The sequence below is a fragment of the Pseudomonas cremoricolorata DSM 17059 = NBRC 16634 genome (assembly GCF_000425745.1).
Taxonomy (GTDB): domain Bacteria; phylum Pseudomonadota; class Gammaproteobacteria; order Pseudomonadales; family Pseudomonadaceae; genus Aquipseudomonas; species Aquipseudomonas cremoricolorata.
In genome coordinates, this window is the sequence record NZ_KE384442.1 from 117914 (window position 1) to 233256 (window position 115343).

General features: G+C 64.7%; 101 protein-coding genes, 1 tRNA gene and 1 pseudogene (2 of these 103 running past the window's edge). 49 read left to right on the top strand and 54 right to left on the bottom strand.

Annotation, left to right across the window (positions count from 1 at the left end):
- The 5 genes from groL to H618_RS0119425 form a co-directional block, all read left to right on the top strand.
- A protein-coding gene (groL, locus tag H618_RS0119405; RefSeq protein WP_028696643.1) for a chaperonin GroEL crosses the window boundary here: on the top strand, window positions 1–146 show its 3' portion. It extends 1495 nt beyond the left edge of the window; only the last 146 of its 1641 coding nucleotides appear in the window; its start codon lies beyond the left edge, outside the window; it ends in the stop codon at window positions 144–146.
- Window positions 147–316: 170 nt separating this feature from the next.
- Window positions 317–1000 (top strand): two-component system response regulator ColR, encoded by a 684-nt coding sequence (colR, locus tag H618_RS0119410; protein WP_028696644.1) that lies wholly within the window; start codon window positions 317–319, stop codon window positions 998–1000.
- Window positions 990–2333 carry a sensor histidine kinase gene (locus H618_RS21955; protein ID WP_050577360.1) on the top strand — a complete coding sequence of 448 codons (1344 nt, stop codon included), beginning with the start codon at window positions 990–992 and terminating at the stop codon, window positions 2331–2333. Before colR ends, H618_RS21955 begins: the two co-directional genes overlap by 11 nt.
- A 398-nt stretch (window positions 2334–2731) precedes the next feature.
- The gene (locus tag H618_RS0119420) at window positions 2732–3430 is read left to right on the top strand and encodes a lipopolysaccharide kinase InaA family protein (RefSeq protein ID WP_028696645.1); all 699 of its coding nucleotides are present in this window, start codon (window positions 2732–2734) and stop codon (window positions 3428–3430) included.
- Window positions 3430–3660 (top strand): hypothetical protein, encoded by a 231-nt coding sequence (locus tag H618_RS0119425; protein WP_028696646.1) that lies wholly within the window; start codon window positions 3430–3432, stop codon window positions 3658–3660. The genes H618_RS0119420 and H618_RS0119425 overlap by 1 nt, the downstream gene beginning before the upstream one ends.
- A 73-nt stretch (window positions 3661–3733) precedes the next feature.
- On the opposite strand, the gene H618_RS0119430 is transcribed toward H618_RS0119425, so the two are convergent.
- Genes H618_RS0119430 through H618_RS0119440 form a run of 3 tightly spaced genes read right to left on the bottom strand, consistent with a single transcriptional unit; the run spans window position 3734 to window position 6066 of the window.
- Entirely contained in the window at window positions 3734–4090 is a 357-nt protein-coding gene (locus H618_RS0119430; protein WP_028696647.1) for a hypothetical protein, read from the bottom strand.
- Window positions 4091–4095: 5 nt separating this feature from the next.
- Window positions 4096–4524 (bottom strand): DNA polymerase III subunit chi, encoded by a 429-nt coding sequence (locus H618_RS0119435; protein WP_028696648.1) that lies wholly within the window; start codon window positions 4522–4524, stop codon window positions 4096–4098.
- 48 nt (window positions 4525–4572) lie between these two features.
- Complete coding sequence (locus H618_RS0119440; RefSeq protein ID WP_028696649.1) at window positions 4573–6066, bottom strand: leucyl aminopeptidase; 1494 nt, start codon at window positions 6064–6066, stop codon at window positions 4573–4575.
- 274 nt (window positions 6067–6340) lie between these two features.
- On the opposite strand from H618_RS0119440, the gene lptF reads away from it, so the two are divergent.
- Window positions 6341–7456: an LPS export ABC transporter permease LptF gene (gene lptF / locus H618_RS0119445; protein ID WP_028696650.1), complete on the top strand. Its 1116-nt coding sequence runs from the start codon at window positions 6341–6343 to the stop codon at window positions 7454–7456.
- Entirely contained in the window at window positions 7449–8510 is a 1062-nt protein-coding gene (gene lptG, locus H618_RS0119450; protein ID WP_028696651.1) for an LPS export ABC transporter permease LptG, read from the top strand. The genes lptF and lptG overlap by 8 nt, the downstream gene beginning before the upstream one ends.
- Before the next feature lie 39 nt (window positions 8511–8549).
- On the opposite strand, the gene H618_RS0119455 is transcribed toward lptG, so the two are convergent.
- From H618_RS0119455 to gap, 13 genes are all read right to left on the bottom strand, one after another.
- Entirely contained in the window at window positions 8550–9038 is a 489-nt protein-coding gene (locus H618_RS0119455; RefSeq protein ID WP_028696652.1) for an RDD family protein, read from the bottom strand.
- An 85-nt stretch (window positions 9039–9123) separates the two neighbouring features.
- The gene (locus tag H618_RS0119460) at window positions 9124–9336 is read right to left on the bottom strand and encodes a cold-shock protein (protein WP_028696653.1); all 213 of its coding nucleotides are present in this window, start codon (window positions 9334–9336) and stop codon (window positions 9124–9126) included.
- Window positions 9337–9681: 345 nt separating this feature from the next.
- Window positions 9682–10803 (bottom strand): glycine cleavage system aminomethyltransferase GcvT, encoded by a 1122-nt coding sequence (gcvT, locus tag H618_RS0119465; protein ID WP_028696654.1) that lies wholly within the window; start codon window positions 10801–10803, stop codon window positions 9682–9684.
- A gap of 101 nt (window positions 10804–10904) precedes the next feature.
- Window positions 10905–13760 carry an aminomethyl-transferring glycine dehydrogenase gene (gene gcvP, locus H618_RS0119470; protein WP_028696655.1) on the bottom strand — a complete coding sequence of 952 codons (2856 nt, stop codon included), beginning with the start codon at window positions 13758–13760 and terminating at the stop codon, window positions 10905–10907.
- 10 nt (window positions 13761–13770) lie between these two features.
- Complete coding sequence (gene gcvH / locus H618_RS0119475; RefSeq protein WP_028696656.1) at window positions 13771–14148, bottom strand: glycine cleavage system protein GcvH; 378 nt, start codon at window positions 14146–14148, stop codon at window positions 13771–13773.
- A gap of 296 nt (window positions 14149–14444) precedes the next feature.
- Entirely contained in the window at window positions 14445–15953 is a 1509-nt protein-coding gene (locus H618_RS0119480) for a sigma-54-dependent transcriptional regulator (RefSeq protein ID WP_028696657.1), read from the bottom strand.
- Window positions 15954–16021: 68 nt separating this feature from the next.
- A complete protein-coding gene (locus H618_RS0119485; RefSeq protein ID WP_028696658.1) occupies window positions 16022–16384 on the bottom strand; it encodes a DUF5064 family protein in 363 nt (120 codons plus the stop codon).
- A 54-nt stretch (window positions 16385–16438) separates the two neighbouring features.
- Window positions 16439–16864, bottom strand: coding sequence for a YbaN family protein (locus H618_RS0119490; protein WP_028696659.1), 426 nt, complete (start codon window positions 16862–16864; stop codon window positions 16439–16441).
- 51 nt (window positions 16865–16915) lie between these two features.
- Window positions 16916–17524: a biliverdin-producing heme oxygenase gene (locus tag H618_RS0119495; protein ID WP_028696660.1), complete on the bottom strand. Its 609-nt coding sequence runs from the start codon at window positions 17522–17524 to the stop codon at window positions 16916–16918.
- 124 nt (window positions 17525–17648) lie between these two features.
- The gene (locus H618_RS0119500) at window positions 17649–20243 is read right to left on the bottom strand and encodes a TonB-dependent receptor (RefSeq protein ID WP_028696661.1); all 2595 of its coding nucleotides are present in this window, start codon (window positions 20241–20243) and stop codon (window positions 17649–17651) included.
- 192 nt (window positions 20244–20435) lie between these two features.
- Window positions 20436–21389, bottom strand: a complete 954-nt coding sequence (locus H618_RS0119505) for a FecR family protein (RefSeq protein ID WP_028696662.1) — start codon at window positions 21387–21389, stop codon at window positions 20436–20438.
- Between the two features lie 81 nt (window positions 21390–21470).
- Window positions 21471–21980 carry an RNA polymerase sigma factor gene (locus H618_RS0119510; protein ID WP_028696663.1) on the bottom strand — a complete coding sequence of 170 codons (510 nt, stop codon included), beginning with the start codon at window positions 21978–21980 and terminating at the stop codon, window positions 21471–21473.
- A gap of 133 nt (window positions 21981–22113) precedes the next feature.
- Window positions 22114–23115 (bottom strand): type I glyceraldehyde-3-phosphate dehydrogenase, encoded by a 1002-nt coding sequence (gap, locus tag H618_RS0119515; RefSeq protein WP_028696664.1) that lies wholly within the window; start codon window positions 23113–23115, stop codon window positions 22114–22116.
- 264 nt (window positions 23116–23379) lie between these two features.
- Between gap and edd the strand changes: the two genes are divergently transcribed.
- The 10 genes from edd (at window position 23380) to H618_RS0119565 (ending at window position 35089) form a co-directional block, all read left to right on the top strand.
- The gene (gene edd, locus H618_RS0119520; protein WP_028696665.1) at window positions 23380–25206 is read left to right on the top strand and encodes a phosphogluconate dehydratase; all 1827 of its coding nucleotides are present in this window, start codon (window positions 23380–23382) and stop codon (window positions 25204–25206) included.
- Entirely contained in the window at window positions 25203–26162 is a 960-nt protein-coding gene (locus H618_RS0119525) for a glucokinase (RefSeq protein WP_028696666.1), read from the top strand. The genes edd and H618_RS0119525 overlap by 4 nt, the downstream gene beginning before the upstream one ends.
- 80 nt (window positions 26163–26242) lie before the next feature.
- Window positions 26243–26941, top strand: coding sequence for a response regulator (locus H618_RS0119530; RefSeq protein ID WP_425414209.1), 699 nt, complete (start codon window positions 26243–26245; stop codon window positions 26939–26941).
- Window positions 26922–28376 carry an ATP-binding protein gene (locus tag H618_RS0119535; RefSeq protein WP_028696668.1) on the top strand — a complete coding sequence of 485 codons (1455 nt, stop codon included), beginning with the start codon at window positions 26922–26924 and terminating at the stop codon, window positions 28374–28376. The genes H618_RS0119530 and H618_RS0119535 overlap by 20 nt, the downstream gene beginning before the upstream one ends.
- 131 nt (window positions 28377–28507) lie before the next feature.
- A complete protein-coding gene (locus H618_RS0119540; protein WP_028696669.1) occupies window positions 28508–29770 on the top strand; it encodes an ABC transporter substrate-binding protein in 1263 nt (420 codons plus the stop codon).
- Between the two features lie 67 nt (window positions 29771–29837).
- On the top strand, window positions 29838–30746 hold the full coding sequence (locus tag H618_RS0119545) for a carbohydrate ABC transporter permease (protein ID WP_028696670.1): 909 nt from the start codon (window positions 29838–29840) through the stop codon (window positions 30744–30746).
- Window positions 30739–31581, top strand: coding sequence for a carbohydrate ABC transporter permease (locus H618_RS0119550; protein ID WP_028696671.1), 843 nt, complete (start codon window positions 30739–30741; stop codon window positions 31579–31581). The genes H618_RS0119545 and H618_RS0119550 overlap by 8 nt, the downstream gene beginning before the upstream one ends.
- Window positions 31582–31584: 3 nt before the next feature.
- On the top strand, window positions 31585–32718 hold the full coding sequence (locus tag H618_RS0119555) for an ABC transporter ATP-binding protein (protein ID WP_028696672.1): 1134 nt from the start codon (window positions 31585–31587) through the stop codon (window positions 32716–32718).
- 51 nt (window positions 32719–32769) lie between these two features.
- Complete coding sequence (locus H618_RS0119560; RefSeq protein ID WP_028696673.1) at window positions 32770–34113, top strand: carbohydrate porin; 1344 nt, start codon at window positions 32770–32772, stop codon at window positions 34111–34113.
- Between the two features lie 121 nt (window positions 34114–34234).
- Entirely contained in the window at window positions 34235–35089 is an 855-nt protein-coding gene (locus tag H618_RS0119565; protein WP_028696674.1) for an aldose epimerase family protein, read from the top strand.
- Here the strand turns inward: H618_RS0119565 and hexR are convergent.
- Complete coding sequence (gene hexR, locus H618_RS0119570) at window positions 35082–35954, bottom strand: DNA-binding transcriptional regulator HexR (protein ID WP_028696675.1); 873 nt, start codon at window positions 35952–35954, stop codon at window positions 35082–35084. The two genes, H618_RS0119565 and hexR, sit on opposite strands and share 8 nt — an antisense overlap.
- A 200-nt stretch (window positions 35955–36154) precedes the next feature.
- Between hexR and zwf the strand changes: the two genes are divergently transcribed.
- From zwf to H618_RS0119585, 3 genes are read left to right on the top strand one after another with little or no spacing between them, the layout of a single operon-like run.
- Complete coding sequence (gene zwf, locus H618_RS0119575) at window positions 36155–37624, top strand: glucose-6-phosphate dehydrogenase (protein ID WP_028696676.1); 1470 nt, start codon at window positions 36155–36157, stop codon at window positions 37622–37624.
- The gene (pgl, locus tag H618_RS0119580) at window positions 37611–38324 is read left to right on the top strand and encodes a 6-phosphogluconolactonase (protein WP_028696677.1); all 714 of its coding nucleotides are present in this window, start codon (window positions 37611–37613) and stop codon (window positions 38322–38324) included. The genes zwf and pgl overlap by 14 nt, the downstream gene beginning before the upstream one ends.
- A gap of 17 nt (window positions 38325–38341) precedes the next feature.
- Entirely contained in the window at window positions 38342–39025 is a 684-nt protein-coding gene (locus H618_RS0119585; protein WP_028696678.1) for a bifunctional 4-hydroxy-2-oxoglutarate aldolase/2-dehydro-3-deoxy-phosphogluconate aldolase, read from the top strand.
- Window positions 39026–39158: 133 nt separating this feature from the next.
- Here the strand turns inward: H618_RS0119585 and H618_RS0119590 are convergent, their stop codons facing one another.
- The 7 genes from H618_RS0119590 to H618_RS21960 all read right to left on the bottom strand — a co-directional run bounded on the left by H618_RS0119590 (window position 39159) and on the right by H618_RS21960 (window position 48763).
- On the bottom strand, window positions 39159–40307 hold the full coding sequence (locus H618_RS0119590) for a hypothetical protein (RefSeq protein WP_425414206.1): 1149 nt from the start codon (window positions 40305–40307) through the stop codon (window positions 39159–39161).
- A gap of 9 nt (window positions 40308–40316) precedes the next feature.
- Entirely contained in the window at window positions 40317–41213 is an 897-nt protein-coding gene (locus H618_RS0119595) for a nitrilase family protein (RefSeq protein WP_028696680.1), read from the bottom strand.
- A 149-nt stretch (window positions 41214–41362) separates the two neighbouring features.
- Window positions 41363–43297, bottom strand: a complete 1935-nt coding sequence (locus H618_RS0119600; protein ID WP_028696681.1) for a flavin monoamine oxidase family protein — start codon at window positions 43295–43297, stop codon at window positions 41363–41365.
- Window positions 43298–43552: 255 nt separating this feature from the next.
- Window positions 43553–45226, bottom strand: a complete 1674-nt coding sequence (leuA, locus tag H618_RS0119605) for a 2-isopropylmalate synthase (RefSeq protein WP_028696682.1) — start codon at window positions 45224–45226, stop codon at window positions 43553–43555.
- A gap of 376 nt (window positions 45227–45602) precedes the next feature.
- Window positions 45603–46430: a M23 family metallopeptidase gene (locus H618_RS0119610; RefSeq protein WP_028696683.1), complete on the bottom strand. Its 828-nt coding sequence runs from the start codon at window positions 46428–46430 to the stop codon at window positions 45603–45605.
- 3 nt (window positions 46431–46433) lie between these two features.
- Window positions 46434–47813, bottom strand: coding sequence for an exodeoxyribonuclease VII large subunit (gene xseA / locus H618_RS0119615; RefSeq protein ID WP_033727812.1), 1380 nt, complete (start codon window positions 47811–47813; stop codon window positions 46434–46436).
- Between the two features lie 8 nt (window positions 47814–47821).
- Window positions 47822–48763, bottom strand: coding sequence for a LysR family transcriptional regulator (locus H618_RS21960; protein ID WP_081673824.1), 942 nt, complete (start codon window positions 48761–48763; stop codon window positions 47822–47824).
- A gap of 97 nt (window positions 48764–48860) precedes the next feature.
- On the opposite strand from H618_RS21960, the gene H618_RS0119625 reads away from it, so the two are divergent.
- The 5 genes from H618_RS0119625 to H618_RS0119645 all read left to right on the top strand — a co-directional run bounded on the left by H618_RS0119625 (window position 48861) and on the right by H618_RS0119645 (window position 54055).
- A complete protein-coding gene (locus tag H618_RS0119625) occupies window positions 48861–49616 on the top strand; it encodes a sulfite exporter TauE/SafE family protein (RefSeq protein WP_028696685.1) in 756 nt (251 codons plus the stop codon).
- 48 nt (window positions 49617–49664) lie between these two features.
- Window positions 49665–50216 carry a hypothetical protein gene (locus tag H618_RS0119630; protein WP_028696686.1) on the top strand — a complete coding sequence of 184 codons (552 nt, stop codon included), beginning with the start codon at window positions 49665–49667 and terminating at the stop codon, window positions 50214–50216.
- Window positions 50217–50339: 123 nt separating this feature from the next.
- Entirely contained in the window at window positions 50340–51809 is a 1470-nt protein-coding gene (gene guaB, locus H618_RS0119635; RefSeq protein WP_028696687.1) for an IMP dehydrogenase, read from the top strand.
- A 146-nt stretch (window positions 51810–51955) separates the two neighbouring features.
- Window positions 51956–53533, top strand: coding sequence for a glutamine-hydrolyzing GMP synthase (gene guaA, locus H618_RS0119640; RefSeq protein WP_028696688.1), 1578 nt, complete (start codon window positions 51956–51958; stop codon window positions 53531–53533).
- 93 nt (window positions 53534–53626) lie between these two features.
- Window positions 53627–54055 carry a hypothetical protein gene (locus H618_RS0119645; RefSeq protein ID WP_154660692.1) on the top strand — a complete coding sequence of 143 codons (429 nt, stop codon included), beginning with the start codon at window positions 53627–53629 and terminating at the stop codon, window positions 54053–54055.
- Window positions 54056–54129: 74 nt separating this feature from the next.
- Here the strand turns inward: H618_RS0119645 and H618_RS0119650 are convergent, their stop codons facing one another.
- The gene (locus H618_RS0119650) at window positions 54130–54663 is read right to left on the bottom strand and encodes a TetR/AcrR family transcriptional regulator (RefSeq protein WP_028696690.1); all 534 of its coding nucleotides are present in this window, start codon (window positions 54661–54663) and stop codon (window positions 54130–54132) included.
- Between the two features lie 140 nt (window positions 54664–54803).
- On the opposite strand from H618_RS0119650, the gene H618_RS0119655 reads away from it, so the two are divergent.
- From H618_RS0119655 to H618_RS21970, 6 genes and pseudogenes are all read left to right on the top strand, one after another.
- Window positions 54804–56270 (top strand): MFS transporter, encoded by a 1467-nt coding sequence (locus tag H618_RS0119655; protein WP_081673833.1) that lies wholly within the window; start codon window positions 54804–54806, stop codon window positions 56268–56270.
- Window positions 56271–56486: 216 nt separating this feature from the next.
- Window positions 56487–57575, top strand: a pseudogene (gene ptaA, locus H618_RS21965) (pyoverdine biosynthesis transaminase PtaA).
- Between the two features lie 226 nt (window positions 57576–57801).
- Window positions 57802–58236, top strand: a complete 435-nt coding sequence (locus tag H618_RS0119665; protein WP_028696692.1) for a hypothetical protein — start codon at window positions 57802–57804, stop codon at window positions 58234–58236.
- Between the two features lie 37 nt (window positions 58237–58273).
- Window positions 58274–58921 (top strand): hypothetical protein, encoded by a 648-nt coding sequence (locus H618_RS0119670; protein ID WP_028696693.1) that lies wholly within the window; start codon window positions 58274–58276, stop codon window positions 58919–58921.
- Window positions 58899–59573 (top strand): hypothetical protein, encoded by a 675-nt coding sequence (locus tag H618_RS0119675; protein ID WP_154660693.1) that lies wholly within the window; start codon window positions 58899–58901, stop codon window positions 59571–59573. The genes H618_RS0119670 and H618_RS0119675 overlap by 23 nt, the downstream gene beginning before the upstream one ends.
- 242 nt (window positions 59574–59815) lie before the next feature.
- Window positions 59816–60316, top strand: coding sequence for a YkgB family protein (locus H618_RS21970; RefSeq protein WP_050577361.1), 501 nt, complete (start codon window positions 59816–59818; stop codon window positions 60314–60316).
- A gap of 46 nt (window positions 60317–60362) precedes the next feature.
- Here H618_RS21970 and H618_RS0119685 read toward each other — a convergent pair whose 3' ends face one another.
- From H618_RS0119685 to H618_RS0119720, 8 genes are all read right to left on the bottom strand, one after another.
- Window positions 60363–62867, bottom strand: a complete 2505-nt coding sequence (locus tag H618_RS0119685) for a TonB-dependent siderophore receptor (RefSeq protein ID WP_050577362.1) — start codon at window positions 62865–62867, stop codon at window positions 60363–60365.
- Window positions 62868–62956: 89 nt separating this feature from the next.
- Complete coding sequence (locus H618_RS0119690) at window positions 62957–63928, bottom strand: FecR family protein (protein WP_245586797.1); 972 nt, start codon at window positions 63926–63928, stop codon at window positions 62957–62959.
- Between the two features lie 47 nt (window positions 63929–63975).
- On the bottom strand, window positions 63976–64494 hold the full coding sequence (locus tag H618_RS0119695) for a sigma-70 family RNA polymerase sigma factor (RefSeq protein WP_028696697.1): 519 nt from the start codon (window positions 64492–64494) through the stop codon (window positions 63976–63978).
- 117 nt (window positions 64495–64611) lie between these two features.
- Window positions 64612–66090, bottom strand: a complete 1479-nt coding sequence (locus tag H618_RS0119700; protein WP_050577363.1) for a 4-hydroxyphenylacetate 3-hydroxylase family protein — start codon at window positions 66088–66090, stop codon at window positions 64612–64614.
- A complete protein-coding gene (locus tag H618_RS21975) occupies window positions 66087–67337 on the bottom strand; it encodes an acyl-CoA dehydrogenase family protein (protein WP_050577364.1) in 1251 nt (416 codons plus the stop codon). The genes H618_RS0119700 and H618_RS21975 overlap by 4 nt, the downstream gene beginning before the upstream one ends.
- 26 nt (window positions 67338–67363) lie before the next feature.
- Window positions 67364–68761 (bottom strand): tryptophanase, encoded by a 1398-nt coding sequence (locus H618_RS0119710; protein WP_028696699.1) that lies wholly within the window; start codon window positions 68759–68761, stop codon window positions 67364–67366.
- A gap of 48 nt (window positions 68762–68809) precedes the next feature.
- Window positions 68810–69499, bottom strand: coding sequence for a DUF6875 domain-containing protein (locus H618_RS0119715; RefSeq protein ID WP_050577365.1), 690 nt, complete (start codon window positions 69497–69499; stop codon window positions 68810–68812).
- A gap of 42 nt (window positions 69500–69541) precedes the next feature.
- The gene (locus H618_RS0119720; RefSeq protein ID WP_028696701.1) at window positions 69542–71065 is read right to left on the bottom strand and encodes an MFS transporter; all 1524 of its coding nucleotides are present in this window, start codon (window positions 71063–71065) and stop codon (window positions 69542–69544) included.
- Between the two features lie 99 nt (window positions 71066–71164).
- Here H618_RS0119720 and H618_RS0119725 point away from each other — a divergent pair, with 99 nt between their 5' ends.
- On the top strand, window positions 71165–72073 hold the full coding sequence (locus H618_RS0119725) for a LysR family transcriptional regulator (protein ID WP_028696702.1): 909 nt from the start codon (window positions 71165–71167) through the stop codon (window positions 72071–72073).
- 53 nt (window positions 72074–72126) lie between these two features.
- Here the strand turns inward: H618_RS0119725 and H618_RS0119730 are convergent, their stop codons facing one another.
- A complete protein-coding gene (locus H618_RS0119730) occupies window positions 72127–74313 on the bottom strand; it encodes a TonB-dependent siderophore receptor (RefSeq protein ID WP_028696703.1) in 2187 nt (728 codons plus the stop codon).
- A 315-nt stretch (window positions 74314–74628) separates the two neighbouring features.
- Between H618_RS0119730 and H618_RS0119735 the strand changes: the two genes are divergently transcribed.
- The 4 genes from H618_RS0119735 to H618_RS0119750 all read left to right on the top strand — a co-directional run bounded on the left by H618_RS0119735 (window position 74629) and on the right by H618_RS0119750 (window position 79407).
- Window positions 74629–76350: a type I secretion system permease/ATPase gene (locus tag H618_RS0119735; protein ID WP_028696704.1), complete on the top strand. Its 1722-nt coding sequence runs from the start codon at window positions 74629–74631 to the stop codon at window positions 76348–76350.
- A gap of 7 nt (window positions 76351–76357) precedes the next feature.
- Window positions 76358–77692: an HlyD family type I secretion periplasmic adaptor subunit gene (locus H618_RS0119740; RefSeq protein WP_028696705.1), complete on the top strand. Its 1335-nt coding sequence runs from the start codon at window positions 76358–76360 to the stop codon at window positions 77690–77692.
- 32 nt (window positions 77693–77724) lie between these two features.
- Window positions 77725–79017: a TolC family outer membrane protein gene (locus H618_RS0119745; protein WP_425414210.1), complete on the top strand. Its 1293-nt coding sequence runs from the start codon at window positions 77725–77727 to the stop codon at window positions 79015–79017.
- 156 nt (window positions 79018–79173) lie between these two features.
- Complete coding sequence (locus tag H618_RS0119750) at window positions 79174–79407, top strand: hypothetical protein (RefSeq protein WP_028696707.1); 234 nt, start codon at window positions 79174–79176, stop codon at window positions 79405–79407.
- On the opposite strand, the gene H618_RS0119755 is transcribed toward H618_RS0119750, so the two are convergent.
- From H618_RS0119755 to bglX, 6 genes are all read right to left on the bottom strand, one after another.
- Entirely contained in the window at window positions 79408–80013 is a 606-nt protein-coding gene (locus tag H618_RS0119755) for a flavin reductase family protein (protein ID WP_028696708.1), read from the bottom strand. It lies immediately after the preceding gene.
- Between the two features lie 73 nt (window positions 80014–80086).
- A complete protein-coding gene (locus H618_RS0119760; RefSeq protein WP_028696709.1) occupies window positions 80087–81235 on the bottom strand; it encodes a Fic family protein in 1149 nt (382 codons plus the stop codon).
- 158 nt (window positions 81236–81393) lie between these two features.
- A complete protein-coding gene (locus H618_RS0119765; protein WP_028696710.1) occupies window positions 81394–82725 on the bottom strand; it encodes an MFS transporter in 1332 nt (443 codons plus the stop codon).
- A gap of 305 nt (window positions 82726–83030) precedes the next feature.
- On the bottom strand, window positions 83031–84365 hold the full coding sequence (locus H618_RS0119770; protein WP_028696711.1) for a sigma-54-dependent transcriptional regulator: 1335 nt from the start codon (window positions 84363–84365) through the stop codon (window positions 83031–83033).
- Window positions 84359–86116 carry a sensor histidine kinase gene (locus H618_RS0119775; protein ID WP_028696712.1) on the bottom strand — a complete coding sequence of 586 codons (1758 nt, stop codon included), beginning with the start codon at window positions 86114–86116 and terminating at the stop codon, window positions 84359–84361. The genes H618_RS0119770 and H618_RS0119775 overlap by 7 nt, the downstream gene beginning before the upstream one ends.
- A 93-nt stretch (window positions 86117–86209) precedes the next feature.
- Window positions 86210–88498, bottom strand: coding sequence for a beta-glucosidase BglX (gene bglX, locus H618_RS0119780; protein WP_033727813.1), 2289 nt, complete (start codon window positions 88496–88498; stop codon window positions 86210–86212).
- A gap of 384 nt (window positions 88499–88882) precedes the next feature.
- On the opposite strand from bglX, the gene H618_RS0119785 reads away from it, so the two are divergent.
- Window positions 88883–90103: a class I SAM-dependent methyltransferase gene (locus H618_RS0119785; protein WP_425414207.1), complete on the top strand. Its 1221-nt coding sequence runs from the start codon at window positions 88883–88885 to the stop codon at window positions 90101–90103.
- A 5-nt stretch (window positions 90104–90108) separates the two neighbouring features.
- On the opposite strand, the gene H618_RS0119790 is transcribed toward H618_RS0119785, so the two are convergent.
- Entirely contained in the window at window positions 90109–91116 is a 1008-nt protein-coding gene (locus H618_RS0119790; RefSeq protein WP_028696715.1) for a DUF4917 family protein, read from the bottom strand.
- Window positions 91117–91290: 174 nt separating this feature from the next.
- Between H618_RS0119790 and H618_RS0119795 the strand changes: the two genes are divergently transcribed.
- Window positions 91291–91773, top strand: coding sequence for a hypothetical protein (locus tag H618_RS0119795; RefSeq protein WP_028696716.1), 483 nt, complete (start codon window positions 91291–91293; stop codon window positions 91771–91773).
- Here the strand turns inward: H618_RS0119795 and H618_RS0119800 are convergent.
- Together H618_RS0119800 and H618_RS0119805 are read right to left on the bottom strand one after the other, a co-directional pair.
- Window positions 91757–93472: a SulP family inorganic anion transporter gene (locus tag H618_RS0119800; protein WP_028696717.1), complete on the bottom strand. Its 1716-nt coding sequence runs from the start codon at window positions 93470–93472 to the stop codon at window positions 91757–91759. The two genes, H618_RS0119795 and H618_RS0119800, sit on opposite strands and share 17 nt — an antisense overlap.
- Before the next feature lie 102 nt (window positions 93473–93574).
- Complete coding sequence (locus tag H618_RS0119805) at window positions 93575–94579, bottom strand: GntR family transcriptional regulator (RefSeq protein WP_028696718.1); 1005 nt, start codon at window positions 94577–94579, stop codon at window positions 93575–93577.
- Window positions 94580–94880: 301 nt separating this feature from the next.
- On the opposite strand from H618_RS0119805, the gene H618_RS0119810 reads away from it, so the two are divergent.
- From H618_RS0119810 to H618_RS0119845, 8 genes are read left to right on the top strand one after another with little or no spacing between them, the layout of a single operon-like run.
- The gene (locus tag H618_RS0119810; protein WP_028696719.1) at window positions 94881–96230 is read left to right on the top strand and encodes an amidase; all 1350 of its coding nucleotides are present in this window, start codon (window positions 94881–94883) and stop codon (window positions 96228–96230) included.
- 29 nt (window positions 96231–96259) lie between these two features.
- Window positions 96260–97141 (top strand): polysaccharide deacetylase family protein, encoded by an 882-nt coding sequence (locus H618_RS0119815; protein ID WP_028696720.1) that lies wholly within the window; start codon window positions 96260–96262, stop codon window positions 97139–97141.
- A 51-nt stretch (window positions 97142–97192) separates the two neighbouring features.
- Window positions 97193–98548: an MFS transporter gene (locus H618_RS0119820; protein WP_028696721.1), complete on the top strand. Its 1356-nt coding sequence runs from the start codon at window positions 97193–97195 to the stop codon at window positions 98546–98548.
- A gap of 32 nt (window positions 98549–98580) precedes the next feature.
- Window positions 98581–99342, top strand: a complete 762-nt coding sequence (locus H618_RS0119825) for an SDR family NAD(P)-dependent oxidoreductase (protein WP_028696722.1) — start codon at window positions 98581–98583, stop codon at window positions 99340–99342.
- 43 nt (window positions 99343–99385) lie between these two features.
- Window positions 99386–100135, top strand: a complete 750-nt coding sequence (locus tag H618_RS0119830; protein WP_028696723.1) for an SDR family NAD(P)-dependent oxidoreductase — start codon at window positions 99386–99388, stop codon at window positions 100133–100135.
- 8 nt (window positions 100136–100143) lie between these two features.
- A complete protein-coding gene (locus H618_RS0119835; protein WP_028696724.1) occupies window positions 100144–100443 on the top strand; it encodes a hypothetical protein in 300 nt (99 codons plus the stop codon).
- Window positions 100440–101429 (top strand): CobW family GTP-binding protein, encoded by a 990-nt coding sequence (locus tag H618_RS0119840; RefSeq protein WP_028696725.1) that lies wholly within the window; start codon window positions 100440–100442, stop codon window positions 101427–101429. The genes H618_RS0119835 and H618_RS0119840 overlap by 4 nt, the downstream gene beginning before the upstream one ends.
- Entirely contained in the window at window positions 101426–102610 is a 1185-nt protein-coding gene (locus H618_RS0119845) for an ABC transporter substrate-binding protein (RefSeq protein ID WP_028696726.1), read from the top strand. Before H618_RS0119840 ends, H618_RS0119845 begins: the two co-directional genes overlap by 4 nt.
- A 55-nt stretch (window positions 102611–102665) precedes the next feature.
- Here the strand turns inward: H618_RS0119845 and H618_RS0119850 are convergent.
- From H618_RS0119850 to H618_RS22140, 6 genes are all read right to left on the bottom strand, one after another.
- Window positions 102666–102739, bottom strand: a tRNA-Gly gene (locus tag H618_RS0119850).
- Between the two features lie 114 nt (window positions 102740–102853).
- Window positions 102854–103738 (bottom strand): alpha/beta fold hydrolase, encoded by an 885-nt coding sequence (locus H618_RS0119855; protein WP_028696727.1) that lies wholly within the window; start codon window positions 103736–103738, stop codon window positions 102854–102856.
- Between the two features lie 94 nt (window positions 103739–103832).
- Entirely contained in the window at window positions 103833–104525 is a 693-nt protein-coding gene (locus H618_RS0119860; protein ID WP_028696728.1) for a pseudouridine synthase, read from the bottom strand.
- Window positions 104526–104563: 38 nt separating this feature from the next.
- Complete coding sequence (locus H618_RS0119865) at window positions 104564–104782, bottom strand: cysteine-rich CWC family protein (protein WP_028696729.1); 219 nt, start codon at window positions 104780–104782, stop codon at window positions 104564–104566.
- Window positions 104775–106265, bottom strand: coding sequence for a sensor domain-containing diguanylate cyclase (locus tag H618_RS0119870; RefSeq protein WP_028696730.1), 1491 nt, complete (start codon window positions 106263–106265; stop codon window positions 104775–104777). Before H618_RS0119870 ends, H618_RS0119865 begins: the two co-directional genes overlap by 8 nt.
- A 142-nt stretch (window positions 106266–106407) precedes the next feature.
- Window positions 106408–107382 carry a tetratricopeptide repeat protein gene (locus H618_RS22140; RefSeq protein WP_154660694.1) on the bottom strand — a complete coding sequence of 325 codons (975 nt, stop codon included), beginning with the start codon at window positions 107380–107382 and terminating at the stop codon, window positions 106408–106410.
- Between the two features lie 323 nt (window positions 107383–107705).
- On the opposite strand from H618_RS22140, the gene H618_RS21985 reads away from it, so the two are divergent.
- Window positions 107706–108122, top strand: a complete 417-nt coding sequence (locus tag H618_RS21985; RefSeq protein ID WP_081673826.1) for a hypothetical protein — start codon at window positions 107706–107708, stop codon at window positions 108120–108122.
- On the opposite strand, the gene H618_RS0119885 is transcribed toward H618_RS21985, so the two are convergent.
- Window positions 108119–109228: an enoyl-CoA hydratase/isomerase family protein gene (locus H618_RS0119885; RefSeq protein ID WP_028696731.1), complete on the bottom strand. Its 1110-nt coding sequence runs from the start codon at window positions 109226–109228 to the stop codon at window positions 108119–108121. The genes H618_RS21985 and H618_RS0119885 overlap by 4 nt on opposite strands.
- Before the next feature lie 127 nt (window positions 109229–109355).
- Between H618_RS0119885 and ung the strand changes: the two genes are divergently transcribed.
- Window positions 109356–110048: a uracil-DNA glycosylase gene (ung, locus tag H618_RS0119890; protein ID WP_028696732.1), complete on the top strand. Its 693-nt coding sequence runs from the start codon at window positions 109356–109358 to the stop codon at window positions 110046–110048.
- A gap of 18 nt (window positions 110049–110066) precedes the next feature.
- On the opposite strand, the gene H618_RS0119895 is transcribed toward ung, so the two are convergent.
- The 4 genes from H618_RS0119895 to H618_RS0119910 all read right to left on the bottom strand — a co-directional run bounded on the left by H618_RS0119895 (window position 110067) and on the right by H618_RS0119910 (window position 114141).
- Entirely contained in the window at window positions 110067–111098 is a 1032-nt protein-coding gene (locus H618_RS0119895; protein ID WP_028696733.1) for an AbrB family transcriptional regulator, read from the bottom strand.
- Window positions 111091–112605 carry a tripartite tricarboxylate transporter permease gene (locus H618_RS0119900; RefSeq protein ID WP_028696734.1) on the bottom strand — a complete coding sequence of 505 codons (1515 nt, stop codon included), beginning with the start codon at window positions 112603–112605 and terminating at the stop codon, window positions 111091–111093. Before H618_RS0119900 ends, H618_RS0119895 begins: the two co-directional genes overlap by 8 nt.
- A 3-nt stretch (window positions 112606–112608) precedes the next feature.
- Window positions 112609–113067: a tripartite tricarboxylate transporter TctB family protein gene (locus tag H618_RS0119905; protein WP_028696735.1), complete on the bottom strand. Its 459-nt coding sequence runs from the start codon at window positions 113065–113067 to the stop codon at window positions 112609–112611.
- 81 nt (window positions 113068–113148) lie between these two features.
- Window positions 113149–114141: a Bug family tripartite tricarboxylate transporter substrate binding protein gene (locus tag H618_RS0119910; RefSeq protein WP_028696736.1), complete on the bottom strand. Its 993-nt coding sequence runs from the start codon at window positions 114139–114141 to the stop codon at window positions 113149–113151.
- Between the two features lie 540 nt (window positions 114142–114681).
- Here H618_RS0119910 and H618_RS0119915 point away from each other — a divergent pair.
- Window positions 114682–115343, top strand: the 5' portion of a protein-coding gene (locus tag H618_RS0119915) for a response regulator (RefSeq protein WP_028696737.1). The gene runs 13 nt beyond the window's last position; only the first 662 of its 675 coding nucleotides appear in the window; it begins with the start codon at window positions 114682–114684; its stop codon lies beyond the right edge, outside the window.

The following is a 115343-nucleotide window of genomic DNA, read 5'->3' on the forward strand; positions in this document are numbered from 1 at the left end:
TCACTCGCTCGGCGCTGCAAGCCGCGGCTTCCATCGGTGGTCTGATGATCACCACCGAAGCCATGGTCGCTGACCTGCCGGAAGAAAAACCAGCTGGCGGCATGCCAGACATGGGCGGCATGGGTGGCATGGGCGGCATGATGTAAGCCAGCCTCACCCCGCAGCACCTGAAAAAGCCCCGCCCCGTGCGGGGCTTTTTCGTGTCCGGGCCGCGATGCCAGCGTACCCGCCCGCCGTTAACTGTCGTGCAATACTGGCGTCATCATGGCCGATGGCCTTAAGCTGCGCACGCCCAAGCACCGCACAGGAGACCTCGATGCGCATTCTTTTGGTGGAAGACAACCGCGACATCCTCGCCAACCTGGCCGATTATCTGGGCATGAAAGGCTATACCGTCGATTGCGCGCAGGATGGCCTGTCGGGCCTGCACCTTGCCGCGACCGAACACTACGACCTGATCGTGCTCGACATCATGCTGCCCGGCATCGATGGCTATACGCTGTGCAAGCGCCTGCGTGAAGACGCGCGCCGCGACACACCGGTGATCATGCTCACCGCGCGCGATCAGCTGGACGACCGCCTGCAAGGGTTCCGCTCGGGCGCTGACGACTACCTGCTCAAGCCCTTCGCCCTGTCGGAGCTGGCCGCACGCATCGAGGCCGTTCTGCGTCGTGCCCAGGGTGGCGGACGCCGCGCGCTGCAGGTGGCCGACCTGAGCTACGACCTCGACACCCTCGAAGTCAGTCGCCAGGGGCGGGCGCTGAAGCTCAACCCGGTGGGCCTCAAGCTGCTCGCCGTGCTGATGCAAAAAAGCCCGCACGTGTTGCGCCGCGAAGTGCTGGAAGAGGCGCTGTGGGGCGACGACTGCCCCGACAGCGACAGCCTGCGCAGCCATGTTCACCAGTTGCGTCAGGTGATCGACAAGCCGTTCGACAAACCGCTGCTGCATACCGTCCATGGCGTCGGCTATCGCCTCGCCGAGGGCCGTGATGGAGTTTAAGCAAAGCCTTGCCCAGCGCATCATCATCGCCTTTGCCTTGATGAGCGCGTTGGTCGCAGGCGCCTTCGCCTTCGGCATCGTGGCCACCGTGCATCTGGTCGAGGAGCGCTTGATCTCTTCCGTGCTGGGCGGTGATCTGCAACGCCTGCTGCGCATGGACAGCGTCAGTGACTGGAGCCACCGACCGCGCCCCGACCAGCTGTTCTATTTCAGCGATGGTCGTGACGACTTCGAGCTGCCCAAAGACCTGCATCACCTCGAACCCGGTTTTCACGAGGTCTTCCGCGACCAACTGTCGTACCACGCCATGGTCGAGGTGGTAGACGGTCGTCACTATGTGTTGCTGCAGGACCAGAGCGATTTCGAAGAGCGCGAGCGCGTGCTGTTCTTCGTGGTGATGGTCGGATTCGTGCTCAGCCTGGCGCTGGCGGTGGTGCTTGGATGGCTGTTGGCGCGGCGCGTGATGGCACCGGTGATTCGTCTGGCCAGGCAGGTCAGGCACCGCGATCAGTTGCTCGGCCTGGCGCCACCGCTGGCGCCGGACTACGCCGCCGATGAAGTGGGGCAGTTGGCCGTGGCCTTCGACGACACCCTGGGTCGTCTGCGTGATGCCTTGAACCGCGAGCGGTTGTTCACCAGCGATGTCAGCCATGAATTGCGCACGCCGCTGATGGTGCTGGCCACTTCGTGCGAGCTGCTGATGGTCAATCCCAACCTCGACAGCCGCTCGCGCAGCCAGGTCGAGCGGATCGCCCGCGCCACCGAAGAGATGCGCGAGCTGGTCAAGACCTTCCTCATGCTCGCCCGCGCCCAGCATGATGAGGGCGCCATTGCCTCCAAAGCGACCCTGCGCGAGGTGGCCGACGACCTGATCGGGGTGTGGCGCGACACCATCGAGCAGAAAGGCCTGACCCTGTACTACGACGGCCGGGTCAGTGCCGGTGCACAGCAGTACAACGCTACCTTCCTGCAGTCGGTGATGGGCAACCTGCTGCGCAACGCGGCGCACTACACCGACTCGGGCTATATCCGTCTGAGTCTGGAAGCCGATGGCTTCAGCGTCGAAGACAGTGGCGTGGGGATTCCCGAAGAGCAGCGTGAAGCGATGTTCAAGCCCTTCGTGCGCGGGGACGAGCGTCGCGGTGAGGGCCTGGGCCTGGGCTTGTCGCTGGTGCAACGGATCTGCGACGACCAAGGCTGGAGGGTCAAGCTGAGCGCAACGTCGCCACACGGTTGCCGCTTCCAGGTCGACCTGACGGCCAAGGGCACCGCGCCGCAGCTCGCTGCACCGAGCGACAGCGCAGCGGCGCCCAACGAACAACCTCAGGTCTGAAATCCCACATCGTCTGCGCAAAATCAGCGATGTGGGTACGGCCTTTGCACTGGGTTCTCGCCTGCTGCGAACGGCGCGCACCGCATGTGCCGTCGATGCAGGCCGGTCGCTTCACCCGAGTAGCCATTCGATGCTGGAACTAGCCGGGTAGATCCGCTGGCTAGACGCAACGGCGCCCAGTTTCACGCATTGCTAGCGTCGACGTCCTCGTCGTCGATCGCGTTAAAGGTCTGAGTTGCTGACCTGTGCAGGTGAACGAATGGTGACGGTTTCATGTTACCGGCGACCCCATCCGGGAACATTTTGTTGCATCAGGCTTCAGAGTCCTGCGACGCACGGCATTGCTGGCGTTTCATGCCATGTGGCGATTTCAAGCATCACGCAAGAGGTAACAATCCATGGCAACCGCCCAAGAGCAGACTGCGCAGTTCGACTTCTACTGGCAGCAGCAAGGGGAGTGGGTCGAGGCCCCCAATCAACGGCGCGGTGGCGAGAGCGGCGTGCAACGGCTGGACGATGGCCACGGCCATCTGCTTTACGCCAAACGTCAGGTAGGCCACATCTACCGAAGTTTCCTGCACCCGTTCGGTCGGCCAACGGTGCTGCGCGAGCTGGATGCCCTGCACAGCTTCGAACAGCTCGGGGTACGGGTACCGCGTATCGTCTTCGCCGGCGCCGAGCGCGATGCCGAGCACCAGTGGCGGGCCTTGCTGGTCAGCGAAGCGCTGGAGGGCTTCGTCGACCTGGAAACCTGGTACACCGAAGGCGCGTTGCAGCGCTACCCCGAAGCGGTGCACCAACTGATGCTCAAGGACCTGGCCGAGAACCTGGCGCGTATGCACCTGGGGCACTGGCAGCACGGTTGCCTGTACGGCAAACATGTATTTGTCAAAGTCAGCGGGCATGATGACGCCGCTCGTGTAGAGGTAGCCCTGCTGGACCTGGAAAAGTGCCGTCGGCGGATTCGTTGCCAACGGGCGGCGTACAACGACTTGCGTCAATTGCGCCGCCATTCGTCAATCAACCAGGCGCATTTCCAGACATTGCTCTACTTTTACCAAACAGCGTTTGGCAGCGCAGTCAAAGGGTTAGGGTAATGAAACTAGAAATAGCACGAGCTTTGTTCTTCATCGCGGCGCTTGCAGTCACCACCGCTGCGGCGGCCGCCTGGGAACAACCACGCATGGTCGTGTTCAGCAAGGCCGATCTGGCGGGGCAATGCGCCCTGCCGCGTGCCAAGGCAGAAACCCAGGCGCAGGCCAAGCCCGACCACGACCTGCTGCTGTTCCTCTTCGGCATGCGTCAGGGGCTGCGGCCATTCGGTTGAATGGCCACACGCGGGGTCTGTAGCAGAGGGGCTGAAAGCTGGTTCCGGCGCACCGCTATGGTGAGCGAAGGGCTCAGTCCTGGCTGTTGAGCAGGCGCTCCATACGCGCCGCCAGGCGTCGTTTGACTTCGGTTTCGATGTGCGGGGTGAAGTCGTTGATCACGTCCTGCATGATCGACTGCGCCGCTGCGCGCAGTTCGCTGTCCAGGTGCAGCAGGGTGTCCTGACGACGCGCCTGGGCATCGTCCGGCCGGGCGGCGGCGGTGTCTGCGGCGTCGTCGACGCGCTCACCCAGCGTCGGTACGGCATGCTCGACGGTTTCGGTGAGCAGCGGCGGCTGCAGGTCGGAATCGCCGAGCAGCTCGCGAATCGACTCGAGATCGTCCAGCAGGTGGTTCGAGTGGTTCAGGGTGTTGTGTGGCTTGTCCATGGTCGTCAAAGTCGCTGTAAGCGGTGATCGTGTAGAGCATAGCCCCGTTCCCGATAGAAACGGAACCGCTCGCGTGCGGCCTGGCGGATATCAGGCGCTTCCACCACGATCTCGGCCACCCGCGCGAACTGCCCGACGAAACCGGGCACCTCGCCACCGAGATTGATCAACAAATCCCCATGTTCGCCGGCCTCGCCACCCAGGCCCAGCACCACCCGGCCTGCGCCAGGTTGCTCGTCCTGGTCGTGGGGCACGAACGCCTCGCCTTTGAAGCGCCAGAGCAGCGAATCCAGTTCATCGCGCTGGGCGTCATCCTGGCAGTGCAGGTAGACCCCGTGACCCAGCCGCCAGGCCTTCTCACACAGTTTGCAGGCAAACTCCAGGCGTGCGGCCAGGGAGTCGCTGGGCAGGATGTAGAAGTCGACTTGGCTCATCAACGATCAACCGGCCGCTGACGCGCGATCGTCACCGCCCCTCGGCGCTCAGGCATCGACACGGTCGAGCAGGTATTGGGTCAGCAGCGGTACTGGGCGTCCGGTGGCGCCTTTTTCCTTGCCACCACTGATCCAGGCGGTGCCGGCGATGTCCATGTGCGCCCAGCTGTACTGGCGGGCGAAGCGCGACAGGAAGCAGCCTGCGGTGATGCTGCCGGCCTTTGGCCCACCGATGTTGGCGATGTCGGCGAAGGGGCTGTCGAGCTGCTCCTGATACTCTTCGAACAGCGGCAGTTGCCAGGCGCGGTCGTCTGCGCGCTTGCCGGCATCGAGCAACTGCTCGACCAGTTCGTCGTTGTTGCCCATCAGCCCGGTGGTATGGCTGCCCAGTGCGACGATGCAGGCGCCGGTCAGGGTGGCGATGTCGATCACCGCGCGGGGTTTGAAGCGCTCGGCGTAGGTGAGGGTATCGCACAGCACCAGACGGCCTTCGGCGTCGGTGTTGAGGATTTCCACGGTCTGCCCGCTCATGGTGGTGACGATATCGCCAGGACGGGTCGCGCCGCCGCTCGGCATGTTCTCGGCGCAGGCCAGCAGGCACACCAGGTTGATCGGCAGATCCAGCGCCAACACCGCGTGCAAGGTGCCGAACACGCTGGCAGCGCCGCACATGTCGTACTTCATCTCATCCATGCCGGCCCCTGGCTTGAGGCTGATGCCGCCAGTGTCGAAAGTGATGCCCTTGCCGACCAGCACGTAAGGCTGCTCGCTCTTCTTCGCGCCCTGGTAGTTGAGCACGATCAGGCGCGGCGGCTGGTCGCTGCCCTGGCCGACGGCGTAGAAGGCGCCCATGCCGAGGTCTTTGATCTTTTTCTCGTCGAGCACTTCGACCTTGAGGTTCTTGTGCGACTTGCCCATGTCCTTGGCCTGCTCGGCGAGGAAGCTTGGATGGCAGAGGTTAGGCGGCAGGTTGCCCAGGTCGCGGGTCAGGGCCATGCCGGCGCTGATCGCGCTGGCGTGCTTCACGCCGCGCTCGACCTCGGCCTGGGCCGCCTTGCTGGTGAGCAGGGTGACTTTCTTCAAGGCGCGTGGGTCGGCCTTCTGGCTCTTGAAGCGATCGAACACGTAGGCGCCGCCGAGCAGGGTTTCGGCCAGCAGGCGGTACTTGCCGTAGTGGCCGTCACGGCCTTGCACGGCCACTTCGTCCAGCGCCAGCAGGGCATCGCTGCCGCCAAGGGTTTTCAGCACGGCGGCCACGCTGTTGATGACCTTGCGCCAGGTACGGTCGTTGAGCGCCTCGCCGTTGCCGCTGCCGACCAGCAGGATGCGCTCGGCCTTGAGCCCCGGCAGGCTGTGCAGCAGCAGGGTCTGGCCCGGCTTGCCGCCGAGGTCGCCGCGCTTGAGCACGGCGCTGATCGCGCCACCGCTGGCAAGATCGATGGCCTGGGCCGTATCGCCGAGCACGCGACCTTCGCCCACGGCGAGCACCAGCGTTGCGGTTTTCACGGATGCAGCGTTGAGGCTCTTTACAACCAGTTCCATAGTTCGCTCCCCAGTAGATCGTGCAATCGGCGCGGTGCCGTGCAAGCCTGGCCGCCAGTGTGCGGTCCAGTGGAAAAGCTGCCAGTTTGAGCCTCTGGCATCCATGCTGACAACCCCGACCTGCGCTGCTGCGCGAGGCCAAGTGACAGGCGCGGCCAATCACAGGATAATGCGCCCACTTTACAGTCGGCTGGCTCAGGCGAACCGGCTATGATCCTGATTGTCCGATTTCCTTGTCTGGCACTTCGCCCCTGACAACCCAGGAGTTTCTGGTTTGATCGTCTTCCGTTATCTGTCTCGCGAGGTCCTGGTGACCTTGAGCGCCGTCAGCGCCGTGCTGCTGGTGATCATCATGAGTGGGCGCTTCATCAAGTACCTGGCCCAGGCGGCCCAGGGCGTACTCGATCCCGGCGTGCTGTTCATGATCATGGGCTTTCGTCTGCCCGGGTTCCTCCAACTGATCCTGCCGCTGGGCCTGTTCCTCGGCATTCTGCTGGCCTATGGCCGGTTGTACCTGGAAAGTGAAATGACCGTGCTGGCCGCCACCGGCATGAGCCAGCAGCGTCTGCTGGCCATGACCATGGCCCCGGCCGGTCTGGTCGCGCTGCTGGTGGCCTGGCTGAGCCTGAGCCTGGCGCCCCAGGGCGTTTCCCAGGTGCAGCAGATCATCAACCAGCAGGACGCCCTGACCGAGTTCGACACCCTGGTTCCGGGCCGTTTCCAGACCCTGCGCGATGGCACCCGGGTGACCTACACCGAGCAGCTGTCCGATGACCGGGTCAAGCTCGACGGTGTGTTCATCTCGGAAAAGCGCTTCAACCAGGACAAGAGCAAGGATCGTCCGCCGACCGTGCTGGTCGCCGAGCGTGGCCACCAGGAAGTGCAGGCCGACGGCAACCGCTACCTGGTGCTGGAAAACGGCTACCGCTACGACGGCAACCCAGGCGAAGCCGGCTACCGCGCGATCAAGTACGACACCTACGGGGTGTTGCTGCCCAAGCCTGAGGTCAATGAAGAGGTGACCGAGCGCGAGGCCATTCCGACCCTGCAACTGTTCGGCGAGGACGGCCTGCGCGAGCGTGCCGAATTGCAGTGGCGTCTGTCGCTGCCGATTCTGGTGTTCATCGTGACTCTGATGGCCGTACCGCTGGCCCGGGTCAACCCGCGTCAGGGGCGCTTCCTCAAGCTGCTGCCGGCGATTCTTCTGTACATGGCCTACCTGACGATGCTGATTTCCGTACGCGGCGCCCTGGAGAAAGGCAAATTGCCGATCGCCCTGGGCATGTGGTGGGTGCACGGCCTGTTCCTGCTCATCGGCCTGGCGCTGATGTACTGGGAGCCACTGCGCCTCAAACGTGCTGCCCGTCGTGCGGAGGTGGCCCGTGGTTAAACTCGATCGCTACATCGGCCAGAGCGTGCTGCTGGCGATTCTTGCGGTACTGGGCATCATCCTCGGCCTGGCCTCGCTGTTCGCCTTCATCGATGAAATGGGCGATCTGAGCAACACCTACACCCTGGGCGATGCCTTGATGTACGTGCTGCTGACCGCGCCTAGACGTGTCTACGACATGCTGCCCATGGCTGCGCTCATTGGCTGCCTGATCGGCCTTGGCAGCCTGGCCAGCAGCAGCGAGCTGACCATCATGCGCGCTGCCGGGGTGTCCATCGGGCGCATCGTCTGGGCGGTCATGAAACCTATGCTGGTGCTGATGCTGGCCGGCGTGCTGATCGGCGAGTACGTCGCCCCGGCAACCGAGAACAAGGCCCAGGCCGACCGCTCGCTGGCTCAGGGTGGCGGCGAGGCGCTGAGTTCCAAGCGCGGCATGTGGCACCGTCAGGGCGAAGAGTACGTGCACATCAACTCGGTACAGCCCAATGGCCTGCTGCTGGGTGTGACGCGTTATCGCTTCAACGACAAGCGCGAGATCATCACCTCAAGCTTCGCCCGACGCGCGACCTACAACGACGATCACTGGATGCTCAATGATGTCAGCACCACTTTCTTCCGTGGCGACCACACCGAAGTGGTGAAGGCCCCTGAAGAACGCTGGGATGTCTCGGTGTCGCCGGAGCTGCTCAACACCGTGGTGCTGGCGCCTGAGTCGCTGTCGATCACAGGCCTGTGGGACTACATCCACTACTTGGCCGACCAGGGCCTGAACAACGCCCGTTACTGGCTGGCGTTCTGGACCAAGGTGCTGCAACCGGCGGTGACCGCTGCGCTGGTGCTGATGGCCATTTCGTTCATCTTCGGCCCGCTGCGTTCGGTGACCCTGGGTCAGCGGGTCTTCACCGGGGTGCTGGTGGGCTTCGTGTTCCGCATTGCCGGTGAGCTGCTGGGGCCCTCCAGCCAGGTCTTTGGCTTCCCGCCGTTGCTCGCCGTGGCGCTACCGGCGCTGGTGTGTGCCGCGGCCGGTCTGTGGTTGTTGCGCAGGGCAGGTTGATGAGCGGCGGGCAGTGCCCAGCGGTACTGCGCGCCACGTTCAACGCTTGAGCTTGGGCACCCTGACCAACTGCGTGTCGGAATACAGGTCGTGCCAGGTGCGCTGGCGTTTGTCGAACAGCGCCCAGAAAAAGCCCAGCCCCAGGCACAGCCATGACGCAATCGACACCACGAAACGCAGCAGTGCCTGCCACAGGCTGATGGCACTGCCATCGGCGTTCTGTACCCGCACCCCCCACACCTGCATGCCCAGCGTCTGCCCGCCATGGGTCCAGAACTTGGCGAAGAAGCCGAACAGCGCGAACAACAGAATCGTCGATAGCAGCGGATCACCGTCCAGCGCGCCGGCATCGGTCAGGGCGCGCATGCGGGTCTCACCGATGATCGCCAGCTGGATCATCTTGTACACGCCGGCGGTGACGATCAGCAGCGCGGTGCACAACAGGAAGTCGTAGAACATGGCGGCCAGTCGGCGGGAAAAGCCGACCGCGGGGAAATCACCCTGGGGGTGCAGTAGAGGCTGGGGCATGCTGGCGACTCCGAGAAACGAAGCCGGTATTCTACGGACAAAAAAAAGCCCCTGCACTTGGCAGGGGCTTTTTATCAGGAGCCGATTACTCGGAGACCTGGACTTTGTCAGCCTGCAGGCCTTTCTGACCTTGCACGGCTTCGAAGGAGACTTTCTGACCTTCTTTCAGGCTCTTGAAGCCGTTGCCTTCGATTGCACGGAAGTGAACGAAGAGGTCGGCACCGCTTTCCGGGGTGATGAAGCCGTAGCCTTTTTCGTCATTGAACCACTTGACGGTACCATTCTGACGCTCTGCCATTGTCTTACTTCCTATGAATCTGAGTTTGGAATAACAGTAGTTTTTACACGATTGAGTGAGTGAAAAACTTACTGGCTGGTTGCAGGAAGTCTGGCATCGAGCGGGTGGTAGCAAAAGGTAGCTACTGGCCCAGGTCACGTTCCACTAAGCGACCCATGCAAACACAGTGAAACGACTCTACGCCAACTCTCGGCGAGAAAACAAGCCCTCACCAACCCCACTATCAGGCGCTTTGCAGAAAAGCGACATAAGTGTCGCAAACGGCGCAGTGCTTGGTCTGGCGCCGTGTTCGGATACCTGCTGCGCTGTTCGAAAGCGAACGGCGCAGCAAGTTGATGGGGTGTTTCAGTTGCGCTGATAACGCGGTGCAACGAAAGGCATTTTACTGACCCGAACCGGAATCGATTTACCCCGTACCAGGGCGAACAGTTCCGTACCCAGTGCAGTGTGTTCGTTATCGATATAGGCCATGGCCATGGGCGCTTCCAGCGACGGGCCAAAACCACCACTGGTAACCTGACCAACTGTCTGACCAGTGGCATCGACCACCTCGGCGCCTTCACGTACTGGCGAACGCGCTTGTACCAGCAGGCCGACCCGCTTGCGCGCCACGCCATCGCGCTGCTGCGCGAACAGCACCTCGGCACCGGGGAAGCCACCCGCGCGGGCGCCATCACTGCGGCGGGCCTTCGATATGGCCCACGACAGGCTGGCCTGCACGGGCGTGGTGGCGCTGTCCATGTCGTGCCCGTACAGGCACAGGCCAGCTTCCAGGCGCAGCGAGTCACGGGCGCCGAGGCCGATGGGCTGTACCTCGGGCTGGCTCAGCAGGTGCCGTGCCAGCGCCTCGGCCGCCGGTGCCGGCACCGAGATTTCAAAACCGTCTTCGCCGGTGTAGCCCGAGCGGCTGAAGATGCAGTGGGCATCGAGCAGCGCCACTGGGCGCACCTGCATGAAGGTCATCTGCGCCACTTCCGGGGCCAGCCGGGCCAGCGCCTCGACAGCGGCAGGGCCCTGCAGGGCCAGCAGCGCGCGCTCTTCGAACAGCGGCAACACTTCACAGTGCGCCTGCAACTGCTCGCGCAGGTAGTCGAGGTCCTGCTGCTTGCAGGCGGCGTTGACCACCAGCAGCAGCTCGTCTTCGGCCAGGCGGGCCACCATCAGGTCATCGAGGATGCCGCCGCGCTCGTTGGTGAACAGCGCATAGCGCTGCAAGCCCTGTGGCAAGTCGATGATATCCACCGGTACCAGGCGCTCCAGCGCCTGCGCCGCCTGCGCGCCGCGCAAGAGAATCTGGCCCATGTGCGAGACGTCGAACAAGCCGGCCTGGGCGCGGGTGTGCAGGTGCTCCTTGAGCACGCCAAGGGGGTATTGCACCGGCATGTCGTATCCGGCGAAAGGGACCATGCGTGCGCCCAGTTCAAGGTGCAAGGCATGCAGCGGTGTGTAGCGCAGTGAATCGGACATCGGAGGTTCCTCGAATCTGGGGAAGGTCGGCCAGCAGCAGGCCGACGACCAGGCCAGGGCTGCCACGGGTGTTGCCGTGGCCAGTCCTGGCGGGCGGGCGATCAGCTCTCTTGGTACAGCTCGATCGGCGGGCAGGCGCAGACCAGGTTGCGGTCGCCATACACGTTGTCGACCCGACCCACCGGCGGCCAGTACTTGCCCTCGACCAGGCTGGGCAGCGGATACACCGCCTGTTCCCGACCATAGCCATGGGGCCACTCGCCGACCAGTTCGGCGGCGGTGTGCGGGGCGTTCTTCAGCGGGTTGTCGTCCTTGTCCAGACGGCCATCTTCGACTGCGCGGATTTCTTCGCGGATCTGGATCATGGCGTCGCAGAAGCGATCGAGCTCCTGTTTCGATTCACTTTCGGTGGGTTCGATCATCAGCGTACCGGCGACCGGGAACGACATGGTCGGGGCATGGAAGCCGAAGTCGATCAGGCGCTTGGCCACGTCATCGACGCTGATGCCGCTGCTGTCTTTGAGCGGGCGCAGATCGAGGATGCATTCGTGGGCCACCAGGCCGTTGCTGCCGGTGTAAAGCACCGGGTAGTGCTGCTCGAGGCGACGGGCAATGTAGTTGGCATTGAGAATGGCCATCTGCGAGGCGCGCTTGAGGCCCGCGCCGCCCATCATGCGAATGTACATCCAGGTGATCGGCAGGATGCTGGCGCTGCCGAAGGGCGCCGCGCACACCGCACCCTCGGTGTGTTCGAGGCTGGCATGGCCTGGCAGGAACGGCGCCAGATGCGCCTTGACGCCAATCGGGCCAACACCGGGGCCGCCGCCGCCATGGGGAATGCAGAAGGTCTTGTGCAGGTTCAGGTGCGACACGTCACCGCCGAACTTGCCCGGTGCGCACAGGCCGACCATGGCATTCATGTTGGCGCCATCGATGTACACCTGGCCGCCGTGGTCATGGATGATCGCGCAGATCTCGCCAATGGCTTCTTCGAACACGCCATGGGTCGACGGGTAGGTGATCATCAGCGCCGCCAGTTGCTCGCGGTGTTGCTGGGCCTTGGCGCGCAGGTCGTCGATGTCGACGTTGCCGCGGGCATCGCAGGCGGTCACCACCACGCGCATGCCGGCCATGTTCGCCGTGGCCGGATTGGTGCCATGGGCCGAGGCCGGAATCAGGCAGATGTTGCGGTGGCTGTCGCCGCGGCTGCGGTGGTAGGCGCGGATCGCCAGCAGGCCGGCGTATTCGCCCTGGGAGCCGGCGTTGGGCTGCAGCGATACGGCGTCGTAGCCGGTGGCAGCGCAGAGCATGGCCTCCAGTTCGCGAGTCAGTTGCAGATAGCCCTGGCTCTGCTCGGTCGGTGCGAACGGGTGCAGGTTGCCGAATTCGGCCCAGGTGACCGGAATCATCTCGCTGGCGGCGTTGAGTTTCATGGTGCACGAACCCAGCGGGATCATGCTGCGGTCCAGGGCCAGGTCCTTGTCGGCCAGCCGGCGCAGGTAGCGCATCAGCTCGGTCTCGCTGTGATAACGCTGGAACACTGAATGTTGCAGGAAGGCCGACTGACGCCGCAGTGCGGCCGGCAGGCGCGACCCGGCGCTGGCCGCTAGCGCGCTGAAATCGGGCGCCGCACGTTCGCCTGCGAACAGCGCCAGCAGCGCCTCGACATCGGCCTGGGAGGTGGTTTCGTCCAGCGATACACCCAACTGCTGGGCATCGATCTGGCGCAGGTTGATGCGCTGTTCACAAGCGCGCTGGTGCAGCGCCGCGGTGTCGGCACCGGTGTGCAGCGTCAGAGTGTCGAAGGCGCTGTCACCGACCAGGGTCAAGCCCAGCTGGGTAAGGCCCTCGGCGAGAATGGCGGTCAGGCCATGAATGCGTTCGGCGATGCGCGTCAGCCCGGCCGGGCCGTGATAAACGGCGTACATGCTGGCGATGTTGGCCAGCAGCACCTGTGCGGTGCAGATGTTCGAGGTGGCTTTCTCGCGGCGGATGTGTTGCTCGCGGGTTTGCATCGCCAGGCGCAGCGCGGTGTTGCCGAAACGGTCGATGGAAACCCCGACCAGCCGCCCCGGCATGTCGCGCTTGAAGCCATCGCGGGTGGCGAAGTAGGCGGCGTGCGGGCCGCCGAAGCCAAGCGGCACGCCGAAGCGCTGGGCGGTGCCGATGGCGACGTCGGCGTCGAACTCACCCGGTGGGGTGAGCAGCGTCAGGGCCAGCAGGTCGGCGGCGACCGCCACCAGCGCGTTGCCCTCGTGCAGGCGCTGCACCAGCTCGCGGTAGTCGAACACCTCGCCATGGCTTGCAGGGTATTGCAGCAAGGCACCGAAGAAGCCCGAGACATCACCCAACTCGGCTTCATCGCCCACCACTACCTCGATGCCCAGCGGCTCGGCACGGGTGCGCAGCACGTCCAGCGTCTGTGGGTGACAATGCACGGAGGCAAAGAAGCGCTGGCTCGCCTTGTTCTTCGACAGGCGCTTGCAGAAGGTCATCGCCTCTGCCGCCGCAGTGGCTTCGTCGAGCAGGGAGGCGTTGCTGATCGGCAGGCCTGTGAGGTCACTGATCAGGGTCTGGAAGTTCAGCAGCGCTTCCAGGCGACCCTGGGAGATTTCCGGCTGATAGGGCGTGTAGGCGGTGTACCAGGCCGGGTTCTCCAGCAGGTTGCGCAGAATCGGTGCGGGGGTATGGCAGTTGTAGTAGCCCTGGCCGATATAGCTCTTGTACAGCTGGTTGTTGCCCGCGATGGCCTTGAGTGCGGCGAGAGCGTCGGCTTCGCTCTGTGCATCGGCGTTGCCGAGCACGCTGGTGCCCTTGATGCTGGCCGGGATCACGGCGTCGCTCATGGCCTCGAGGGAGTCGAAGCCCAGGCTGTCGAGCATGGCCTGCTCGTCGGCGGCATTCGGGCCGATGTGGCGGGCGATGAATTCGTTGGCGGTGCTGAGGTTGAGGGTCATCACGAGGGTCTCAGGCAGTGGCGGCAAGCAGGCGGGCGTAGGCGTCTTCGTCGAGCAGGGCGGCGAGGGCGGCGGGGTCGCTGGGGCGGAAACGGAAGAACCAGCCCTGGCCCAGCGGTTGCTCGTTGACCAGCTCTGGCTGGTCGGCCAGTTGTTGGTTGACTTCCAGCACTTCACCGGTCAATGGCATGTACACGCCGCTGGCGGCCTTCACCGATTCGACCGTGGCCGCCTCGTCGCCTCGATCGTAGTGCTGCAATTCCGGCAACTGCACGTACACCACATCACCCAGCGCTTGCTGGGCGTAGGCGGTGATGCCTACCGTGACGCTTCCGTCGGCCTCGGCGCGCAGCCATTCGTGATCTTCGGTAAAACGCAACTCGCTCATGAAAAGTCCTCGGAATGCAGGAGGTCAGGCGCAGTGTAGTCCCACGCTCTGGAAACTCTTGTCTAGCAAGAACACGGCCAGACGTGGCCAACACCCGTGGTTAGAGGGCTTCATGGGAGTACGTCGAATCCCTGCACTACGTTATCCGTATCGATTTCGATACAGCCAGCCTCGCCTGCGAAGGTTTATACAATCAAAAGGTTATCGGGTAAGGGTCGGGCACGACTGTATCGATATGAATACGATGTATTGAATTTCGTACGGTGCGCTCACGATTCCTACATCGAGCGGTCGGGTTATTTATCCCGGCCGATGCCGTACTTGCGCAGGCGTTGCGCGATGGCGCTGTGCGAGGTTTGCAGGCGCACGGCCAGCTGGCGGGTGGAGGGGTAGCTGGCGTACAGACGCTGCAGCAGGTCGCGTTCGAAGTCGGCGACCGCTCGCTCCAGGCTTGCCACCGCGCCCGGCTGCCCGCTGGCGACCGAAGTGCCGGCAATGTCCAGGTCGCCGATGTCGATCAGTTGCCGCTCACAGATCGCTGCCGCACGAAAGATCACGTTCTGCAACTGGCGTACGTTGCCCGGCCACGGGTTGCCGAGCAGCGCGGCGTGGGTGGCGGTGCTCAGGCGACACGCTGGGCGCTGAATCTGCGTGCAGGCTTGCTCCATGAACACCTGGGCCAGCATGACAATGTCCTGTCCGCGGTCACGCAGTGGCGGGACTTGCAGGTTGAGTACGTTGAGGCGGTAGAACAGGTCTTCACGGAAGCTGCCCTCGGCGACCATCCGTTCAAGGTCGCGGTGGGTTGCGCTGATGATGCGCACATCGACCTTGACCTCGCGGTCGCCGCCGACTCGGCGAAAACTGCCGTCGCTGAGAAAGCGCAGCAGCTTGGCCTGCAAGTACGGCGACATTTCGCCGATCTCGTCGAGGAACACCGTGCCCTTGTTGGCCAGCTCCATCAGCCCCGGCTTGCCGCCGCGCTGGGCGCCGGTGAAGGCACCGGGGGCGTAGCCGAACAGTTCGCTTTCGGCCAGGCTCTCGGGCAGCGCCGCGCAGTTGAGCGCCAAAAACGGCGCCGACTGACGGCTGCTCAGGGCATGGCAGGCGCGTGCCACCAGTTCCTTGCCGGTACCGGTCTCACCGTGCACCAGCAGCGGCGCATCCAGTGCGGCGACCCGCAATGCCCGTGCCTTCAAGGTGCGAATCGCCGGCGATTCCCCGAGCAGCGTATCCAGCCCGTCGGCGGCATCATGGCGCAGCGCCGACAGACGCTGACCCATGCGCGTGGGCGAGTACAGCGTCAGCAGGGCGCCGGCATTGGTGATGGGCGTGGCATCCAGCAGCAGGCTCTGCCCATTGAGCTGCATCTCGCGCATGGGCAGGTGGAAATTGTTGTCCAGCAGCACTTGCAACAGGCCCGGGTCGTTGAACAGCTCGCTGACCGAGCGGCCTGCCGATTCTCGCCCGCACAACGCAATCAGCGCCGGGTTGGCCAGCAGTACCTTGCCCGCGCTGTCCACCGCCAGCACCGGATCGCTCATCGCCGCCAGCAGCGCATCGAGCTGCAGGTGGCGGCGCTGTCCGGGAAGAATGTCGACCACCTCGACCGACTGCACGCCGTGAACATCCAGCAGCGCATCGTGCAGCTCTTCGAGCACCGCGGGGCTCAGGGTCGGAGCATCGATGTAGACGTTCGGCGGCACCATCTCCACCGCATCGAGGTTGAGATGGCGTGCGCCGAGCAGGGCCAGCACTTCCTGAGTGATGCCGACGCGGTCGATGAAGCTGACGTGAATACGCATGGGGTGCCGAAGTCAGGGCCGGGAAAGGCGCCCAGTATGCCTCGCCTGGTGCAGCAACCCCAGCGCTGTCAGGTCAGGTGTTCGGGTTTCATCGGGTCGCCGGACTTGACGTGCAGTTGGGCGCGGATGTCTTCGAACATCAGGTCGTAGAATTTGTGTGAAGAGGCCAGGCTGGTGGCCGACTTGGGCAGGCCGTGACGTTCGGCCAGGCGGGTGACGTGGCGGGCGAAGTCGAAGGCCTGGTCCTTGGCCAGGAAGAAACTGTCGTCCACTGGCTGGTTCTCGATGGTGCCGTGCAGGCGGAAGGTCATGCCCAGGCCTTCCTTGGGGTCCTGGAATACCTCGTAATCGATGCACAGGTCGTAACTGTGGTCGTCCTTGTTCAGCGCGTGGCGTTCGATGTGCAGGTGGCCGGGGTTGAACAGGGTCATGGCGTGCGTCTCCGTCAAGGGTGAAGGTGGGGTCTGGCTCACGCCCACCGCCTTCTACGGTAGACGATGCTGCGCCGACTGGGGCTGATCCACGACAGGGAGCCGCTCGGGGCGCGACCAGATCCACAGATTGCCCAAGGTCATGCCAGCGATGGCGAGAAACACCGGCCAGTGGTGTTCGAGCACGATCAGCATGAGCGCGGCGCAGAACAGCATGCTCAGCGTGGCGCTGACCTTGGCCCGGCGCTGGATGATCTTGCCATTGCGCCAGTTGTGCAGAATCGGACCGAACAGGCGGTGGTTTTCCAGCCAGGCGCTTAGCCGCGGCGAGCTGCGGGTGGCGGCCCAGGCCGCAAGGAGGATGAACTCGGTGGTGGGCAGACCCGGAATGACGATGGCGATCAAGCCGATGCCCAGGCTGACGTAAGCCAGGATCGCGTACAGCAGGCGGGACAGTCGGGAGCGGGCAAGTTGGGTCATGGTCTCACTGCAGGGTCATCCGGCCATGTTGGCATGGCCGGAACGGGTGTTTCAGGCTGATGCGCGATCGTTCGCATAGGCCTGTTCGAGCAGGTGCGTGAAGCGTTCGAACGCAGCCACCGCCGCGCGTTCGGCAGCAGCGTCGTCCTGCGGCGAAAGCTGCAGGGCATCGAGTGCCCGCGTGAACTGCTTCCAACCCTCGGCACGGCCCCCGGCCGGCTCGCCGAGATGACGCGCGCCGAAGCTGTCCGACAGGCCAAGCGCGGCAGCCCGCTTGATCAGAAAGGCAGCGCCCAGTTTGGAGCCTTCCGAAACGAAGATCCAGCCCAGCGCTTCACCCAGGCCTGTCGCCTGCAAGGCGCCCGGCACAGGCTGGGGCAGCGGCATGCCGAGGTCGGCGAGGTCGAGGCGCGCCTGTTCGGCGCGGCAGCGCTGGGGCAGGTCGGGGACGATGGCCAGCAGCCGCGGGTCGCTGTACAGCGGCTGCAGCTCGGCCTGGAACAGGTACTGGGCGACGACGAAGTGGGCGAAGCTTTCTCGGCTGTCGAACGGGGCATGGGATTTGACCAGGGCGTCCAGTGCGCTGTGCGGCGCATGGGTGGCCTGGTTCAGGCGTTGCGAGCGCAGGCTGGCGCGCTCGGCGGTGGGGGCAGTGGTCATGGTCTGTCCTTGTTCATTCAGAGGTCGATTCGGGGCGCTCTATAGAAGACGAAGAAGCCCGGGCATCAGCGTAAAAAAAGCGCCGGGCGCACCTGTGCAGGCGAGCCCGGCGCGGCGGTCGAGGTCAGATATCCCACACCAGGTTGATGGCGAAGTTGCGACCCGGCAGGGTCAGGCGGTCGAGGTTGGCGGGCTGGGTCACCCCGGCCTCGCCCAGGCCGTCGTAGGCGCGCACCGAGTCCCATTGCCAGTACTTCTTGTCGGTCAGGTTGTACAGGCCGGCATTGACGGTCAGGTCATCGGTGAGCTTGTAGAAGCCAGTAAGGTCGAGCACGCCGTAACCGGGTGTGCGGAAGCGGCTGCTGGTGCCGTCGGGGGCAAAGAAGTTGGTGTCGTCGACCCGGTCCTTGCGCTTGACCAGGGTCAAGCTGAGCAGGCCACCGTACTGCGGCTGCTCATAGCCCAGGCCCCATACCGTGGTCAGCGGGTTGATCGAGTTCAGCGGCTGGCCGGTATCGTCGTTGCGTCCGTGCAGGTAGGCCAGCGAGCCTTGTGCATACAGGCCATCGGTTGCGCCGAAGTGGCCGAGATCGATACGGCCCTTGACCTCGCTGCCCTTGATTGTGGCGCGGCGAATGTTGTTGGCCTGGTAGGTGTCGCCCAGCGACGCCGACTGCACGGCGTCTTCGTTGATGAAGTCGCGATACGTGTTGTAGAACACCGCCACGTCGAACTGGCCGGCATCGAAATTGCCGCGCAGGCCCACTTCGAAGCTCTTGCTCTTTTCCGGTTCGAGGTCTGGGTTGCCTTCGACGCGGTAGCCTTCGAGCGGATTATCGAAGCGGCCGTACATCGACTTTGCGGTCGGTGTGCGGAAGCCTTCGGCGTACTGGCCGTAGCCGGTGTAGTGCTCATCGAAGGCGTAGGTGACGCCGAGCTTGGGTGAAACCCGGTGCCAGCGTTTCTCCGAGGCGTCGATGCTGCTCGGCGGGGCGCCGGCGCTGCCTTGCAGGCCACGCAGGAACTCGTCGGTGATGCGCGGCTTCATGTGCGTGTAGTCGTAGCGGGCGCCGGGCAGGAAGGTCCAGTCGTTCCAGCGGATCTCGTCCTGCACGAATAGGCTGTAGGTATTGACGGTGGGGTCGGGGAAATCGCTGACCAGCGCCTGGCCGTCGGTGGGGCGGTCGAAGCCGATGCTCGGGCAGCCGGCGCCGACGGCCAGGCAGGTGCCGGTGCCGCTGCGCGAACCGGTGACCTTCTCGTGCTTGAGGGTGGTGCCGTAGGTCAGCACGTGTTCGGTGTCGGCCAGGCTGAAGGCCTTGTCGAGCTGGGCGTCGAACACGAAGTGGCGGTTCTTGTAGGTGGTGTCGCGGGTGCGCAGCACGGTGCGGCTGAACGGGAAGTAGATTTCCTCGGTGCTCTGGTCGGTCTTGGCGATCTGGTAGTTCAGGCTCCATTTCAGATGGTCGGCCAGGGTGGTGTCCAGGCGCACGTCGTGATCGATGCCGAAGCGCTCGCGGGTGACCGTGTCGTTGGCCAGACGGCTGCGGTACATGCCAAAACCCGCACCGTTGTTGAACGGGCCGCCGACCGCGCTGAGCACGTTCTGGTCGCGGTCATTCTTGAAGCGTTCGTAGGTCAGGCCGAGGCGGGCATCGTCGGCGTAGTCCCAGCCGAGCTTGGCCAGCACGTTGGTGCTGCGCGTGTCTTCGGGGTTGGCTTCGGTGCGCGCCAGGCCGTCGCCGCTGTGCGTGCCGTACGAGGCCTGCTCGTGGCCATTGCGCTGGCTGAGGTGCAGCAGGCCGTCGAACCGGCCTTGGCGGCCAGCCACGGTGGCGGAGGTCAGCCAGCTCTCGTCGGCCGAGCTGTAGCCGGTTTTCAGGCGTGCGCCGACTTCCTTGCCGGGCTTGATGATGTCTTGTGGGTCGAGGGTGAAGTAGCTCACCGCGCCGCCGATGGCATTGCTGCCGTACAGCACCGAGGCCGGGCCGCGGAGGATTTCCACGCGCTTGATGATTTCCGGGTCGACGTAATTGCGCTGGGTCTGGGCGTAGGGGCCGAAGAAGAAGCTGTCGGGGATCGCCACGCCATCGATCTGGGTCAGCACCCGTTCGCCGTCGATGCCGCGGATGTTGTAGCCGTTCAGGCCGCTGCGCTGACCGATGCCGCTGACCGACACCCCCGGTTCATAACGCACCAGGTCGGCGATGCTGTTGACGTTGTCGCGGTCGAGCTGCTCGCGGGTCTGCACGCTGACCGTGCTCGGCACCTGGCTCACATCCTGCGCGCTGCGGGTGGCACTGACAGTCAGTTGCTGCAGGGCGATGCTGTTGTTGCGCGCCGCCGTTTGCCGTTCGATCACCACGTTGCCGCTGCCGATGGTGCGGTAGCTGAGCCCGGTGCCGTGCAGGAGGCGGGTGAGGGCGGCCTCAGGTTTCAGCGAGCCGCGCACCCCTGCCGAGGCAACGCCCTGGGCCAGTTCGGCCGAGAAGCCCACCTGCCAGCCGGTGACCTGGCTGAACGCGTTGAGCGCCGAAACCAGCGGTTGTTGCTCGATGGCGAAGCGGTAGTCACCCATTCGCGGGCTGCTGGCCTGCGCAGGCTCGGCTGCCAGCGTCGGCAGGCTGCAGGTGCCGCCGGCGAGCATCGCCAGGGTCAGCAGAGACAACCGGCCAACCTGGCCGGGCAAGGAAGAAGGGCGTTTGAAACCTGTGGACATCGAAGGCGCTCCCTGTCGCGCGAACGTTATGGGGGCTGATTCTGGTTGAGGAAGAACAAGAATCAGTCGCATTGGCTATAACGAGACGAGGCAGGGTGGGGGAAGACGTAAAAATAGTCGTAAGGGCAGGTTTCAGGCCGTGACGCGGGGGCTGAATCTACACGTCGAGGCGGCTGTTCTGGCGCGTTCGGCTCAGTTCAGAATCACCAGCGATGGATATTCGTGCAGCTGCGCGGAGCTGATCTGCGCCAGTGCGCGCAGGGTTTGCAGGGGTTGGTCGAGGCGGTAGTTGCCGGTCACGGTGAGGCTGTCGAGCGCTGCATTGCGGTTGATGATCAGGCCTGGGTAATAGCGCCTGACCTCGGCCAGCACCTGGCTCAGCGGGCAGTTTTCGAACACCAGGCGACCGTCGACCCAGGCCAGTTCCCTGCGCATGTCCGCGCGTTGGCGCTGGCCAAGGCCGTTGGGGCCGATGCTGATGCTGTCACCGGCGCTCAGGCGGATGCGGTCGCTGGCGGCCTGGACATCGACATCACCGCGTTGCACACGGACCTGGGCCTGGCCATCGAGGTAGCGCACGGCGAAGTCGGTGTCGTGTGCCTGCGCGCGCAGCGGCCCGGCCTGCACCTCCAGTGCTGGCTCGGAGCCCTTGGCGACCTGAAAGTACGCCTCGCCCTGTAGCAGGCGGGCGATGCGTCGCCCGTCGCGCATGTCGTTGGCCAGTGCGCTGTCGGTGTTGAGCAGAACATTGGCGCGCTCGTCCAGGTGCAGGCGCTGACGTTCGCCGACCTGGGTCAGATGGTCGGCTTGCAGGCGCATGGGCAAATTGCCCACGGTGAACACGCCCACCAGCAGCAGCGCGGCGGTGGCCAGCGGTTTCCAGTGACGACGCAGGCGTGCGCTGAAACCCTTGCGCTGGCGTTGCTGCAACTGCCCGGCCACCTGGCGCAACGGCGCACCGTTCCACAGCGCTTCGGCTTGCAGGTACGCCGCGGCGTTTTCCTCGGCCTCACCCAGCCATGCGGCGAAGGCGCGCTCGTCGTCTTCACTGGCGCATTGCAGGCGCACCAGCCAGTCCAGCGCCTGTTCGCGGGCGCGGGTATGTGCCTGGTTGGCAGGGGAGTCGGCAGCGGGGTGGTCGGTCACGGAACATCCTGGCGCAGAAGGGATCGGGCGATGATCAAGGCTGGCCGAGCCTGTGGCAAGGTGTTGCATCGATGCAGTGTTTCATTGCAGACGGTCGGCCACGCCCAGGCAGATCGCCATGATTAGCTTCAGCTCTTTCTGCACGGTGCTGGCCGAGACGCCCAACTGCTCGGCGATTTCCAGATAGCTGGCGCCATGCACCCGACTGAGAATGAATATGCGCTGCTGACGCTGGCTGAGTTGCCCGAGGCTGACGCTCAGGTGCCTGAGCAATTGCTCGGCATGGGCGGCGTCCTCGCTGCTGCTGGCCGGGGCGGCGACGCTGTGCAGCACTTGTTCGGGCACGTCCTCGAAGGTGCGCTCGCGCACGCGGCGGGCGCGCAGGTGGTCGAGCGCCAGGTTGCGCGCGGTCTGGAACACGAAAGGTTCCAGGTGCGCCACCGGTCGCTCGCTCAGCGCGCGGGTGACCCGCAGGTAGGTTTCCTGCAGCAGGTCTTCGGCGGTGCTGGGGTTGCCGACCATGCGCTGCAAGGTGCGCAGCAGCACCACGCGCTGGCTGACGAAGAGGGCGTTGAACCGGGACTGACTCACAGGGAAACCTGAGCGAAGGAAAGTTATTGATAATGCGTATCATCTTCCTCTTTGGTCAAGCCGGCAAATGTCAGCGATTGCAAAGCCGTGCCAGCCCCCGGGGCCGCCAGGCAGCCCCGTGCGTGCGCAACAGTCACTGCGCCTTGAACAGCGCTCGGCAGGTGTCGAGCATGCGGTTGGAGAAGCCCCATTCGTTGTCGTACCAGGCCAGCACCTTGAGCATGCGCCCGTTGCTGCGGGTGTGATTGGCATCGAAAATCGACGACAGCGGGTTGTGGTTGAAGTCGCACGACACCAGCGGCAGTGCGTTGTAACCGAGTACCGGCGAATGCCGCGCCGCTTCCTCGAACAGCTGGTTGACCGTTTCGCGGCTGGCTTCGCGTTGCAGGTTGACCGTCAGGTCGACCAGCGAAACGTTGATCACCGGCACCCGCACCGCCATGCCGGTCAGCTTGCCGGCCAGCTCCGGCAGCACCAGGCCCACGGCTTCGGCCGCGCCGGTCTTGCTCGGGATCATCGACTGGGTGGCCGAACGCGCTCGGTAAGGGTCGCTGTGGTACATGTCGCTGAGCACCTGGTCGTTGGTGTAGGCGTGGATGGTGGTCATCAGGCCCTGTTCGATGCCGAATTCTCGTTGCAGCACCTGGGCGACCGGGGCCAGGCAGTTGGTGGTGCAGGAGGCGTTGGAAATCACCTGGTGCGAGGCGCGCAACTGGTCGTGGTTGACGCCGTACACCACCGTGGCGTCGGCGCCCTTGGCCGGCGCCGAGATGATCACCTTGCCGGCGCCGGCGCTCAGGTGCGCGGCGGCCTTGGCGCGGTCGGTGAACAGCCCGGTGCATTCGAACACCACATCCACCGCATTGGCCTTCCACGGCAGCTCGGCCGGGTTGCGGATGGCGCTGACGGCGATGCGGTCGCCATTGACGATCAGGCTTTCGTGGTCGGTCTCGATCTGCGCATCGAAGGTGCCATGCACGCTGTCGTACTTGAGCAGGTGCGCGTTCATGGCGCTGTCGCCCAGGTCGTTGATGGCGACCACCTGCAGGTCGTGGCGATAGTCCTGGGTGTACAGGGCACGAAGCACGTTGCGTCCGATGCGGCCGAATCCATTGATGGCGATGCGAATGGTCATGGCGATACCTCTGGCAGTCTGGAGAAGCCTGTGGCACAAAGAGCCGCTTCACTGAAACGGTTTTGTTGTTGGAATTACAAGATTATTCGCTAACAGATAGAAAACAACCCTTTTTGGTGGCAATATTTTGTTTAAACATACAACGAGCGCTCCGGGTACCCTTTCCCGCTGTGATGGTAGGCTCTTGCTGAGCCTAGGTCGCCGCGCGAACCAGGGCGAACTGCCCGCCGAGAGCGCCCTTACCGCAAGCCTGGAGTCCAGTACATGCACCCGCGCATCCTTGAGGTTACTCAGCGGCTGATCGAACGCAGCCGCGCCACCCGTGAACGCTACCTGCAGCTGATTCACGGCGCGGCCAGTGCCGGGCCCATGCGCGCCAGCCTGCAGTGCGCCAACTTCGCCCATGGCGTGGCCGGTTGCGGCGCCGACGACAAACAGACCCTGCGCCTGATGAACGCCGCCAACGTCGCCATCGTCTCGGCCTACAACGACATGCTCTCGGCGCATCAGCCCTACCAGCACTTCCCTGAACAGATCAAACAGGCCCTGCGTGACATTGGTTCGGTCGGCCAGTTCGCCGGTGGCGTGCCGGCCATGTGCGACGGTGTCACCCAGGGCGAGCCGGGCATGGAACTGGCCATCGCCAGCCGCGAAGTGATTGCCATGTCCACCGCCATCGCCCTGTCGCACAACATGTTCGATGCCGCGCTGATGCTCGGCATCTGCGACAAGATCGTTCCCGGGCTGATGATGGGCGCGCTGCGTTTCGGCCATCTGCCGACCGTGTTCGTGCCCGGTGGGCCGATGGTTTCGGGCATTTCCAACAAGGAAAAGGCCGACGTTCGCCAGCGCTATGCCGAAGGCAAGGCCAGCCGCGAAGAGCTGCTCGAATCGGAAATGAAGTCGTACCACGGCCCCGGCACCTGCACCTTCTACGGCACCGCCAACACCAACCAGCTGGTGATGGAAGTGATGGGCCTGCACTTGCCTGGCGCCTCGTTCGTCAACCCGTATACGCCGCTGCGCGATGCGCTGACCGCCGAAGCCGCCCGCCAGGTAACCCGCATGACCAAAGCCAGCGGCCAGTTCATGCCGATAGGCGAAATCGTCGACGAGAAGTCGCTGGTCAACTCCATCGTCGCCTTGCACGCCACCGGCGGTTCGACCAACCACACCCTGCACATGCCGGCCATCGCCCAGGCCGCCGGTATCCAGCTGACCTGGCAGGACATGGCCGATCTCTCCGAGGTGGTGCCGACGCTGTCGCACGTCTACCCCAACGGCAAAGCCGACATCAACCACTTCCAGGCCAGCGGCGGCATGGCCTTCCTGATTCGCGAACTGCTCGATGCAGGCCTGTTGCACGAAGACGTCAACACCGTCGCCGGGCCGGGCCTGCGCCGCTACACCCAGGAGCCGTTCCTCGAAGACGGCCAACTGGTGTGGCGCGAAGGCCCGGCGCAGAGCCTGGATGAGTCGATCCTGCGCCCGGTGGCGCGGCCGTTCTCGCCCGAGGGTGGGCTGCGGGTGATGAACGGCAACCTGGGTCGTGGCGTGATGAAAGTCTCGGCCGTGGCCCGCGAGCATCAGGTGGTCGAAGCCCCGGCACGCATCTTCCACGATCAACAATCGCTGGCCGATGCCTTCAAGGCTGGCGAGCTGGAGCGTGATTTCGTCGCCGTGGTGCGTTTCCAGGGGCCGCGCTGCAACGGCATGCCTGAGCTGCACAAGCTGACCCCCTTCCTCGGCGTATTGCAGGACCGCGGCTTCAAGGTGGCGCTGGTGACCGACGGGCGCATGTCCGGTGCCTCGGGCAAGATTCCCGCAGCCATTCACGTGTGCCCCGAGGCATATGATGGCGGCCCGCTGGCACGGCTGCGCGATGGTGATATGGTGCGCGTCGACGGCGTCGAAGGCACGCTGCAGGTGCTGATCTCGGCCGAGGAACTGGCCAGCCGCGACCTGCCCCCCGCACCCCAGGGCAACGACCTGGGCTGCGGACGCGAGCTGTTCGGCTTCATGCGCGTCGCCTTCAGCTCGGCCGAGCAGGGCGCCAGCGCCTTTACTGCGGATTTGGAGAAGCTTGGATGAAGGACTTGCTGGTCGGCGACATCGGTGGCACCAACGCACGCTTCGCCCTGTGGCGAGACAACCAGCTGCACGCCGTGGAGGTGTTCGCCACCGCCGACTACAGCGGCCCGGAACAGGCCATCGAGCATTATCTGGCCGACCAGGGCGTGGCCCTGGGCGAAGTGAGTGCGGCCTGCCTGGCCGTGGCCGGGCCGGTGGATGGCGACGAGTTCCAGTTCACCAACAATCAATGGCACCTCAGCCAACGCGCGTTCTGCAAGCATTTGCAGATCGACCGGCTGCTGCTGGTCAACGATTTCACCGCCATGGCTTTGGGCATGACGCGGCTCAAGGCCGACGAATACATCGAGGTCTGCGCGGGTGACGCCGACGCCGCCCGGCCGGCGCTGGTCATCGGCCCTGGCACCGGGCTGGGCGTGGGCTGCCTGCTGCGCCAGGGCGAGCGGCGCTGGCTGGCGCTGCCGGGGGAGGGCGGTCATGTCGACCTGCCGGTGGGCAATGCCCGCGAGGCAGCGATTCACCAGCAAATGCATGGGCAGATCGGCCATGTCAGTGCCGAAACCGTGCTCAGTGGTGGCGGCCTGCTGCGGCTGTACCAGGCCATGTGCGCGCTGGACGGCGACGTGCCACGGCACAAGACCCCAGCGCAGATCACCGATGCGGCACTGGCCGGTGAGCCGCGCGCTGCCGCAGTGATCGAGCAATTCTGTCGTTTTCTCGGGCGGGTGGCCGGCAACAACGTGCTCACCCTCGGCGCGCGCGGTGGTGTGTATATCGCCGGCGGCGTGATTCCGCGCTTCGCCGAGCTGTTCCTGCGCAGCGGCTTTCGCACCAGCTTCACCGACAAAGGCTGCATGAGCGACTACTTCGCTGGCATCCCGGTGTGGCTGGTGACTGCCGAGTTGTCGGGTCTGCTGGGCGCCGGTGTGGCGCTGGAGCAGGCGCTGCACGACTGAGCCATGGCCCAGCCGCCGCAGAGCGGCGGGCCAGCACACTTAAGGACCCCATCTTGAGCACTGTCAGCAAGTCGATCCTGATGGTCGATGACGACCACGATATCTGTGAGCTGCTGCAAACCTACCTCAGCCGCGCCGGTTTTCAGGTGCGTGCCGAGCGTGATGGCCGCAGCTTTCGCCAGGCCCTCGAAGCGCAGCCCTACGACCTGGCGATCCTCGATGTGATGCTGCCCGACGAAGATGGCTTCAGCCTGTGCCGCTGGGTGCGCCAGCACCCGCAGCATGCGCGCATGCCGATCATCATGCTCACCGCCAGCTCCGACGAAACCGATCGGGTGATCGGCCTTGAGCTTGGCGCCGACGACTACATGGGCAAGCCCTTCGGCCCGCGCGAACTGCTGGCACGGATCAAAGCCCTGCTGCGCCGCACCGAGTTCGCCCAGGCGCAGCCGGGCAACGCGGTGCTCGGCTTCGATGACTGGCGCCTCGATACCACCAGCCACCGGCTGTACCACCGTGATGGGGAAGAAGTGATTCTGACCGGCGCCGATTTCGCCTTGCTCAAGCTGTTCCTCGATCATCCGCAGCAGATTCTCGACCGCGACACCATCGGCAACGCCACCCGAGGTCGCGAGCCGATGCCGCTGGACCGCATCGTCGACATGGCGGTCAGCCGCCTGCGTCAACGCCTGCGCGACACGGAAAAACCCCCGCGACTGATCCGCACCGTGCGTGGCAGCGGCTACCTGCTGGCGACCCATGTCCGCCCGGTCGGCTGAGCCGCGCTGGCGCCTGCTGCCGCGCTCGTTGCTGGGACGCATGCTGCTGCTGACCCTGCTGGTGGTGCTGCTGGCCCAGGGGCTCTCTAGCCTGATCTGGGTGGCGCAACTGCGCGCCAGCCAGATCCAGGGCTTGCAGGCCAGTGCCGGCAGCCTGGCCCATTCGATGAGCGCCAGCGTCAGTTACTTCCGCTCGCTGCCGGTGGCGTATCGGCCGATGGTGCTCGATCAACTGCGCAGCATGGGCGGCACGCGCTTTTTCGTTTCGCTCAACGACAAGCCCCTGGACATGCCCAGCCTGCCGCTGACCGCGCGCAAAAAGGCGGTGATCGAGGTGTTCGACGAGGTGCTGCACGAGCGCCTGGGCAAGCAGATGGACATCAGCGTGGCCTTCGTCAGCCCGCAGGAGCTGCGCCTGTTCAACAGCGGCCTGAAGCTCGATGAACTGCCGCGCTCGTGGGCGCATTATTCGCTGACCCTGGAGCCGCTCAATCCACCGGTGCTGGTGACGCAGATCCGCCTGGGTGAACACGAATGGCTGTACATCGCCTCGCTGATGCCCGAGCCCTACACCAGCCTTGAAGCCGAGCGCCTGCCGCGCCAGCAGATCGGCTTCATTGCGCTGACCACCGCCTTGCTGTTGCTGTTCATCGGCCTGCTGGTGCATTGGCAGACCCGCCCGCTCAAGCGCCTGGCGCATGCTGCGCGTGATCTGTCGCTGGGCGCCGATGTGGCGCCGCTGGCAGCCGGCGGCGGCAGTGAAGTGGTTGAAGTCAGCCGTGCCTTCAACAGCATGCGCGAGCGCATCAGCCGCTACCTGACCGAGCGCAGCCAGCTGTTCAGCGCCATTTCCCACGACCTGCGCACGCCCATCACCCGCCTGCGGCTGCGCGTCGAGCTGCTCGAAGACGAACAGGCGCAGCGTACCTTCAACCGCGACCTCGACGAGCTGGAACTGCTGGTCAAAGGCGCCCTGCAATGCGTCAAGGACACCGACATCCACGAGAACATCGAGCCGATCGACCTCAATCAGGTGCTGGAAATGCTCGCCGAACCTTACCTGCGCGATGGCCGCATCACCCTCGAAGGGCGTGCCATTGCGCCCTACCTGGGCAAGTCGCTGGCGCTGCGCCGCTGCATCGGCAACCTCATCGACAACGCGATCAAATACGGCGAGCGTGCGCACCTGCGCATCCTCGACAGCGCCAGCGGTTTCGTCCTGCAGGTCGACGACCAGGGCCCTGGCGTACCGCAGCAGCAGCTCGAGCACGTCTTCGAGCCGCACTTTCGCCTGGCCGGGCAACAGCAGGGCTACGGCCTGGGCCTGGGCATCGCGCGCAACATCGCCCACAGCCACGGCGGCGAAGTCAGCCTGCTCAACCTGCGCCAGGGCGGCTTGCGGGTCACCCTGAGCCTGCCGCGTGGACAGCCCTGAGGGCCAATGTCACCAGTTGGTGACAATCGCGCATCGCTTCGTTACCTGCCGCCCTCGGTCGCCTGTTTAGACTCCGATCCACGCGCAAGCACATGACTTGCCTTGCATAACAACAAAAAAGGTTGACCCGCATGAATGCCATCACTCGCCTGGCTACTGCTGTTTCCCTCGCCTGCGCTCTGCCCCTGAGCGCCGTGGCTGCCGACAACGGCACCGTCGAAGTCCTGCACTGGTGGACCTCGGGCGGTGAAGCGGCGGCCGTACAAACCCTCAAGCAACAAATCGAAAAAGACGGTTTCACCTGGAAGGACAACGCCGTCGCCGGTGGCGGTGGTGCTGCGGCCATGACCGTGCTGAAAAGCCGCGCCGTGGCTGGCAACCCGCCTGCCGCCGCGCAGATCAAAGGCCCGGACATCCAGGAGTGGGGCGCCCTTGGCCTGCTCACCGAGCTGGACGAAGTGGCCAGCGCCAACCACTGGGATCAACTCCTGCCGGCCAAGCTCACGCCGATCTGGAAATACGACGGTCACTACGTCGCCGTGCCGGTGAACATCCATCGGGTCAACTGGCTGTGGATCAACCCGCAGGTGTTCGAGAAGGCCGGGGCCAAGGTGCCGGAAACCCTCGACGAGCTGTTCGCCGCCGCCGACAAGCTCAAGGCTGCCGGCTTCCAGCCACTGGCCCACGGTGGCCAGCCCTGGCAGGACAGCACCGTGTTCGAAAGCCTGGTGCTGAGCGTGCTCGGCCCGCAGGGCTATCACAAGGCCTTCGTGGAACTAGACGAGCAGACCCTTACCGGCGCCAAGATGATCGAGACCTTCCAGGCCTTGCAGCGTCTGGCCGGCTACATGGATCCGAACCGCGCCGGGCGTGACTGGAACATCGCCGCTGCCGAGGTCATCACCGGCAAGGCCGGCATGCAGATCATGGGCGACTGGGCCAAGAGCGAATGGACCGCCGCGCACAAGGTCGCTGGCAGCGACTACCAGTGCGTGCCATTCCCCGGCACCCAGGGTAGCTTCACCTACAACATCGACTCGCTGGCGATGTTCAAGCTGAGCAACGCCAACGACATCAAGGCGCAGAACGACCTGGCCAAGGTGGCGCTGGAAAAACCCTTCCAGACCGCCTTCAACCAGAACAAAGGCTCGCTGCCGGTGCGCCAGGACATGGACATGAGCCAGTTCGACGCCTGCACCCAGCGCTCGGCCAAGGACTTTGCCGAGGCCAGCAAGGGCGACGGCCTGCAGCCGAGCATGGCGCACAACATGGCCTCGTCGCTGGCGGTGCAGGGCGCCATCTTCGATGTGGTCAGCAATTTCCTCAACGACCCCAAGGCCGACCCCGCCAAGGCGGCCAAACAGCTGAGCGCGGCGATCAAGGCCTCACGCTGACGGCTACTGGCCGGGCCTCGCGCCCGGCCTGCCTCTCCCTTTCCAATCATTTCCTGGGGATCACTCCATGAATACTGCGACCGCGCGCCTGCGGGCCTCGCCCCTGGACGCCTTGCAGCGCTGGCTGCCCAAGCTGGTGCTGGCGCCAAGCATGCTCATCGTGCTGGTGGGTTTCTACGGCTACATCGGCTGGACCCTGGTGCTGTCCTTCACCCAGTCGACGTTCATGCCCAACTACCGCTGGGCCGGGCTTACCCAGTACCTGAAGTTGCTCGACAACGACCGCTGGTGGGTGGCGAGCAAGAACCTGGCGGTGTTCGGTGGCCTGTTCATCGGCATCAGCCTGGTGCTCGGCGTGCTGCTGGCGGTGCTGCTCGACCAGCGCATTCGCCGCGAAGGCTTCATTCGCACCATCTACCTGTACCCGATGGCGCTGTCGATGATCGTCACCGGCACCGCCTGGAAATGGCTGCTCAACCCGGGCCTGGGCCTGGACAAACTGCTGCGCGACTGGGGCTGGGAAGGTTTTCGCTTCGACTGGCTGGTCGACCCGGAGCGGGTCGTCTACTGCTTGGTGATCGCCGCCGTGTGGCAGGCCTCGGGCTTCGTCATGGCGTTGTTCCTGGCCGGCCTGCGTGGGGTCGACCCGTCGATCATCCGCGCCGCCCAGGTCGACGGCGCCAGCCTGCCGCGCATCTACCTGCGCATCGTCCTGCCGAGCCTGCGCCCGGTGTTCTTCAGCGCGGTGATGATCCTCGCCCACATCGCCATCAAGAGCTTCGACCTGGTAGCGGCGATGACCGCAGGCGGGCCGGGCTATGCCTCTGACCTGCCGGCGATGTTCATGTACAGCTTCACCTTCAGCCGTGGACAGATGGGCATGGGTTCGGCCAGCGCCATTCTCATGCTCGGGGCGATTCTGGCGATCCTCGTGCCGTACCTGTATTCCGAACTGAGGAACAAGCGCCATGAATAGCCATCGTCTGCGTTGGTTTTCCCCAAGCCGCCTGGCCATCCACGGCACCTTGCTGGTGGCCTGTGCGGTGTACCTGATTCCCCTGCTGGTGATGCTGCTGACCAGCTTCAAATCGCCGGACGACATCCGCACCGGCAACCTGTTGAGCTGGCCCGAGGTGGTGACCGGCATCGGCTGGTTCAAGGCTTGGGACAGTGTCGGCGGCTACTTCTGGAACTCGGTGAAGATCACCGTGCCGGCGGTCCTGGCCTCGACGCTGATCGGTGCGCTGAACGGCTACGTGCTGTCGATGTGGCGCTTCCGTGGCTCGCAGCTGTTCTTCGGCCTGCTGCTGTTCGGCTGCTTCCTGCCGTTCCAGACCGTGCTGCTGCCGGCCTCGTTCACCCTCGGCAAGCTGGGCCTGGCCAGCACTACCACGGGGCTGGTGCTGGTGCACATCGTCTACGGCTTGGCTTTCACCACGCTGTTCTTCCGCAATTACTACTGCAGCGTGCCGCAGGCCCTGGTGCAGGCGGCGCGGCTCGATGGCGCCGGGTTCTTCACGATCTTCGGACGCATCCTGCTGCCGATGTCGTTGCCGATCATCATGGTCTGCCTGATCTGGCAGTTCACCCAGATCTGGAACGACTTTCTCTTCGGCGTGGTGTTCGCCAGCGGCGACGCCCAGCCGATCACGGTGGCGCTGAACAACCTGGTCAACACCAGCACCGGGGTCAAGGAATACAACGTCGACATGGCGGCGGCGATGATCGCGGGGCTTCCGACCCTGCTGGTCTACGTCGTGGCCGGCAAATATTTCCTGCGCGGCCTCACCGCCGGCGCAGTCAAGGGGTGACACATGGCACGTCTGGAACTTCGCAACGTCAACAAACGCTACGGCAGCGGCCTGCCGGACACCCTCAAGTCGATCGACCTGGCCATCGATTCAGGCGAGTTCCTGATTCTGGTCGGGCCGTCGGGTTGCGGTAAGTCGACTCTGATGAACTGCATCGCCGGCCTGGAAGAAATCAGCGGCGGCGAGATTCTGGTCGACGGCGTCGACATCAGCGGCATGAGCCCCAAGGACCGTGACATCGCCATGGTGTTTCAGTCCTACGCGCTGTATCCGACCATGAGCGTGCGCGACAACATTGCCTTCGGCCTGAAGATTCGCAAGCTGCCGCAGGCGGCCATCGACGAAGAGGTGGCGCGGGTCGCCCGGCTGCTGCAGATCGAGCACTTGCTCGGGCGCAAGCCAGCGCAGCTTTCCGGCGGGCAGCAGCAGCGCGTGGCGATGGGCCGCGCCCTGGCCCGTCGGCCGCGTATCTACCTGTTCGACGAACCGCTGTCGAACCTCGACGCCAAGTTGCGGGTAGAGATGCGCACCGAAATCAAGCTCATGCACCAGCGCCTGAAAACCACCACGGTCTACGTCACCCACGACCAGATCGAGGCCATGACCCTGGGCGACAAGGTTGCGGTGATGAAGGACGGTATCGTCCAGCAGTTCGGCACCCCGCAGCAGATCTACAACGACCCGGCCAACCAGTTCGTCGCCAGCTTCATCGGTTCGCCGCCGATGAACTTCATTCCCGCGCAACTGGTGCGTCAGGAAGGGCAAACGATGGCCCTGCTCGACAGCGGTCAGGAACGTTGTGCATTGCCCGTGACGGCGGGTGAGGAATGGCTCGGGCGCGAAGTGATTCTCGGCATCCGCCCGGAACAGATCATCCAGGGCTCGGCCCAGGGCAATGGCCTGCCGGCGATCACCGCACAGGTGGAAGTCACCGAGCCCACCGGGCCTGACCTGCTGGTGTTCGTCACCCTCAACGGCACCAAGGTCTGCTGCCGTCTGGCGCCGGATGTGCGCTGCCAGATCGGCGACAGCCTGCGCCTGCAACTGGACCCGGCGCGGGTCCTGCTATTCGACGCAGGCACTGGCGAGCGGCTCGATCGCGCCGCCGTCGCCCCCCAGCACGAGCACGTCGCGTGATTGCCCGCGGCGCCAATCGTCTGAATAACAACAACAGAAGGACGCAATGCAATGGATCATCGCAAGCACATCACCACCTTCGGCTCGCTGGCCGTCCTGGCGCTGCTCGGCAACGGCGCGGCGCAGGCTGCCGACGCCTTTGCCAGCGACTCGAAATGGATGACCGGGGACTGGGGCGGCACGCGTACCGCGCTGCTCGACCAAGGCTATGACTTCACCCTCGACTACGTCGGCGAGGTCGCCAGCAACCTGCGCGGCGGCTACAACCACGACCGTACCGCGCGCTACAGCGACCAGTTCGCCCTCGGCGCGCACCTCGACCTGGAGAAAATATTCGGCTGGCACGACGCCGAGTTCAAGCTGGCGATCACCGAGCGCAGTGGCCGCAACCTGTCCAACGACCGCATCAGCGATCCGCGTGCCGGGCAGTTCAGCTCGGTGCAGGAAGTCTGGGGGCGCGGGCAGACCTGGCGGCTGACCCAGCTGTGGCTCAAGCAGACCTACTTCGATGGCGCGCTGGATGTGAAATTCGGCCAGTACGGCCCGGGCGAGGAGTTCAACAGCTTCCCCTGTGACTTCCAGAACCTGGCCTTCTGCGGTTCGCAGGTGGGTAACTGGGTCGGCGGCATCTGGTACAACTGGCCGGTCAGCCAGTGGGCGCTGCGGGTCAAGTACAACCTCACGCCAGAGCTGTTCGTGCAGGTCGGCGCGTTCGAGCAGAACCCCTCGAACCTCGAGACCGGCAATGGCTTCAAGCTCAGCGGCAGCGGCACCAAGGGCGCGATCGTGCCGGTCGAGGCGGTGTGGTCACCGAAGGTCAACGGCCTGCCCGGCGAATACCGCCTGGGTTACTACTACAGCACGGCCAAGGCCGAGGACGTCTACGAAGATGTCAATGGCAACCCCCAGGGCGTGACCGGCAGCGGCTTCCGTTCACATTCGAGCAAGCACGGCTGGTGGGTGGTGGCGCGTCAGCAAGTCACCGCGCACGGCGGCGATGCCAGCCGCGGGCTGAACCTGTTCGCCAACTTCACCGTGCACGACAAGGCCACCAACGTGGTCGACAACTACCAGCAGGTGGGGATGGTCTACAAAGGCGCCTTCGACGCCCGGCCCAAGGATGACATCGGCTTCGGCGTGGCGCGCATCCACGTCAACGACGACGTACGCAAGCGCGCGGCCCAGCTCAATGCCCAGCGCGGAATTGATGATTACGACAATCCAGCGTTCCTGCCACTGCAACGCACCGAGTACAACGCCGAGCTCTACTACGGCTTCCACGTCACCAACTGGCTGACCGTGCGGCCGAACCTGCAGTACATCAAGAGCCCGGGCGCGGTGGATGAAGTGGACAACGCATTGGTCGCCGGGGTGAAGATTCAGTCGTCATTCTGAGGGCGCTTGTTGTAAATTTACGCACTTCTTGCAGCCGCACTGCGGTTGATCGTGACGGAGCGCCGTCTGCCACGGCGCTCCGTCACCTGAGCGACCCAACGACAACAAGAGCTTCAGGCCCATGCCCGACCATCCGCTTCACTGCCTGTTCAGCCCCGAGCGGGCCAGGCCGACCTTCGACTGGCAGCGTCATCAGCAACGCGACGTGCTGGTCATCGAGCATCCCGTGTGCCAGGCGGTGTTCGCCCGCCAGGGTGCGCAACTGCTGCATTTCCAGCCCACCGGCGAGCGTCCGTGGCTGTGGTGCGCCGAGCAGTGGCCGCATGTCGGGGCCATTCGCGGCGGCGTGCCGGTGTGCTGGCCGTGGTATGGCCGGCATCCCAGCGAAGACCTGTGGCCGACCCACGGCTGGGCGCGTCTGCTCGACTGGCAACTGATCGACAGTGCTGAGGATGCCCAGGGCGTGACCTTGCACTGGCGCCTGCAACTGTGCGACTGGCAGGTCGATTTGCACGCGCGGCTGACCAGCACCCTGGAACTGACCCTCACCACCGAGCACCAGGACAGCGAAACCTGTCAGCTGAGCCATGCGCTGCTGGCTTACTGGCGTATTGGTCACGTGGCAAAGACAGCGCTGTCTGGGCTGGAAAACGTCGAAGGCTATGACCAGATGAATCGCGTTCCTTGCCGTCAGACCAACCCGTTCAACATCGCCGATGGTTGCCAACGGGTGTATCCCGGCAGCGCCGCCGTGCAGGTGCAGGACGCTGCCTGGCAGCGGGCGCTGTGCATCGATACCAGCGACAGCGACGACACTGTGGTCTGGCATCCGGGCAGTCGGCCATTGGTGGGGGTGACGGGGCGTGAGGCGCGCGGTTTCGTCTGTGTCGAAGCCGCCAGCGGCTGCAACGCGGCGCTGAGCCTGGCGCCGGGTGAGCAGGCGCAACTGCGCCTGCAGGCACATCGGCTCAGTTGAGCAGATCGTCTTCGATGGGGTAGCGGCTGGCGTTGAGGCTTTCCTTGATCTTGCGCAGGTGCGGCTGGAAGTCGACGCCGCGGCGCAGGGTCATGCCGGTGGCCAGCACATCGAGCACGGTGAGCTGAATGATCCGCGAGGTCATCGGCATGTAGATGTCGGTGTCTTCGGGCAGCGGGATGTGCAGGCTCAGGCTGCACGCCTCGGCCAGCGGCGAGCCGGCGGCGGTCAGGCCCAGCACCGAAGCACCGTTGGCCCGCGCCAGGCGCGCCACTTCGACCAGCTCGCGCGTGCGTCCGGTGTAGGAAATGATCACGAACAGGTCACCGGTGTGCGCCACCGACGCCAGCATGCGCTGCATCAGCACATCGGCGTGGGCCGAGACCGCCAGGTTGAAGCGGAAGAACTTGTGCTGCGCATCCAGCGCCACCGGCGCTGAGGCGCCGAGGCCGAAGAAGTGGATCTGCCGGGCCTGGATCATCATGTCGACGGCGCGGCTGATCTGTTGTGGGTCGATCTGCTGGCAGGCGCTGTCCAGCGAGGCGATGGCACTGCCGAAGATCTTCTGTGTGTAGGCCGCCGGATCGTCGTCGGCTTCCACCGCACGGCTGACGTAGGCAGCGCCACTGGCCAGGCTCTGCGCCAGTTGCAGTTTCAGTTCCGGATAGCCACTGACGCCGAACGAGCGGCAGAAGCGGTTGACCGTCGGCTCGCTGACCTTGGCCGCCTGGGCCAGTGCGGCGATGCTGAAGCGGGTGGCCTGTTGCGGGTTGAGCAGGATCACCTCGGCGACCTTGCGTTCGGCTTTGTTCAGTTCGTCGAGGCGGCCTTGGATTTGTTCCAGGAGGTTTCGCGCGCGGTCCATGGGGTGTCCTTGGGTCGATAAGACAGCCGGCTGTCTGGGCAGCAGGCTTTTTGCAATGGTGTCTATCCTACTGTCGCGCTGTGGGACGCACCACATATCCGTGGGAATACCGATCAATGTTGTTAGATTTACTACATTGATCCTTGAAAATCAGTTTTGAACGCGGTATTTCTAGCCTAACTCGATAAAAGAACCACATTATGCCTGCCATCTCTGTTGAACCCTGCACCCTCGCGGTGTTCGGTGCCCTGGGCGACCTGGCCTTGCGCAAGCTGTTCCCGGCGCTGTATCAGCTCGAACGTGCCGAGTTGCTGCATGCCGACACGCGCCTGCTGGCCCTGGCCCGGGAAGCCGGCAGCGCCGAGCAGCACCTGCGCACCATCGAAGCGCAACTGCGTCGCTACGTGCCCGCGGACGACATCGACGCGGCCGCCTTGAGCCGCTTTGTGCAGCGCCTGAGCTACCAGCATCTGGATTTCCTCGAGCCCGAGGGCTATGAGGCCCTGGCGGCCCAAGTGAACGGCGAGCATCCGCTGATCGCCTATTTCGCCACCGCTGCGGCGGTGTACGGCGCCATCTGCGAAAACCTCGACAAGGCCGGCCTTGCCTCGCGCACCCGGGTGGTGCTGGAAAAACCCATCGGCCATGATCTTGAGTCGTCGCGGCGGGTCAACGATGCCGTGGCGCGCTTCTTCCCGGAAAGCCAGGTGTATCGCATCGACCACTACCTGGGTAAGGAAACCGTCCAGAACCTCATCGCCCTGCGCTTTGCCAACAGCCTGTTCGAAACCCAGTGGAACCAGAACTCGATTTCCCATGTGGAAATCACCGTGGCCGAGAAGGTCGGTATCGAGGGGCGCTGGGGCTATTTCGACAAGGCCGGGCAACTGCGCGACATGATCCAGAACCACCTGTTGCAGTTGCTCTGCCTGATCGCCATGGACCCGCCCAGCGACCTCTCGGCCGACAGCATCCGCGACGAGAAGGTGAAAGTGCTCAAGGCCCTGGCGCCGATCACCGGTGAGGGGCTTGCCAGTCGCGTGGTGCGCGGGCAGTACATTGCCGGTTACAGCGATGGCAAGCCGGTGCCGGGGTACCTGGAAGAAGACAACTCCAACGCCCACAGCGACACCGAAACCTTCGTCGCCCTGCGCGCCGACATCCGCAACTGGCGTTGGTCGGGCGTGCCGTTCTACCTGCGTACCGGCAAGCGCATGCCGCAGAAGCTGTCGCAGATCGTCATTCACTTCAAGGAAACCCCCCACTACATCTTCGCCCCCGAACAGCGCCTGGAAATCGGCAACAAGCTGATCATCCGCCTGCAACCGGACGAAGGCATTTCCCTGCGTGTGATGACCAAGGAGCAGGGCCTGGACAAGGGCATGCAACTGCGCAGTGGCCCACTGCAACTGAATTTTTCCGATACCTGGCGCACTTCGCGGATTCCCGATGCCTATGAACGCCTGCTGCTCGAGGTGATGCGTGGCAATCAGAACCTGTTCGTGCGCAAGGACGAGATCGAGCACGCCTGGTCGTGGTGCGACCAGTTGATCGCTGGCTGGACGCGCAGCGGCGACGCCCCCAAACCCTACGCCGCAGGCTCCTGGGGGCCGATGAGCTCGATTGCACTGATCACCCGAGATGGGAGGGCGTGGTATGGCGATATCTGATTTGCAACTACCCAGCTGCGTGAAGACGCATCAACTGCCAGACGCCACCGCGTTCGCCGAACGCCTGGCGGGTGATGTCGCGCAGCACCTGCGTGCGGCCATCGCCAGCAAGGGCCAGGCCTGCCTGGTGGTATCCGGCGGGCGCAGCCCGGTGCCGTTCCTCGAACGTCTGGCGCGTGAGTCGCTGGACTGGTCGAAGGTCACCGTGAGCCTTGCCGATGAGCGCTGGGTGCCGGTCGAGCACGCCGACAGCAACGCCGGACTGCTGGCCCGCCACCTGCTGCAAGGCCCGGCCGCCGCAGCGCGTTTCATCGGCCTGTATCAGGTCGCGCCCGACCTTGAGCGCGCCGCAGAACTGGCCGACGCGGCGCTGGCCGAGTTGCCGCCGATCGATGTGCTGGTGCTGGGCATGGGCGACGACGGCCATACCGCCTCGCTGTTCCCCGCCAGCCCCAACCTGGCCGAGGGCCTGGCCAAAGGCGGCCAGCGTCGCTGCCTGCCGATGCTGGCACCGGTGGTGCCGCACCAGCGCCTGAGCCTGACCCGTTCACTGCTGGCCAGCGCGGCGTTCACCGCGTTGGCCATCCAGGGCACCGGCAAGCTGGCCGCCCTGCGCGCGGCACTGGCCGCAAGCGACGATCAGGCCCTGCCGATTCGCGCCTTTCTTCACGACCCCCTGGACATCTACTGGTGCCCATGAGCCAAGGATCATCCGCTATGACCACCCTCGAACGCCCGCAGCCGCTGCTGAGCATGGCCGAGAAAACCGCCACGATCGACGCGATCTGCGCCCGGGCGCGGATCCTGCCGGTGATCACCATCGCCCGCGAGCAAGACATCCTGCCGCTGGCCGACGCTCTGGCAGCCGGGGGCATTCGTACCCTGGAAGTGACGCTGCGGTCCGAGCATGGGCTCAAGGCCATTGAAGTACTGCGCGCCGAGCGCCCCGAGCTGTGCGTAGGCGCAGGCACAGTGCTCGATCGGCGCATGTTCGCTGCGGTCGAGGCAGCCGGCGCGCAGTTCGTCGTCACCCCAGGCATCACCCAGGAGCTGCTCGACGCCGGCGTGCACAGCGAGATCCCGCTGCTGCCGGGCATCAGTACCCCGTCCGAGATCATGAGCGGCTACGCCCTGGGCTACCGCCGCTTCAAACTCTTCCCGGCCGAGATCAGCGGCGGCGTGGCGGCGATCAAAGCCTTCGCCGGCCCCTTCGGCGACATTCGTTTCTGCCCCACCGGCGGCGTCAACTCCGCCAACGCCCGCAATTACATGGCGCTGCCCAACGTGATGTGCGTCGGCGGCACCTGGATGCTCGACAGCAGCTGGATCAAGAACGGCGACTGGGCACGCATCGAAGCGAGCAGTGCCGAGGCGATGGCGTTGTTGGAAAACAACAGCTAGAGCAGCTGCAAGTTATGAGCGGCAAGCTGCAAGTCAGACGCGAGCTCTAGCTTGAAGCTTGTCGCTTGATGGGGCATGCGGCGTTTTTGTGAGTGGCCGGCGGGGCTTCACTGCGCGCCGGCCGAGCACCGGCTCAAGGTCCGGGGAACGCCCAGGCCAGCAACGGCACTACGATCACGGTGGTCACGGCCATCGACAGTACATTGCCGATATAGCCATGCATGTAAGTCGGTAGGCGCTGACTGATCGCCACGGCCAATGGCGGAGCGAACAGCGCGCCCAGCGCTGCGCTGGCCCCCACCACCTGCCAATGCCCGCCAATCGTCAGCACCGCGGCCGGCACCACCGAGACGATAGGAATATAGGTGGGGTACCAGCCGCGCGTCTTCCACTGAGCGCGCCAGAGCATCACGCCGAGCAGCGAGGCCAGTGCTTGACCGGCAATGATCTGCACGAGCAATTGCGATCCGTAGGCCGGCGCAGCGGGGGTCAGCCACCACGCCAGCAGCGCACCGGTCAGCAAGCCAAGACTGGCGAGTTCGTTGCCGAAGAACGGCGCTTCGCTGAAGTCAGCCAGTACCCGGCGCAGGGTCCAGACGAAGCCGTAGTCGGCTTGCCGCGTCGGGGCGGTGGCCGGCGTGGGGCGGATACCCCCCTCGACCAGCGCCGGGCAGCGCTTGCACAGGATGAACGCCAATACGCTGGCCAGCGCCATGCCCAGCACATTGCCGATGACCACGGGCAATTGCAGTGGATAACAGAGGAAATTCACCAGCAGCAGGCTTGCCGGGGTCACCAGCAACGCGCCGAGCAGCGCGCCATTGAGCGCAACCCGCCAGCCGCCGCCGAACATCAGCACCATCGCAGCCGGCAGCGACACGAAGGCGACGAAGGTCGGTTGCCAGACACCGCTGCTCAAGGTCCAGCCCCATAACAGGTGGCTGAGCAGCAGGCCGAGCAAGGAACTGATGAACACCCAGGGCCACAAGCCCGTGCCGTAGCTGATCGCAAAGCCTTGCCAGCGGTAGCCTCGGTAATTCGCCCAGTGCCCCAGGCAAGCGCCTAGCAGCAGCCCCAGCGCGGGCAGCTCGTGTTTGTAGAATGCCACCTCGCTGATGTCGCCAAGTATCCAGCGCAGGCGGCTCACCGGTTGATCCAAGGTGCTTGCCAGGGTGAGGTAATCCGGCCAGTTGCCCATCACCAGAACGACCAACAGCACAAGCGCCAACGCGCCGAACAGCGCCATGCTCGAGAACATGGCTGAAGAGTGCGGACGGTTCATGCAGCCTCCTCAGCGCGGCAGCGGCGCGTGCAAGCGATAGCCGAGTGCGGCGTCGTACAGATCGGTACGGCGATCGCGCTGCAGATCGTTGAGGTTGTTCCATATCGGTGCGCTGCGCGCCGCCGTGAGATCGACATCGGCGTAGACGATGCATTCCTCTTCAGCGCCGGCGACCTCACTGATCGGCCAGCCGTTGGTCCCGGCGATCAGCGAGCAGCCGAGGAAGCGCCCGTCGCGCTCGCTGCCGATGCGGTTGGCGGCAGCGATGTAGAGGTTGTTGACATGGGCGGCGGTCATGGTCAGGTAAGAGGCCATGCAGCGGCCGGCCGCGTCGAACAGCGGCGGCGGCGTCCATACCCAGTTGTTCAGGGTCAGAATGATATCGGCGCCCTGGGCGGCCATCAGACGCGGCGCTTCCGGGAACCAGATATCCCAGCAGATCAGCAGCCCGATGCGGCCGATGGGCGTTTCGAACACTGGGAAACCCAGATCGCCCGGCGTGAACCAGAGCTTTTCCTGATTCCACAGGTGCGCCTTGCGGTAGTGGCCGAGCATGCCCTCGGGGCCGAAAAGTACGGCGCTGTCGTACAGCTTCAGCCCATCGCGCTCGGCGAAGCCTGCCGCCAGGTAGATCCCATGCTCGCGCGCAAGCTCCGCCCAGGCCCGCACACTGCGGCCCTCGCTCAACGTCTCGGCGTGCTCATACGCCTCGGCGCGGCTGTGAAAGGTGTAGCCGGTGTTGCTCAGTTCCGGCAGCACGATGAGGTTGGCACCCGTGCTGATCGCTTGCCTGGCGAGCGCCAGGCTGCATTGAAGATTATCGCCGCAATGCTCGACCCCCACTTGCGGATCGAACTGGATGACGGCGATTCGGACAGGGCTGATCGACTTGCAATGACTAGTCATTCCGGCTTCCTTTTTTCGGGTTGTTATGGAAGGCGGTCAGTACAACGGGGATGCCCAGAGGCTGATAGTCGGGAGATTCCGAGCGGTTTGCAGGAATGGGCGTACAGGTTTGCGGGAGGTGGCCTACGAGGCGCACCTCCGTCCAAACATCAACGAACCTGATAGTGCGGGTAGTGGTCTAGCGAGAAGTCGCCGTTGAAGGTTGCCTGAGTGTGGTGACAAAGATTGATCACCACATCGATGGCGGTCCGTAGGCAGGGTTCGGTCCAGCCGGCATCGACGGAGAAGGACTCTCCCGCCAGATACAGTCCTGAACTGCCGCTAAAGTCTCGGTTGTACTTCATCAGGGAAACGGCATCGTAGTAAGTCCCTGCGCGATACAACTTGGCGCAGCCTAGCGAATTGGCGTCCGTGAGCCATCGCTGTACGCGGACATTGCCAGTGTCGACATAAGGTGAAATGGGTTCTGCAATGTTGGTACAGCGCAGCAGGATGCGATCAAGTTCACCCAAGCACTTTTCCACCAACTTGCCATCCTCGAAGCTGGCCAGTTTGCTGGCATCGTCTTCCCAGGTGTAGCTGAGCAGAATGCAGTCTTGCGCGTAACTGTCGTTGTAGCGGTAAGCGTAAACATCGTGGACGAAGCTGTCGGTCACCAAGATCTGCGGGATCTGTAGGTGTCGGTCGAGAAATGTTTTATCCAAGGCTGCGTAAACTTTGCAACTGGTCTCCCAGTGCGAATGTTTCCAAGCGTCGATAATCGAGTCAGGTAGCAGCGCCTTGCTGAATCCATGCAGACGAATATTGGTTTCGATGATCCAGGATGGCACCGTGAGGATCACGCTGTCGAACGTTTCGCTCGACGCCTGCACCTTGTCAGCATCGCTATGTTGCCAGCGATAACTGACACGAATGCGTCCATCCGATTGCTTGTCCAGAGCGAAAACCGAAGTGTCGGTCAACAGTCCATCCTCGCTCGTTACCAAGTGTTCATAAAGCGAAGTTTGAGCGTCGGCGATTGGCATGAGCAGCTGACACTCGTCCATTGCGACCAACCCTACATAGCTCGGTGGCTGGAACTTCAGACCTTTGCTGTCCGGGAGACTATCGACATGAAGATAAGGGGACGGCAGAGGCTGACCTTGATCATCCACCCTGCCATGTACCAGTTGTAGATGGCTGCTGAAACCAAAGATCGCGGTCCGCAGAGGGTAAAGGCAGCACACGTCATAAAACGCTCCCCAACTGCCATCACCGATACCAATGGAGTAGAAAATCGCGGACTCTTCCGAGTTCATTCCCAGGCCGCCGAAATCACCTGGCTGCTCAGGCCTCAGCTTGTCCAATTCTGGAAGCGTCACCAAGTCGCGGAATGACAGTGTGTGGTAGCGCTCGACGATGGCAGACCAAAGTGCTGTCCAGCCTGCCGTTCCATACTCGGTCGCAACCTTGTTCGCGAAGCGCTTGGCGAAACGCAGCCATTTATCTTGCACACGCTGCAGTTTCGTATTGGGAGGGGGAGTGTCGCCGCTTGGGTTACGCCAAATCAGAAGCTCTGGATCGCTCCCATCATCCAACTGTCCCTCGCGCAGATAGATGCCCGTAGCATTGACCCATGGAGTACCGGGATTGGGAAAGTCCGAAATACGCAATTCGAACAATTGCGCGTAGTAGGCCATCAGCGAGCGGCCTGCCAGAGGCGGCTCGCCTGTCCTGTTGAACAGCGGCATGCGCATCGCGCCTAGCTCGAAGGGAGTGCTTGCTTTTCCCGTTGCAGAGTGCGCACTGGAGACGCTCATATGGCGCCCGCCCATACGTCGAGACTGCTCGATCAACGTGATTTGGGTGTAGCCGCAGCGCAGCAATTCGCGGGCTGCGGTCAGTCCCGTGATTCCGGCTCCCACGATGGCGATACGATGTTGTGTACGGTTAGCCCGCGCCACTCCGCCAGGCTGCTCGATCAGACGGCGGTAGTCGAAGCAAAGGTCCGGTGGATTGGGGAAACGTGCAGCCCAAGGAAGGCGTGATGACGCTGGCGCTCCCGTAATTTCGGCAGGATGGTTATGAGTTGATCCGATGGTCATGGTCAAAATTTCCGGGTGAATGGAAACCTGAGCATGTAGATTGGCTCGGCGTGTCGGGTGGGATTCGACTACCACCAGCGGCAAGATCGTCTTGGACTTGGTAGAGCTTGATGGCGAGCTGACCAGGTCTTGCGTTACCCCCCCTAAGCTAGTCATGCAGTGCGAGTGTGCCACTGGCATTGGTGTAAAAGCGCCACGCATAAAAAAACCCGCATCACCGGATGCGGGTTTTTCAGTTACCGAGTAGCGTAGCGATCAGGCCGCCTTGGCTTTCTGCTGGCTCAGCGAGCGGTTCAGTGCGCTGAACAGGGCCTTGAAGCTGGCGGTGGTGATGTTTTCGTCGATGCCGACGCCGTGCACCGGGCGATCACCTGCCACGCGCAGCTCGATGTAGGCCGCTGCTTTGGCGTTGGTGCCGGCGCCGATGGCGTGTTCGTTGTAGTCCATGATCTCGACGGCAACCGGAAGGCCGGCGACCAGGGCTTCCAGGGCGCCGTTGCCCTTGCCGCGCCAGTGCAGGGTGGTTTCGCCTTCGCCGGCGACTTCCACTTCCACGGCGCTGTGGCCGTTTTCTTCCTGCAGGCGATGGCTGACCAGTGCGTACGGGCTGTTGGCTTGCAGGTATTCCTTGTGCAACAGGCTGTAGATTTGTTGCGCGGTCATCTCCAGGCCCAGGCGGTCGGTTTCACCCTGCACGACCTGGCTGAATTCGATCTGCATGCGCCGCGGCAGGCTGATGCCGTATTCCTGTTCGAGCAGGTAGGTGATGCCACCTTTGCCCGACTGGCTGTTGACGCGAATCACCGCCTCGTAGCTGCGGCCAATGTCGGCAGGATCGATCGGCAGGTATGGCACTTCCCACAGTTCGCTGTCCTGCTGCTTGCTCAGGCCCTTGCGAATAGCGTCCTGGTGCGAGCCGGAGAACGCGGTGTGCACCAGATCGCCTACGTACGGATGACGTGGGTGCACCGGCAACTGGTTGCATTCCTCGACTACCTTGCGCACGCCGTCGATGTCGGAGAAGTCCAACTGCGGGTCGATGCCCTGGGTGTAGAGGTTGAGCGCCAGGGTCACCAGGTCGACGTTACCGGTGCGCTCGCCATTACCGAACAGGCAGCCTTCGGCGCGGTCGGCGCCGGCCATCAGGCCCAGTTCGGTGGCGGCAATGCCGGTGCCGCGGTCGTTGTGGGTGTGCAGGCTGATGATCACGCTGTCGCGGCGATTGATGTTGCGGCAGAACCACTCGATCTGGTCGGCATAGACGTTCGGCGTGGCCACTTCAACGGTCGCTGGCAGGTTGAGGATGATCTTGTGTTCTGGGGTGGGGTTCCACACCTCGATCACCGCGTCGCAGACTTCCTTGGCGAACTCCAGCTCGGTGGCGCTGAATGTCTCGGGCGAGTACTGGAAGGTCCACTGGGTTTCCGGCTGCTGCGCGGCGTACTTGACGAACAGCTTGGCGGCGTCGACGGCGATCTTCTTCACGCCGTCCTTGTCGGTGTTGAAGACGATGCGGCGGAACGCCGGGCAGGTGGCGTTGTACAGGTGGACGATGGCTTTCTTCGCCCCGCGCAACGATTCGAAGGTGCGCGCGATGAGGTCTTCACGGCCTTGGGTGAGCACCTGAATGGTAGTGTCGTCCGGGATGTGGCCGTCTTCGATCAGGCTGCGTACGAAGTCGAAGTCGGTCTGCGATGCCGCCGGGAACGAGGCTTCGATTTCCTTCACGCCCACTTGCACCAGCGTCTTCCAGAAGCGCAGCTTCTTCTCGGCATCCATCGGCTCGATCAGCGACTGGTTGCCATCACGCAGGTCGGAACTGCACCAGATCGGCGCGGCGGTGATGGTCTTGGAAGGCCAGGTGCGGTCGGGCAAATCGATGGTGGGGAAGGCGCGGTACTTCTTCGACGGGTCTTTGAGCATGGTCATTGGAGCAATCCTTTAATGTGCGGCCTGATCGGGCCTGCCGGGCAGAAACGAGGTAAGCGGGCGGGGCGACGCGATTTACCTGGATAGTCGTGCGCTGACCAGGCAAAGGCTGCGGTGCTGACGAAGCAGAAGGTGGGTGTGGGCGGTATTCATGGCGTCAACCGTAACCAGCGCTGCGGGGGTTGGCAAGCATTGCGGAAAAATTGAGAGGAATGCTTAAAAAGTTTCTTTACACGCTTTCGGCTGGCGCGAAATTCCCGATATTTCATATTTTCTTGCTGGATAATTTTCACAAGCGCAAGGCGCCGCCTGTAGGAGCGGCTCCAGCCGCGAAGGCCCGCAAAGCGGGCCCTTTACCGTCTGAGGCCCTGAACGCTCAAGGCTGAAACGCCCCAATGAAGATCGCCGGATCGACCCGCGCATCGTTCAGGCTGACGTTCCAGTGCATGTGCGGGCCTGTCGCCCGCCCAGTGGAGCCCACACGACCGACGACCTCACCGCGGCGCAGCGTCTGGCCGTTTTGCACATCGATCTTCGACATGTGGCAGAACATGCTGATGAAGCCCTGGCCGTGATCGACGAACACCGTGCGGCCATTGAAGAAGTAGTCGCCGATCAGAATCACCTTGCCGTTGGCCGGGGTCTTGATCGGTGTTCCGGCCGGCACGGCGAAGTCCAGGCCAGCGTGGGGGTTGCGCTCTTCACCGTTGAAGAAGCGGCGCACGCCGAACTTGCTCGACAGCGGGCCGTTGACCGGTTTGTCGAGAATCAGGTTGCTCGGCAGGGTCGGGCTGAAACTGCGGTAGGCCTTGATCTGCTCGGCCAGTTCGCGGTCGATGCGCTTGAGGTCGGCCGGGTTCGGATTGACCTGACGCTGGTTCTTCAGTGTGATGCGCTGTTCGGGGTACTTCTTGCTGCCCACGTTGAAAGGCAACTGGCGCGTGCCTTGGGTGAGGGTCGCGGTGCCCGGTTTCTGCGTCAGCGGAATGCCGACGATGGCCAGCCAGTTGTCCTGTTCCTTGACCACCAGCACCGGTTTGCCGTCGAAGCGGGCGCTGGGGGCGTTGGCGCCAGGGCCGAGGTCGACCACCGCCACGCCGCCGGGCACGGGCTTGTTCAGCGCGCGGGTGATGTAGCTGGCCTGGGCCAGCGGCGCCAGCAGGATCAGGCAAAGGGCGAACAGCGGGGCGAGCGAGCGGGGCATGTGTCAATCCAGTAGAGAAAGGGTGACCGGGGTCTGGAAGTTGTCTTCGACGCGCACTTTCAGCTCGCCTTCGCCAAGGCGCGCGGTCAGCGCCTGGCCGTTGCGGGTCTGCGCGGCGCTGCGCACGGCGTGGCCGTGTTCATCGAGCAGAATGCTGTAGCCGCGGGCCAGGGTGGCCAGCGGGCTGACCACCTGCAAGGTCTGCAACTGCGCCTGGAAGCGCTGGCGGCGGTCCTTGAGCAGCTCGCGCATGGCCCGTGGCAGGCGTTCTGCCAGCGTGTCGAGGCGCTGGCTGAGCAGCGTCAGCGCGCGCCCCGGATGCTGCGCCGCCAGGCGCATGTCCAGGCGGCTCAGGCGCTCATGGCGGCGCTGCAGGTCTTGGGCGAAGGCGCGGCGCAGGCGCATGTCGAGGTCATCGAGACGTTGCGCCTGCTGGCGCAGGCGCTCGCCCGGGTGGCGCAGGCGGCGGGTCAGGCCCTCGACGCGCAGGTGCTCGTGGGCCAGGCGGTTGCGCATGCGCAGCACCAGGCGCCGTTGCAAGGTTTCCAGGCGCTGGCGCAAGCCGCTGCTGTCGGGCGCCAGCAGCTCGGCGGCGGCTGAAGGGGTAGGGGCGCGCACGTCGGCGACGAAGTCGCTGATCGACACGTCGGTTTCATGGCCTACCGCGCTGACGATGGGCGTGACGCAGGCGGCCACGGCGCGCGCCACGGCCTCTTCGTTGAAGCACCAGAGGTCTTCCAGCGAGCCGCCACCGCGGGCCAGGATCAGCGCATCGAAACCCTGGCGGTCGGCCAGTTGCAGGGCGCGAACGATCTGCGCCACCGCTTCGCGGCCCTGCACCGCGGTGGGGATCAGGTTCAGCTCGACCTGCGGCGCGCGCCGGCCGAACACGCTGATGATGTCGCGAATCACCGCGCCGGTCGGCGAGCTGATGATGCCGATGCGTTGCGGATGGGCGGGCAACGGACGTTTGCGCTCGGTGCTGAACAGGCCTTCGGCGCTGAGCTTTTCCTTCAGCGCCTCGAAGGCCAGGCGCAGCGCGCCGTCACCGGCCGGCTCCAGGGCGTCGACGATCAGTTGATAGTCGCCACGCCCCTCGAACAGCGACACCCGACCGCGCACCCGCACCGCCAGTCCGTCGCGCAGGGCCTGGCGCACGCGCGCGGCGTTCTGCCGGAACAGCGCGCAGCGAATCTGCGCGCCGCTGTCCTTGAGGGTGAAATACAGGTGGCCGGAAGCCGGGCGGGCGAGGTTGGACAGCTCGCCTTCCACCCAGACACTACGGAACACATCTTCCAGCAGCACCCGGGCGCGGCCGTTGAGCTGGCTGACGGTGAGGACTTCGCGGTCCAGACCGAGGCGGTCGAAGGGGTCTTTGATCATGGGCGGCATCATGGCAGCTGCGTGCCGTGGCCTTCAAGCGGCTCAGGGCAATCATCGCTCGTGCTGAAGGCCTTCCCGGCCAGCGCCTGCAGCAATTGCTGCAGCATCGGTTCGGGCTGCCGGCGACAGGCCAGCGCTACCGTGCTGTGGCAGGGCTCACGCAGCGCTACAAAGCGCACCGAGGGCGCTGCGATGTCGGCCATGCACGCCGGCAGCAGGGCCACACCGAAGCCGGCCTGGATCAGTTGCAGTTGGGTGGTCTTGCGCGACACCACCTGCGCCGCCTGGGGGAAGAACCCGGCCTCCATGCACAGTCCGGCTGCCAGGTAGCTGAGGCCACCGCGTTGGCGGTGGGGAATGGAGACGAAACGCTCGTCGCGCAGATCCTCGAGGCTGACCGCGCCTGCCATGGCCAGTGGATGACTGTCCGCCACGGCGAGCAGCAGGGGTTCGCTGAACAACGGCAGCAGTTGCACGTCCTGATGCTGACGCAATACCGGCAAGCGCAGCAGGCCGAGATCCAGCCGCCCCTCGGCAATATCGCCCAGTTGTGCTTCGGAGGACTGCTGGGCGATGTCCAGGCTGATGCCTGGGTTGTCGCGCACGTAGCGGCCAAGCCGCTGCAGCAACGCCCCGGTCAGCGGTACGGTGCTGGAGTGGCTGATGCGCAGGCTGCCACGCAAGCCCTGGCCGACCTGCTGCGCGAGTTGCTCGGCCTTGTGCAGGTCGGCCAGCAACGGCCGAGCGCGCTCGAGAAAGGCGAGGCCGGCGGGCGTCAGCCGAGGCTGGCGCGCCGTGCGCTCGAACAGTGCCGTACCCAAGTGCTGCTCGAGGTCGCGAATCTGCCGGCTCAGCGCGGATTGCGCGATATACAACCGCTCGGCCGCAGCGGTGAATCCACCGCAATCGGCGATCTCGACGAAATAGCGCAGTTGGCGAATGGATGTCATGTCATGCCGTATCCAGATGGGTGCCTGATGAATTGCATATTAGTCGGCATGGCTCCGCACTGGCTACGCTACAGCCGTCCCCTGCGGAGCCTTTTGCATGATCGCTTTATCCACGTTCTCTCTGCTCGACTGGCTGCCCATTGCGCTCGCCGTCGGCGCTGCCTATATCGTCTTCGGCATTGCAGGCTTCGGTACCGCGCTGGTGGCCGGGCCGGTGCTGATTCATTTCATGCCGCTGTCGCGGGTCATTCCGTTGCTGGTATTGCTGGATTTCGTCGCCGCGCTGGGCAACCTGCTGCCCTCGCGGCGTGATGTGGTGCGCGCCGAGCTGCTGCGCCTGCTGCCGTTCATGGCGTTGGGCTGCACGCTGGGGGTGGTGTTTCTGCTGCAACTGAAATCCGAGCTATTGCTGTTGCTGATGGGCGTGTTCGTCACCGCCTACGGCATTTACGGGCTGGCGGTGAAAGCCCGGCCGACCCGCTTGTCAGGACTGTGGGCAGCGCCCATGGGCACGGTCGGTGGACTGTTCGGGGCGATGTTCGGCAGCGGCGGCTTCCTGTATGCGATGTACTTGAGCGCGCGCCTGGAGGTGAAAGAGCAGGTGCGCGCGACGCAGAGCGCGTTGATCAGTTGCAGCACCGTGGTGCGCCTGGCGCTGTTCGTGCTGGCCGGGGTGTACGCTGACCTCAGCCTGCTTCTGCTCGCCGCGTGCCTGCTGCCGGTAATGTTCGCAGGTCTCTGGCTGGGTCGTCGGCTGACCCGACGTTTGTCCCGTGAGGCCTTCGTGCGCGTGGTCACCTGGCTGGTGCTGTGCAGCGGCGTGGCGCTGATCGTGCGCTACCTGAGCGCCTGAGCAGGCTGTAGACTTGCCGCCTCACCGCAGTCCGCAGGCCCGTCGCACATGAATCACCAGCGCATTCTCGTCCCCCGTCAATCCACCGTGCTTGCCCATGAAGCGCGATCGCGGGCCATCATCCGCTGGCTGGTGCGCGAAAAGGTCATCGACGAAACCCTGAGCACCTGTGGCAGCACCGGCAACCGCATGGGCCATGCCCTGGCGCCCGGCGCGCGAAAAATTGCCCTGCGCCCCGAGCGCCTGCCGTTCGAGCGACAGGCCAACGGCCTGGAAGTGGTGCTCAATCGCTGCATCTATACGCCCACCGAGGGCTTTCTCGAAGAAGCCGGTTGCCCGGAGTGCCGGCGTGAAGTGGGCGAGCCGCTGTTCGACAGCCTGGAAGAGTGGATGCCAGGGCTGACCGACAACTTCATGTGCCCACTGTGCGGGCATGAAGACGACATCAACGGCTTTCTGTTCCTGCAACCCTGCGCGTTCTCCAACTTGGGCTTCATCTTCAACAACTGGGGCGAGGCCGGTTTCACCCCGGCGTTCCTCGAGCAGTTCGCCGACTGGCTGGACCAGCCGCTGGCAGTGGTGCAGGTGACCCGCGACTGAAGCTGCGTGCGTGCTGCTGGCGGGGGTTGCCGCTGGTAACACGTCGTGCAAATTGCGTTGAGCCGCGGGGGGTGCATGAGTATAATGGCGCGCTTCCATTTTTCCCGCCCGGGAGCCCCCGCGATGCTGCGTATCAGCCAAGAAGCCCTGACGTTCGACGATATCCTCCTTGTACCCGGTTATTCCGAGGTGCTGCCCAATGAGGTCAGTCTCAAGACCCGTTTGACTCGTGGCATCGAGCTGAACATCCCTCTGGTTTCCGCCGCCATGGACACCGTCACCGAAGCCCGCCTGGCCATCGCCATGGCGCAGGAAGGTGGCATCGGTATCGTCCACAAGAACATGACCATCGAGCAGCAGGCCAGCGAGGTCCGCAAGGTCAAGAAGTTCGAGGCTGGCGTGGTCAAGGACCCAATCACCATCGAAGCCGACGCCACCGTACGTGACCTGTTCGAACTGACCCGGATGAACAACATCTCCGGCGTTCCAGTACTCGAGAACGGTGACCTGGTCGGCATCGTCACCTCCCGTGACGTGCGTTTCGAAACCCGTCTGGAAGCCCGCGTACGCGACGTGATGACGCCTAAAGAGCGTCTGGTCACCGTGCGTGAAGGCGCCGACAAGAACGAAGTCCGCGAGTTGCTGCACAAGCACCGCCTGGAAAAAGTCCTGATCGTCGACGACGCCTTCAGCCTCAAGGGCATGATGACCGTCAAGGACATCGAGAAAGCCAAGGCCTACCCCCTGGCGAGCAAGGACGACCAAGGTCGCCTGCGCGTCGGTGCTGCGGTCGGCACCGGCAAGGACACCGGTGAGCGCGTCGCCGCGCTGGTTGCCGCCGGCGTTGACGTCGTCGTGGTCGACACTGCCCACGGCCACTCCAAGGGCGTGATCGAGCGCGTGCGCTGGGTCAAGGAAACCTACCCGCAGGTGCAGGTGATCGGCGGCAACATCGCCACCGGCGCTGCAGCCAAGGCCCTGGCTGAAGCCGGCGCCGACGCCGTCAAGGTCGGCATCGGCCCAGGCTCGATCTGCACCACCCGTATCGTCGCAGGCGTCGGCGTGCCGCAGATCAGCGCCATCGCCAATGTCGCCGCAGCCCTCGAAGGCACTGGCGTGCCGCTGATCGCCGACGGCGGCATCCGCTTCTCCGGTGACCTGTCCAAGGCCATCGTCGCGGGCGCCTCGTGCGTGATGATGGGTTCGATGTTCGCCGGCACCGAAGAAGCGCCGGGTGAAGTCGAGCTGTTCCAGGGCCGCTCGTACAAGGCATACCGCGGCATGGGCTCGCTGGGCGCCATGGCCCAGGCTCAAGGCTCGTCCGACCGTTACTTCCAGGATTCCTCGGCCGGCGCCGAGAAGCTGGTTCCCGAAGGCATCGAAGGCCGCGTTCCTTACAAAGGCGCACTGGCCGCGATCATTCACCAGCTGATGGGCGGCCTGCGGTCTTCCATGGGCTACACCGGCAGCGCCACCATCGAGCAGATGCGTACCGTGCCGGAGTTCGTGCGCATCACCGGTGCCGGCATGGCCGAGTCCCACGTGCATGACGTGCAGATCACCAAGGAAGCCCCGAACTACCGCGTCGGTTGAGGGCTTTGAGCGGCAAGTTGCGAGCGCCAGGCGGAATGCTGGGCTCTGCGCAACTTGCCGCTTTCAGCTTCACACCTGTCGCTCGCGTCCCCCGATCAACTTGCAGCTTGCAGCTTCAAGCTAGCAGCTGAATCAGAGATTCCCCGATGGCCCTCGATATCCACGCCCACCGTATCCTGATCCTCGACTTCGGTTCCCAGTACACCCAACTGATCGCCCGCCGCGTGCGCGAGATCGGCGTGTACTGCGAGCTGCACCCGTTCGACATGGACGACGAGGCGATCCGCGCCTTCAACCCACGCGGCATCATCCTCGCCGGCGGCCCTGAGTCGGTGCACGAAGCCAACAGCCCACGCGCACCGCAGGCGGTGTTCGACCTCGACGTACCGCTGCTGGGCATTTGCTACGGCATGCAGACCATGGCCGAACAGATGGGCGGCAAGGTCGCCGGTTCCGAACTGCGCGAATTCGGCTACGCCCGGGTCGACGTGGTTGGCAAGAGCCGCCTGCTCGATGGCATCGAAGACCACATCGACGCCGACGGCGTGCTGGGCCTGGACGTGTGGATGAGCCACGGCGACAAGGTCACGCAGATGCCAGCCGGCTTCAACGTCCTGGCCAGCACCCCGAGCTGCCCGATCGCCGGCATGTTCGACGACGCCCGCGGCTACTATGGCGTGCAGTTCCACCCGGAAGTGACCCACACCAAGCAGGGCGGTCGCATCCTCTCGCGCTTCATCCAGGACATCTGCGGCTGCGAAGCGCTGTGGACGCCATCCAACATCGTCGAAGACGCCATCGCTCAGGTGCGTGAGCAGGTCGGTTCGGCCAACGTTCTTCTCGGGCTGTCGGGCGGTGTCGATTCTTCGGTTGTCGCCGCGCTGCTGCACCGCGCCATCGGCGACCAGCTGACCTGCGTGTTCGTCGACAACGGCCTGCTGCGCCTGCACGAGGGCGACCAGGTGATGGCCATGTTCAAAGAGAACATGGGCGTCAAGGTCATCCGCGCCGACGCCGAAGCGCAGTTCCTCGACAACCTGGCCGGCGAAGCCGACCCGGAGAAGAAGCGCAAGATCATCGGTCGCACCTTCATCGACATCTTCGATGCAGAAGCCAGCAAGCTGGACAACATCCAGTTCCTCGCCCAGGGCACCATCTACCCCGACGTGATCGAGTCGGCCGGCGCCAAGAGCGGCAAGGCCCACGTGATCAAATCGCACCACAACGTCGGCGGCCTGCCGGAAGAGATGAACCTCAAGCTGGTCGAGCCGCTGCGCGAGCTGTTCAAGGACGAAGTGCGCAAGATCGGCCTGGAACTGGGCCTGCCCTACGACATGGTCTACCGCCACCCATTCCCCGGCCCGGGCCTGGGCGTGCGTATCCTCGGTGAAGTGAAGAAGGAGTACGCCGACATCCTGCGCCGCGCCGACCACATCTTCATCGAAGAACTGCGCAAAGCCGACTGGTACCACAAGACCAGCCAGGCCTTCGTGGTGTTCCAGCCGGTGAAATCGGTCGGCGTCGTCGGCGACGGCCGCCGCTACGCCTGGGTCGTCGCCCTGCGCGCCGTGGAAACCATCGACTTCATGACCGCCCGCTGGGCCCACCTGCCGTACGAACTGCTGGAAACCGTCAGCGGCCGCATCATCAACGAGATCGAAGGCATCTCGCGCGTGACCTACGACGTCTCGAGCAAGCCGCCGGCGACGATTGAGTGGGAATGATCCCGCGTCCGGCACAGCCCGGTACGATCTAGCAAAAAATGCCCTGAAGCCCGCGTAATTGCGGGCTTTTGGCTTTCTGGAGGTTGGTGAACATTGCAGAATTCCAAAGTAATCAAATGGATGTTTTGGCCGCTGCTGGTCATCTGCCTCGTACAGACGCTATGGATCTTTTTGTCGTGGTCGTGGCGACCTGATCCAAACATGGTCCTTTCGGCGACGCCGGTAGGTGAGGGTGGGGCCATCTATGAGGTGCTGTACGACTCGGGCGGGGCGACGGGCGCTTACGTGTATCGCTACTTCGTCATGGAGCGACAGCCGAGTGAAGAGGCGTTGTTCGAGAAAACCAGGAAGGCCAAACCGTTTCTGGTGACGAAGATGCCTGGGGCGGTACGTGAGGTCGTTGGCACGTCGGTTAAACTGCGCACGCGTGACACCATCTATGACTTCCACAATGTGGCCAGTTTCAAAGTCGGTGAGCAACTGACCATCGTGACGTTCGATCTGGATGCGACAGGTCCGTAGTTCGCTGATTTAAGGTACTTCGCAGGTCGATCACGGTAGAGGCGACGCCCCTGTGGGGGGCCGCCGACGTCGATCTACACCAACCGCCCCAACACCGCCTCCACATCATCGAGAAACCCCGTCCAGTCGCCATCCTCGTCGATGCCGTTGATGCGCAGCAAAAACAGCCCTTCGACGGCGAGGAACGCCACTCGGGCGGCGCTTGCGTGCGGTGAGTCGCCGGCCAGGCGTTGGAAGATGCCGCGGTACCAGTCGCGGGTCTCGCGCAGATGCTCGGGGTTCTCCAGGTAGCTGACCATCAACCCTGCAGTCTTGGCATCCATGGCCTGCTGTGAGGTACGGGTGGCGGCGATGTAGCTGCGAATGAAGGCCACTGGGTCGTCCGTGGCGGCATCGTCGAGCATCGCGTCGAAGCGGCGGGTCCAGCGTTCGATCAGGCTGCGCAGCAGCTCGTCGCGGCTGGGGAAGGTGTATTGCACGCCGCCCTTGGAGATGCCAGCGGCCTTTGCCAGGGCGCCGATGGTCAGCGCGGCGCCGCCTTGTTCGCGCACCAGTGCTTCGGCCACATCCAGCAGCCCGTCGCGGGTGATGGTTGGTTTTCTGCCCACTGTCTTTCTCACTTGACCTGCGTTGCTGAGCGTCATTACGATACGACCGTATTTATATTCCCGTTGCCGCTCGAATCTTAGGTGAGATCGTGTCCCCACGCCAACCCGACCCCAAGCGCTGGCTGATCCTGCTGGCCGTCATGCTGGCGTTCCTGCCGGTGGTGCTCGACATGACCATCCTGCATGTCGCCATTCCTACCTTGACCCAGGCGTTGGCCGCGTCCAACAGCCAAGTGCTGTGGATCATCGACATCTATCCGCTGCTGATGGCCGGTCTGCTGGTGCCTATGGGCACCTTGGCCGACCGCATCGGCAACCGGCGCATTCTGCTGATCGGTCTGGTGATCTTCGGTCTGGCCTCGGCCCTGGCTGCGTTCGCGACCTCCGCGCAGATGCTGATCGGCGCGCGCGTGCTGCTGGCACTGGGCGGCTCGATGATCATGCCGTGCGTGCTGGGGCTGATCCGCCGCACCTTCGAAGACAGCAAGGAGCGGGGCCTGGCGCTGGGCCTGTGGGGCACGGTAGGGGCGGCCGGTGCGGCGATCGGGCCGTTGGCCGGGGGTGCGTTGCTGGAGCATTTCTGGTGGGGCTCGGTGTTTCTGATCAATGTGCCGGTGATGCTGGTGGTGGTCCCGGCCTGCTGGCTGCTGTTACCGCGTCAGGAGCAGACCACGCCCGGGCACTGGGCGATCGGCCAGGCGCTGTTGCTGGTCGCCGGCATGATCGCGGTGGTGTATGCGATCAAGGCGGGGTTCGCCGGCAAGCAACCGCTGCTGGTGGCCTTGCTGACCTTGGCCTTGGGTGTGGCCATGCTGGCGCTGTTCGTCCGCAAGCAGTTGCGTTCAGCGGTACCGATGCTGGATTTGTCATTGTTCGCCCATCCAGCCATCGTCGCCGGCATCATCATGGCCGTGGTCGCCAGTGGCGCACTGGCCGGGGTCGAGCTGACCTTGGCGCAGGAGCTGCAGTACGTGTTGGATAGAACCCCGCTGCAGGCCGGTGTGTTCATGATTCCGATCATGGTGGCGGCGGCAGTGGGCGGCCCGATCGCCGGTTGGCTTTCCGCACGTTACGGGCTGCGCCTGGTGGCCAGCGCGTCGTTGCTCACGGCGGCGCTCTCGCTGGGCTGGCTTGGCGTGGAAGACTTCGATGCGCCCGGCATCTTGGTGCCGGTGCTGCTGGCGCTGCTGGGGCTGTCGTTGAGCATTGGCCTCACGGCCTCTTCGATCGCCATCATGGGCGCGGTGGAGGCCAGCAAGGGCGGTGCTGCCGGTTCGCTGGAGGCGACCGGGTACGAACTGGGCACTGGCCTTGGGATCACGTTTTTCGGGGTGTTCATGTCGGTCATCTATGGACGCCACCTCACCCCGGTCGACGGGCTGTCCAGCGAACTGGCAGACCAGGCCAGCGTGTCGATGGGTGATACCTACCTGGTGGCGCAGCAGCTTGCCGGCGAGCAGGCTGCGGCGCTGATCACTGCCGGCAAGGCGGCGTTTTCCACCACCCATACCGTGCTGCTGCTGACCACAGCCGGTTTGATGGCGGGCCTGGCGGTTCTGGTGTTTTTCCTGCTGGCTGGGGCGCGCAAGGAGGCGGGTACGCACTAGTACCTTTCTCGCTGTTGGGTGGGCGCCATGCAATTGTGGTTTGAGCATTGGTCAATGACTGTGAGAGCAGCGTGTAGTCATGGGTGCGCTGTGAAGATTGAACGATTCAGCCCGGACAACGCTCTCCGCGCCTGACCAGGGGTGGCTCTGTGCCACCCTAAACGCCTGCGTCAGGGATGCGTCCTCCAGTGAACCTACTTCAGGAGACGCAGAATCATGGAAGGTCTATCTCGTCGTCGTCTTGTCGGCCTGAGCGCGGCGCTGCCGCTGCTCGGCCAAGTGAGCTGGGCGGCGCCGGCAGCCGCTGCTGCGGCCCCAGGCCCAGCGCCGGTGCGCTTGAATTACAACGAAAGCCCGTTCGGCCCCAGCGCTGCGGCGTAGGCGGCCATGCATCAGGGTGTGGCCGGGTGCGGGCGCTATCCCTACCCATTGCAGTACCAATTGATCGAGGTGTTCGCGCGCCAGCAGGGGGTGGACGAGGATCAGGTGCAGGTGTTCTGCGGCTCCAAACTGGCGTTGCAGAATGCCGTGCATGCCTTCACCGGGCCGCGCAGCCTGGTGGTGCCCGAGCCGTCCTATGAAACCCCGGCGCAGACCGCCGAGGCGCGCGGTGCGAAGGTGCACAGCGTGCCGCTGAATGCGCAGCAGGCGCACGATGTCGAGGCCATGCTGGCTGTCGACCCCAAGCCTGGGCTGATCTACCTGTGCAACCCTAACAACCCCACCGGTAGCGTGACCCCCGCGGCCGACATCGAGCGCCTGCTGCGCAAGGCGCCGGCCGACAGCGTGGTGGTGGTCGATGAGGCGTACATCCATTTCAGCGATGTGCCCAGTTGCATTCCCCTGGTGAAAACCCACGCCAATCTGTTGGTGCTGCGCACCTTCTCGAAGCTGTACGGCATGGCCGGCGCCCGGGTCGGTCTGGCCGTCGGCCAGCCGCCCTTGCTGGAAGCGCTGGAGAAGTTCGATGGCTACAACGTGGCGGCTGAGCCGAGTTTGCGTGGCGCGCTGGCAAGTCTTGAAGACGCGAGCCTGGTGGCGCGGCGCAAGCAGGATAACCAGCAACTGCGTGACGCCACGGTGGCGCGGCTGAGTCGCGCCGGCTGGCGCTGCACGGCGTCCCAGGCCAACTGCTTCATGGTCGATGTGCGCCGCCCCGCCGAGGCGATCGTCGCGGCGCTCAAAGAGCAGCAGGTGCTGGTCGGGCGGGTGTGGCCGAGCTGGCCGACGTGGATTCGCGTCAGTGTGGGCGACGAGGCGCAAATGCGCCGCTTCGAAGACGCGTTTTTCCGCGTGCTCGTCTAAGCGGTGATCTGCACTGCGTGACGCCAGCGACGAGAGCGATTTGTTAACCCCGGCACATCCGCCGCTCAGGCTGTTGTGATTGACGCTGCGATTGTTGTGCGCAGCGCCCACAGCGGTTGTCAGTCGCAGGCGGGTTGACTTCAATGTCCGCCTTCCTCCAACGCCAGGGGCCCGGTTCGCCGGCGCAACGGCCTTGGGTTCCGTGTCTTTATCAGGATCGAAACCGATGCTTGTTTATCGTAAATGGGCGGCCGTGCTGGTCGCAGCGCTGACCTTGTGGATGGGCCTGGCCCACGCCGAAGAACGCCCGCCAGTGGCAGAAAAAGTAGTGGCCTATCAGGGCGAGCAGGGGGTCAAGGTGTGGACCCTGCGCATCGGCGAGCGCAGCGCCAACGAGGCCCTGGTGCAGATCGAAGGCATCGACCACGACTGGAACATGCGCATCCAGAAGATGCACGTCGAGAAGACCAGCAAGGACACCCGCTACTCCACCACCGTCGACGGGAAGAAGTTCGTGGTGCTGATCGTCCAGGGCATGTGGGGCGGCGAGCTGAACCTGCCGGGTGAGGCGCAGGCGATCTCCGTGGGTTACTCCGAAGGCCTGTCGAGCGAAGGCAATGCCCAGGCGTTCCTCACCGATTATCTCGATGCGCAGAAGTGATTCGCGCGCGCCGTTTTTCCTGACCCGGACCTGACGCATGGCCTACACCGAACACACGACACGCCCGTCCGAGGGCGACCACGACCCGGCACGCGCCCTGCAACGCGAGCGGATGATCAGCGAGCTTAGGCAAACCATCGAGCGCGTGCCGGAGCAGAGCGAATTCACCAACACCAAGGTCTACAAGATCTGGGGGCCGGTTGCTGTCGTAGGGCTGCTGGGGCTGCTGGCGCTCAGCATCAGCCTGGGCAAGCTCGGCATGATCGCCGCCAGTGCCTTCCTGCTGCTGGGGGCGCTGTGGATCAGCTGGGAGCACCGCAACGCAGGTCAGCCCTTCATGCGCCTGACCCGGCGGCAGCTGTTCGTCGATACCCTCGACCAACCACTGGAGCTGGCCGACGTCGAGGACATCGACGTGCAGAAGGAAGCCATGGCCATGCTGGCGCAGACCCTGACCCTGGTCGAGACGGCGACCCTGCCCACGCACCGCGTGCTGCACATGCGCCCGTTCGCGAGCCAGGCCGAGGTCAGCAAGGACCCGGCGCCGCAGGTGCGCATCGTGTCGGCCGGCCTTGCCTGCGCAGGGCGCACACTGGGCCGCGAGGAAGTCATCGCGCTGCTCTGCGCCTACCGCGATGCGGCCCAGGCCCAGCGCACCCTGGATGGGCTGCTCAGCCGTGTATGAGGTGATCGGCGAAGACGAGCTGGCCTGGCTGCAAGCGTCTGCCGAAGGCCCGAGCGAGACCTTCGACATCATCGAGTCGTCGCTCGGCAAGGCCGTCGCCTGCGCCGTGGTGGCGCTGCTGGCGCTGGCGGCGGGCGGCTTTCTCGCCCTGACTGCCAGCCGCATTGCCGAGCACCTGTCCGGTGGCCTGTCGCTAGTGCTCTGGGGCCTGGCCCTGGCACTGCTGGTGGCCGGCTTGGCCGGGCTGTCGCTGGCCGAAGCGCTGCGCCGTCGGCATGGCGCGCGGGTGTTGACCGTGAGCCGCGACACCCTGCGCTTTGCCGACGACATTGAGCTTCCCTGGGAAACCTTCGACAGCTACGAGGCCGATCAGCGTCTGCTGAGCACCTCGTTGCTGTTCGCCATCGCTGCCTACGCGCAGATGCCATCGCTGCCGAACGTAGGCCTGGCGTCGCTGGCCGCGCCCCACGTGCAGCCGGTGCCCGGAGGTTTGCGCATCAAGATCTGGATGTGCACGCCTAAAGTAAATGGCCGGACACTGGACTATCAGGCGCTGGCCAATCTGCTTTTCCCCTACCTCGAAGGCGCCCAGGCGCGTCGGACATTAAGCCGGCTGTACCCAGAGGTGGAAAATATCGGCGGTATGCGCTGAAACTTTCTGACAGTGTTCGTGAGTGTTATCGCAAGTTTTAAAGATAACGCCTATGACCTCTGGTAATTACATCTAAATATGAAATGAAGCGCGACGAGATAGCTGCCAACTTCGCGGCTGTTTTCGTCATATACCGTAAAGTCTCAGCGATTCATTTAGCCATTGGCCCGAGTTACTGTACGACGCCCGGAAGTTGCCAGCGCGGCTTTCCTGGTCCGTCCATATCTATTCAGGGCACCTCCATGCATGCGTCTTATCTGGCTCGACTGCTTCGCTATCCCATTGAAGTCGAATTGTTGCGCTGGGCGCTGATCGTGATCTTCGTGCTGTTCGGCTATGCCAAATGGTTCGATTACGAGGCTAATGCGCTGATCCCGCTGGTCAGTAATAGCCCGTTGCTGTCATGGCTATACCCGACGCTGGGCATCCACGGCGCCAGCTACCTGCTGGGCGCAGTGGAATGGACCTTGGCGCTGCTGTTGCTGGCGGGCATCTGCGCGCCTTCGCTGACCTTGCTGGCAGCGGCAGGCTCGAGCCTGACTTTTCTGCTGACCAGCAGCCTGATACTTACCACCCCAGGCTGCTGGGACGCATCGGTCGGCGGCTTTCCGGCACTGGGCAGCACCGCCGGGTTTCTGATCAAGGACATCGTATTGCTGGCCGGTTCTCTGCTGCTGCTCAGGCATGCCGCGCGACAACTGCGAACGAGTGAATGCGACGGTCGATGCCAGCGCTACGGGTAGAGGCGAGCTGCCATGGGCAGTGCCTCATGCGCCCACGGGCACTGCTTCAGAACGTACCGCGCAGGGTCAACATGAAGTTGCGCGGCGCCCCGTACCAGTTGCCGTAACTGCTGGACTCGACCGTCTGGTAATAGGTTTTGTCGAACAGGTTGTTGAGGTTGCCCGCGGCGGTCCAGTGTTCGTCGATACGGTATTCGAGCAACGAGTTCCACACCGCGTAACCGGACTGGGTGAAGTTGTATTCGTCCTTCGCCGGGCTCAAGGTGCCGTCGCCCAGGCGGCGCTGTACCGATCCTGAAACGTAGTTCGAACTCTGCACCGTGGCGCCCAGACCGACCTTCCAGCGCTCAAGCCCGGCAGGCAACTGGTAGGTGGTGAAGAACTTGAACAGGTGCTTGGGCGTTTGCGTGCTCAGCGGCTTGCCATTGCTGGCGCCATCTGCCGCCTTGGTCTGTTCGTTGATGTTGAAGGTGTAGCCTGCGAACAACTGCCAGCCGGGCAACACTTCACCCGACACTTCAGCATCGATGCCCTTGCTGACGATCTCGCCATCGGCCACGTAGCAGCAGTTGTTCTGGCTGTTCGGGGCGGTCGCGATGAACATCCTGATCGCCTCGTTCTGGCGCTTGACGTAGTACAACGCCGACGACACGTTCAGCCGTCCGCCGAGCAGCTCACCCTTGCCGCCGAGCTCGTAGGTATCGCCGGTGATGGCCTTGAGCGGGGCGAAGGTGCGATCGATATATTCGGTCTGTGGTTTGTAGATCTGCGCGTAGCTGGTATAGACCGACCACGCATCATCGAGCTCGTACACCAACCCGCCGTAAGGGGTGACGATGCCGCTTTCCTTGCCGCCACGCACGGTGTCGCCGAACGTGGGAACCATTACCCGGTTGAAACCGTTGAAATCGGTGTAGCGGGCCCCGGCGATCAGCTTCAGCGGATCGCTCAACTGCGCCTTGAGCGTGGCGTAGGCGCCGCTCTTGCGGGTGATCCAGGTCGGTGTCTCGTAATACAGGGGCGGTTTGGCCGGCTCGGGCATCGAGCCGATGCTGCCATCGAAGGGGTCGATGGGGACGGCTAAGCCGAAATCACTGTGGTCGGCGTAGGTGCGGTGACTTTCCGTGTAGTCGACACCCAGCAACAGCTCGTGGCTGCGGCCAAAGGCGTCGATGCGGCCGATCAGGTTGCCGTCGAGCAGGTCCTGGTCGTTGCTGTAGTCACGAATGAAGCGCTGATAGGTGCCGCCCGCAGCCACCGTAGGGTCGATGGGGCCTTCGATCTGTCCCTGGTTCTGGGTGGTCTGGTACTTGCTCTTGGTGTAGCTGGTGTTGAATTCCCAGGCGTCGCTCAATTGCTGGCGCAGCTTGAGGAAGCCTTCCTTGCGCGTGTAGTTGTTGGTCGACCAGTCAGCTGCCAGCGATGTGCTGCGCGACAGCTTCAGCGGATCGCCGGTGGTGTAGCGCGGGAAGCCTTCATCCCAGTAGCCGTCCATATCACGCCATTCATAGGTGCCGCCCACGGTGACCAAAGTATCGGGGCTCAGGTCGGCTTCCAGGGTGCCGAACACCACGTGCTTTTCACTGTCGGCGCGGTCGTAGAAGTAGTTTTTGTCTTCATAGGCGACTGCCGCTCGGCCACGCAGCTTGCCGTCGAAGCCCAAGGGGCCGGTGACATCCACTTCCTGGCGGTAGTTGTTCCAGCTCCCCGCCGAGCTCTGCACGATGACCTGGTTGTGGTCCAGGGCGCGCTTGCGCACCAGGTTGATGGTGCCGGCCGGCTCGCCGGTGCCGCCAGAGAGTCCATCGGAGCCGCGCAGCACCTCGACGTGATCGTAAGGAGTCATGTCCGGCAGGGTGTCGTAGCTCTGCTGGCGCAGCGCCGCGGCACCGCCATCGGTCTGGATGTTGGTCAGTGCGAAGCCACGTGCAAGGATGCTGGTGTTGACGTCGTTGCCGCCGGTGGTGCTGATGCCGGTGGTCTGCTCGAGCACCTGGTTCAGGCTGGTCAGGCCTTGATCGTTCATGCGTTGGCGGGTGATGGCCGACACCGACTGGGGAATCTCGCGCAGCGTCTGCTCACCTTTGCCGCCAACCTGTGCACTGCCCAGCGCATAACTGCCAGTGCCCTCGGTGACGTTGCCCAGCACCGCGGCATTGACCAGGGTGGTGCTCAGCTCCAGGGTGCCTGCTTGCGTGTTGCTGGGTTCGAGCACCAGGGTGTGTTCATCGAGCTTGCGCCAGCTGTAGCCACTGCCTTCGAGCAATTGGTTGAGCGCCTGAGCCAGCGAGTAGCTGCCATCGAGCGCCGGGCTGCGGCGTGCCGAGACGTCGCCCGAATTGAAGATGATGCGCACGTTGGCGGCGTCGGCCAGTTGCGTCAGGGCGCGATCGAGCGGCTGCGCCGCCAGGTGCAGGCTGACCGTACCGGCAGCGGATGCGGCCAGAACCGAGATCGGCGTCAGCACTGCGCCGGTTCCGAGTGCCAAGGCCAGGGCCAGTGTCAGGGTATGACCGTGCCGCAGCACGAAGGGAGTGGAAGTAGCCTGCATGTGAGGTATCCGTCATGGAATGTGGGCGTGCGATATGGGAATCATTCGCGCTCACTGGCCACGACGTTTATCGATGGCAAACCTTGCAGTCAGCTCTCGGATTTATTTTTCTCATCGAACAAGACCACGGTCAGCCACGGCAGCCTGACGATTTTCACCGGCTGCGTGCGGCTCAGTACATCGAGCATGGCGGGCAGGTCGTCGAGGTCGAAGACGCCACTGACCGGGTTGTTCGGCAGTCGCCCGCTGACCACCAGCGCGCCGGGCAGGTAGCGTTCGGTCACCTCGAACACCTCGGCCAGGGTCGTGCGGTTGAAGATCAACTTGCCGCGTTGCCAGGCCGCGCCGCTGCCGGGGTCGTACAGGTCGACCGACGAAGGCGCGCGGCCCTGCTGATACGACGCCTGCTGCGACTGTTCGAGGCGCACATGCCTGCCGCCGGAGCTGACCTGCACCACGCCCTCGGCCACGCCGACCTGCACCCGGTCGCGGTGCAGGTCGACGTCGAACCGCGTGCCCACTGCACGTACCTCGCCGTCTCCGGCCACCACCACGAACGGTCGCGCCGCATCCTTGCTGACCTGGAACAGCGCTTCACCCTTGAGCAAGGTGATCTCCCGGCGCTGCGCCGAATAGTCGATGTTCACTGCGCTGGCGCTGTTCAGCCAGACCTGGCTGCCATCGTCGAGGGTCAGCGTGCGGCGCTCACCGGTGGCCGTGGCCTGATCGGCGGTCAGCACCCTGGCTGGCCCGTGCAGGCCAACCACGGCCAGGGCGGCGACGCAGGCCGCCAGTGCCGCCCAGCGGCGCGCGCGCCGCGCTCGGCCAGGTGCAGGCGCCGCTTGCGCGGGCAGTTTCGGCGGCTGGGTATGGCCCAGGGTGTGCCATAGCTGCTCGACTTCATCAGCGGCCGCCGCATGCGCAGCGCTGCGCTGGCGCCATTGCTGGAAAGCCTGCCAGTCGGCCTCGCTGGCGTTGCCGGAGTTGAGCTGCACCCAGCGTTCCAGGGCCTGTTCGTCGAGCTCGGCGCGGGTGGGCTGTGGGTTCATCGGGTCAGGCATGGTCGGCACTCGGTGAACGGCAGGCTGCGGGCAGAGGGATGCGCATTCTAAAGCCCCTCGGACTGACGCAGCCAATCGCGGCAATGACGCATGGCTTGCATGATGTATTTGCCCACCATGCTCTCCGAGACGCCCAGGCGTTCGGCGATCTGGCCGTGGGTCAGGCCTTCCAGGCGATTGAGCAACAGCGCCAGCCGGGCGTTGCTCGGCAGCACCGCCAGGGATTTTTCCAGTTGCTGCACGGCTTCACGGTCGAGAAAACGTTTCTCCGGAGAGGCCAGGTAGTCGCACAGCTCGTCCGGTGTCGTATCCGAGCTGTGCAGGCCTGAGCGAAGGCGCTCCTGGCGCAGGCGATCCAGAGCCAGGTTGCCGGCGACCCTGAAGATGAATGCGCGCGGTTCGAGAATGTGCGAGGTATCGGCGAGCCTGGACAGGCGCAGGAAGGTTTCCTGCGCCACGTCGGCAGCATTTTCCACATTGCCCAGACGCCGGGCGAGGAAGGCCAGCAGATCAGCGTAATGCTCCTGGAAGGAAACCAGCAGATGATCGGCAGTGGAGGATGTCATGCGTGCAGGTCAAGCCAACGGGGCGCACGACTCTATAACAAATGAAAACTATTATCATCCCCGCCGGCGAACTGTCCTGCACGCCGTGTCCGTTGAAGCGTCTAGCCAGCGACCCGGCTACTGAAACTCGGCTGTCTCGGCCAAGGCCGAACAGGCCAGGGCCTTGGCGCCTTCCCAGTCGTACTCACTGTGCACCCGCGACAGCGCAACGAAGTGCGGGCCCGAGTAAAACATCTCGTACTGCAGGTGACGCGAGCCGAACTCCGAACCCATGGCATCCCAGGCCAGCTTCATCACCTGCACCCGTTCCAATGGCGAGGCAACGCTCGAGTACTGGGTCTGTTCCATCAGTGCGCGGGCTTGCGGGTTGGCCAGGTCGTCGATGCTGGAGGGCAGCATGATCACGCCACCGCCAGCCAGCTTGCGCAGGGTTTCGATGAATTTCGGATACACCGACTGCGCCACCGCCTGACACATGTACAGGTGCTTTTTATCGGGCACCACGTAGTCGCCTTGGGTGACCGGGCAATGAATCAGGCTTTTGAACAGGCCTTCGATCATCAGCGTGTTGCAGGCCATTTCGCCAAGCATCTCGCGCACGGCGGGGACATCGCTGACCCCGGTGATTTCCGTCATGCGCTGGGCGAGCCCTGTCAGGAAATGCAGCTTGGTGGTCAGGCGCGCCAGGCTTTGCGTGTCCATCAATACTTCGGCGGCGGTGCTGTGGAACTGGCGCCGACACATGCCGGTGTCGCCGTAGACGAACAGCCGCTCCCAGGGCACCAGCACATTGTCGAAGTAGATCAGCGCGTCGTTCTCATCGAAGCGGCTGCTCAGCGGATGGTCGAAGCGGTTGCTGCCCTCGGCGTACGACACCCGGGAAAGTATCTTGATGCCGGGGGTGTTCAGCGGCAGCGCGAAGGACAACGCGTAGCGCTCATCGACCCCCGGCTTGAGCGGGTTTTGCACACCGACCAGCACTTCATCGGCCAGCACCGCAGCGGTGCCGAGCATCTTTGCCCCTTTGACGATCACCCCCGCATCGGTTTCCTTGACCACGCCCAGGGTGTGGTAGAGGTTCTGTGCATGCTCGCCGGGGCTGCGCGAGCGGTCGCCCTGGGGATTGACGATGGTGTAGGTGAGGTACAGGTCGCGTTCGCGGGCGTAGGCAAAGTAGCTTTTCAGCGCGGCTGCGCGATCAGGGCAGTGCGCTTCGAACACCTCGATGTGGGTGAGCATGCCGCTCAGCGCCGCCGAGACATGATCCGGGCTGCGCCCCAGCCAACCCAGGCTCTGCCGCGCCCAGGCCAGGGACGCGTGCGCGCGCCCGAGCAGTTGCTCGTGGCGCTGCGGCAGTTCCCAGGCCTTGCTGACCCGGCGCTGCCCATCGAGAGCGAAGGTCATGTCCTCCAGGTGGCTGGCCTGGTAGTCGTACAGCCCGGCCACCGAGGCGACCGCGCCGGAAAAGGCCGGATGCTGACTGTGCCGGGTCAGGCACTGGCCATTGATGAACACCTGGCGGCCATCGTCGATGGCGCTGAGGTACTGTTGGCCGGTTCGCGCCTGCGCTGCGCCTGAACGAGGGGGTGTGCTCATAGTTCGAGAAACTCCAAGGGGATGCCCAGCTCGGCACGGCCGACGTAGGTGGCGAACGATTCCCACTGCGCGCCGACGTGACCGCGGTACATCGACACGTCGCTGAAATAGCGCAGCATGCGCGTGTCGCAACGGGCCTGGGAGGTGCCCGAGGTGCGGAACAGCAACTCGACCGCCTCGCAGGCCTGACGTCCGGCCTGTTGCAACGCGCCCCAGGCGCGCACGTTGAGCGCCACGCTGATCGGCTCGCGGGTCTCACACCAGCGCTGGGCCAGGCGCTGGTGCTGCTCGCAGGTGTGCAGCAGGGTGGCCTCGGCGGCATCGGTGAGGGCCAGGGCCTGGCCGAAGGCGCGCTGGTACTGCACGTCTTCGGCGCGCTTGCGCCGCGGGTCGAGGGGGTGCGGCAGCAGTTCGATCAGCTCGCGGTATTCATCGAGTGCCGCCCGCGCGGCGCCGATCACCGGTGCCAGCAGGTTGGCGTGGTAGGGCAGCATCAGGTAACCCAGGTACAGCGGGTTGCCGTGCAGGCGCGTGCCGGGGGTGCCGTCGCTGACGTCCTGGTTGGCGTAGAAGCCGGCGAACGGCACGGCGGCCCGTTCAGGGACGAACACATCGTCCAGGTGGATGCTGTTCGAGCCGCTGGCGCGCATGCCGAGAATCTCGCTGCCGCCCCAGTCGTTGAGGATGCAGAAGTCGGCGCGCGGCACCAGGCAGGCCAGCGGTTCGCCCGCCGTCCCGGCCTGCTCGTCGATGACCGTGACGATGGCGTGGGTGGAGTAGGTGACGCCGGTGCAGTAGGCGAAGGTGCCGCTGACCCGGTAGCCGCCCTCGACCCGCGTGCAACTGCCGCCGGGAAACGCCCGGTGCGGGGCGATGAAATGGCCATCGCTGCCAAATACCTCGTCCTGCACCGCCTGCGACCAGTGCGAGGCGAGGGTCAGGGCGTGGCCGGCGGCCAGGGTCAGGCTCCAGCCCAGTGCCGGGTGGCCCTGGGAAATCTCGATCATGACCCGGTAGAAATCGCCCAGGCTCATCTCGTGTCCGCCATAACGACGCGGTTGCAGCAATCGGTAGAAACCGTGCTCGCGGAACCAGTGGTGCATGGCCGGGCTGTAGGTGCCCTGCGAGTCGCTCACTTCCTGTTCGGCGCGCAGCTTGTGGCGTATGTCGCGCGCGAGCTCGAGATACTCTTCTACTGTCCGGTCGGCGACGGGCGCGGCCGTGACGTGGGTACTTGCTTGGCCCATGGAAATGATCCTGATGTCGGGGTGGGTCAAATTTCTTTGAAACGTGCGGTGAACTGGCGCAGGACCGCCGGCTCGTAGGTGAAGTCCAGTGGCCGCAGGCTGGCGGCGCGCTGCACCACCTCGATCAGCGAGTCGGCCACGTAGTCCATGTGGTTGTCGGTGTAGGTGCGCCGTGGAATGGTCAGGCGCATCAGCTCGAACAACGCCGGCTCCTGCTCGCCGGTTTGCGGGTGCCGGCCCATCATCAGCGAGCCGATTTCCGTGGCGCGCACGCCGCTTTCCAGATACAGCGCGTTGACCAGCATCTGTGCCGGGAAATGATGGCCGGGCACATCCGGGCGAATCTTGCCGGCATCGACGAACACCGCGTGCCCGCCCACCGGGGTCTGGATCGGCACGCCGGCCTTTTGCAGGCGCTCGGCGAGGTATTCGACCTGGGCGATACGGCTGGCCAGGTGATGCACGTCGCAGGCCTCGTCCAGGCCCACAGCCATGGCCTCGAGGTCGCGCCCGGCCAGGCCGCCGTAGGTGATGAACCCTTCCAGCGGCACGCAACGCAGTTGCGCGGCGCGCAGCAGCTCGCCGTCTTCGCGGAAACAGCACAGGCCGCCGATGTTGACCATCGCGTCCTTCTTCGCCGACATGGTGAAGATGTCGGCGCAGTCGAACATCTCGCGCACGATCGTGTGGATCGACTGCTCGCGGTAACGCGGGTCGCGCTGCTGGATGAAGTAGGCGTTTTCGGAGAAACGCGCCGCATCGATCACCACCGGAATGCCATGCCGGCGTGCCATGGAGGCGGCTTCACGCATGTTGTCCATCGCCACCGGCTGGCCGCCGACGCTGTTGCAGGTGATGGTGATGACCACCGCCGCCACCTGTTCGGCACCGAGCCGTTCGATGTCGCTGGCCAGGGCGGCGAGGTCGAAGTTGCCTTTCCAGTCGTCATGCCGGGCGGTGTCCAGGGCGGCCGGGCAGATCAGGTTGCTGACCATCGCGCCGGCGAGTTCCACGTGCGCCTTGGTGGTGTCGAAATGGTGGTTGGAGATGAACACCGGCGCCGTCGCCCCGCGTTGCCGGGCGCGCTCGACCAGGCAGGGGAACAGAATCTGCTCGGCGCCGCGGCCCTGGTGCACGGGAATGGTGTGGGCAAAGCCGAACAGGCGCTCGACAGTATCGCTGAGCTTGAAGAAGCTGCGGCTGCCGGCGTACGACTCATCGGCGGACATCATCGCGCTCCATTGCCGGTCGCTCATCGCGCCGGTGCCGCTGTCGGTCAGCAGATCGATGAAGACATCGTCGGCGCGCAGCAGGAACGGGTTCAGGCCGGCCTTGTGCAGGGCTTGCTGGCGGTATTCGGGGGTGGTGGTCCTGAGTGGCTCAACCATCTTGATGCGATACGGTTCAGGCATACGAACGGGCATTTACAGGGCCTCCGGGGCACTCGAAGCGAATAGGGGTGTGGCGTTGAATCAGCTGTTGACGATGCGCCGCAGCACTTGCCACTGCTCGTCGCTGAGGGTCAGCCGGTCTTGCTGGTGCAACACCGAATTGATGCCGACCTTGGCCCGTGAGCCATGGGCACGCAGGTAGGCTTCGACGAACTGCGGCTGGTCCGAGAGAAACGCGATATCCAGCTCGACCATTTCGCGCACCACGAGCAACGGCACTGGTGAGCGCAGCGGATTGAAGCTATCGCTGCGCAGGCCGGGCTTGGGGCAGTGCGAATAGAACTCGCCGAGCATCAGCCCGGCAGCGAGGAAGTCTGGCTTGAGCAGCGTGTGGTAGTGATTGACCTGGGCCGGGTCGTCGAGGCCATGCAGCACGGCGACGATGGTCTTGAACTGGCTGGCGTTGCCGTGCTGCGGCGCGTTGTCCTTGAAGCGCTCGATCAGGCTTAGCAGGTCGGCGCAGATATCGGCCTGCTCACGCTCGGCGAAGGCGATGTCCACCAGCCAGAAGGTTTCGCGCTTGATCGCAGCCGGTGTCCAGGGGCACACCGCGCCGCTGCGGCCAAGCTCGGGGTGCGGGTTGCACAGGTAGGTGTGCGACCACTGCGCGATCTGCGTCATCTGCGCCGAGCAATCAGCGCTGGCGCCCTGCAAGGCCTGGGCGATGGGGACAAGCGTGAGCTGCGCAGCAGAAGTGTTGTCACGTTCCATCATGACGTCCTCAAAGGGTCGATTGATCAGGCCGAGCGACTCTCAGCGCTCGGCACCAGGCGCGGCTCCTGCCGCGCAGGCAGCACCGGGTTCGGCCAGCGCCCAGCGGCTGACCAGCGCTGCCGCCAGGGTCAGGGCGCCAAGGCCATAGCTCAGGGTGGCGAAGGCTGCGCCGTACAGCTCGCCGAGGGCCTGCGCTGATACCTGTGCGGCATTGGCCTGGGCGGCGCTGAAGCTTCCGGTGGCCAGCTCCGCGGCCACCGTTGTAGCGCTGTCGGGGCCGAGCAGTGCGCTCAGCTGTCCCTGCAACAAGCTGTTGAGCAAGGCCAGGGCGGCGGCCACGCAGACCGCCTCGCCGCAGGCGCGCATGGTGGTGAAGATGCCCGTGGCCATGCCGGCGCGCTCCACCGACACCACCTTGATCGACAGGTCGTCCATCAGCCCCCAGGGAATCGCCGAGCCGATGCCGATCAGCGCCATGGGCAGGCACAGCGTAAGCCAGGCGGCGCCCACCGGCACTTGCGCTAGCCACAGCAGGCCGCCGGCGGCCAGCAGCAGCCCGGCGAAACACAGGTTGGCCGGGGCGATGTAGCGCGCCATCAGCGCCGAGAGGAACGGCACCACCAGCATCGGCAGCGACAGGCCGAGCATCAGCAGCCCGGCCTGGCCGGTGCCCAGGCCCTCGACGCCGACGAAGCGCAGCGGCAGCACAATCAGCAGCACGATGAAGCTCAGCGCGGTGGCAATCGGCAGCAATTGCACGCCAACGAAGCGTTTGCTGGCGAACAGCGACAGGTCGAGCATCGGCCGTGCCTGGCGCTGCTCGATACCGATGAACAGCGCCAGCATCAGCAGCGCCGCGCCCACCAGACTGAGCACCGTGAGGCTTCGCCAGCCGTGTGCCGGCACTTGCATGATGGCGAAGGTCAGCAGCACCAGCATGGCACTGAAGCTGAGCACCCCGGCCCAGTCCAGGTGGCGCGCGCCGGGGTCGCGGCTTTCGCGCATGCGCGGCGCCGCCAGCAGCCAGGCCAGGCCGCCGAAGGCCGCGCCGAGCAGGAAGATCGAGCGCCAGTTGAAGAACTCCACCAACGCCCCGGAAATCACCGGGCCGAAGGCCAGACCGAGGCCGAACGCGGTGCCCAGCAGACCGAAGGCGCGGGTACGCGCATGGCCTTCATATTCCTGGGCCAGGGTCGCCGAGCCGCCGGCCATGGTCAGCGCCGCGGCGATGCCTTGCAGGCCGCGAATCAGGTCGAGAAACACCACGTTGGGCGCGCAACTGACCACCACCGAGAGCACCGTGAAGCTGCCGATGCCCCAGCAGAACATGCGCTTGCGTCCATACAGGTCAGCCAGGGTGCCGGCGGCCATGATCGCGCTGCCGAAACTCAAGGCGAAGGCGTTGACCACCCAGGCCAGCGCCACCGGGCTGCCGCCCAGATCGTCGCCAATCGCCGCCAGGGCCATGGCCGGGCCGGTGTACTCCAGAGGCAGGATCAAACCGGCGGTGCATACCGCGAACAGGACCAAGGCCCGGCGCGTCGCGTCTTGCTGGGCTTGCATGGAAATCGCCTCCGTCCCTGAGCAGTAGACGGGGGATGGTATTTGAGGGATAAGTGCACTTGAAGGGGAGAATATTCAAAAGAGAATTGCGGTTAGTGCATGAATGATGACATTTCGCTATGGCGCCTGTTTTTCCGTATCGTCGAGCGCGGCAGCCTGACCAAAGCCGCTGACGACCACGACCTCGAGCCGTCTTCGGTGAGCCGGCGCATCTCTTCGCTGGAGAAGCGCCTGAACGTACGCCTGCTCAATCGCACCACCCGGCAAGTGACCATGACCGAGGCAGGGTCACGCGCCTATGAACTGATGCGCCCACTGATCGATGAGATGGAAGGGGTGATCGCCGACCTCGATGGCGCCTCGCCGCTGATTGCCGGCACCATCCGCATGACCGCACCGGTCAACTTCGGCGAGCGGCATCTGGTGGGCTGGTTGACGGCGTTCCAGAAGCGGCATCCGCAGATTTTGCTCGACCTGGTGCTGTCGGACTCGCGCCTCGATCTGCGCGGCGAAGCCATCGACCTGGCCCTGCGGGTTGGCGAGCCGCCGGTGTCGGACATGCTGATCCGGCGCATCGGCTGCATGCCCAGCGTGCTCTGTGCCAGCCCCACCTATGTGCGTGCCCACGGCCTGCCGGAGAAACCCCAGGACCTCACCAGCCACCGCGGCATCCTTTATTCGCTCGGCCAGGAACGCCACCGCACCCGCCTGCGCCTGAACCGCGACGGCAAGGAAGTCAGTGTCGAGTTGCAGGGGGTGTTCTACCTCAACAACGTCGGCGCGATTCTGCAGGCCGTGCGCCAGGGCGCCGGCATCCATCCGGGGCCACGCTGGCTATTCCAGGCAGGGATCGACTCCGGTGAGCTGGTCGAGTTGTTGCCCAAATGGAGCCTGACCGGTTTGCCGGTGCACCTGGTGCGCCTGAACAACCGCTATGAGCCCAAGCGGGTGAAGGCTCTGGAGGATTGGATCGAGCAGTGTTGGGTACGGGAGATGGGGGGGCATTGAGTGGCGCTGCGGTTTAGCGGCGAAGGGCCGCAAAGCGGCCCCGGTTGTTTGGATCAGAAGGTGTACTTGGCAGTCAGCATCAGGTTGCGCGGCGCTCCGTAGTTGTCGCCGCCGTACTGGTAGGAGCTGGAGATGGACGAGTAGTACTTGCGGTCGAACACATTGTTGGCGTTTAGCTGCAAGTCGAGGTGCTGGTTGACCTGGTAACCGGCCATGAGATCGGTGACGGCATAGCTGCCCTGTTGCAGACGGTAGTTGCTGCCGTCGGCCAGCTCGATGTCGTTGTACAAACGGCTCTGCCACGACAGCGTGCCGCCGACTCGCAGTTTCTCCAGGTCGCCCTGGAAGCGGTAGTTGGTGGTCAGCTTGAACAGGTGTTCAGGCACGTCGGTATCGAAGCGCTGGTTGACGCTTCCCGGATTATTGTCGTCCTTGAGGGTATGCACGCGAGCGTAGGTATAGCCTGCGCCGACCTGCCAGCGGTCGGTCAGCGCGCCTTGCAGTTCCAAGTCGACGCCCTGGCTGCGCACTTGGCCAGAGGCTTCGTAGCACTGATTCAATCCGCGAGGGCAGACTGCAGTGTTGGTCTGCACCGCGCGGTTTTCCTGATCGACACGGAACAGCGCCGCGCTGGCGTTCAAGGCACCGTCGAAGTATTCGCCCTTTATCCCCACTTCGTAGTTCTTGCCCACGATAGGCCGCACGGGTGTGCCTGCCTCATCACGTTCAGATTGCGGGGTAAAGATGTCGCTGTAGCTCACGTACACCGAGTGATGCTGGTCGAGGTCGTAAATCAAGCCGGCATAGCGGGTCAGGTTGCGGGTGACTTTATAGTCGCCCTCGCCATCACGGTCGTCATAGTCGTACCAGTCCAAGCGGCCACCGACGATCAGCTTGAGCGGATCAGCCAGGCTGAAGCGGCTGGTGACATAGACGCCTTCCTGGGAGGTAACTGCTTGTGTAGCGCTGCCAAGCTTGGTGAAGTCAGGTTTGCCTGCCTCCAGCGGATAACCCGACTGGTTGTACGGAGAGTATTGCTGCTCCGTCATGTCATAAATCCGTTTGCTGGCGCCGACCACCAGTTCGTGGGTGCGACCGAATGCCTGGAACGGCCCACTGGCAAACGCATCCACGCCAGCCTGTTTCTCGTCATAGGTGGCTTTGTAGATGGTGCGGGCCAGGCGTTGGTCCGGAGTGAAGCGTGACTGATAGGAGCCTCGGAACATCGCATCCTGCTCGGCGTAGTTGGCGTTGAGCTGCAACTTCCAGTCGTTGGCCAGTTGATGGCGCAACTCGGCGAACACCGTGTTGATCTCTTGATCCTTGCTCTCCCAGTCGGTGCCAGGGTTGTAGGAGCGCGGCAGGTGCAGGTGGCGGCCGTCCAGGCCGACCATCGACGAGCCCCAGAAGTAATTGGTCTTGTCCTTCTGGTTGGAGAACCCCAGGGTCAGTGTGGTGCTGTCGGTCAGATCTGCTTCGGTGACTGCGTAGAACAAGCCGTGACGCTGCATGGCGTTGTCGACGAAGCTGTTGGCATCGTTGTAGGAAGTCACCACCCGGCCGCGCCAAGTGCCACTGCCGTTGAGCGGGCTGGAGGCATCCAGCTCGCCGCGGTAGTCGTCCCAACTGCCGGCGGCACCGGTGAGGGTCACTTTCTGCTCAGCCAGCGGCCGCTTGCGCACCAGGTTTACGGCTGCCGAGGGGTTGCCTGCCCCGGTCACCAGGCCCGTCGCTCCGCGCACCACTTCCACGCGGTCGAACATCGCCAGGTTAGGCTGCGCGCCGACGCTGACGCCGTTGTAACCGCTGGGGATGCCGTCGTACATCAGATTGTCGATGTCGAAGCCTCGGGCGGTGTAGGTCTGCCTCCCCGGGCCGTCGTTATAGTTCAGATAAACGCCAGGGGTTGCCCTTATCACATCATTGATACTGGTCATCCCCTGATCGTCCATCCGCTGGCGGGTAATCACCGTCACCGCCTGGGGCGTTTCGCGCTGGGTCAGCGGCAGTTTGGTGGCTGTCGACATCGCTCCGGAGGTGTACGACTCACTGCCCTCGGTGGTGCTGCCCAGGTGGGTGTTGATGATGTCGGTGGCGCCCAGTTCGATGACCCCGCTCGCAGGCGTAGCCGTTGCCGGTTCGGTGTCCTCGGCCAGGGCCGGGGTGGCGGTGGCCATGCAGACCACCAGCGCGAGCAGGTTGAACGGCGGGCGAGGGCGTAGCGGGAGAGAGCAGGACATGGGCAAAGGCCTGAATGCTGAAAATGAAAGTTGCTTATGAGAATCGTTAGCAATCAGTGTGTCAAGATACGTCGCGACATAGGAAATAGAGCACTGTCTTACAGGGTGACAAGATCAAGCCGATAGTCGCGACCAGTGGTGCAATGCTGCGGTCGGCACTCCCCTCAAGAACCGGCCGTGCGCGCCGATGAACTGGTCACGACGTGCCGCTCGCCAGCCAGTTCATTCCCCTGAGCCAAAGTGCTAGCATCGGCCGCCGCCCGGCATCGACCCCAGCGTCGCTTATCTCCAACGTTGTTCATTCGTCGGACCTACATGCGCCTTTTCTTCGACCCCACGCGAGACATCGATGCCGCCTTGCTGCGCTATCGCCGTCTGTTCGGTGTGCTGGCCCTGTTCAGCGGTGTCATCAACTTGCTGATGCTGGTGCCGTCGATCTACATGATGCAGGTCTTCGACCGCGTGCTGACCAGCCGCAACGAAACCACGCTGCTGATGCTCAGCCTGATCCTGCTGGGCTTCTTCGCCCTCAGTTGCGCGCTGGAATGGGTGCGCGGGCAGGTGATGATCCGCATGAGCGCCGGGCTCGACACGCACCTGGGCGAGCGGGTGTTCGATGCCGCCTTCGAGCGCAGCCTCAAGGAGCACAGCGCCAACCCGGCGCAGGTGCTTAGCGACCTCAATGCCATCCGCCAGTTCGTCACCGGGCCAGGGCTGATCGCCCTGTTCGACGCGCCGTGGCTGCCGCTGTACATCATCGCCACCTTCCTGTTCCACCCCTGGCTTGGGGTGTTCACCGTGATCGGCTCGCTGATTCTTGCCGCCCTGGCGTTGTGGAACGAGCTGTCGACGCGCAAAAGCATGGCCGAGGCCAACCGGCTGTCGGTGGCCTCGTCCAGCTACGTCAACAGCACCTTGCACAATGCCGAGGTGATTCAGGCCCTGGGCATGCTCGGGCCACTGCGCAAGCGCTGGTTCAACGTGCAGCAGCGGGTCATCGTCGAGCAGGGCCGGGCCAGCGACCGCAGTGCGCGGATCGCTGCACTGTCACGCTTCGTGCGCATGACCTGGCAGTCGCTGGCGCTGGGCCTGGGGGCGATTCTGGTGATCGAGAACCAGATCTCCGCCGGGGTGATGATCGCCGTGTCGGTGCTCTTGGGCCGGGCTATGGCGCCGGCCGAAGCGCTGATCGGCTCGTGGAAGCAAATGGGCAACGCCAAGAGCAGCTATGCCCGGCTCAACCGCCTGTTGGCCGAATTTCCCAAGGCCGCGCCGCGCATGCCGCTGCCGCCGCCGAGCGGCGCGCTGACCCTCGAGCGGCTGGTGGTGACGCCACCTGGCCAGCAGAAACCGGCCATCAACGGCGTGACCCTGGCCCTGGCCAAGGGAGAGGTGCTGGCGGTGGTGGGGCCGAGCGCCTCGGGCAAGTCGTCGCTGGCGCGGGCCATGGTCGGCATCTGGCCGGCGCGGCAAGGCTCGGTGCGCCTGGACGGCGCCGAGATCGGCCAGTGGTCGCGGCAAGCGCTCGGCCCGCACCTGGGCTATCTGCCCCAGGACATCGAGCTGTTCGACGGCAGCATCGCCGAGAACATCGCCCGCTTCGGTGAGGTCGAGGCCGACAAGGTCATCGCCGCGGCGCAGCTGGCCGGCATCCACCCGATGATTCTGCAATTGCCCAATGGCTACGACACCCTGCTCGGCAGCGGCGGCCTGGGGCTTTCCGGTGGGCAGAAACAGCGCATCGGCCTGGCTCGGGCGCTTTACGGCAAGCCGGCGCTGGTGGTGCTCGACGAGCCCAACTCGAACCTCGACGATGCCGGTGAACTGGCCCTGGTGCAGGCCGTGCGCCAGCTCAAGGCCGACGGCTGCACGGTGGTGCTGGTGACCCACCGGCCAAGCGTGCTGGCGGCGGTGGACAAGCTGTTGTTCCTGCGCGATGGCGTGCAGCACCTGTTCGGCCCGCGCGACCAGGTGCTCAAGACCTTGCTCCCGGCCGCTGCGGCCAAGCCTGCTGAAATCAGCGATCAACAAGCCTGAGGCCGCCATGCAAGCCAGTTCTCACGACCTCTCGCCCATCGAGCATCAGCCCGACGCCGATGCCGCCGGTATCGCCCGCGTCGGCCTGTGGTGCCTGTTGCTCGGCCTGGGCGGGTTTCTGCTCTGGGCGTTTCTCGCACCGCTGGACCGCGGCGTGGTCGGTAGCGGTACGGTGGTGGTCTCGGGCGAGCGCAAGACCGTGCAGTCACGCAGCGGCGGCATGCTTGAGCATATCCGCGTGCGTGAAGGTGATCGGGTCGAGCAGGGCCAGGTGCTGCTGCAATTCAATACCGTGCAGGCGCGCTCGCAGCTCGACGTCGCCCTGGGCCAGTGGCTCAGCGCCCGGGCCGTGGAAGACCGGCTGATGGCCGAGCGCCTCGATGCGCCCCAGGTGAAGTGGTCCGCCGCGCTGCTGGCGCGGGCCAGCGATCCACGCGCCGTGGCGGCCATGGAACTGCAGGGTTATCTGTTCGCCACACGCCGTGAAGAACTGGCCAGCCGCATGCAGATCAGCAAGCACGAAATCGCCTCGCTCAACGACCAGCTCAAGGGCTTCGAAGAAATCCGCCGCAACCACGCGGCGCAGTTGCAGTTCCAGCAACAGTCGCTGCAAGGCATGCGCGAACTGGCCCGTGAGGGCTACCTGCCGCGCAACCGCCTGTTCGAAGCCGAAAGCAGCGCGGCGCAACTGGGCGCGCAGTTGGCCTCGAGCATTTCCGACATCGGCCGCACCCGCCAGGCGGTCAATGAAAGCCAGCTCAAGGGCTTGCAGCAGGCCCAGCAGTTTCGCAGCGATGCCGAGTCGCAGCTGACCCAGGTCAGCGCGCAGACCTCCAGCCTGCTCGAGCAGATCAAGGCACTGGAATTCGAGCTGTCCAGCGCCACCCTGAGCGCGCCGGTCAGCGGTCAGGTGATGGGCATGACGGTGCATACCGTCGGCGGCATCGTGCAGCCCGGTCAGCGCCTGATGGACATCGTGCCGCAAGGCTCGAGCTGGGTGGTCAAGGCGCAGTTCCCGCCGATGATGGCCGACCGCCTCAAGCCCGGCCTGCCGGTGGACGTGCGCTTCGGCTCGTTGCAGCGGGTGCACACGCCGGTGATCGTCGGCCAAGTGTCGACCGTGTCCGCCGACCAGTTGGTGGACGAGAAGACCGGCTCGCCGTATTTCTCGGTCGAGGTGCAGGTCAGCCCCAAGGCTGTGATCGAACTGCGTGAACTGGGCCTGGACATCAAGCCCGGTATGCAGGCCGAAGTGCTGGTCAAGACCGGTGAGCGAACATTGGCCAACTACCTCATGCAACCTGTCGCCGAGCGCATGGCTGGCGCGCTCAAGGAAGAATGACCGTGGCTCGATCTGTGTTTGTGCTGCTGGCCATGTTCGCTGCCGCGCCGCTGTGCGCCGCCGATGCGCCGTTGTCGCTGCTCGGCCTGTACGACGCCTCGCGGCTCAACGATGCTACCTATCAAGTGGCCGGACACGATTACGAAGCCTCGCGCCAGGAGCGCGCGATCGGTCGCAGCGCCTTGCTGCCGCAGGTGGGCATCAATGCCCGTTACGGTCATGGCGGGCAGTTCGATAAAGAAAGCCCAGCCAGCCGCCAGGACGATCAGTACGCCTCCGACAGCGTTGCCCTGACCGTCACCCAACCGCTCTACGACAAAGGCCGCTGGGCCGCCTACGAACAGGCCAAGGCCCGCGGTCAGTTGGGCGAAGTGCAGCACGATAACGCCGACCAGGCGCTGTTCGACCGCGTGGTGCAGGCCTACTTCGACCTCGCCCAGGTGGAGAACGAGCTGGCCCTGACCACCCAGCAGAAGGCCTCCATCGAGGGCCTGGCCAAGCAGTCGCAGCGCCTGTTCGAAGCGGGCGAGGGCACCATTACCGATCAGGCCGAGGCCCAGGCCCGGCTCGATTCGATTCGCGCCCAGGAAATCCAGTTGCAGGCCCAGCACCGCTCGGCGCTGCGCCGCCTGGCCGGGCGTTCGGGCTTGAACGTCACGCAGATTCCACCGATGCAGGCGCAGGCACCGGCCGCCGCCTTGCTCGCCCCCGAGCAAGACCTGGAGTACTGGATGGCCAAGGCCGACCAGTCGGCCGGGGTGCTCGGCGTCAGCCGCGCTTCGGTCAAGCTCGCCGAAGCCAACCTGCGCCAGCAGAAGGCCCAGCATTATCCGACCCTGGCCCTGAGCGGGCGGGTGGCGCGCATCGATCAGAGCGATATCAACGAGCTGTCCGAGCGGCAGTCGACCTATTACGTCGGTGTGGTGCTGGATATTCCGCTGTATCAGGGCGGTGGCGTCACCGCTTCGTCGGAAAAGGCCCGCGCGGCGCTGGAAAGCGCCCGCGCCGGGCTGGACGCTCAGGCTCAGCAGTTGAGTGAAGATGTCGAGCTTAATTACCTGGGCGTGGTGGCAGGGTTCGAGAAGATCAAAGCGCTGGTCACCGCCGTGCGCTCCGGCGAAACCGCCCTGACCTCGGCGCAGAAGGGCTACGGTGCCGGCGTGCGCTCGACGGTCGATATCCTCGACGCCCAGCAACGGGTGTTCGCCGCCAAGCGCGACCTGCTCGATACCAAACTGGCGATGCTGCAAAGCTACGTCAACCTGCACACCCGCACCGGGCAGATGACCCGCCGTGAGCTGGAGAAGGTGCAGGCGTTGTTTTGAGTGCCAGGGCTGGGCCGAGCTCAGGCAATCGAGGCAGCTCGAGGGAACCTCTAGGCCGCCCAAAGCCTGCAACGCGACGCTGCCAGGCTACTGGCTTGCCTGGGCAGCCCGTGCGTGTAGAATCCCGCCCTTTGCCAGCCCACCGGAGCGCCGCCCATGGCCCGTAGAGTCTTTCCCCACTTCGAAGCCGTTTCGGCCATGGTCCCGGTCGAGGGCGGTGGGTATCACGCAGCCATCGCCGTCAAGCAGCTGATCGGCGGCGGGGCGCCGCGTTTTCACAAGCTGCTCGACGGCCAGACCTTTGCCAGCGCCATCGCCGCCGACGCAGCGGCCAGTGCCGAACTGGAGCGCTTGCAGGGCGTCAGCGATGAGGCCGAGCTGATCTGGTGATCAGCCCTGCGGCCGGTTCATCTTGAACAGCTCACCCAGTTCGAAATAGTCGGCCGGGCCGCCGCCACGCAAAATCGGCTGAGCCGCCGCAGTGTCGTAGATGCCGTCCTTGAGCAGGTGCTCGGCGATGTGCACCGCCACCACTTCACCCAGAATCAGCCAACTGGGCACCAGAGCCTGATCGGCGCGCTTGAGCTGGACGATCTGGCTCACCTTGCATTCGAACGACACCGGGCTTTCCCCCACCCGCGGCACCGCGACGACGCGCGAGGCCGCCGGGGTCAGCCCGCTGAGCTGGAATTCATCGACTTCGGCCGGCACCGCCGCGCAGCTCTGGTTCATCGCCTCGGCCAGGGGCCGGGTGGCCAGGTTCCAGACGAACTCGCCGGTCTGCTCGATGTTGTTCAGGCTGTCTTTGCGCCCGACACTGCAGAAGCCGACGATCGGCGGGATGTAGTTGAAGGCGTTGAAGAAGCTGTACGGCGCCAGGTTCAGCCGGCCTTCGCGGTCGTGGGAAGAAATCCAGCCAATCGGCCGTGGACCGACGATGGCGTTGAACGGGTCGTGGGGCAGGCCGTGGCCTTTGGCAGGTTCATAGAAGTGCATCGCACGCAGCCTTGTCGGCAAGGGAAGAGCTGCCTAGTGTGCCAAGGCTTGGCGTGGCTGGAAATGCTCTGTATTACGTGCCGCCCTGTACATGGGGCTCGGCGAGCGCAACGCAGTAGCGGGTGCTGCGCCCGCCGCCGGGCAGGCGGATCAGGCAGCCTTTGTCGAGCAGGTCTGCCAGGTGGCGCGTGGCCGTGGCCTTGGAGACCTTCGCCACTGCCTGATACTGCGCAGCGCTGATGCCCTCTTCGAATCCCTTGGGCCCACCGTCGAGCAGGCGGTTGAGCACCTTGCGCTGCTCGGGTGACAGGTCTTGCTCGCGGTGACGCTGCCAGAAGCGTGCCTTGTGCAGAAGCCGATCGATCCGTTGCAGGGCCTGTTCGAGGCTGCGCAGCAGCGTGGCCAGAAACCAGCGCAGCCAGGGGGTGAGGTCCAGGTCGGCCTTCTGGCTGCTCTCCAGCACTGCGTAGTAGCCGGCCCGGTCATCGAGGATGCTGGCCGCCATGGTGTAGAAGCGAATCGCCTGGCGCTCGCCTTGCGCCAAGGCCAGGTCGGTCAGTGCGCGGGTCAGCCGGCCATTGCCGTCGTCGAACGGGTGCAAGGTGACGAACCAGAAATGGGCAATGCCGGCCCGTAGCAGCGGGTCGAGCTGGTGGTCGTTTCGGCTGTGCTCGAACCACTCGAGGAAGGTCTGCAGTTGTGCTTCAAGACCTCGTCGTGGCGGTGCCTCGAAATGCACCACAGGCTTGTCCAGCCGTCCGGAAATGACCTGCATGGGCGCCTCCCCACGCAGTTGGCCAACCTGCACGGGATGGCTGAGCAGGCTGTCCTGGCTGGGGAACAGCCAGCGGTGCCAGGTGAACAGGCGTTCCAGGGTCAGCACTTGCTCCAGGCCTTCGGTCGCATCGAACATCAGTTCGGCCAGGCCTTCACTGCGCGGCGAAGTGGGCCCGCTTTCCTCTACTCCCAAGCGTCGCGCCAACGACGAACGCACTGATTCGACATTCAGCTGTTCGCCTTCGATGGCCGATGACGTGACGATGTTGCGCAGCAAGGTGTCGAGTACCGCACGCCGGTCGGTCAGTCCGTTGACCGCACTGAGCCTGCCCAGCAGTCGGCCTTGAGCGTCCACGCACTGCCTCATCAGACCGGCCAGGGCATCGGTTTGCCACGTGAAGTGCGGCCAGTCTTGGTTCTGCCAGATCCATTGCGGTGCGTTCATCACTATCCCCTCAGCAACACGATGAGCCGAATAATGCTGCTATTCGGCTCATTTGGTGAGCCGAATAATAACGCTATTCGGCTCACCACACCCCAACCCAACGAAAAAAGGGCGCTTCGTCGTGCGAAGCGCCCTTCAGGGTGACAGCCTGCCTGCGATCAGTCGGTGGTGATGCGCGAATGTTTGCGGGTGTCTTTCATGGTCGCGTAGACCAGTAGCGAACAGGCGATGCAGGCGGTGACGTACCAGTAGTAGCCGGTTTCCATGCCTGCGCTCTTGAACCACAGGGCCACGTATTCAGCGGTGCCGCCGAATACCGAGACGGTCAGGGCGTAGGGCAGGCCGACGCCCAGGGCGCGGATTTCGGTGGGGAACAGTTCGGCTTTGACCACGGCGTTGATCGAGGTGTAGCCGCTGACGATGATCAGCGCGGCCATGATCAGGAAGAACGCGCCCCACCAGGTCTGGATGGTGTGCAGGGTGGTGAGGATCGGCACGGTGAAGATCGTGCCCAGCACGCCGAAGGCGATCAGGATCGGGCGCCGGCCGATCTTGTCCGACAGGCCGCCGATCACCGGCTGCAGGCACATGAACAGGAACAGCGTGGCGGCCGAAATGGTGGTCGAGTCGCTGATGCTCATGCCCACCGTGTTCACCAGGTACTTCTGCATGTAGGTGGTGTAGGTGTAGAAGGCCAGGGTGCCGCCCATGGTCAGGCCGACCACGGTCAGCAGTTCCTTGGGATGGCGCAGCAGGGTGCGCATCAGGCTTTCCTTGGGCTTGTCGTTTTCTTTCTCTTTCTTGGTGAACGAGGCGGTTTCTTCCATGCCGCGGCGCAGGTACAGCGCCACCACTGCGCACAGCGCGCCGATCACGAACGGTACGCGCCAGCCCCAGGCGTAGAGCTCTTCGGTGGTCAGGGTGTTCTGCAGGATGATCAACACCGCCAAGGCGATGAGCTGGCCGGAAATCAGCGTCACGTACTGGAAGCTTGAGAAGAAGCCACGGCGCTCTTTGCTGGCCATTTCGCTGAGGTAGGTGGCCGAGGTGCCGTATTCACCGCCTACCGACAGGCCCTGCATCAGCCGCGCGACCACCAGCAGAATCGGCGCGGCGACGCCGATGGTTTCATAGCCGGGGGTCAGGGCGATGACCAGCGAGCCTGCGCACATCAGCAGCACCGAGGCCATCAGCGCGGCCTTGCGCCCCTTGCGGTCGGCGTACAGGCCCATCAGCCAGCCGCCGATCGGACGCATGAGGAAGCCCACGGCGAAGATCGCGGCGGTGTTGAGCAGTTGTGCGGTGGTGTCGCCGGCCGGGAAGAAGGCTTTGGCGAAGTACAGCGAGAATGCCGCGTAGACGTACCAGTCGTACCACTCGACCATGTTGCCGATCGAGCCACTGAAAATCGACTTGAGGCGGCTGGTGGTGCTGCGCTGCGCGGTCGGTGCGGCGGCCGCCCCGCTGGGCAGGGAAGTGCTGTTATCCATCAGGGGATACCTTCTCGTTGTTGTTGTGGTCTTGGCTTGCTCGTTCCTGGAAACGCGCCGCATCTGTGCGCGGCAGGCTCAGGCGATTGCAGAAGCTGTGCCAATCGGGTGCAGGCTGATCCAGATGAGTGCACGCGGTGTGCCTGCAAGACCGCGCAAACGCCACTGGCGCCTGCGTTTGGGCGTACGGGCGAAGCGCCGCAGAAGGGGGGAAGCGCCCGCCACAGCGGATGCCTGAACTCGGATTGAGCGCAGCAATGAGCGGATTTCCGCCTATCGATTACCCAAGTCGAGCAAGAATCCGCCTATTCGCGCTCGATGAAATCTTCGCGAACCAGGCCATGGCGCTGCATTTTTTCATTGAGGGTGCGCCGCGGCAGTTGCAGGCTTTCCATTACCGCCTTGATTTCGCCGTGATGCTGGCGCAGCGCGGCGCGCAGGCATTGCGCCTCGAATGCCTCCATTTGCTCGCCCAACGAGCTACTTGCAGGCAAGGCCTGACTGGCGCCGGCATCGAGCCCCAGCACATGGCGCTCGGCGGCGTTGGCCAGTTCGCGCACGTTGCCCGGCCAGTCGTGGGCCAGCAGGCGCGCCATGTGCGCACCGTCCAGCGGCGCTGCGTTGCGGCCCAGGCGTTCGGCGCAGTGGCGCGCGAAGTGCTCGAACAACAGCGGTATGTCTTCACGCCGCTCGCGCAGCGGTGCCAGGCGCAACTCGGCGACGTTCAGGCGATACGCCAGGTCTTCGCGAAAGCGCCCGGCGCGGGCTTCTTCGAGCAGGTCGGGCTTGGTCGCGGCGACGATGCGCAGGTCGACGGCGATGCTCTGGTTGGCGCCCAGGCGTTCCAGCTTCTGCTCCTGGATCACCCGCAACAGCTTGGCCTGCTGGGCCAGCGGCATGCTTTCGATCTCGTCGAGAAACACCGTGCCGCCGTTGGCGTACTCCAGTTTGCCGATGCGCTTGCCCTGGGCGCCGGTGAAGGCGCCGCTTTCATGGCCAAACAGCTCGGCTTCGAACAGCGCCTCGGGGATGGCCGCGCAATTGAGCGCCACGAAGGGTTTGTCGGCGCGTGGGCCGAAATCATGCAGGCAGCGCGCAACGCGCTCCTTGCCGCTGCCGGTCTCGCCCCTGATCAGCACATTGACCGGCAGGCCGGCCAGTTCCAGCACCTGCCGGCGCAACTGCTGCAAACCCTGGGACATGCCCAGCAGCGTGGCTTCCAGGCGCGATTTGAGGTCGGCCTGTTCGTGCAGGCGGCGGTTCTCCAGCACCAGCTGACGCTTTTCCAGCGCGCGGCGCAGGCTGCCCAGCAGGTGCTGCGGGGTGAAGGGTTTTTCCAGAAAGTCGTAGGCGCCGTTGCGCATGGCCTCGACCGCCATCGGCACGTCGCCATGCCCGGTCAGCAGAATCACCGGCAGGTCGGCGTCGTGCTGTTGCAGGCGTTCGAGCAGTTGCAGGCCGTCCATGCCGGGCATGCGCACGTCGCTGATGATCACCCCGGGAAAATGCGCCGGCAGCTGCGCCAGGCAGGCGTCGCCGCGCTCGAACAGCTGCACCTCGAAGCCCGACAGGCTGAGCCATTGTTCGACCGCGGCGCGGATGCTCGCTTCGTCGTCGACGACGATCACTGAATTCAACATGCAGGCTCCACATCGCGGGGCAGGGACAGGGTGAAGCAGGCACCGCCGGCCAAGTTCTCGACGCGCAACTGGCCGCCGGCCTCGTGCACGATGCCATAGGAAATCGCCAGGCCCAGGCCCAGCCCGTCGCCCACCGGTTTGGTGGTGAAGAAGGGGTCGAAGACCTTGCTCAGGTCGGCCTCGGCGATGCCACCACCGGAGTCGAGCACGCTCAACTGCCAGTCGCCGCCGGCCAGGGCGATGCGGATTTCCAGGCGTTTGAAGCGCTTGTCGGCCATGGCGTCGAGGGCATTGTGCAGCAGGTTGATCAGCACTTGCTCAAGGCGAATGGCATCGCCGCGCACCCAGGCCGGGCGCGCCAGGTACAGCGCCAGGTCAATCTGCTGGCTGCGCAGGCGGGTGTCGAGCAGCTGCAGGGCCTGGTCGACCACCCCGGCCAGGTCCAGGCGCTCGCGCAGCCCGCCTGGGCTGTTGCGGGCGAAGGTTTTCAGGTGGCTGGTCAGGGCGGCCATGCGCGTGAGCATCTGCTCGAGCGGCTCGAGGGCCTGGCGCGCCTGTTCGTAGCGGCCCTGGTCGAGCAGCAGGCGCAGGGTTTCCAGTTGCATGCGCTGGGTGGTCAGCGGCTGGTTGATCTCGTGGGCCAGCGCTGCCGACATCTGCCCAAGCGCGGCCAGCTTGGCCGATTGCACCAGGCCCTCCTGGGCCATGCGCAGCTCGCGGGTGCGTTCCTCGACTTCGCGCTTGAGCGCGTCGCGGCTGCGCTGGCGCAGGCGGCCCAGGCGCAGGCGCTGGCTGACGAACAGCGCGGCGAACACCAGGCTCAGCCACACCGCTGCGGCGCCTAGGGCGGCGTTGCGGCCATCTTCGGCGACCTGCGGCTGGCGCAGCAGGTGCAAGGTCCAGCCTTCGCTGGGCAGTGGCAGGCTTTCCCACAGGTACTCGCGCAGCCCTTGCGGACCCTCGACGCGGCTCAGTCGGCTGTTGTCGCCGAAACGGCTGAGCACCTGATGCTGCAACGGCACCAGCGGTTGTTTGTCGTACTGCCGGGTTTCGGCCAGCACCGCGCGGTCTTCGCGGTTGAGCGAGCGCAGTTCGCGGTAGCGCCAGCCGTCCTGGTTGGCGATGAAGATGATGCCGCGGGCATCGCTGACCAGCACCACGTCGTTGCCCTGGCGCCATTCGCGCTCAAGCTCGGGGAACTCCAGCTTGACCACCATGGCGCCGAGGAAGCGATCGGCTTCGTCGTTGACCGAGCTTGCAAGGAAGTAGCCGGGCACGCCGCTGGTCACCCCGACCGCGAAGAAGCGCCCGCTGCCCTCGCTGCGCGCCTGCTTGAAGTAGGGGCGAAAGCCATAGTTGGAGCCGACATAGGTGGTCGGCAGCCGCCAGTTGCTGGCCGCCACCGCCAGGCCGCTGTGGTCGAGCAGTTCCAGGGTCGAGGAGTTGGCGGCGCCGTTGATCCGCTCGAGCTTGCGGTTCAGCGCGTCCTGCACGATGGGTGACACCGGCCCGCGCAGGGCGGCGATCAGTTCCGGGTCCAGCGCCAGTACCGCGGGCAGGGCGCGGTAGCGGTCGATCAGGGTGTGCAGCGAATTGGCGTACAGGCTCAGTTGCTCACTGGCCCGCCGGGCATCGGCCTGCAGCGCTTCGCGCTTGGCCTGGTGCATGGCCCAGCCGGCACTGAGCACGGTGCCGGTTACGATCAGCAGAATCATCAGCCCCAGACGCAGGGCGCGATAGGACGGTGGCATGGGCTGTTCCGCGTGCAATAAGGCCAAGGGGTGGAGCAGGGCGCGGCGCTCGGGGCGGGTCACAAGCCGCCGAGCGCCGGGTCAACGCATGCTTCAGCGCAACTCGAAGTGCTGCTGTTGCACGTGCTGCGAATCCAGCCCGACCTGCACGTTGAACTGCCCAGGCTCGGCCACCTGTTGCAACTGCGCGTTGAAGAATTTCAGCTCGTTCTCGCTGATGGTGAAGGTCAGCTCGCGGGTTTCGCCGGCCTTGAGCAGCACTTTTTGGAAGCCCTTGAGTTCCTTGACCGGACGGCTCATCGAGGCGGTGACGTCCTGTACGTACAGCTGTGCCACGGTTTCGCCGTCGCGCTCGCCGGTATTGCGTACGGTGACCTTGGCCTGCAGGCTCTGCCCGCGTTGCAGGTGGTCGGCAGACAAGGTCAGGTCGGACAGGCTGAAGCTGCTGTAGCTCAGGCCGTAGCCGAAGGGGTACAGCGGGCCGTTGGGCTCTTCGAAATACTGCGAGGTGTAGTTGCCGGGCTCGCCAGGGGTGGCCGGGCGACCGATGCTGGGCCGGTTGTAGTACATGGGAATCTGCCCGACCGAACGCGGGAAGGTGATCGGCAGCTTGCCGGACGGGTTGTAGTCACCGAACAGCACGTCGGCGATGGCGTTGCCGCCCTCGGTGCCGCTGAACCAGGTTTCCAGGATCGCATCGGCCTGTTCGCGCTCCCAGGTGATCGACAGTGGCCGGCCGTTCATCAATACCAGCACCAGCGGCTTGCCGGTGTCTTTAAGGGCCTTGATCAGGGCTTTCTGGCTGGCCGGGATGTCGAGGCTGGTGCGGCTCGCCGACTCATGGGACATGCCCTTGGATTCGCCGACCACGGCCACCACCACATCGGCCTGGGCCGCGGCCTTGAGCGCTTCGTCGATCATCACAGCCGGCGGGCGCGGGTCGAGGACAATCTTGTCGTCCTTGGCGTTGAAGAAATTCAGATACTCGAGAATCGCGTTGTCGCGGGTGAAATCGGCGCCCTTGGCATACAGCAGCTTGCCCTTGCCCTCCAGGGCATGCTCCAGGCCTTCACGCACGCTGACGGCATGCTCGGGGCGGCCATCGGCGGCCCAACTGCCCATGATGTCCAGCGGCGCATCGGCCAACGGCCCGACCAGCGCCACCGTGGCGGACTTGCGCAGCGGCAGGGTGTTGTCGCGGTTCTCCAGCAGCACCAGGCTGCGCCGCGCAACGTCACGGGCGGCGGCGCGGTGCAGGCGGGTTTCGGCGTAGTAGTCCTGCAGGTCGTCCTCAGCCTTGCCGATGCGCAGGTACGGGTCTTTGAACAGGCCCATGTCGTACTTGGCGCCCAGCACCTCGCGCACGGCGCGGTCGAGTTCGGCCTGGGACACTTCGCCGGCTTTCAGCAGGCCGGGCAGCTCTTCGCCGTACAGCGAGTCGTTCATGCTCATGTCGATACCGGCCTTGATCGCCAGCTTGGCGGCCTCACGGCCATCGCGGGCGACGCCGTGGCGGATCAGTTCCTTGATCGCGCCGTGGTCGCTGATGGTCACGCCCTTGAAGCCCCATTGCTGGCGCAGCAGGTCGTTCATCAGCCAGGTGTTGGCGGTGGCCGGCACGCCGTTGATCGAGTTGAGCGCCACCATCACCCCGCCGGCGCCAGCGTCGAGGCCGGCGCGATACGGCGGCAGGTAGTCGTTGTACATTTTCGGCAGGCTCATATCGACCACGTTGTAGTCGCGCCCGCCTTCGACTGCGCCATACAGGGCGAAGTGCTTGACGATGGCCATGACGCTGTCGTGCTCGGCCGGGCTCTTGCCTTGCAGACCACGCACCATCACCTCGGCGATGCGCGAGGTCAGGTAGGTGTCTTCACCGAAGCCTTCGCTGGTACGCCCCCAGCGCGGATCACGGGCGATATCGACCATCGGCGCGAAGGTCATGTCCACCGAGTCGGCCGCCGCTTCGATGGCCGAGGTGCGCCCAACCGTGGTGATCGCGTCCATGTCCCAGCTCGACGCCAGGCCCAGGCTGATGGGGAAGATGGTGCGCTCGCCGTGCACGGTGTCGTAGGCGAAGAACATTGGAATCTTCAGGCGGCTGCGCATCGCCGCCTCCTGCATGGGGCGGTTTTCCGGCGCGGTACGCGAATTGAAGGTGCCGCCGATGCGGCCTGCGGCGATTTCCTCGCGAATCTTCTCGGCGGGCATCTCGGGGCTGATGCTGATCAGGCGCAACTGGCCGATTTTTTCCGCCTGGCTCATCTGCCCGAGCAGATGATCAATGAATGCCTGTTTGTCTTGCAGTGGCGGTGCGACGGTGGCGGCCAGGGCCGCCTGACTGACGAGGCCCAGGGCCAGACCCAGCAAAGACACTTTCATGCGCGATTCCATCGTAGAAGCGCTGGCCGTATCAGGGTGATACGCGCGAGCAAGGTTTTCAGGCGGCTATTGTTTTACGTTCGCCGGACCGGACGGTGCCGATCTGCCCGCGGTCCAGCGGCGGATTATGCCTGAATATGGCGACGGCTCCAGACCCGCGATGGGCAGTACAACGATCAAGAATGTAGCGCTAAGCATGTAGCTACCAGAACGTAGCCCAGATCACAGGCATGACCCTGCCCAACGGATACGAGCGACGTCCGCTCGCCATGCCAGGGCCACGGGTGCTGGACTGACCGCGAGCCCTTCGCGGCAGCGGCGCGGCCACGTAGAATGGCCGCCATTGCGCGCTGCGCTCCCGCCATTTCGAGGCACCTGCTGTCCATGTCCGCTACGCCGTCCGCTTCCCCCGACGCCCTTACCGAGTTCTTCACCCTGCTGCAACAGGCGCTTGCCAGTGGCAGCCTGAGCAAACTGGTGCTGGCCCGCCCTGTGGGCGCCGACCCGACCTTGCAACGCATCATCGGCAAACCGGTGCAGGTCAAAGGTCAGGCGTGTCTGTCGCTGGTCTACCGCCACCAGACCCGCGACATCACCCGCAACCTGCCACTGGAACAGGTGCCGGCCCTGATTGGCGAACTGCTGCCGGGCAGCTTTCGCAATGCCCACCTGTTCGACGGCGAGGGCGAGGTGCAGCTGACTTTCAGCAAGAAGGGCAAGCCGATGCTGCAGCGCCACGGCGCCCAGGCGCCGCTCAAGGCCGTGGCCAGCAGTGGCCATGACCGCGAGAAAAAGCGCTACCTGGAATTGTCTCGGCCGTTTCTGCGCGACCTCGGCGTCACCGATGCCCAAGGCGCGCTGATTCCGTCGATGTCGCGCAAGTGGAAGCAGATCAACAAGTTCATCGAAGTCTTCGACCATGCCCTGGGCAGCGCACCCTTGCCTGCCGAACAGCCGCTACGGGTGGCCGACTTCGGCTCGGGCAAGGGCTACCTGACCTTCGCCATGCACGACTACCTGCGCAATAGCCTGGGCCGGGCCGCCGAGGTCACCGGGGTCGAGCTGCGTGCCGAACTGGTCGAGCTGTGCAACGCTGCTGCGGCGCGCCTCGAGCACCCGGGCCTGGATTTTCAGTGCGGAGACGTGCGCAGCGTGGTACCGGCGGCGATCGAGGTGATGATCGCCCTGCATGCCTGCGACATCGCCACCGATTATGCGATTCACACCGGCATTCGCTGCAACGCGGCGATCATCATGTGCTCGCCGTGCTGCCACAAACAGATCCGTCCGCAACTGCGCAGCCCGGATGTGCTGCAACCGATGCTGCATTACGGCCTGCACCTGGGCCAGCAGGCGGAAATGCTCACCGACAGCCTGCGCGCGCTGTACCTGGAAGCCTGTGGCTACGAGACCAAGGTGTTCGAGTTCATCTCGCTGGAACACACCAACAAGAACAAGATGATTCTGGCGGTCAAACGCCGCCAGCCCCAGGACAACACCGCGCTGCTGGCGCGCATCGCCGAGCTGAAGGCGTTCTACGGGGTCAGCGAGCACTGCCTGGAAACCCTGCTGCGCGCCGACGGCCTGCTGGCCGCGGCGCAGTAGTCGTCTCAGCGGCGTCGCGATGCAGGGAAGGCGATGCTCAGGGTGGTCTGCGCCAGCGGGTGAGTGCTGGCGTCGAAGAAGTCCAGCGCGCAGCCTACCGCCGCCAGGCGTTGGCTGAAATAGCTCTGCTGGTTGTGCACCGAGGCCTCGCCCAAGGGGCGAATGGCCACGGCGATGCGCGCCGGCCGCGCCTGCACGATGGCCTCCAGCAGGTGCTCGTCGGCGCTGTCCAGGTGCTGGCCGAGCAGGCACAGGTTGCCGGCCTCGCAGGCCAGTTGCGCCAGGCACCAGCTCAGGTAGTCGCTGCTGCGAATGGCTTGAAGCTTCTGCGCGCTGGGCCCCTCGTTGATGAACAGCGGCACTTCCCCCGGCACGTTCACCGCCGCGCCATCGAGCAGCTCGCTGCCCACTGCGCCACGCCTGCGCGTGGTGCCATCGGCCTGGCGCAGCAGGTGCAGGCCTCCGTGCACATGCAGCACCCGCGTGCCGGCGCCGGCGGTGCGGCGCACATCGAAGCTGCCTTGCTCATCGAACAGCTCGGCGAACCCCGATGGGTCGTGCTCCATGGCCCACGGCAGAATCAGGTCGTAGTTGCTGGTGTACACGCATCGGTAACGACGCAGCTCGGCGTTGAGCTGGCCCAGGGTCACCGGCGGCAGCAGCGCCAGCGGCAGGTGCACGGCGCGCAGGGCATGAATCAGCGCCTGCTTGATCGAGTAGTAGCGGTTCAGCGGTGCGGTGGAGTTGATCGCCAGCGCGGCATTGCTGCGGATGGTGGTGTTCAGCGCGCTCAGCACCGGCTCGAACAGCTCGGTGCCCAGCGCCTTGAACAGCGCCTGGTCGCTGATCGCCAAGGCCTTGTGCCGCACCTGTTGCGCCTGCTCGAACAGCGAGTAGTAACCGAACGGCTTCCACAGGGCGCGGCTGGCACCGTTGCCCAGCAGCAGGGCCGGGTAGGCGTGGCGGTCGGTGAGCTCGGCCCAGGAGGGCAGGTGGGCATCGCGTGCTGACATGGGGTATCCGTAGGCTGAAACACAAACGCGGCGACTGTATCACGTTGCCTGCCGGGAAGAAGTTGCGCTCGAGGCAGACGCAGCCACGGGGTTTCATCTGCCAGTCCTTGAGGTCGCGCGCGGCTGTCTATATCGTCCGCAGCATCTTTATCGAGGTGGGAAGGGTTACAGCGTATGGCAAGCGACAATCTGGGCGCCGAGCAGTATGTCGAGGGCCGTCTGGTAGCGGTGATCCTGCTCGTGCTGACTGCCCTGGGCGCATTCGCCGCCACCACGTTCTGCGGTGAGCGCGGTTGCGTGTTGACGGCGCAGGCGGTGGTCTGTGCGGTGACTTCGGCGCTGTGCGTACTGCTGCTGCTCAACCGCCGCGCGCTGCGTGCCAAGCTCGAAGGCCGCAGCTACTTGCTGGCCTACCTACTGGCGTGGATCTGGGCTGGGCTGGCTACGGCGGTGGTGCTCAGCCAGCCCGCCCTGGCCGATGAAACCCCGGCGCTGCTGTCGGTGGTGCTGTCGAGTCTGCTGGGCGGGGTAGCGGCCGCCATCGCCGCGCACCTCTGGCACGAGCGCCAGCAACGCCCGCTGGCGCCGCGTGCTCCTCGCACCCCACGGCGTGGCAAGGCCGAACAGGCGCTGGCGCAGGTCAAGGAGCGTCTGTAGCCTGCGCCGCCAGTGCTCGTCGCTGGCGATTGCGCCACAGCCGGTAGGCGCGGATGCCGGCACGCACCGAGCCGAACAGCAACTCGCCTTCCATCTCCCGCGCCAGCCCTGAGCGCACCAGCATGCGCAGGAAACGCCCACGGGCGCGGGCGATGGCAAAATGCACACCCTGCGCGGCCAGGGTGGCGCGCACTTCGCGCAAGGCTTCAAGGCCCGTCACATCCAGACTGCTCACCGCCTCGGCATCGAACAGCACGGCCCTGATCTGCTGCTCGCGTTGCACCGCTTCGAGCAGGCGCAGTTTGAAGTAGTCGGCGTTGAAGAACAGGATCGCGTCGTCGAAGCGATACACCAGCAGCCCCGGTACCGTGCGCGCCTCGGGGTGGTGGCGCAGGTTGACCTGGCCCTCGACTCCGGGCAGCCAGCCGAGCACCGCGTCGGTGGGCTGATAGATGCTGTACAGCAGACGTAGAATGGCCAGGGTCACGGCGAAGATGATGCCCGGCAGCACGCCCAGGCCGAGCACGCCGGCGGTGGTCAGCAGGCACAGGCAGAACTCGAAGCGGCTGAGCTTGAGGATGCTGCGCAGCGACTGCACATCGATCAGCCCCCAGCCGGCCATCAGCAGCACGGCGCCGAGCGCGGCCTGTGGAATCCATGCCATGGGCGCGGTGAACAGCAGCAACACCAGGGCAATCACCAGGGCGGCGACGATGCCCACCAGTTGGCTGCGCCCGCCGACCATGTCGTTGACCGCGGTGCGTGAATCGGCGCCGCTGATGGCAAAGCCTTGCGACAGCCCGGCGGCCAGATTGCTCACGCCCAGGGCGACGAACTCGTGGTTGGCGTTGATCGCATAGCCGTGGCGCGCGGCGAAGCTGCGCGCGGTGAGCATGGCGCTGCAAAAGCTCACGGTAGCGATGCCCAAGGCGTCGCGCAGCAGGCTCTTGGTTTCTTCCAGGCTGATCTGCGGCCAGGCCAGGTGCGGCATGCCACCAGGCACCGGGCCGAGCACGGCGACGCCGAAGCGGTCCAGGCCGAACAGGCCGCTGAGCACGGTGAACACCGCCACCACCACCAGCGCCACCGGCAGGCGCGGATAGCGCCGCGGCAACACGATAAGCATGGCCAGTGCGGCCAGGCCCAGGGACAGGGTCAGCCAGCGGATTTCCCCCAGGCGACTGAGGAAGTCGAGCAGGCTCAGCACGAAACCTTCACCGACGAAGCTGAAACCCACCACTTTGGACAACTGCCCGGCGATCAGGCTCAGGCCGATGCCGTTGAGGTAGCCGATCAGAATCGGCCGCGAAAAGAAGCTGGCGATAAAACCTGCGCGGGCGAGCCCCGCGCCGATCAGCATGGCCCCCACCAGCAGGGTGACGATCACCGCCAGCTCGGCGGTGCGCTGTGTGTCACCCATCGCCAGCGGCGCCACGGCCCCGGCGATCATCGCGCAGGTGGCGGCATCCGGGCCGACCATCAACTGCCGCGAACTGCCGATCAGGGCGTAGACGATCATCGGCAGCACGCAGGCGTACAGGCCATATTGCGCCGGCAGGCCGACGATCTGCGCATAGGCGATGGCGATGGGAATCTGAATGGCCGCCACCGACAGACCCGCCTGCACATCGGCCGAGAACCATTCACGGCGGTAACGCAGCAGGTTGGCCAGGCCCGGAAGCCAGCGGGAAATGAACATGGGCAGTCCTTTGAAAATGTTTCATCCGAATGGCGCTGCTTTATAGCCGCAGCACCTGATATGCCGCCAAATCCAGCGCCGACGCAAGCGCCGGATGCCGCCTCAGGCCAGCCGCTGCAGGTAGCTGGGTACCTGCGGCTCAGGCAGCACCGAGAGCACCTTGAGCCGTTGCAGGGTGCGCTCGCGGGCCTTGCCGATGTGGTCGCGCAGGCACGAGCAGGCCGATTCCACGGTGCCGTAGAGCAATGCCTCGAACACCAGGCGGTGTTCCATCAGCATCGCCTGGTCGTTGCTGCTGTGCAGCGCCTCGTGAAGGATGCGGCCGACGTTCATGGGAATCTGACACTGGCGAATCACCGCTGCCATGCGCGTGTTGGCGATGCCTGCCAGGCAGGTGACGTGCAGATCGTGCTCGAGCTGTTCGATGTCGGCGCGCGACACCTCGCGCCCGGCGTCCTGGGCGTCGACCACGCGCTGCAACATGGCCTGCAACTCGTTGCGTGGCACCCGCTCGACCGCTTGGCGCAGGGCGTCGGGTTCGAGCAGCATGCGCAGTTCGTAATCCTGCTTGACCGCCTGCGCGGTGAGCGGCCCGGCCAGCCATTGCGAGTACGGCTCCTTTTCCACCAGGCCCTTGTCGCGCAGGCGCATCAGCGCTTCCCTCACCACGTTGCTGCTGACGTTGAGCGCCTCGGCCGCACGCTGGCCGTCGATTCGGTAGTGACCGAAGACCATGAAGCGGATCACCGTTTCCGCCAACTGCTCATAGATACGCTCACCCAGTGGCCGGTAATCGATCAGCTCTTCCTGCCGCTCCAGGCCCAGCAGTTGCCGGGTCAGCGGGACCCGCCGCGGTGCAGCCTCGGTGCCGTGGGGGTCGATGAGAAAGCCGCGGCCTTCGAAGCGGCGGATCAACCCTTCTTCATGCAGCAAGGTCAGCGCCTGGCGTACCGGCACCCGGCTGGTGCCGAACAGCTCTGCCAGCGGCCCCTCGACCAGCACCAGCCCGGTCACTGCCTGCCCACCCAGAATCGCCTCGCGCAGGGTGGTGCGGATGACTTCGTAGCGTGAAGTTGGGCGCTCGTCCAAGGGCGGTGTCGCGGACATCGAGTCAGGTCTCATAGGGCGGAATGGGCAAGTTTCTCACAAGCACGGCGGGAATGTGCCTACACGCGGTAACACTTCCCTGATCGATCCTGAGGCAAGGCTGTTACCGAACGCCTCAAAATGGATCATTTATAAAAACATCCAATTTGCGCGCCAAGGTGATTCTGGATTGTCTCGGCGCAGAGCTTCGCTACGCGCCAGAGCGGTTCGACCTCCCAAAACATCTATCAGGCGCAACTTGGCACGTTCGGTGCTTTCTCAAATGTACGTATTCACTAAATGTACATTTTAGAGGTGGCGGATGAGTGTCGATGGCGTGTCCCTGGCCCAGGCTTATGCCGAGGCAGCGGCTGATCCGCTGAGTGTGGCGCAGCAGGCGTTGCAGGCCGCGCAGCAGCTACCGGCGGCCTTCATCAGCCTGTGCCAGAAGCGCGCACTGCGTGAGGCAGAAGCGGCTCGGCAGCGCTGGCAGGCCGGCCAGCCGCTGTCGCCGCTCGACGGCGTGCCGGTGGTGTGGAAAGACCTCTACGACCTCGCCGGGGAAATCACCAGCGCCGGGGCCAAGGTGCGCATGAATGACGCCCCCGCATCGTGCGACTGTGCCCTGGCGAGCGTGCTGAGCCGCGCCGGCATGGTCAGCCTGGGCAAGACCAACCTCAGCGAGCTGGCCTATTCGGGCCTGGGCCTCAACCCGCACTTCGGCACCCCGGCCAACGCCGTGGCGCAAGGTCCGGCACGGGTGCCGGGCGGCTCTTCCTCGGGTTCTGCGGTGGCAGTGGCCAAGGGCGTGGCGCCCATAGCCATGTCGACCGACACCGCCGGCTCCATTCGCATCCCCGCCGCCTTCAATGGCCTGGTCGGCTATCGCAGCAGCAGCCAGCGCTATGACTTCAGCGGGGTCACCCCGCTGGCGGTGTCGCTCGATGCGCTGGGCCCGATCACCACCAGCGTGCGCGATGCCATGGCGATCGATGCCCTGTTGCTGGGCAAGCCGTTCGCCGCCAGGCCTTTGCCCGTGGCCGGATTGCGCCTGCGAGTCGACGACGCGCTGCTGGACGATGCGCGCATTCAGCCTGAGGTCAAAGCCAATCTGCTGGCCGCCGCCGAGCGCCTGCAGGCGGCCGGTGCCGCCCTGGAATACGGCCGCGTCGAGGCGTTCCATCAGGCCCTGGCGCTGATCGAACAGGTCGGCTGGCTTGGCAGCGCTGAGGCCTTCGCCCGCTACGAGTCGCTGCTCGACAGCCCAGTCGCCGAGCACCTCGACCCACGCGTACGCACCCGCCTTGAGGCCGCCCGGCATTTCCCGGCCAGCCGCCAGGTACGCCTGTACCAGGCCGCGCGCAACCTGCGCCAGCACATGGCAGATGAGCTGGACGGCGCCATGCTGCTGACCCCGACGGTTGCCCATGTCGCGCCGTTGCTGGCGCCCCTGCAAGACGATGCGGCGCTGTTCGCCGCCAGCAACCTGGCCACTCTGCGCCTGACCATGCCCGGCAGCATGCTCGACATGCCCGGCGTGGCCCTGCCCAGCGGCACTGGCGAGGCCGGCATGCCCACCAGCGTGCTGGTGTCCGGCCCCAGTGGCAGCGACGCGCGCCTGCTGCGCGTCGCCCTGACCCTCGAACCCTATGTGCGCGGCGTAGCCCGCTAACTCTTCTGAATCACAATGAGGTGTAGATCATGGCGAAAGAAATCTTTGTCTCCATCGGCGTCGACGTCGATGCGGTCGCTGGCTGGCTGGGTTCCTACGGCGGTGAAGACTCCCCGGACGACATCTCCCGCGGCCTGTTCGCCGGTGAAGTCGGCTCGCCGCGGCTGCTTAAGCTGTTCGAGAAGTACAACCTGCGCACCACCTGGTTCATCCCCGGCCACTCGGTGGAAACCTTCCCCGAACAGATGAAGGCGGTGGTCGCTGCCGGCCACGAAATCGGCGTGCATGGCTACAGCCATGAAAACCCCATCGCCATGACGCCCGAACAGGAAGAGATCGTCCTCGACAAGTCGATCGAGATCATCACCCAGCTCGCCGGCAAGCGTCCCACCGGCTACGTGGCGCCGTGGTGGGAATTCAGCAACGTCACCAACGAACTGCTGCTGCGCAAGGGCATCAAGTACGACCACAGCCTGATGCACAACGACTTCCACCCCTACTACGTGCGGGTCAAGGACAGCTGGAGCAAGATCGACTACAGCCAGCACCCCGACACCTGGATGAAACCGCTGGTGCGCGGCGAGGAAACCGACCTGGTGGAGATTCCGGCCAACTGGTACCTCGATGACCTGCCGCCAATGATGTTCATCAAGAAGTCGCCCAACAGCCACGGCTTCGTCAACCCGCGGCACCTGGAAGAAATGTGGCGCGACCAGTTCGACTGGGTCTACCGCGAGCATGACTACGCCGTGTTCCCCATCACCATCCACCCCGACGTCTCTGGCCGTCCGCAGGTGCTGCTGATGCTCGAGCGCTTCATCGAGCACATGCAGGGCCATGCCGGGGTGAAGTTCGTGACCATGGACGAAATCGCCGACGACTTCATTCGCCGCCAGCCGCGCAAAGGCTGACGCCGCCGACCTTCTGCCAACCCTGCCCACAACAACAAGAGACCCACCACGATGACCACGCAGGCCACCACCACGACGCCCGTCGGCGCCCCCGGGACATGGAAACCGGTACACCTCGATTCCAAGGATGTTCGCTATGCCACCTGGATCGCCTTCTTCGCCTGGGTGTTCGCTGTCTATGACTTCATCCTGTTCGGCACTTTGTTGCCGGTGATGGGTGGGCACTTCACCTGGAGCGAGGCCGAGCAGGCCGAGATCGCCACCTGGGTCGCCGTGGGCGGCGCGGTGGTGGCCTTCATCGTCGGCCCGCTGGTAGACAAGATCGGTCGCCGTGGCGGGATCATCTTCACCATCGGCGGCACCGCGCTGTGCTCGGCACTCACTGCGGTGTGCGCCGGCATGGGCAAGGGGCCGTTGATTGCCGTGCGCTCGGTGGCAGGGCTGGGGTATGCCGAGGAGGGGGTCAACGCCACCTACCTCACCGAGGTCTATGCGGCCTCGACCGATCCCAAGCTGATCAAGCGCCGCGGCTTCGTCTACAGCCTGGTGCAGAGCGGCTGGCCGGTCGGTGCGCTGATCGCCGCCGGGCTCACCGCCTTGTTGCTGCCGCACATCGGCTGGCAGGGCTGCTTCGTGTTCGCGGCGGTGCCGGCGTTGGTGGTGGCGATTCTGGCCCGCAAGCTCAAGGAAAGCCCGCAGTTCCAGGTGCACCAGCGTATTCGCCAGCTGCGCAAGGCCGGTGATGAAACCGCTGCGCGCAGCCTGGCCAGCGAATACCAGGTCGATTACGACGAGCACGCCAAGGCCGGCGTTGCCGCGGCCTTCCGCGGTGCCGCGCTGCGCCCGACCGTGGTATTGAGCTTGGCGATTCTGCTCAACTGGTCGGCGATTCAGGTGTTCAGCGTGCTCGGCACCTCGGTGATCGTCAGCGTTCACCAGCTGTCGTTCCAGAATTCGCTGTGGATTCTGGTGCTGTCGAACCTGGTCGGCTTCATCGGCTACCTGTTCCACGGCTGGCTGGGCGACCGCCTCGGTCGGCGCAACACCGTCGCGCTGGGCTGGATGTGTGGCGGTGTGGCGTTCTTCGCCATGCTGCAGGCGCCGAGCCAACTGACTACCGTGGTGGCGCTGTACAGCCTGGGCCTGTTCTTCCTCACCGGCCCGTACTCGGCGATGTTGTTCTTCATGGGCGAAAGCTTCCCCACCAGCATCCGTGCCACCGGCGGCGCCATCGTCCACGCCATGGGCCCGATAGGCGCCATCGTCGCCGGCCTGGGCATCACCAGTGTGCTCAACGCAGGCGGCCAGTGGCACAGCGCGGCGCTGTGGTTCGGCGCGTTGCCGTGCTTCCTCTCGGGTGTGGTGATGTTCGCCGCGCGCCATGTCGAGCCGCATTCGGTCAAGTAACTCAACAGATCAAGCGATAAGGAGTCCCCGCGATGTCTCAACCTGTAGCTCTCATCACCGGCGCCGCCAGCGGCATCGGCCAGGCCGTTGCCGTGGCCTACGCCAGGGAGGGCGTGCGTGTGGTCGGCGGATACCTGCCGGACGCCGGCCACGACCCGCTCGACACGCAGCGCTTGGTGCAAGCCGCCGGCGGCGAGTGCCTGATGCTGCCGATGGACGTCACCGACAGCGCTTCGCTCGATGCCATCGCCAAGGCTGCGGTAGAGCGCTTCGGCCGCCTCGACTACGCGGTGGCCAACGCCGGCCTGCTGCGCAAGGCTGCGCTGCTGGAGATGACCGACGCGCAGTGGAACGAGATGCTCGACGTCGACCTCACTGGCGTCATGCGCACCTTCCGCAGCGCCAGCCGTTACCTGGGCGAGGGCGGTGCACTGGTGGCCATTTCATCGATTGCCGGCGGCGTCTACGGCTGGCAGGAGCATTGCCACTACGCCGCGGCCAAGGCCGGGGTGCCGGGGCTGTGCCGCTCGCTGGCGGTGGAGCTGGCACCGCGCGGCATCCGCTGCAACGCGGTGATTCCCGGCCTGATCGAAACCCCGCAATCGCTCGATGGGAAAAACTCGCTCGGCCCTGAAGGCCTGGCCAGGGCCGGCAAGAGCATCCCGCTCGGCCGGGTCGGGCGCGCCAGTGAAGTGGCCGACCTGGTGTGCTACCTGAGCAGCCCACAGGCGAGCTACATCACCGGGCAAAGCATCACCATCGACGGCGGTCTGACCGTGCGTTGGCCGGAATGAACCCCTCGCCGCACGCCTGGCGTGCGGCCATCAGGAGTGAACCATGCAACTACTGAACAACCGCCGCGCCGTGGTCACCGGGGCGGCCAGCGGCATCGGCGCGGCCATCGCCCATGCCTATGCCGAGGCCGGCGCACGCCTGGTGCTGTGTGACCGCGACGGCGAGCGCCTGGCCGCAGTGGCCGCCGCCTGCCGAGCGCTGGGCGCCGAGGTGCTGGAATGCGTGGCCGACGTCGGCAGCCGCGAAGGCGCACAGGCGGGCGTGGATGCTTGCGTACAAGGGCTGGGCGGCATCGACATTCTGGTCAACAACGCTGGCATGCTGACCCAGGCCGATTGCGTCGACCTGACCCAACAGATGTGGGACGACATGCTGCGCGTCGACCTCACCAGCGTCTTCGTCGCCAGCCAGCGCGCCTTGCCGCACATGCTGGCGCAGCGCTGGGGGCGGATCATCAACATCGCCTCGCAGCTGGGCATCAAGGGCGGCGCGCAACTGACCCACTACGCTGCAGCCAAGGCCGGTGTGATCGGCTTCAGCAAGTCGCTGGCCCATGAAGTGAGCAAAGACAACGTGCTGGTCAACTGCATCGCCCCGGGGCCGATCGAAACGCCGCTGGTCGATGGCATCAGCCAGGCCTGGAAGGCCGCCAAGGCCAAGGAACTGCCGCTGGGTCGCTTCGGCAGGGCCGAGGAAGTGGCGCCGGTGGCGGTGCTGCTGGCGTCCGAGCCGGGCGGCAATCTGTTCGTCGGCCAGACCCTGAACCCCAACTCCGGCGACGTCATGCCTTGAGGTGAACCATGTGTGGACTGTGCGGCCTGATCGGCGAAGACGCGCACTGGAGCGATCCCATCGACAGCAGCCTGCCGGGGCGGCGCGAGCGCTTGCGCCGCATCGCCGCGATCAATCAGGTGCTGACGCCCTTTCGGCTCAAGGTCAGTGACGTGCAAGGGGCGAGCTACCTGCTGCAAGGCGCGACCGGCAAGCAGGGCATCGCCTCGGGCCTGGAGCAATTGTGGCAGGTGGCCGAGGACATCCTCAGCCGCCCGCTCGACCCCCTCGACCCGCGCATCCTCGAGCATCTGGAGGCGCGTGCATGAGCGTGCAGATCAACGTGCTCACCGGCTTTCTCGGCAGCGGCAAGACCACTTTGCTGCAACGGGTGCTGGTCAACGAAGACATGGGCGAAACAGCGCTGCTGATCAACGAATTCGGCGAGGTCGGCATCGACCACCTGCTGGTGCAGGAGATCGCCCCCAACACCGTGCTGCTGCCCAGCGGCTGTGTGTGCTGTTCAGTGCGCGGCGACTTGAAACAGGCGCTGATCGACCTGCACGACAAACGCAGCCGCGGCCTCATTCCGGCGTTTCGCCGAGTGCTGCTGGAAACCACCGGCCTGGCTGACCCGGCGCCGATCCTCGCCACCTTGCAGCGCGACCCGCAACTGCGCGGGCGCTATCACCTGGGTCTGCTGGTGACCGTGGTCGATGCCGAGCATGCCGCGCTGCAAGAACGGCTGCACCCCGAATGGCTGGGGCAGGTCACGGCCGCCGACCGCCTGCTGGTGAGCAAGGCCGACCGCGTCGATGGGCAGGCGCTGAGCGAGCTGATCGAGCATCTGCACACCCTCAACCCGGCTGCGAGCGTGGCACTGACCAGCGCTGTGGTGGCGGGTGACCAACAGCTGCTCGGCGAGGGCCTGAGCAGCCGCCTGCCGGATGCCGAGGTGGCCAGATGGCAGCTGTTCGCCCCGACCCGTCAGCCGCGCCACGGCACCGCGCAGGTTTGCGCGCTGGAGTACGCCCAGCCGCTGGACTGGCTGGCGTTCGGGGTTTGGTTGTCGATGCTGCTAAGATGCCACGGCGAGCGCATCCTCCGGGTCAAAGGAATTCTCAACGTGATCGACGCCGAACACCCCATCGTCATCCACGGTGTCCAGCACTGCCTGCATGCGCCGGTGCACCTCGAACATTGGCCGGGTGGCGAGCGCCGCTCGCGGCTGGTGATCATCGTCCGCGACCTCGACACCACGCTGCTGCGCCGCTCGTTCGACACCTTCCTGCAACGCCTGGGGCGGGCGGCATGAGCCAACCGCTGACCTTGCGCGTGCTCGGCACCTCAGTGACGCTGCTCGAATCGATTCGCCTGCGCGCCGAGCAGGAGCTGGGCATTCGCATCGACTACCAGGTGCACGACGTGCAGACCGTGCAGCGCATCGCCCTGATGCACCCGGAACGCTACGACCTCTACGACCAGTGGTTTCACAGCATGGACTTCGTCTGGCCGGCGGGGGCGATCCAGCCCATCGACGTGCGCCAGATCGATGCCTGGGGCGAAATCAACGGCCTGGCCAAGCACGGCAGGTTGCACCCAGACGACCCGCTGGCCGGTGGCAGCCTGCCCTGCGACCGGCTGTTCGTGCAGCACGATGGCAGCCTTGGCGAGCGCCCCAGCCACTTCATCAGCATGCTGCCGCTGACCCACAACGCCGACAGCTTTGCCTACCGTCCCGACCTGCTGCCGCCCGGATTTTCCTGCGAAGAAGAGAGCTGGTCGTGGCTGGTAGACCCGGCCTGGTGCGGTCACGCCGCGCTGCAAAGCGATGCCGCGATCGGCGCGCTGGACGCTGCGCTGGCGGTACAGGCCAAGGGCCTGGCGCACTTCGAGGTGATCGGCAACCTGCGCCTGGATGAAATAGACCAGCTCTCCAGCGCCCTGATCAAACTGCAACGCCAAGGCCACTTCGCCGCCTTCTGGTCCGACGACCGCGACGCCGGCCAACTCATGCTCGGGCCCAAGGTGCACATCGAAAGCGTCTGGTCGCCCGCGCTGATGCAACTACACCGCGAAGGCATCCAGTACCGCCAGGCCGTGCCCAAGGAAGGCTACCGCGGCTGGTTCGGCGGCCTGTCGCTGTCGCGCGCCGTGCACGGGCCGGTCAAGGCGGCGGCCTATGCTTACTTGAACTGGTGGCTGTCCGGCTGGCCCGGCGCGATGATGGCTCGCCAGGGCTTCTACATCTCTAACCCGCCGCGCGCCCGCGAACACCTGTCTGCCGCCGAATGGGACTACTGGTACGAAGGCAAACCCGCCTCCGAACACCTGCCCGGCAGCGACGGCCAACCCCTCATCGAACCCGGCCAGATCCGCGAAGGCGGCTCCTACAGCCAGCGCGTCAGCCGCATCAGCGTGTGGAACGCGGTGATGGACGAGCATAACTATCTGGTGCGCAAGTGGGCGGATGTGTTGCGGGCGGGGCGGGGGTAGGGTGTTGCGGATAGAGCGGGAGGGGATTTGAGCTGAGGCGCTCTGGAGGAGAAGCTGGAGCGGGTAGAGGGAATCGAACCCTCAACTAAAGCTTGGGAAGCTTTCGTTTTGCCACTAAACTATACCCGCTTCGCAGTGCGACTTTTTACCAGAAGCCCCCGCCGATTGAAAGCGCCACGCTGAAATAATCCCTCTACCTCGCCTTTTCGCGCCCCTGCCGGGTGCCGCTTTCGTGTGCCTGGCTCACAGGGCCAGGGTATGGCCGAGCGGTGTATGCCGGGTGTGGCTGGCAAAGGCTCGCGGGGTGGGTTGCAGGAAGTCGAGCATGACCTGGCCGGTTTGCTCGCAAGCGGGCTTGTGTTCCATTTCCAGGAAGTGCCCGGCGGCGTCGATCATCGCGAACTGGCAGTTTGCGATGTGTCGGGCGAACTGCCGGGCGTCGCTGGCGGTGGTGTATTCGTCGTGCTCGCCGTTGATGAACAGCAGCGGGATATCGATGTTGCGGCCGCCCTTGAGGGCGCGGTCGAGGTCGTGGTCGAGCACCTGGCTGATGTGGAAGTGCATCTGCGCGTATTCGTGGCTGTCGAGGCTGCTGACGTGGCGATAGTTGAAGCGCTTGAACAGCGACGGCAGGTGCTTGCCGATGGTTTCGTTGACCAGGTGGCCGATGCGCGGCCGGTCGCAACGGGCCAGGTACTGGCTGCCGCGGCTCAGGTAGTCGTGCATCGGCGCGTTGATCAGCGGTGAGAACGAGCTGACGATGGCTTTGTTGATGCTGCGCGGGCGGTGGGCCAGGGCCAGCAATGCGCAGGCGCCACCCCAAGAGAACGACATCAACTGGTCGGCGCTGAAGTGCTCGATCAGCTCCAGCAGAATGTGCGCTTCGGTCTCTTTGCTGAGCAGCCGCTCGTGGTGGTTGTGCGGCCGCGACTTGCCGGCGTAGGGCTGGTCGTAGAGCACCACGTTGCAGCGCGGATGCAGGTTGCGCACGGTCTGGGCGAACGAGGCGGTGGTGGCCATCGAGCCGTTGACCAGAATGATGGTGTGCTCGGCCGCTTTGGCGCGATAGCACTCGGTGTAGACCCGGTACTGACCTTGAATATCAAGCACTGCGATTTCTGGCCGCATGTCGTTGACTCCTGGCGCAAAAAGGGCGTTCTCGACACGCAGGGTGCGCGGGGTTTGTGACAGCTAGAGGGGCGTGGACCAGAACGCCGACGAGCTACACCGAGGCGATTTCTTCGGCGCTCAGCGGGCGGCACTGCCCCGGCGCAAGCTCGGCATCCAGCACGATCGCGCCCATGCGCTCGCGGTGCAGGGCAGTGACCTTGTTGTCGAAGTGGCCGAACATGCGTTTTACCTGGTGGTAGCGGCCTTCGAACAAGGTCAGGCGCGCCTGGCGCGGGGCGAGGATGTCGAGCTGCGCGGGGAGGGTGGTGAGGTCTTCGAAGGCGAAGTAGAAGCCTTCGCGAAAGCGTTCAACGTAGTGCGCTTCGATGACGTTTTCTGTCTCGACCCAGTAGGTCTTGGGTTGCTTGGTCTGCGGCTGGGTCAGGCGTCGTGACCATTGGCCATCGTTGGTCAGCAGCAACAAACCTGTGGTGTTGAAGTCGAGCCGACCGGCAATGTGCAGGCCCTCGCGCAGCGGCTCGGGCAGCAGGTCGATAACGGTGCGGTGCTCGCCATCGACGGTGGCGCTGACGCAGCCGGCGGGCTTGTGCAGCATCAGGTAACGTGCTGGCGGCCCGCTTTGCAGCAACTGGCCGTCGACCTCGACCTGGCTGAACACCCGCACGTCAGTACGCGGATCGTCCGCCACTTGGCCATCGACACGCACACGTTTGTGCGCCAGCAACAGGCGCACCTGCTGGCGGTTGTAGCAAGGCAGGTTGGCGAGAAATCGGTCGAGGCGCATGGTCGGGGGCGGGCTGGCTGGGGTGAGGGCGCCGCAGTCTAGCGCTTTGCCGCCTGCGCTGCCTGTAATTGCGCCTCGACCTGGGCGCACGCGGGGCACAGGCACTGGCTGTTGCGCAGTTCGGCAGGCAGCGCTTCGAGTACCGCCGGGTCGATGCTCACCGCATAGCACCAGCACGGCTGGGTGGCCCGTTGCGGGTCGGCCAGGGCGCAGTCATTGAGGGCGCCGCATGCCGGGCAGTGTCTGGCGTCAGGCATGTTCGCGGCTCGCACGTTCGCTGCACACCCGGTTGCGTCCGCCCTGCTTGGCCCGGTACAGCGCGTGGTCGGCGCGGCTGATCAGGTTCTGCAGCTGATCGCCCGGTTGCAGGCGGGTCAGGCCGATGCTGGTGGTCAGTTGCAGCGAGCGGTCTTCGAAGGCAAAACGCGCCTGCTCGGTGCGCAGGCGGATTTTTTCCGCAACGCGCAAGGCACCGGCCTCGTCGACATCACGCAGCAGCACAATGAATTCCTCGCCGCCCCAGCGGCACAGCACATCGGACTGGCGCAGGCTGCCCTGCAAAACCAGGGCGAACTGGCTCAGCACGGCATCGCCGGCCAGGTGCCCATGGGTGTCGTTGAGGGCCTTGAAGTGATCCAGGTCGATCAACAGCGCCACCAGCGTCGACTGCTCGCGCTGGGCCTGTTGCAAGGCCTGCTCGGCGAGCAGATCGAAGCTGCGCCGGTTGGGCAGGCCGGTGAGGCTGTCGAGGCTCGCCAGCGTTTCGGTGTTGTGCTGATGGCGCTTGATCATGGCGTTGAGCAGCGACAGCACCACCAGGGTGATCATCGCGCAGATGGTCAGGTTGATGTACAGCGACTCGCGAATGCGGTCCAGCGCGCCGGTCTCGCGCTTGTCGACCATCAGGTACCAGTTCAATTCAGGCAGCAGGCGCACGTTGAGGAAGTGACTATGGCCTTCGGCGTCTTCATAACTGTGGCTGCCCGGAGTCGGACTCGGCATGCGCTCAGTGAGATTGCGCAAGGCGGGGCTGGCGCTCATCAGGTCACCGACCCGCAGCCCATGGGCCCCGCCTTCGGAGGCGGTGAGCAGAACCTTGCCCTCGGCGTCGGTGAAGAACACCGAGCGCTGATAGCGGCGCTGGTACTGGTCGATCAGGCGGATCACCGCATCCACGCTCAGGCCAACACCGGCCGCGCCGATGAAGCGTTGCTGGTAGTCGAGCACGCGGTAGTTGATGAACACGGTCAGGGTGTCCTGGTTGGCCATGTCCAGGTCGACATTGGTTTCGTACGGCGCGCTGCTGTCGCGCAGGCGGAAGTACCAGGCATCACGCCAGGCCTGGGCATCGACCTTCTTCAACACGCCCTTGGCCTGGTAATAGGTGCGGCTGGCTTCGGAAACGAGAAACGCGGTGAAGGTGTTCTGCCCGGCCATGACTTCGCCCAGATAACGGGTGATGCGCTCGGCATCCTGCTCGCCGGCCAGCAGCCAGTCGCGCAGGAATGTGTCCTGGGCCATCATCGACGAGATCTGCACCGGTCGCAGCAGGTCTTTCTGGATTTCCGAATAGACGGTGTCGGAGGTCAGCGGCAGCTCGGTGTTGATGATGCCGTCACGGATCGCCCCGCGTGAGGCGAGGTAGCTCAGCAGCGAGGTCGCGAAAAAACCGCAGCTCAGCAGCATCAGCAGGGTGAGGATCAACGTACGCTGCGAGAACAGGGCGGAACGAGGCGGCATGATCTTCCCATGATGTGTGCCAAGGGCAGCATTCTAGAGAGAAGGACCGCAAATGGTAAGCGCGTCGTTCCAGCCTGTTTATGCAAAGGCAGGCGTCAGGTAGAAAGTGATTCCGATCGCAGGGGCAGTCAGCTTGCGCTGGTCACCACTCGTCAGGTCTTACAGGCATCTGGCTTATCACGAACGGCGCAACTACCGAGGAGATCGAAGGGTCATCCGTGAGGTACGCATCCTTCATGGAGACCGAATACAGCGACCTGATGACGGCCTTGTCTGCCTCGATATCGCCGCTGCTTTTGTGTAGATAGATTCGGCTGTAATGCTCACCTCTTGCGAACGCATATTGCACGCTGATGGTGATGGGCTTGGTCTCGAGGATTGCGCGCACTCGACGGTCGCCTAACATCCTGCGTTTGAGTGTGCTGAGCAGCTCATCCGTCCACATTTGGTTGTATTTTTCCCTGCGCGCGTCGTCTGGCATCAGGCCAGCGGCTACCAGCGGGCGGATGGCTTTCCACGCCGGATCTGCGTAGCGGGCGGTGGCATCGATATACAGGTTCAATGCACCTTCACGGTCTTCAGGCCCTCCCTTGCCCTGTTCCATCAACTCTCCCAGGCCCACGACACCGGTGCGACCGGCCAGCTTGTAGTATTCGCGGGCTTTGACGAAGTCGACGGGTTGAGCGATGCCGTCTCGGGACATGCGACCCAGCTCGACATAGGCCGACCGATCGCCTTTCGTCGCGGTTGTGTACAACGCCTTGGCCCGGTTGAAATCCTGAGTAACGCCCCTACCCGTCTCGTAAAGAATCCCCTGGACGTGTTGGCAGACCGCATTGCCTTGTTCGCTGGCGGCGATCACGTTCCACACGTCTTGTGGATCGACATCAGGGTAAGAAAGCGCGGAGCGGCAGCTGACATCCTGATCGCTTGCCAAGTGTGTATCGAACGTGCCCAGCGGTTTATAAGCCAATAGCCGCGCGTGCCTTTCCATGGGTGTAAGGGGGCGCTCACGTGCGGCTTTGACGTAATCCACGGTGTTTTGCGCGCCGCGTTCCAGGGCCTGGCAGCCGCAGAGGGCGATGAGCAGCGCGGAAAGTGCAAACGGTCGAGTCATAGAGCAGGCAATGTCCTTATTGAGAGAGTCGTGCATCTTCCATGGGATGAGCGCTGGTAAGCGCCAGCATCCGGCGTGTCGAACACAGCACCGAAACTGCGGGTTGCCGCGAGGCGAGCCGTTCCATGGACCGGCTTTGGGCCAGTGGGTTCACGCAGTGGTTGGTCTTGGTGCATAGCCCGTCAGGTGTGCATGTTTCCAGATATTTCCGTCAGGGCACTGAATTCAGGTTTTACGGTCACATCAGCGTCCTGTTGTTTTGCGCAGCGACCACGAGTGTGGTCGCTGGTCAGAGCTCCCCCCAGCGGTCCAGGAGGCCGCCCATGCCCCCAAGAATTCTATTGTGCGCACTACTGGCGTTGCTGAGTGTCGGCTGCGCGCCGTACCCGGGTGGCGGTTACTACCGCACCGAGGTCTATCAATCGGAGCCGGATGTCTATCCGGGCTACTACCGCAACGATCGCTACTACGTAGTGCCGCAGCAGCGCTATTACTACTCGCCTGCGCCGCGCTATCAGCCGGTGCCGCCGGGTTACTACCGAGCGGTGCCGGAGCCGCGCTACTACCGGCCCTATCCGCCGCCGCAGATGGTGCCCTGGCGCGGTGATGGGCGCGGCGATCACCGCCATCGTCACCGCTACGAGCACGGTCGCGACCGCCACGACTATCGCCGCCCACCAGGGCCGCCAGGCCCAGGCGGCTGGCCGGGGCGTGAGCATGGGCGGCACGGCCCGCGTTAGTGGGCGAGGTCTGCCAGCGGGTGGCGGCCTTCCCAAACCTTGCTGAAGTGCGCTTCGACCACCGCCGCGGGCACCTGCGCGGCATCCGGCCAGTGCCAGCGCGGCGCATGGTCCTTGTCGATCAGTCGGGCGCGCACGCCTTCGGCGAACTCCGGATGGCGGCAGCAGTTCAGGCTCAAGGCGTAATCCATCTGTAGGGTCTGGCTCAGCGACAGGTGCCGCGCGCGCTGGAGCTGTTCCCAGATCAGGTGTGCGGTGAGCGGACAGCCACGCTGCAACTGCTCGCCGGCGGCGGCCAGCAGCGGATCAGGGTGATGGCGCAGACCGGCCAGGGCGCGCCACGCCGAGGGCGCATCGCTGACATCCAGCAGTTCATCGATCAGTCCGCGCCGCGGTAGCCACTGCGCGACCGGCAATTGTGCGCTGGCGCAGCGATGCCCGGTGCGCAGCAGGCTGTTGAGCTGCAGCGCGGTTTGCTCCTGCCAGTTCACTTGCAACAAGTCATCGAGCAGTTCTGCCTGCTTGTCATCCGCCCAGACCCGATCCGCCAGGCCCAGATCGAGGGCGTCGCGGGCATTGATCGGCGCGCCGGTCAGCGCCAGGAACAAACCCAGTTTGCCCGGCAGTCGCCCGAGAAAGCGGCTGGCGCCGACATCCGGGTACAGGCCGATGCTGATTTCCGGCATCGCCAGCCGACTGCCTGGGGTGACGATGCGCACGCCGGCGCCCTGCAGCAAGCCCATGCCACCGCCCAGCACATGGCCGTGGGCCCAGCACAGCAGGGGTTTGCGGTAGGTGTGCAGGTGGTAGTCGAGGGTGTACTCGGCGGCGAAGAAGCGCGCCGCCTCGGCTGGCACGCAGCCCGGCTGGCGATGACAGGCGGTGGCCAGGCTGCGCACATCGCCCCCGGCGCAGAAGGCCTTGCTGCCATTGCCGCGCAGCAGCACGCAGACCACATTCGGGTCATCGGCCCAAGCGCGCAATTGCTGGTCAAGGGTTTCGATCATGCCCAGGGTAAGGGCGTTGAGGGTGTTCGGGGCGTCGAGGGTGGCGACGCCAATATCGGCACCGTCGGCGCCGGTCAGGACTTCGCAGAGAACGGACATGGACTTCCTCCTCAGGTCGTCGCTCCAGTATGGCTGGCAGAACCGATCCTGCCCGGCGTCGGTCGGATGGATTGACATTGCGGCCACGCTTTCCTAGGGTCGCGCCCCTCTGATTCTGGATTGCCCCATGACCGACGACGACCGCATCAAGCTCGAACCCAGCTGGAAGGCCGCGCTGCGCGAGGAGTTCGACCAGCCCTACATGCACCAGCTGCGCGAGTTTCTGCGCCAGGAATACGCCGCCGGCAAGCAGATCTACCCGCCAGGGCCGCTGATCTTCAATGCGCTGAACTCCACGCCGTTGCCAGAGGTGAAAGTGGTGATCCTCGGCCAGGACCCGTACCACGGCCCCGGCCAGGCCCACGGCCTGTGCTTCTCGGTGCAGCCCGGCGTGCCGGCACCGCCGTCGCTGGTCAACATCTATAAAGAACTGCAACGGGACCTCAACCTGCCGATCCCAAGTCACGGCTACCTGCAAAGCTGGGCCGAGCAGGGCGTGCTGCTGCTCAACACCACCATGACCGTCGAGCGCGCCAACGCCGCCTCGCATGCCAAGAAAGGCTGGGAGCACTTCACCGACCGCATCATCCAGGTGGTCAGCGAGCAGTGTCAGCACGTGGTGTTCCTGCTGTGGGGCGCGCACGCCCAGAGCAAGCAGAAGCTGATCGACGGCACCAAGCACCTGGTGCTCAAGTCGGTGCATCCCTCGCCACTGTCGGCCTATCGCGGCTTCATCGGCTGCGGCCATTTCAGCCGTACCAACGGATTCCTTGAGCAGCGTGGAATCGCCCCGATCGACTGGAAGTTGCCGCCGGTTTAGTCGCCAGGCTGGGGCAAATCAATCCCCCGACCGCTGCCAAACCCGAAACAACGGCTCAGCCAGAAACAGCACGAACAGCAGCCGCATCACCTGCAAGGCCGTCACCAGCGGCACCGACAATTGCAGCGTTTCGGCGGTCAGGCTCATCTCGGCGATGCCGCCCGGCATCATGCCCAGGGTCAGCGAGCGTACGTCCAGCCCGGTGAGGCTGGCCATGGCCCAGGCTGCGCTCGCGGCGATGCCCATGCTCAGGGCCGTGGCCACCAGGGTGCGGCCGAGAAACGCCGGGGCGCGGCGGAAGAAGGCGCGGTTGAAGTGGCAGGCCAGGCCGCTGCCGATCAGCCATTGGCCGATCTGGCTGGCGCCGTCGGGCAGCGACAGCTGCTGATCGCTGGCCAGGCTCACCACTGCTGTCACCAGCAACGGCCCGAACAACCACGGGTTGGGTTGACGCAGGCGCTGCCAGAGCAGCGCGCTGAGCAGCGCCAAGGGGGTGATCAGCGTCAGCCACGGCCAGCTGACGCTGCCGCTGTGGTGCAGCGCCGGGCCTTCGCCGAGCAACAGCTTGAACAGCGCCGGCACACACAGCACCACCGCCAGCACGCGCAGGCTCTGCGCCGCCGCCACCTGGCTGAGCACCGCGCCGTTGCGCGCCCCGAGGTTGACCATCTCGCCCGAACCGCCCGGCATGCTGGCGAAGAATGCCGTTGGTCGGTCTTCGCCGCCGCGGCGCAGCAACCAGACGCCGACGATGCTGGAGACGGTAGTGAGCAGGGCGCCGAAGAAGATCAGCACGAAGTGGCTGGCGACCTGCTCGATCACCAGGGGTGTGAAGTGCAGGCCGATACCGACGCCGATGATCCACTGCCCGCACTTGCGCCCGTTGGGAATTTCCGACAACTGCCAGGGGCTCAGGCAGCGCACCAGGATGATCGCCAGCAGTGAGCCGACCATCCACGGCAAAGGCCAGCCGACCTTGCTGGCGAGAAACCCGCCTGCAAGGCCGACCAGCCCGGTTGCCCAGTACAGCGGCAGCCTGCGATCAGGCATCCGCCACGGCCCGGCGTTGCTGGGCACGGCGGCGCCAGATGCGCAGCAGTGGCAGGCAGATCATGCACGCAGTGACGATCCACACACCCAGGCTGATCGGGCTCGACCAAAGGATGCCTAGCTCACCGTTGGAGATCGACAGCGCACGGCGCAGGTTCTGCTCCATCAGGCCGCCGAGGATGAACCCGAGCAGGATCGGCGACAGCGGGAAGTCCAGCTTGCGCAGGATGTAGCCCATGATGCCGATGCCGACCATCAGGAACAGGTCGAAGGTGGTGGCGTGTACGGCATAGACGCCGATCGCGGTGATGATGGCGATGACCGGCACCAGCGCCCAGTTCGGCACCGAGAGGATGCGGGTGAAGATGCGGATCATCGGAATGTTGAGGATCACCAGCATGATGTTGGCGATGAACAACGAGGCGATCAGGCCCCAGACGATGTCTGGTTGCTGCTCGAAAAGCATCGGCCCTGGGGTGATGTTGTAGAGGGTCAGCGCGCCGATCATCACGGCGGTGGTGCCCGAACCCGGTACGCCGAGGGTCAGCATCGGCACGAGGGCGCCGCAGCACGACGCACCGATGGCAGTTTCCGGCGCAGCGAGGCCGCGCGGGTCGCCTTTACCGAACTTGCCGCTGGCACCGGCCATGCGTTTTTCGGTCATGTAGGCCACCGCACTGGCCAGCGTCGCGCCGGCACCGGGCAGTACGCCCATGACGAAACCGAGCAGGCCGCAGCGGATGTTGACCACGAACACCGACGCGGCTTCTTTCATGTTGAACAGCATGCGCCCGGTGGCCTTGACCGCCTGGTGACCGTGGTGGGTCTTCTCCAGCAGCAAGAGAATTTCACTGATCGAGAACAGGCCCAGCACCAGCACGACGAACTGAATCCCGTCCGCCATGTGCACGCTGCCGCCGGTGAAACGGTACACGCCGCTGTTGGCATCGATACCCACGGCCGAGAGGAACAGGCCGATCAGCGCAGCGATGAAGGTCTTCAGCGGTTTGTCGCCGGCCATGCCGCCCAGCGCGACGATGGCGAACACCATCAGCACGAAGTATTCGGCCGGTCCGAAGGCAATCGCCCATTTGGCCAGCAGCGGGGCGAACAGCACCATGCCGCAGGTGGCGATGAAGGCGCCGATGAACGAGCTCCAGGCCGACAGCGACAGCGCCACGCCAGCCAGGCCCTGACGGGCCATGGGGTAGCCGTCCAGGGTGGTCATCACGGTCGATGCCTCGCCCGGGATGTTCAGCAGGATCGAGCTGATACGCCCGCCGTATTCGCAGCCCAGGTACACCGCCGCCAGCAGAATCAACGCCGACTCAGGCGGCAGGCCGAGGGCGAAGGCGATAGGAATCAGCAGCGCCACGCCGTTGATCGGGCCCAGGCCCGGCAGCAGGCCGACTACGGTGCCGATCAGCGTGCCGCTGAGCGCGGTGACCAGGTTGTAGGGGGTGAGGGCGACGCCGAAGCCCTGGCCCAGGTAGCTCAAAGTATCCATGTCTCAGTTCTCCAGAACGCTGAGAAGGCCAAGCGGCAGCGGCACGTCCATCATGCGGTCGAACAGCCAGTAGAGAAAAATGCTCATGCCGGTGACGACGATTGCGCTGTACAGCCAGCGACCGCCGTACAGGCGTGCCATTGGCAAGCCGGCGAGGATGGCGCTGAGGATGAAACCCAGCGACTCGAAGGTGGCGGCGAACAGCAGCAGCAGACCGATGCAGGCGCCGATCTTGATCAGCGTGGCGCGGTCCAGCTCCGGCTCGTCGTCCTTGCGCACGATCGGCGTAGGGCGAATCGCCAGGTACAGCAGTCCCAGGCCCATCAGCCCGAGCATCAGCAGCGGGTAGGCGCGGGGGCCGACCGGCTCATAGGAAAACGCGGCCTGGTAGGGCCAGGCCATGACTGCCAGTGCGGCACAGACCGCCAGCAGGATCAGGGCAAAGATGCGTTGCAGGACCATGATCGAATCCTCGGAAGAAAGCGTGTAGAAGCAGCGCCGGGCGCCCGCTTCCACAGGGCGTGGAAGCGGGCATCGCCGGGTTTACTGAGGCTGGTCCTGGATCAGGCCGAATTCCTTGGCCAGCACCTTGTACTGCGCGACCTGCTTCTTCACGTAGGTGTCCAGTTCCTCGCCGGTCATGGCGAAGGGGAACAGTTCGCGCTGGTCGCGCAGCTTGGCGAAGTCTTCCGAGGCGAGCATCTTGTCGAACGAATCCTTCCACCAGGCGTAGTCTTCGTCGCTGACCTTCGGCCCCAGGTAGAAGCCGCGCACCACCGGCCAGACGATGTCGTAGCCTTGCTCCTTGGCGGTCGGAATGTTCTTCATTTCCGGGTCGTCCAGACGCTCTTCGGAGAACACCGCGAGCAGGCGCATGTTGCCGCTCTGGATGTGCGGCATGGAGTCGGAGATGTCGGTCGAGCCGACCTGGATGTGACCACCGAGCAGCGCCGTGGCAATTTCGCCACCGCCTTCCAGGGCTACGTAGCGCAGGTCACGCGGGTTGATGCCGGCGGCCTTGGCGATCAGCGCGGTCTGCATCCAGTCCTGGCTGCCGACGGTGCCGCCGGAGCCGATCACCACCTTGCTCGGGTCTTTCTTCAGCGCGGCGACCAGGTCGTCGAGAGTCTTGTACGGCGAGTCAGCCTTCACTGCGATGGCGCCGTAGCTGGTACCTACCGCCGACAGCCAGCGTACGGCGTTCTCGTCGAAGCGGCCGAACTTGCCTTGGGCCAGGTTCAGCAGCGAGCCGCTGGACCACGCAACCAGGGTGCCGGCATCGGCTGGGCGCTGGGCCACCACCGCGTTGTAGGCCACAGCGCCTACGCCGCCTGGCATGTAGGTCACGCGCATGGGCTTGCTGAGAATCTTCTCGTTGACCAGCGCGCTTTGTACCAGCTTGCAGGTGAGGTCGAAGCCACCGCCCGGCGAGGCCGGGGCGATGCATTCCGGGCGCTTGGGTTCGGCGGCCAGGGCGTTACCGGCCAGCAGCAGGCAGCCAGTGGCAAGAGCGAGGCGGCGCAGGGTGAAGGTCATCGTCTATCTCCGTCAGTGTTGTTGTTATGGACTGCCAGCGGGGCGAAACGCAGGTGCACCGGCAGCCGGGGTGGTCCGGCGTATCAGTGCGGTTGCCAGGGGTGAAACGGGGGTCTTTGTGCAGGCGCCGGGCGTGCACTGGCCAGGCTGAGCGAATGGCTCAGCCGGATAGGGCCGCACGCGAACGAAGGCGTGCAGCGCAGAATGCTGGGGTAGGGGTGACGAAAGGATGAGCTGGATACGCAGCGGCGCTGGCGCACGGGCGCGCTGGCGGTCAGGGCCTGGGCGCTGGCAGAAGTGCCTGAAGGGCAGGGCGCGAGCGCCTGCAGCTGGATCGACAGCATCGGGGTGACTCCGTTTTTGTTCTTATTGGGCCGCACCTTGTTGGTGCTACTCCGGGTAGATCGGGCTACCGTGGTGCGATCCTAGGCAATCAACCTTTCGCCAACCTTTCAGTGTCAAAGGTTTGTAACAAGGGGCTTCACAGCACCGCCGCCGCGGTTACACTCCGCGCCAACCGTACGATCGAGGGGAAGTCCCATGCGTGTGCTGCTGGTCGAAGATCACCTGCAACTGGCCGAGAGCATGGCGCAGGCTTTCAAGAGCCAGGGCCTGACCGTGGACGTGCTGCACGATGGCGTCGCCGCTGACCTGGCGCTTGCCAGTGAAGAATACGCGGCGGTGGTGCTGGATGTTGGCCTGCCGCGCATGGACGGCTTCGAGGTGCTGGCGCGTCTGCGCAGCCGTGGCAAGACCGTGCCGGTGCTGATGCTGACCGCGCGCAGCGACGTCAAGGACCGCGTCCATGGCCTGAACCTGGGCGCCGACGACTACCTCGCCAAGCCCTTCGAACTCACCGAACTGGAAGCCCGGGTCAAGGCCTTGTTGCGTCGCAGCGTGCTCGGTGGCGAGCGCCAGCAGCGTTGCGGACCGCTGGTGTATCACCTCGATACCCGGCGCTTCACCCTGGGCGAAGAGCACCTGAGCCTGACTTCCCGCGAGCAGAGCGTGCTCGAAGCGCTGATTGCCCGCCCCGGACGGGTGATGAGCAAGGAACAACTGGCGGCCCAGGTGTTCGGCCTGGACGAACAAGCCAGTCCCGACGCCATCGAGATCTACATTCACCGCCTGCGCAAGAAACTCGATGGCCAGTCGGTGGCGATCGTCACCTTCCGCGGTCTGGGGTATCTGCTCGAGCACCG

Coding starts and splice junctions, on each gene's coding strand:
- H618_RS0119730 (WP_028696703.1), bottom strand. CDS start 74,313: ATGTCCTGCTCTCTCCCGCTACGCCCTCGCCCGCCGTTCAACCTGCTC.
- H618_RS0119440 (WP_028696649.1), bottom strand. CDS start 6,066: ATGGAACTGGTTGTAAAGAGCCTCAACGCTGCATCCGTGAAAACCGCA.
- H618_RS0119695 (WP_028696697.1), bottom strand. CDS start 64,494: ATGACATCCTCCACTGCCGATCATCTGCTGGTTTCCTTCCAGGAGCAT.
- H618_RS0119590 (WP_425414206.1), bottom strand. CDS start 40,307: ATGAACCGTCCGCACTCTTCAGCCATGTTCTCGAGCATGGCGCTGTTC.
- H618_RS0119735 (WP_028696704.1), top strand. CDS start 74,629: ATGCGCCTTTTCTTCGACCCCACGCGAGACATCGATGCCGCCTTGCTG.
- H618_RS0119595 (WP_028696680.1), bottom strand. CDS start 41,213: ATGACTAGTCATTGCAAGTCGATCAGCCCTGTCCGAATCGCCGTCATC.
- H618_RS0119805 (WP_028696718.1), bottom strand. CDS start 94,579: ATGTCCGCGACACCGCCCTTGGACGAGCGCCCAACTTCACGCTACGAA.
- H618_RS0119485 (WP_028696658.1), bottom strand. CDS start 16,384: ATGACCCTGTTCAACCCCGGCCACCTGCACATCGAACGCCACGCGCTG.
- hexR (WP_028696675.1), bottom strand. CDS start 35,954: ATGGACCGCGCGCGAAACCTCCTGGAACAAATCCAAGGCCGCCTCGAC.
- H618_RS0119720 (WP_028696701.1), bottom strand. CDS start 71,065: ATGCAAGCCCAGCAAGACGCGACGCGCCGGGCCTTGGTCCTGTTCGCG.
- H618_RS0119550 (WP_028696671.1), top strand. CDS start 30,739: ATGAATAGCCATCGTCTGCGTTGGTTTTCCCCAAGCCGCCTGGCCATC.
- H618_RS0119750 (WP_028696707.1), top strand. CDS start 79,174: ATGGCCCGTAGAGTCTTTCCCCACTTCGAAGCCGTTTCGGCCATGGTC.
- colR (WP_028696644.1), top strand. CDS start 317: ATGCGCATTCTTTTGGTGGAAGACAACCGCGACATCCTCGCCAACCTG.
- H618_RS0119530 (WP_425414209.1), top strand. CDS start 26,243: ATGGTCGATGACGACCACGATATCTGTGAGCTGCTGCAAACCTACCTC.
- H618_RS0119740 (WP_028696705.1), top strand. CDS start 76,358: ATGCAAGCCAGTTCTCACGACCTCTCGCCCATCGAGCATCAGCCCGAC.
- guaA (WP_028696688.1), top strand. CDS start 51,956: ATGGCCCTCGATATCCACGCCCACCGTATCCTGATCCTCGACTTCGGT.
- H618_RS0119905 (WP_028696735.1), bottom strand. CDS start 113,067: ATGGTCCTGCAACGCATCTTTGCCCTGATCCTGCTGGCGGTCTGTGCC.
- H618_RS0119815 (WP_028696720.1), top strand. CDS start 96,260: ATGGCGAAAGAAATCTTTGTCTCCATCGGCGTCGACGTCGATGCGGTC.
- H618_RS0119500 (WP_028696661.1), bottom strand. CDS start 20,243: ATGTCCACAGGTTTCAAACGCCCTTCTTCCTTGCCCGGCCAGGTTGGC.
- H618_RS0119790 (WP_028696715.1), bottom strand. CDS start 91,116: ATGTCAGCACGCGATGCCCACCTGCCCTCCTGGGCCGAGCTCACCGAC.
- H618_RS0119555 (WP_028696672.1), top strand. CDS start 31,585: ATGGCACGTCTGGAACTTCGCAACGTCAACAAACGCTACGGCAGCGGC.
- H618_RS0119710 (WP_028696699.1), bottom strand. CDS start 68,761: ATGCCCGTTCGTATGCCTGAACCGTATCGCATCAAGATGGTTGAGCCA.
- H618_RS21955 (WP_050577360.1), top strand. CDS start 990: ATGGAGTTTAAGCAAAGCCTTGCCCAGCGCATCATCATCGCCTTTGCC.
- H618_RS0119565 (WP_028696674.1), top strand. CDS start 34,235: ATGCCCGACCATCCGCTTCACTGCCTGTTCAGCCCCGAGCGGGCCAGG.
- H618_RS0119775 (WP_028696712.1), bottom strand. CDS start 86,116: ATGCCACCGTCCTATCGCGCCCTGCGTCTGGGGCTGATGATTCTGCTG.
- H618_RS0119845 (WP_028696726.1), top strand. CDS start 101,426: ATGAGCCAACCGCTGACCTTGCGCGTGCTCGGCACCTCAGTGACGCTG.
- H618_RS0119545 (WP_028696670.1), top strand. CDS start 29,838: ATGAATACTGCGACCGCGCGCCTGCGGGCCTCGCCCCTGGACGCCTTG.
- H618_RS0119630 (WP_028696686.1), top strand. CDS start 49,665: ATGAATCACCAGCGCATTCTCGTCCCCCGTCAATCCACCGTGCTTGCC.
- H618_RS0119655 (WP_081673833.1), top strand. CDS start 54,804: ATGCTGGCGTTCCTGCCGGTGGTGCTCGACATGACCATCCTGCATGTC.
- H618_RS0119585 (WP_028696678.1), top strand. CDS start 38,342: ATGACCACCCTCGAACGCCCGCAGCCGCTGCTGAGCATGGCCGAGAAA.
- H618_RS0119600 (WP_028696681.1), bottom strand. CDS start 43,297: ATGACCATCGGATCAACTCATAACCATCCTGCCGAAATTACGGGAGCG.
- ung (WP_028696732.1), top strand. CDS start 109,356: ATGACCGACGACGACCGCATCAAGCTCGAACCCAGCTGGAAGGCCGCG.
- H618_RS0119525 (WP_028696666.1), top strand. CDS start 25,203: ATGAAGGACTTGCTGGTCGGCGACATCGGTGGCACCAACGCACGCTTC.
- H618_RS0119420 (WP_028696645.1), top strand. CDS start 2,732: ATGGCAACCGCCCAAGAGCAGACTGCGCAGTTCGACTTCTACTGGCAG.
- H618_RS0119825 (WP_028696722.1), top strand. CDS start 98,581: ATGTCTCAACCTGTAGCTCTCATCACCGGCGCCGCCAGCGGCATCGGC.
- H618_RS0119625 (WP_028696685.1), top strand. CDS start 48,861: ATGATCGCTTTATCCACGTTCTCTCTGCTCGACTGGCTGCCCATTGCG.
- H618_RS21960 (WP_081673824.1), bottom strand. CDS start 48,763: ATGACATCCATTCGCCAACTGCGCTATTTCGTCGAGATCGCCGATTGC.
- H618_RS0119670 (WP_028696693.1), top strand. CDS start 58,274: ATGGCCTACACCGAACACACGACACGCCCGTCCGAGGGCGACCACGAC.
- H618_RS0119895 (WP_028696733.1), bottom strand. CDS start 111,098: ATGCCTGATCGCAGGCTGCCGCTGTACTGGGCAACCGGGCTGGTCGGC.
- H618_RS0119760 (WP_028696709.1), bottom strand. CDS start 81,235: ATGAACGCACCGCAATGGATCTGGCAGAACCAAGACTGGCCGCACTTC.
- gcvP (WP_028696655.1), bottom strand. CDS start 13,760: ATGACCCTCAACCTCAGCACCGCCAACGAATTCATCGCCCGCCACATC.
- H618_RS21985 (WP_081673826.1), top strand. CDS start 107,706: ATGCCCCCAAGAATTCTATTGTGCGCACTACTGGCGTTGCTGAGTGTC.
- guaB (WP_028696687.1), top strand. CDS start 50,340: ATGCTGCGTATCAGCCAAGAAGCCCTGACGTTCGACGATATCCTCCTT.
- H618_RS0119765 (WP_028696710.1), bottom strand. CDS start 82,725: ATGGATAACAGCACTTCCCTGCCCAGCGGGGCGGCCGCCGCACCGACC.
- H618_RS0119810 (WP_028696719.1), top strand. CDS start 94,881: ATGAGTGTCGATGGCGTGTCCCTGGCCCAGGCTTATGCCGAGGCAGCG.
- gap (WP_028696664.1), bottom strand. CDS start 23,115: ATGACCATTCGCATCGCCATCAATGGATTCGGCCGCATCGGACGCAAC.
- H618_RS0119910 (WP_028696736.1), bottom strand. CDS start 114,141: ATGACCTTCACCCTGCGCCGCCTCGCTCTTGCCACTGGCTGCCTGCTG.
- H618_RS0119430 (WP_028696647.1), bottom strand. CDS start 4,090: ATGGACAAGCCACACAACACCCTGAACCACTCGAACCACCTGCTGGAC.
- H618_RS0119770 (WP_028696711.1), bottom strand. CDS start 84,365: ATGTTGAATTCAGTGATCGTCGTCGACGACGAAGCGAGCATCCGCGCC.
- H618_RS0119860 (WP_028696728.1), bottom strand. CDS start 104,525: ATGCGCCTCGACCGATTTCTCGCCAACCTGCCTTGCTACAACCGCCAG.
- H618_RS0119610 (WP_028696683.1), bottom strand. CDS start 46,430: ATGCCCCGCTCGCTCGCCCCGCTGTTCGCCCTTTGCCTGATCCTGCTG.
- H618_RS0119835 (WP_028696724.1), top strand. CDS start 100,144: ATGTGTGGACTGTGCGGCCTGATCGGCGAAGACGCGCACTGGAGCGAT.
- H618_RS0119560 (WP_028696673.1), top strand. CDS start 32,770: ATGGATCATCGCAAGCACATCACCACCTTCGGCTCGCTGGCCGTCCTG.
- H618_RS0119800 (WP_028696717.1), bottom strand. CDS start 93,472: ATGTTCATTTCCCGCTGGCTTCCGGGCCTGGCCAACCTGCTGCGTTAC.
- H618_RS0119820 (WP_028696721.1), top strand. CDS start 97,193: ATGACCACGCAGGCCACCACCACGACGCCCGTCGGCGCCCCCGGGACA.
- H618_RS0119685 (WP_050577362.1), bottom strand. CDS start 62,867: ATGCAGGCTACTTCCACTCCCTTCGTGCTGCGGCACGGTCATACCCTG.
- H618_RS0119535 (WP_028696668.1), top strand. CDS start 26,922: ATGTCCGCCCGGTCGGCTGAGCCGCGCTGGCGCCTGCTGCCGCGCTCG.
- H618_RS0119665 (WP_028696692.1), top strand. CDS start 57,802: ATGCTTGTTTATCGTAAATGGGCGGCCGTGCTGGTCGCAGCGCTGACC.
- pgl (WP_028696677.1), top strand. CDS start 37,611: ATGGCGATATCTGATTTGCAACTACCCAGCTGCGTGAAGACGCATCAA.
- H618_RS0119885 (WP_028696731.1), bottom strand. CDS start 109,228: ATGTCCGTTCTCTGCGAAGTCCTGACCGGCGCCGACGGTGCCGATATT.
- H618_RS0119830 (WP_028696723.1), top strand. CDS start 99,386: ATGCAACTACTGAACAACCGCCGCGCCGTGGTCACCGGGGCGGCCAGC.
- H618_RS0119495 (WP_028696660.1), bottom strand. CDS start 17,524: ATGACCACTGCCCCCACCGCCGAGCGCGCCAGCCTGCGCTCGCAACGC.
- leuA (WP_028696682.1), bottom strand. CDS start 45,226: ATGACCATGCTCAAAGACCCGTCGAAGAAGTACCGCGCCTTCCCCACC.
- H618_RS0119855 (WP_028696727.1), bottom strand. CDS start 103,738: ATGCGGCCAGAAATCGCAGTGCTTGATATTCAAGGTCAGTACCGGGTC.
- H618_RS0119715 (WP_050577365.1), bottom strand. CDS start 69,499: ATGGAACGTGACAACACTTCTGCTGCGCAGCTCACGCTTGTCCCCATC.
- H618_RS0119435 (WP_028696648.1), bottom strand. CDS start 4,524: ATGAGCCAAGTCGACTTCTACATCCTGCCCAGCGACTCCCTGGCCGCA.
- H618_RS0119725 (WP_028696702.1), top strand. CDS start 71,165: ATGAATGATGACATTTCGCTATGGCGCCTGTTTTTCCGTATCGTCGAG.
- edd (WP_028696665.1), top strand. CDS start 23,380: ATGCACCCGCGCATCCTTGAGGTTACTCAGCGGCTGATCGAACGCAGC.
- gcvT (WP_028696654.1), bottom strand. CDS start 10,803: ATGTCCGATTCACTGCGCTACACACCGCTGCATGCCTTGCACCTTGAA.
- H618_RS0119840 (WP_028696725.1), top strand. CDS start 100,440: ATGAGCGTGCAGATCAACGTGCTCACCGGCTTTCTCGGCAGCGGCAAG.
- H618_RS0119455 (WP_028696652.1), bottom strand. CDS start 9,038: ATGCCCCAGCCTCTACTGCACCCCCAGGGTGATTTCCCCGCGGTCGGC.
- H618_RS0119745 (WP_425414210.1), top strand. CDS start 77,725: ATGTTCGCTGCCGCGCCGCTGTGCGCCGCCGATGCGCCGTTGTCGCTG.
- gcvH (WP_028696656.1), bottom strand. CDS start 14,148: ATGAGCGAGTTGCGTTTTACCGAAGATCACGAATGGCTGCGCGCCGAG.
- H618_RS0119425 (WP_028696646.1), top strand. CDS start 3,430: ATGAAACTAGAAATAGCACGAGCTTTGTTCTTCATCGCGGCGCTTGCA.
- H618_RS0119700 (WP_050577363.1), bottom strand. CDS start 66,090: ATGAGCACACCCCCTCGTTCAGGCGCAGCGCAGGCGCGAACCGGCCAA.
- H618_RS21975 (WP_050577364.1), bottom strand. CDS start 67,337: ATGGGCCAAGCAAGTACCCACGTCACGGCCGCGCCCGTCGCCGACCGG.
- H618_RS0119795 (WP_028696716.1), top strand. CDS start 91,291: ATGGCAAGCGACAATCTGGGCGCCGAGCAGTATGTCGAGGGCCGTCTG.
- H618_RS0119480 (WP_028696657.1), bottom strand. CDS start 15,953: ATGCGTATTCACGTCAGCTTCATCGACCGCGTCGGCATCACTCAGGAA.
- bglX (WP_033727813.1), bottom strand. CDS start 88,498: ATGAAAGTGTCTTTGCTGGGTCTGGCCCTGGGCCTCGTCAGTCAGGCG.
- H618_RS0119540 (WP_028696669.1), top strand. CDS start 28,508: ATGAATGCCATCACTCGCCTGGCTACTGCTGTTTCCCTCGCCTGCGCT.
- H618_RS21970 (WP_050577361.1), top strand. CDS start 59,816: ATGCATGCGTCTTATCTGGCTCGACTGCTTCGCTATCCCATTGAAGTC.
- H618_RS0119865 (WP_028696729.1), bottom strand. CDS start 104,782: ATGCCTGACGCCAGACACTGCCCGGCATGCGGCGCCCTCAATGACTGC.
- H618_RS22140 (WP_154660694.1), bottom strand. CDS start 107,382: ATGACTCGACCGTTTGCACTTTCCGCGCTGCTCATCGCCCTCTGCGGC.
- xseA (WP_033727812.1), bottom strand. CDS start 47,813: ATGATCAAAGACCCCTTCGACCGCCTCGGTCTGGACCGCGAAGTCCTC.
- H618_RS0119690 (WP_245586797.1), bottom strand. CDS start 63,928: ATGCCTGACCCGATGAACCCACAGCCCACCCGCGCCGAGCTCGACGAA.
- H618_RS0119490 (WP_028696659.1), bottom strand. CDS start 16,864: ATGACCCAACTTGCCCGCTCCCGACTGTCCCGCCTGCTGTACGCGATC.
- zwf (WP_028696676.1), top strand. CDS start 36,155: ATGCCTGCCATCTCTGTTGAACCCTGCACCCTCGCGGTGTTCGGTGCC.
- H618_RS0119675 (WP_154660693.1), top strand. CDS start 58,899: ATGGGCTGCTCAGCCGTGTATGAGGTGATCGGCGAAGACGAGCTGGCC.
- H618_RS0119870 (WP_028696730.1), bottom strand. CDS start 106,265: ATGCCGCCTCGTTCCGCCCTGTTCTCGCAGCGTACGTTGATCCTCACC.
- H618_RS0119785 (WP_425414207.1), top strand. CDS start 88,883: ATGTCCGCTACGCCGTCCGCTTCCCCCGACGCCCTTACCGAGTTCTTC.
- H618_RS0119755 (WP_028696708.1), bottom strand. CDS start 80,013: ATGCACTTCTATGAACCTGCCAAAGGCCACGGCCTGCCCCACGACCCG.
- H618_RS0119900 (WP_028696734.1), bottom strand. CDS start 112,605: ATGGATACTTTGAGCTACCTGGGCCAGGGCTTCGGCGTCGCCCTCACC.
- H618_RS0119460 (WP_028696653.1), bottom strand. CDS start 9,336: ATGGCAGAGCGTCAGAATGGTACCGTCAAGTGGTTCAATGACGAAAAA.